The organism is Arsukibacterium ikkense (assembly GCF_000987775.1).
In the GTDB taxonomy this organism is placed as follows: domain Bacteria; phylum Pseudomonadota; class Gammaproteobacteria; order Enterobacterales; family Alteromonadaceae; genus Alishewanella; species Alishewanella ikkense.
Window position 1 is genome coordinate 1 of sequence record NZ_LAHO01000001.1, and the last position, 115,343, is coordinate 115,343.

General features: G+C 50.8%; 104 protein-coding genes and 1 pseudogene (1 of these 105 running past the window's edge). 68 read left to right on the plus strand and 37 right to left on the minus strand.

Annotation, left to right across the window (positions count from 1 at the left end; genetic code table 11):
- The coding region (locus WG68_RS00005; protein ID WP_200897507.1) for a transposase at positions 1 to 659 on the plus strand (659 nt) is incomplete at its 5' end.
- A 332-nt stretch (positions 660 to 991) separates the two neighbouring features.
- Here WG68_RS00005 and WG68_RS00010 read toward each other — a convergent pair.
- The 4 genes from WG68_RS00010 to WG68_RS00025 all read right to left on the minus strand — a co-directional run bounded on the left by WG68_RS00010 (position 992) and on the right by WG68_RS00025 (position 5,920).
- Entirely contained in the window at positions 992 to 1,888 is an 897-nt protein-coding gene (locus WG68_RS00010) for a phosphoribulokinase (RefSeq protein ID WP_046555612.1), read from the minus strand.
- 114 nt (positions 1,889 to 2,002) lie between these two features.
- Complete coding sequence (locus WG68_RS00015; protein ID WP_046555613.1) at positions 2,003 to 3,790, minus strand: ExeM/NucH family extracellular endonuclease; 1,788 nt, start codon at positions 3,788 to 3,790, stop codon at positions 2,003 to 2,005.
- Positions 3,791 to 3,792: 2 nt separating this feature from the next.
- The gene (purD, locus tag WG68_RS00020) at positions 3,793 to 5,082 is read right to left on the minus strand and encodes a phosphoribosylamine--glycine ligase (protein ID WP_046555614.1); all 1,290 of its coding nucleotides are present in this window, start codon (positions 5,080 to 5,082) and stop codon (positions 3,793 to 3,795) included.
- Positions 5,083 to 5,095: 13 nt separating this feature from the next.
- Positions 5,096 to 5,920: a class I SAM-dependent methyltransferase gene (locus WG68_RS00025; protein WP_046555615.1), complete on the minus strand. Its 825-nt coding sequence runs from the start codon at positions 5,918 to 5,920 to the stop codon at positions 5,096 to 5,098.
- A gap of 181 nt (positions 5,921 to 6,101) precedes the next feature.
- Here WG68_RS00025 and trmJ point away from each other — a divergent pair, with 181 nt between their 5' ends.
- From trmJ to WG68_RS00130, 21 genes are all read left to right on the plus strand, one after another.
- On the plus strand, positions 6,102 to 6,851 hold the full coding sequence (trmJ, locus tag WG68_RS00030) for a tRNA (cytosine(32)/uridine(32)-2'-O)-methyltransferase TrmJ (protein WP_046555948.1): 750 nt from the start codon (positions 6,102 to 6,104) through the stop codon (positions 6,849 to 6,851).
- A gap of 4 nt (positions 6,852 to 6,855) precedes the next feature.
- A complete protein-coding gene (gene cysE / locus WG68_RS00035; protein WP_046555616.1) occupies positions 6,856 to 7,665 on the plus strand; it encodes a serine O-acetyltransferase in 810 nt (269 codons plus the stop codon).
- A gap of 116 nt (positions 7,666 to 7,781) precedes the next feature.
- Complete coding sequence (gene iscR / locus WG68_RS00040; RefSeq protein ID WP_046555617.1) at positions 7,782 to 8,264, plus strand: Fe-S cluster assembly transcriptional regulator IscR; 483 nt, start codon at positions 7,782 to 7,784, stop codon at positions 8,262 to 8,264.
- Positions 8,265 to 8,298: 34 nt separating this feature from the next.
- Positions 8,299 to 9,513 (plus strand): IscS subfamily cysteine desulfurase, encoded by a 1,215-nt coding sequence (locus WG68_RS00045; RefSeq protein ID WP_046555618.1) that lies wholly within the window; start codon positions 8,299 to 8,301, stop codon positions 9,511 to 9,513.
- A 30-nt stretch (positions 9,514 to 9,543) separates the two neighbouring features.
- Complete coding sequence (iscU, locus tag WG68_RS00050) at positions 9,544 to 9,927, plus strand: Fe-S cluster assembly scaffold IscU (protein WP_046555619.1); 384 nt, start codon at positions 9,544 to 9,546, stop codon at positions 9,925 to 9,927.
- 6 nt (positions 9,928 to 9,933) lie between these two features.
- Positions 9,934 to 10,257, plus strand: coding sequence for an iron-sulfur cluster assembly protein IscA (gene iscA, locus WG68_RS00055; RefSeq protein WP_046555620.1), 324 nt, complete (start codon positions 9,934 to 9,936; stop codon positions 10,255 to 10,257).
- A 30-nt stretch (positions 10,258 to 10,287) separates the two neighbouring features.
- Complete coding sequence (gene hscB / locus WG68_RS00060; RefSeq protein WP_046555621.1) at positions 10,288 to 10,812, plus strand: co-chaperone HscB; 525 nt, start codon at positions 10,288 to 10,290, stop codon at positions 10,810 to 10,812.
- Positions 10,813 to 10,820: 8 nt separating this feature from the next.
- The gene (gene hscA / locus WG68_RS00065) at positions 10,821 to 12,677 is read left to right on the plus strand and encodes a Fe-S protein assembly chaperone HscA (protein ID WP_046555622.1); all 1,857 of its coding nucleotides are present in this window, start codon (positions 10,821 to 10,823) and stop codon (positions 12,675 to 12,677) included.
- 2 nt (positions 12,678 to 12,679) lie between these two features.
- Positions 12,680 to 13,018 carry an ISC system 2Fe-2S type ferredoxin gene (gene fdx, locus WG68_RS00070; protein WP_046555623.1) on the plus strand — a complete coding sequence of 113 codons (339 nt, stop codon included), beginning with the start codon at positions 12,680 to 12,682 and terminating at the stop codon, positions 13,016 to 13,018.
- A gap of 133 nt (positions 13,019 to 13,151) precedes the next feature.
- Positions 13,152 to 13,583, plus strand: coding sequence for a nucleoside-diphosphate kinase (gene ndk, locus WG68_RS00075; protein ID WP_019675675.1), 432 nt, complete (start codon positions 13,152 to 13,154; stop codon positions 13,581 to 13,583).
- A 126-nt stretch (positions 13,584 to 13,709) separates the two neighbouring features.
- Positions 13,710 to 14,837 (plus strand): bifunctional tRNA (adenosine(37)-C2)-methyltransferase TrmG/ribosomal RNA large subunit methyltransferase RlmN, encoded by a 1,128-nt coding sequence (locus tag WG68_RS00080; protein ID WP_046555624.1) that lies wholly within the window; start codon positions 13,710 to 13,712, stop codon positions 14,835 to 14,837.
- Positions 14,838 to 14,858: 21 nt separating this feature from the next.
- On the plus strand, positions 14,859 to 16,712 hold the full coding sequence (gene pilW / locus WG68_RS00085) for a type IV pilus biogenesis/stability protein PilW (protein ID WP_046555625.1): 1,854 nt from the start codon (positions 14,859 to 14,861) through the stop codon (positions 16,710 to 16,712).
- Entirely contained in the window at positions 16,709 to 17,557 is an 849-nt protein-coding gene (locus tag WG68_RS00090) for a RodZ domain-containing protein (RefSeq protein ID WP_046555626.1), read from the plus strand. The genes pilW and WG68_RS00090 overlap by 4 nt, the downstream gene beginning before the upstream one ends.
- A gap of 2 nt (positions 17,558 to 17,559) precedes the next feature.
- Entirely contained in the window at positions 17,560 to 18,672 is a 1,113-nt protein-coding gene (ispG, locus tag WG68_RS00095; protein ID WP_046555627.1) for a flavodoxin-dependent (E)-4-hydroxy-3-methylbut-2-enyl-diphosphate synthase, read from the plus strand.
- 74 nt (positions 18,673 to 18,746) lie between these two features.
- Entirely contained in the window at positions 18,747 to 20,021 is a 1,275-nt protein-coding gene (hisS, locus tag WG68_RS00100) for a histidine--tRNA ligase (protein WP_046555628.1), read from the plus strand.
- Between the two features lie 97 nt (positions 20,022 to 20,118).
- Positions 20,119 to 20,748 (plus strand): YfgM family protein, encoded by a 630-nt coding sequence (locus tag WG68_RS00105; RefSeq protein ID WP_046555629.1) that lies wholly within the window; start codon positions 20,119 to 20,121, stop codon positions 20,746 to 20,748.
- 12 nt (positions 20,749 to 20,760) lie between these two features.
- Complete coding sequence (gene bamB, locus WG68_RS00110) at positions 20,761 to 21,936, plus strand: outer membrane protein assembly factor BamB (RefSeq protein WP_046555630.1); 1,176 nt, start codon at positions 20,761 to 20,763, stop codon at positions 21,934 to 21,936.
- 72 nt (positions 21,937 to 22,008) lie between these two features.
- A complete protein-coding gene (der, locus tag WG68_RS00115) occupies positions 22,009 to 23,490 on the plus strand; it encodes a ribosome biogenesis GTPase Der (RefSeq protein WP_046555631.1) in 1,482 nt (493 codons plus the stop codon).
- A gap of 16 nt (positions 23,491 to 23,506) precedes the next feature.
- Complete coding sequence (locus WG68_RS00120; RefSeq protein WP_046555632.1) at positions 23,507 to 25,762, plus strand: arginine/lysine/ornithine decarboxylase; 2,256 nt, start codon at positions 23,507 to 23,509, stop codon at positions 25,760 to 25,762.
- A gap of 114 nt (positions 25,763 to 25,876) precedes the next feature.
- Positions 25,877 to 26,989 (plus strand): DUF2157 domain-containing protein, encoded by a 1,113-nt coding sequence (locus tag WG68_RS00125; RefSeq protein WP_046555633.1) that lies wholly within the window; start codon positions 25,877 to 25,879, stop codon positions 26,987 to 26,989.
- Complete coding sequence (locus WG68_RS00130) at positions 26,982 to 27,821, plus strand: DUF4824 family protein (RefSeq protein WP_046555634.1); 840 nt, start codon at positions 26,982 to 26,984, stop codon at positions 27,819 to 27,821. The genes WG68_RS00125 and WG68_RS00130 overlap by 8 nt, the downstream gene beginning before the upstream one ends.
- On the opposite strand, the gene WG68_RS00135 is transcribed toward WG68_RS00130, so the two are convergent.
- The 4 genes and pseudogenes from WG68_RS00135 to WG68_RS20000 all read right to left on the minus strand — a co-directional run.
- Complete coding sequence (locus WG68_RS00135; protein WP_046555635.1) at positions 27,805 to 28,407, minus strand: gamma-glutamylcyclotransferase; 603 nt, start codon at positions 28,405 to 28,407, stop codon at positions 27,805 to 27,807. The two genes, WG68_RS00130 and WG68_RS00135, sit on opposite strands and share 17 nt — an antisense overlap.
- A 136-nt stretch (positions 28,408 to 28,543) precedes the next feature.
- On the minus strand, positions 28,544 to 28,852 hold the full coding sequence (locus WG68_RS00140) for a type II toxin-antitoxin system RelE/ParE family toxin (protein ID WP_235357592.1): 309 nt from the start codon (positions 28,850 to 28,852) through the stop codon (positions 28,544 to 28,546).
- 11 nt (positions 28,853 to 28,863) lie between these two features.
- Positions 28,864 to 29,100 (minus strand): addiction module protein, encoded by a 237-nt coding sequence (locus tag WG68_RS00145; protein WP_046555637.1) that lies wholly within the window; start codon positions 29,098 to 29,100, stop codon positions 28,864 to 28,866.
- 184 nt (positions 29,101 to 29,284) lie between these two features.
- Positions 29,285 to 29,383 (minus strand): annotated as a pseudogene (locus WG68_RS20000) (hypothetical protein); the annotation flags it as partial.
- Between WG68_RS20000 and WG68_RS00150 the strand changes: the two are divergent.
- Positions 29,367 to 29,576 carry a hypothetical protein gene (locus tag WG68_RS00150; protein ID WP_046555638.1) on the plus strand — a complete coding sequence of 70 codons (210 nt, stop codon included), beginning with the start codon at positions 29,367 to 29,369 and terminating at the stop codon, positions 29,574 to 29,576. The pseudogene WG68_RS20000 and the gene WG68_RS00150 overlap by 17 nt on opposite strands.
- A gap of 534 nt (positions 29,577 to 30,110) precedes the next feature.
- Positions 30,111 to 31,025: a hypothetical protein gene (locus WG68_RS00155; RefSeq protein ID WP_046555639.1), complete on the plus strand. Its 915-nt coding sequence runs from the start codon at positions 30,111 to 30,113 to the stop codon at positions 31,023 to 31,025.
- 35 nt (positions 31,026 to 31,060) lie between these two features.
- Here WG68_RS00155 and WG68_RS19625 read toward each other — a convergent pair whose 3' ends face one another.
- Positions 31,061 to 31,225, minus strand: coding sequence for a hypothetical protein (locus tag WG68_RS19625; RefSeq protein ID WP_161796333.1), 165 nt, complete (start codon positions 31,223 to 31,225; stop codon positions 31,061 to 31,063).
- Positions 31,226 to 31,268: 43 nt separating this feature from the next.
- On the minus strand, positions 31,269 to 32,606 hold the full coding sequence (xseA, locus tag WG68_RS00165) for an exodeoxyribonuclease VII large subunit (RefSeq protein WP_046555640.1): 1,338 nt from the start codon (positions 32,604 to 32,606) through the stop codon (positions 31,269 to 31,271).
- A gap of 153 nt (positions 32,607 to 32,759) precedes the next feature.
- Here xseA and guaB point away from each other — a divergent pair, with 153 nt between their 5' ends.
- Complete coding sequence (gene guaB / locus WG68_RS00170) at positions 32,760 to 34,229, plus strand: IMP dehydrogenase (RefSeq protein ID WP_046555641.1); 1,470 nt, start codon at positions 32,760 to 32,762, stop codon at positions 34,227 to 34,229.
- A gap of 77 nt (positions 34,230 to 34,306) precedes the next feature.
- On the plus strand, positions 34,307 to 35,884 hold the full coding sequence (gene guaA, locus WG68_RS00175; RefSeq protein ID WP_046555642.1) for a glutamine-hydrolyzing GMP synthase: 1,578 nt from the start codon (positions 34,307 to 34,309) through the stop codon (positions 35,882 to 35,884).
- 214 nt (positions 35,885 to 36,098) lie between these two features.
- On the opposite strand, the gene WG68_RS00180 is transcribed toward guaA, so the two are convergent.
- Positions 36,099 to 36,875, minus strand: a complete 777-nt coding sequence (locus tag WG68_RS00180) for a PEP-CTERM sorting domain-containing protein (protein WP_046555643.1) — start codon at positions 36,873 to 36,875, stop codon at positions 36,099 to 36,101.
- A 523-nt stretch (positions 36,876 to 37,398) separates the two neighbouring features.
- On the opposite strand from WG68_RS00180, the gene WG68_RS00185 reads away from it, so the two are divergent.
- The 4 genes from WG68_RS00185 to WG68_RS00200 all read left to right on the plus strand — a co-directional run bounded on the left by WG68_RS00185 (position 37,399) and on the right by WG68_RS00200 (position 44,349).
- A complete protein-coding gene (locus WG68_RS00185; RefSeq protein ID WP_046555644.1) occupies positions 37,399 to 38,298 on the plus strand; it encodes an MlaA family lipoprotein in 900 nt (299 codons plus the stop codon).
- Entirely contained in the window at positions 38,282 to 40,714 is a 2,433-nt protein-coding gene (locus WG68_RS00190; protein ID WP_200897509.1) for an efflux RND transporter permease subunit, read from the plus strand. The genes WG68_RS00185 and WG68_RS00190 overlap by 17 nt, the downstream gene beginning before the upstream one ends.
- Positions 40,715 to 40,839: 125 nt before the next feature.
- Positions 40,840 to 43,494: a hybrid sensor histidine kinase/response regulator gene (locus WG68_RS00195; protein WP_046555645.1), complete on the plus strand. Its 2,655-nt coding sequence runs from the start codon at positions 40,840 to 40,842 to the stop codon at positions 43,492 to 43,494.
- Between the two features lie 18 nt (positions 43,495 to 43,512).
- Positions 43,513 to 44,349, plus strand: a complete 837-nt coding sequence (locus WG68_RS00200) for an HDOD domain-containing protein (RefSeq protein WP_046555646.1) — start codon at positions 43,513 to 43,515, stop codon at positions 44,347 to 44,349.
- Positions 44,350 to 44,370: 21 nt separating this feature from the next.
- Here the strand turns inward: WG68_RS00200 and WG68_RS00205 are convergent, their stop codons facing one another.
- Positions 44,371 to 45,279: a recombination-associated protein RdgC gene (locus WG68_RS00205; protein WP_046555647.1), complete on the minus strand. Its 909-nt coding sequence runs from the start codon at positions 45,277 to 45,279 to the stop codon at positions 44,371 to 44,373.
- A gap of 45 nt (positions 45,280 to 45,324) precedes the next feature.
- Positions 45,325 to 47,073 (minus strand): sensor histidine kinase, encoded by a 1,749-nt coding sequence (locus WG68_RS00210; protein WP_046555648.1) that lies wholly within the window; start codon positions 47,071 to 47,073, stop codon positions 45,325 to 45,327.
- Between the two features lie 240 nt (positions 47,074 to 47,313).
- Here WG68_RS00210 and WG68_RS00215 point away from each other — a divergent pair, with 240 nt between their 5' ends.
- The 7 genes from WG68_RS00215 to ung all read left to right on the plus strand — a co-directional run bounded on the left by WG68_RS00215 (position 47,314) and on the right by ung (position 54,929).
- Positions 47,314 to 47,679, plus strand: a complete 366-nt coding sequence (locus tag WG68_RS00215; protein WP_046555649.1) for a response regulator — start codon at positions 47,314 to 47,316, stop codon at positions 47,677 to 47,679.
- Positions 47,676 to 48,290: a hypothetical protein gene (locus WG68_RS00220; protein WP_046555650.1), complete on the plus strand. Its 615-nt coding sequence runs from the start codon at positions 47,676 to 47,678 to the stop codon at positions 48,288 to 48,290. The genes WG68_RS00215 and WG68_RS00220 overlap by 4 nt, the downstream gene beginning before the upstream one ends.
- Complete coding sequence (locus tag WG68_RS00225) at positions 48,290 to 49,258, plus strand: sensor domain-containing diguanylate cyclase (RefSeq protein ID WP_046555651.1); 969 nt, start codon at positions 48,290 to 48,292, stop codon at positions 49,256 to 49,258. The genes WG68_RS00220 and WG68_RS00225 overlap by 1 nt, the downstream gene beginning before the upstream one ends.
- 262 nt (positions 49,259 to 49,520) lie before the next feature.
- Complete coding sequence (thrA, locus tag WG68_RS00230; protein WP_046555652.1) at positions 49,521 to 51,977, plus strand: bifunctional aspartate kinase/homoserine dehydrogenase I; 2,457 nt, start codon at positions 49,521 to 49,523, stop codon at positions 51,975 to 51,977.
- Positions 51,978 to 51,982: 5 nt separating this feature from the next.
- Positions 51,983 to 52,981 (plus strand): homoserine kinase, encoded by a 999-nt coding sequence (gene thrB, locus WG68_RS00235; RefSeq protein ID WP_200897510.1) that lies wholly within the window; start codon positions 51,983 to 51,985, stop codon positions 52,979 to 52,981.
- Between the two features lie 2 nt (positions 52,982 to 52,983).
- On the plus strand, positions 52,984 to 54,264 hold the full coding sequence (thrC, locus tag WG68_RS00240) for a threonine synthase (protein WP_046555653.1): 1,281 nt from the start codon (positions 52,984 to 52,986) through the stop codon (positions 54,262 to 54,264).
- On the plus strand, positions 54,261 to 54,929 hold the full coding sequence (gene ung, locus WG68_RS00245; RefSeq protein WP_046555654.1) for a uracil-DNA glycosylase: 669 nt from the start codon (positions 54,261 to 54,263) through the stop codon (positions 54,927 to 54,929). The genes thrC and ung overlap by 4 nt, the downstream gene beginning before the upstream one ends.
- A gap of 86 nt (positions 54,930 to 55,015) precedes the next feature.
- On the opposite strand, the gene WG68_RS19260 is transcribed toward ung, so the two are convergent.
- A complete protein-coding gene (locus tag WG68_RS19260; protein WP_083981749.1) occupies positions 55,016 to 55,189 on the minus strand; it encodes a DUF3545 family protein in 174 nt (57 codons plus the stop codon).
- A 175-nt stretch (positions 55,190 to 55,364) separates the two neighbouring features.
- Between WG68_RS19260 and WG68_RS00250 the strand changes: the two genes are divergently transcribed.
- Together WG68_RS00250 and WG68_RS00255 are read left to right on the plus strand one after the other, a co-directional pair.
- A complete protein-coding gene (locus WG68_RS00250; protein ID WP_046555655.1) occupies positions 55,365 to 56,093 on the plus strand; it encodes an SDR family NAD(P)-dependent oxidoreductase in 729 nt (242 codons plus the stop codon).
- A complete protein-coding gene (locus tag WG68_RS00255) occupies positions 56,084 to 56,980 on the plus strand; it encodes an amidohydrolase family protein (protein ID WP_046555656.1) in 897 nt (298 codons plus the stop codon). The genes WG68_RS00250 and WG68_RS00255 overlap by 10 nt, the downstream gene beginning before the upstream one ends.
- Positions 56,981 to 56,999: 19 nt before the next feature.
- Here WG68_RS00255 and WG68_RS00260 read toward each other — a convergent pair whose 3' ends face one another.
- From WG68_RS00260 to tal, 4 genes are all read right to left on the minus strand, one after another.
- A complete protein-coding gene (locus WG68_RS00260) occupies positions 57,000 to 58,175 on the minus strand; it encodes a mandelate racemase/muconate lactonizing enzyme family protein (protein ID WP_046555657.1) in 1,176 nt (391 codons plus the stop codon).
- 25 nt (positions 58,176 to 58,200) lie between these two features.
- Complete coding sequence (locus WG68_RS00265; protein WP_046555658.1) at positions 58,201 to 58,968, minus strand: class II aldolase/adducin family protein; 768 nt, start codon at positions 58,966 to 58,968, stop codon at positions 58,201 to 58,203.
- A 154-nt stretch (positions 58,969 to 59,122) separates the two neighbouring features.
- Positions 59,123 to 60,763 (minus strand): glucose-6-phosphate isomerase, encoded by a 1,641-nt coding sequence (gene pgi / locus WG68_RS00270; RefSeq protein WP_046555659.1) that lies wholly within the window; start codon positions 60,761 to 60,763, stop codon positions 59,123 to 59,125.
- Positions 60,764 to 60,820: 57 nt separating this feature from the next.
- On the minus strand, positions 60,821 to 61,771 hold the full coding sequence (gene tal / locus WG68_RS00275; RefSeq protein ID WP_046555660.1) for a transaldolase: 951 nt from the start codon (positions 61,769 to 61,771) through the stop codon (positions 60,821 to 60,823).
- 212 nt (positions 61,772 to 61,983) lie between these two features.
- Here tal and WG68_RS00280 point away from each other — a divergent pair, with 212 nt between their 5' ends.
- The 3 genes from WG68_RS00280 to WG68_RS00290 all read left to right on the plus strand — a co-directional run bounded on the left by WG68_RS00280 (position 61,984) and on the right by WG68_RS00290 (position 65,818).
- Positions 61,984 to 63,600, plus strand: a complete 1,617-nt coding sequence (locus tag WG68_RS00280) for a tetratricopeptide repeat protein (RefSeq protein WP_046555661.1) — start codon at positions 61,984 to 61,986, stop codon at positions 63,598 to 63,600.
- Positions 63,601 to 63,660: 60 nt separating this feature from the next.
- Positions 63,661 to 64,437 (plus strand): peroxide stress protein YaaA, encoded by a 777-nt coding sequence (gene yaaA, locus WG68_RS00285; RefSeq protein ID WP_046555662.1) that lies wholly within the window; start codon positions 63,661 to 63,663, stop codon positions 64,435 to 64,437.
- Between the two features lie 82 nt (positions 64,438 to 64,519).
- Positions 64,520 to 65,818 (plus strand): inosine/guanosine kinase, encoded by a 1,299-nt coding sequence (locus WG68_RS00290; protein WP_046555663.1) that lies wholly within the window; start codon positions 64,520 to 64,522, stop codon positions 65,816 to 65,818.
- Positions 65,819 to 65,957: 139 nt separating this feature from the next.
- Here the strand turns inward: WG68_RS00290 and WG68_RS00295 are convergent, their stop codons facing one another.
- Positions 65,958 to 67,025 (minus strand): S66 peptidase family protein, encoded by a 1,068-nt coding sequence (locus tag WG68_RS00295; protein WP_046555664.1) that lies wholly within the window; start codon positions 67,023 to 67,025, stop codon positions 65,958 to 65,960.
- A gap of 125 nt (positions 67,026 to 67,150) precedes the next feature.
- A complete protein-coding gene (gene srmB, locus WG68_RS00300; protein ID WP_046555665.1) occupies positions 67,151 to 68,374 on the minus strand; it encodes an ATP-dependent RNA helicase SrmB in 1,224 nt (407 codons plus the stop codon).
- Positions 68,375 to 68,452: 78 nt separating this feature from the next.
- Between srmB and WG68_RS00305 the strand changes: the two genes are divergently transcribed.
- Complete coding sequence (locus WG68_RS00305; protein ID WP_046555952.1) at positions 68,453 to 69,175, plus strand: tRNA1(Val) (adenine(37)-N6)-methyltransferase; 723 nt, start codon at positions 68,453 to 68,455, stop codon at positions 69,173 to 69,175.
- Positions 69,176 to 69,202: 27 nt separating this feature from the next.
- Here WG68_RS00305 and fldB read toward each other — a convergent pair whose 3' ends face one another.
- A complete protein-coding gene (gene fldB, locus WG68_RS00310) occupies positions 69,203 to 69,721 on the minus strand; it encodes a flavodoxin FldB (RefSeq protein WP_046555666.1) in 519 nt (172 codons plus the stop codon).
- Positions 69,722 to 70,158: 437 nt separating this feature from the next.
- Here fldB and WG68_RS00315 point away from each other — a divergent pair, with 437 nt between their 5' ends.
- The 10 genes from WG68_RS00315 (at position 70,159) to WG68_RS19265 (ending at position 82,971) form a co-directional block, all read left to right on the plus strand.
- Positions 70,159 to 75,048, plus strand: coding sequence for an InlB B-repeat-containing protein (locus WG68_RS00315; protein ID WP_046555667.1), 4,890 nt, complete (start codon positions 70,159 to 70,161; stop codon positions 75,046 to 75,048).
- 101 nt (positions 75,049 to 75,149) lie between these two features.
- Complete coding sequence (xerD, locus tag WG68_RS00320; protein WP_046555953.1) at positions 75,150 to 76,079, plus strand: site-specific tyrosine recombinase XerD; 930 nt, start codon at positions 75,150 to 75,152, stop codon at positions 76,077 to 76,079.
- A 32-nt stretch (positions 76,080 to 76,111) separates the two neighbouring features.
- Positions 76,112 to 76,846 carry a bifunctional protein-disulfide isomerase/oxidoreductase DsbC gene (dsbC, locus tag WG68_RS00325; RefSeq protein WP_046555668.1) on the plus strand — a complete coding sequence of 245 codons (735 nt, stop codon included), beginning with the start codon at positions 76,112 to 76,114 and terminating at the stop codon, positions 76,844 to 76,846.
- Positions 76,847 to 76,917: 71 nt separating this feature from the next.
- A complete protein-coding gene (gene recJ, locus WG68_RS00330) occupies positions 76,918 to 78,648 on the plus strand; it encodes a single-stranded-DNA-specific exonuclease RecJ (RefSeq protein ID WP_046555669.1) in 1,731 nt (576 codons plus the stop codon).
- A gap of 133 nt (positions 78,649 to 78,781) precedes the next feature.
- Positions 78,782 to 79,880 (plus strand): peptide chain release factor 2 gene (gene prfB / locus WG68_RS00335; RefSeq protein WP_161796334.1). Its coding sequence is split into 2 segments (ribosomal slippage): positions 78,782 to 78,856 and positions 78,858 to 79,880, totalling 1,098 coding nucleotides; the frame shifts between segments, so codons are not numbered across the junction.
- Positions 79,881 to 79,919: 39 nt separating this feature from the next.
- Entirely contained in the window at positions 79,920 to 81,440 is a 1,521-nt protein-coding gene (gene lysS / locus WG68_RS00340) for a lysine--tRNA ligase (RefSeq protein ID WP_046555671.1), read from the plus strand.
- A 281-nt stretch (positions 81,441 to 81,721) separates the two neighbouring features.
- Positions 81,722 to 82,045, plus strand: a complete 324-nt coding sequence (locus tag WG68_RS00345) for a hypothetical protein (protein WP_046555672.1) — start codon at positions 81,722 to 81,724, stop codon at positions 82,043 to 82,045.
- A gap of 2 nt (positions 82,046 to 82,047) precedes the next feature.
- A complete protein-coding gene (locus WG68_RS00350) occupies positions 82,048 to 82,521 on the plus strand; it encodes a hypothetical protein (protein WP_046555673.1) in 474 nt (157 codons plus the stop codon).
- Positions 82,496 to 82,747 carry a hypothetical protein gene (locus WG68_RS00355; protein ID WP_046555674.1) on the plus strand — a complete coding sequence of 84 codons (252 nt, stop codon included), beginning with the start codon at positions 82,496 to 82,498 and terminating at the stop codon, positions 82,745 to 82,747. The genes WG68_RS00350 and WG68_RS00355 overlap by 26 nt, the downstream gene beginning before the upstream one ends.
- 47 nt (positions 82,748 to 82,794) lie before the next feature.
- Positions 82,795 to 82,971 (plus strand): DUF1328 domain-containing protein, encoded by a 177-nt coding sequence (locus tag WG68_RS19265; RefSeq protein WP_046555675.1) that lies wholly within the window; start codon positions 82,795 to 82,797, stop codon positions 82,969 to 82,971.
- Positions 82,972 to 83,092: 121 nt separating this feature from the next.
- Here WG68_RS19265 and WG68_RS00365 read toward each other — a convergent pair whose 3' ends face one another.
- Positions 83,093 to 84,439 carry a sigma-54 interaction domain-containing protein gene (locus WG68_RS00365; RefSeq protein ID WP_046555676.1) on the minus strand — a complete coding sequence of 449 codons (1,347 nt, stop codon included), beginning with the start codon at positions 84,437 to 84,439 and terminating at the stop codon, positions 83,093 to 83,095.
- 191 nt (positions 84,440 to 84,630) lie between these two features.
- On the opposite strand from WG68_RS00365, the gene WG68_RS00370 reads away from it, so the two are divergent.
- On the plus strand, positions 84,631 to 85,086 hold the full coding sequence (locus WG68_RS00370) for a hypothetical protein (protein WP_046555677.1): 456 nt from the start codon (positions 84,631 to 84,633) through the stop codon (positions 85,084 to 85,086).
- A 158-nt stretch (positions 85,087 to 85,244) separates the two neighbouring features.
- Positions 85,245 to 85,805, plus strand: a complete 561-nt coding sequence (locus WG68_RS00375) for a BON domain-containing protein (protein WP_046555678.1) — start codon at positions 85,245 to 85,247, stop codon at positions 85,803 to 85,805.
- A 76-nt stretch (positions 85,806 to 85,881) separates the two neighbouring features.
- On the opposite strand, the gene WG68_RS00380 is transcribed toward WG68_RS00375, so the two are convergent.
- Positions 85,882 to 87,072 carry an MbnH family di-heme enzyme gene (locus WG68_RS00380; protein ID WP_046555954.1) on the minus strand — a complete coding sequence of 397 codons (1,191 nt, stop codon included), beginning with the start codon at positions 87,070 to 87,072 and terminating at the stop codon, positions 85,882 to 85,884.
- Positions 87,069 to 87,821, minus strand: coding sequence for an MbnP family copper-binding protein (locus WG68_RS18965; protein ID WP_052748898.1), 753 nt, complete (start codon positions 87,819 to 87,821; stop codon positions 87,069 to 87,071). The genes WG68_RS00380 and WG68_RS18965 overlap by 4 nt, the downstream gene beginning before the upstream one ends.
- 126 nt (positions 87,822 to 87,947) lie before the next feature.
- Here WG68_RS18965 and WG68_RS00390 point away from each other — a divergent pair, with 126 nt between their 5' ends.
- Complete coding sequence (locus tag WG68_RS00390; protein ID WP_052748899.1) at positions 87,948 to 90,683, plus strand: choice-of-anchor B family protein; 2,736 nt, start codon at positions 87,948 to 87,950, stop codon at positions 90,681 to 90,683.
- On the opposite strand, the gene WG68_RS00395 is transcribed toward WG68_RS00390, so the two are convergent.
- Both WG68_RS00395 and WG68_RS00400 read right to left on the minus strand, forming a co-directional pair.
- Positions 90,667 to 91,005 (minus strand): MGMT family protein, encoded by a 339-nt coding sequence (locus WG68_RS00395; protein ID WP_046555679.1) that lies wholly within the window; start codon positions 91,003 to 91,005, stop codon positions 90,667 to 90,669. The genes WG68_RS00390 and WG68_RS00395 overlap by 17 nt on opposite strands.
- 14 nt (positions 91,006 to 91,019) lie before the next feature.
- A complete protein-coding gene (locus WG68_RS00400) occupies positions 91,020 to 91,439 on the minus strand; it encodes a YccF domain-containing protein (protein WP_046555680.1) in 420 nt (139 codons plus the stop codon).
- A gap of 327 nt (positions 91,440 to 91,766) precedes the next feature.
- Here WG68_RS00400 and WG68_RS00405 point away from each other — a divergent pair, with 327 nt between their 5' ends.
- From WG68_RS00405 to WG68_RS00440, 8 genes are all read left to right on the plus strand, one after another.
- Entirely contained in the window at positions 91,767 to 92,306 is a 540-nt protein-coding gene (locus WG68_RS00405) for a GrpB family protein (RefSeq protein ID WP_046555681.1), read from the plus strand.
- Positions 92,307 to 92,369: 63 nt separating this feature from the next.
- Positions 92,370 to 92,795, plus strand: a complete 426-nt coding sequence (locus WG68_RS00410; RefSeq protein WP_046555682.1) for a GNAT family N-acetyltransferase — start codon at positions 92,370 to 92,372, stop codon at positions 92,793 to 92,795.
- A gap of 162 nt (positions 92,796 to 92,957) precedes the next feature.
- Positions 92,958 to 94,028 carry a hypothetical protein gene (locus WG68_RS00415; protein ID WP_046555683.1) on the plus strand — a complete coding sequence of 357 codons (1,071 nt, stop codon included), beginning with the start codon at positions 92,958 to 92,960 and terminating at the stop codon, positions 94,026 to 94,028.
- A 226-nt stretch (positions 94,029 to 94,254) separates the two neighbouring features.
- Complete coding sequence (locus WG68_RS00420) at positions 94,255 to 94,683, plus strand: hypothetical protein (protein WP_046555684.1); 429 nt, start codon at positions 94,255 to 94,257, stop codon at positions 94,681 to 94,683.
- Complete coding sequence (locus WG68_RS00425) at positions 94,680 to 95,150, plus strand: hypothetical protein (protein WP_046555685.1); 471 nt, start codon at positions 94,680 to 94,682, stop codon at positions 95,148 to 95,150. The genes WG68_RS00420 and WG68_RS00425 overlap by 4 nt, the downstream gene beginning before the upstream one ends.
- A gap of 394 nt (positions 95,151 to 95,544) precedes the next feature.
- Positions 95,545 to 96,477: an NYN domain-containing protein gene (locus WG68_RS00430; protein ID WP_161796335.1), complete on the plus strand. Its 933-nt coding sequence runs from the start codon at positions 95,545 to 95,547 to the stop codon at positions 96,475 to 96,477.
- 183 nt (positions 96,478 to 96,660) lie between these two features.
- Positions 96,661 to 97,029 (plus strand): PadR family transcriptional regulator, encoded by a 369-nt coding sequence (locus WG68_RS00435; RefSeq protein WP_046555687.1) that lies wholly within the window; start codon positions 96,661 to 96,663, stop codon positions 97,027 to 97,029.
- Complete coding sequence (locus tag WG68_RS00440) at positions 97,029 to 97,988, plus strand: HAAS signaling domain-containing protein (protein ID WP_046555688.1); 960 nt, start codon at positions 97,029 to 97,031, stop codon at positions 97,986 to 97,988. Before WG68_RS00435 ends, WG68_RS00440 begins: the two co-directional genes overlap by 1 nt.
- A gap of 65 nt (positions 97,989 to 98,053) precedes the next feature.
- Here the strand turns inward: WG68_RS00440 and WG68_RS00445 are convergent, their stop codons facing one another.
- Both WG68_RS00445 and WG68_RS00450 read right to left on the minus strand, forming a co-directional pair.
- Positions 98,054 to 98,275: a hypothetical protein gene (locus WG68_RS00445; protein WP_046555689.1), complete on the minus strand. Its 222-nt coding sequence runs from the start codon at positions 98,273 to 98,275 to the stop codon at positions 98,054 to 98,056.
- A gap of 222 nt (positions 98,276 to 98,497) precedes the next feature.
- Positions 98,498 to 98,710, minus strand: coding sequence for a hypothetical protein (locus WG68_RS00450; RefSeq protein WP_046555690.1), 213 nt, complete (start codon positions 98,708 to 98,710; stop codon positions 98,498 to 98,500).
- 189 nt (positions 98,711 to 98,899) lie between these two features.
- Between WG68_RS00450 and tadA the strand changes: the two genes are divergently transcribed.
- Positions 98,900 to 99,427 (plus strand): tRNA adenosine(34) deaminase TadA, encoded by a 528-nt coding sequence (tadA, locus tag WG68_RS00455; protein WP_046555691.1) that lies wholly within the window; start codon positions 98,900 to 98,902, stop codon positions 99,425 to 99,427.
- 240 nt (positions 99,428 to 99,667) lie between these two features.
- Here the strand turns inward: tadA and mltF are convergent, their stop codons facing one another.
- Complete coding sequence (gene mltF / locus WG68_RS00460) at positions 99,668 to 101,191, minus strand: membrane-bound lytic murein transglycosylase MltF (protein ID WP_235357594.1); 1,524 nt, start codon at positions 101,189 to 101,191, stop codon at positions 99,668 to 99,670.
- Between the two features lie 81 nt (positions 101,192 to 101,272).
- Between mltF and purL the strand changes: the two genes are divergently transcribed.
- Positions 101,273 to 105,166 carry a phosphoribosylformylglycinamidine synthase gene (gene purL / locus WG68_RS00465; RefSeq protein ID WP_046555693.1) on the plus strand — a complete coding sequence of 1,298 codons (3,894 nt, stop codon included), beginning with the start codon at positions 101,273 to 101,275 and terminating at the stop codon, positions 105,164 to 105,166.
- 63 nt (positions 105,167 to 105,229) lie between these two features.
- On the opposite strand, the gene WG68_RS00470 is transcribed toward purL, so the two are convergent.
- From WG68_RS00470 to WG68_RS00490, 5 genes are all read right to left on the minus strand, one after another.
- Positions 105,230 to 105,928, minus strand: coding sequence for an OmpW/AlkL family protein (locus WG68_RS00470; RefSeq protein ID WP_046555694.1), 699 nt, complete (start codon positions 105,926 to 105,928; stop codon positions 105,230 to 105,232).
- A 175-nt stretch (positions 105,929 to 106,103) separates the two neighbouring features.
- On the minus strand, positions 106,104 to 107,021 hold the full coding sequence (locus WG68_RS00475; RefSeq protein WP_046555695.1) for a histone deacetylase family protein: 918 nt from the start codon (positions 107,019 to 107,021) through the stop codon (positions 106,104 to 106,106).
- Entirely contained in the window at positions 107,021 to 108,868 is a 1,848-nt protein-coding gene (locus tag WG68_RS00480) for a bifunctional acetyl-CoA hydrolase/transferase family protein/GNAT family N-acetyltransferase (protein WP_046555696.1), read from the minus strand. Before WG68_RS00480 ends, WG68_RS00475 begins: the two co-directional genes overlap by 1 nt.
- Positions 108,869 to 109,027: 159 nt before the next feature.
- Positions 109,028 to 110,425, minus strand: coding sequence for a DUF3300 domain-containing protein (locus tag WG68_RS00485; protein ID WP_046555697.1), 1,398 nt, complete (start codon positions 110,423 to 110,425; stop codon positions 109,028 to 109,030).
- A 277-nt stretch (positions 110,426 to 110,702) separates the two neighbouring features.
- The gene (locus WG68_RS00490) at positions 110,703 to 111,197 is read right to left on the minus strand and encodes a hypothetical protein (RefSeq protein ID WP_046555698.1); all 495 of its coding nucleotides are present in this window, start codon (positions 111,195 to 111,197) and stop codon (positions 110,703 to 110,705) included.
- 285 nt (positions 111,198 to 111,482) lie between these two features.
- Here WG68_RS00490 and WG68_RS00495 point away from each other — a divergent pair, with 285 nt between their 5' ends.
- The gene (locus tag WG68_RS00495; protein WP_046555699.1) at positions 111,483 to 112,403 is read left to right on the plus strand and encodes a 2-hydroxyacid dehydrogenase; all 921 of its coding nucleotides are present in this window, start codon (positions 111,483 to 111,485) and stop codon (positions 112,401 to 112,403) included.
- Between the two features lie 346 nt (positions 112,404 to 112,749).
- On the opposite strand, the gene smrA is transcribed toward WG68_RS00495, so the two are convergent.
- From smrA to WG68_RS00510, 3 genes are all read right to left on the minus strand, one after another.
- The gene (gene smrA / locus WG68_RS00500; RefSeq protein ID WP_046555700.1) at positions 112,750 to 113,325 is read right to left on the minus strand and encodes a DNA endonuclease SmrA; all 576 of its coding nucleotides are present in this window, start codon (positions 113,323 to 113,325) and stop codon (positions 112,750 to 112,752) included.
- A gap of 85 nt (positions 113,326 to 113,410) precedes the next feature.
- The gene (locus WG68_RS00505) at positions 113,411 to 113,698 is read right to left on the minus strand and encodes a hypothetical protein (RefSeq protein WP_046555957.1); all 288 of its coding nucleotides are present in this window, start codon (positions 113,696 to 113,698) and stop codon (positions 113,411 to 113,413) included.
- Positions 113,699 to 113,825: 127 nt separating this feature from the next.
- On the minus strand, positions 113,826 to 115,166 hold the full coding sequence (locus WG68_RS00510; RefSeq protein ID WP_046555701.1) for a M20/M25/M40 family metallo-hydrolase: 1,341 nt from the start codon (positions 115,164 to 115,166) through the stop codon (positions 113,826 to 113,828).
- Positions 115,167 to 115,320: 154 nt separating this feature from the next.
- Between WG68_RS00510 and WG68_RS00515 the strand changes: the two genes are divergently transcribed.
- On the plus strand, positions 115,321 to 115,343 hold the 5' portion of the coding sequence (locus WG68_RS00515; RefSeq protein WP_046555702.1) for a response regulator transcription factor. 355 nt of this gene lie beyond the right edge of the window; the window shows 23 of its 378 coding nt (coding positions 1–23); the start codon lies at positions 115,321 to 115,323; its stop codon lies off the right edge, out of view.

Here is a 115,343-nt window from a genome sequence, read left to right on the forward strand (position 1 = left end):
TGGATGGTGTGGTTGCTGCAACGCTTACCTTCTATGACGAAGCAGACTATAAAGCCTACCTGTCTTTTCTTAAGGATGCTGCCGCGAGATACCAGGTTGCCATCCATGCTTTTGTGCTGATGACGAATCACGTACATTTGCTTGTCACGCCTAGCGATGCACAGGGTGTGGGCCGGATGATGCAGGCGCAGGGGCGTAAATATGTGCAGTATTTTAATTACACCTATGGCCGCAGCGGCACATTGTGGGAAGGGCGGTATAAATCTACGGTAGAGGATGCAGATAATTACCTGCTAACGGTATATCGGTATATTGAACTGAACCCGGTGCGGGCTAATATGGTAAGCCATGCGGCGGAATATCCGTGGTCCAGCTATCGTGGCAATGCGCTGGGTAAAGCTATTCAGCTGCTAACGCCACACGCTTTGTATTGGCAACTGGGTAAAACAGACAATGAGCGACAAAGCGCTTATCGTGCGCTGTTTAGCGGTCAAATACCTGAGCGGGATTTGGCGGCAATACGACAAGCGACAAATAAGGCGTGGGTGTTGGGTGATGAGCGATTCAAGGCGCAAATCGCAGCCAGAACCGGTCGCCGGCCAGCGCCACTAGGGCGGGGAGGGGACAGGAAATCGGCAAATTTTCGCGGGAATCAATGACACTGACCCTATTGATCTCTATTGATCTAAATGATACTGACCCTATTGATCTAGATCTTCTGGCCCTATTGATCATTTATCCTTTCATACACTGGGGTTACGGGCTATCGCAAAGCGTGTGAAGCTGACGATAAAGCAATGGCGCGACATATTGGAGCATTGCATGTATTTACTCGATACCACGAGTTACAACATTATATGAGTGAAAATTTTGTGGGGATCCCTCAGACACTGACCCTATTGATCCGGCTGTAATCTGCCTGAAGTAAAATAACCGCCAACCGGATCGAGCCACACCAGCGGCGCTGCGTCAGCAGTCAATGCAAACTGGGTTACTTGCCTAACCAGTCTGCCTGACCACGGGCTTGGCGCCGCTTTTGCATTATCGCCTCTATCAGTGGCGTTAAAATCAGCTCCATGGCTAAGCCCATCTTGCCGCCTGGTACCACCAGCGTATTGACCCGCGACATAAAAGAGCCGTGGATCATCCGCAGGTAATAGGGAAAATCCACGTGTTTAATGCCGCGAAAGCGGATCACCACAAAGCTTTCATCCAATGACGGTATATCTTTGGCGCTGAACGGGTTCGAGGTATCAACCGTTGGTACCCGCTGAAAGTTAATATGGGTGCGCGAAAACTGCGGCGTGATATGGTTAATATAGTCATCCATGCTACGCACGATACTGGCCTGTACCGCTTCCCGGCTGTGGCCGCGCTCTGAGGTATCACGGATAATTTTCTGGATCCACTCCAGGTTAACAATCGGTACCATGCCAATCAGTAAATCGACATGCTGCGCTACATTGTTCTGCTCGGTTACCGCACCGCCATGTAAGCCTTCATAGAACAGTAAATCGGTATTGGCCCGTAAATCCTGCCACGGCGTAAAAGTACCCGGCAGTTGATTGTACGGCACGGCTTCATCAAAAGTGTGCAGGTAATGACGAATGCGGCCGGTGCCGGTATCGGCATAGCTGGCGAAAAAGGTCTCCAGCGCACCAAAATCGTTCGCTTCGGCGCCAAAATAACTGATATAACGGCCGGCCTCTTTGGCTTTGCGCACTGCTAAGTCCATTTCCGGCCGGCTGAAACGATGAAAACAATCGCCTTCAACAAAGGCTGCGTCTATCCCCAGCGTGCGGAAGATATGCTGAAAAGCGTTGGTTGTGGTGGTGGTGCCGGCACCGGACGAGCCGGTTATGGCAATAATGGGGTTTTTATGGGACATAGGCTACGCCTGAAAAATATTCTGCACTTACCATAAAGCAACAAGGCGGCATGCTGCAACTTTTATCTGGAATTGCGGCAGCGCCGAAGGCACTGCCGGATGCATTGTGCGTCGTCAGAAACTAAAAGTGACAAGCACCGGATCATGATCAGAAGAGCGATAGGGGGTTGGCGCATACAAGCGTTGTAATGCGTCAGCTGATTTAAAACGGCTACCGTATTCCAGCAGTACCGGTTCAGCGGCGTTAATTGACCAATGTTCCAGTGTGCGCAGATACTGCGCCAGCTCGGGACTGGCCAGCGCATGGTCTAATGAGCCGCTGCGGCCACGAAACGCATACGAAAACCCGGGGTGTTGCTGATCTGCCAGATGCTGCCAGCCAGCTTGCTCCAGTGCCCGTACCGGATCTTCCATCCGGTAGGCATTTAAGTCACCAAAGATCAGCTGGTAAGGGCTGGCCACAGTGGTGGGGTTAGTCGCTAACCATTGTGATAACGCCTTACTGGCCTCTACCCTGGCCGCATTCCAGCATGCCTGGCCGTCATTCTGATCTGCCTGCAGCTGCCATTGCGGTGTGTTGTCACGCGGGCAGCCGCCTTTCGATTTGAAATGATTGACGGCCACTGTCAGGATTTTACCGCTGGCCAGGTGCTTAAAGGTCTGGGCGACCGGCGGGCGGTGCAACCGGGTAAAAGGCGCTGCTACTTCTGTGGCCGCGATACCGGTTTGACTGACCGACGCTGGCCGGTAAATTAAACCCACTTTAATGGCATCCGAGCCGGGAGTTTCCGTGGTCTCAACGATGGCATAGGGTGTTGTTACCGCCTTATTTAGAGCCGCCACCAGGGTGGCGATGGCACTGCCGTTAGCATAGCCGTTATTTTCCAGCTCGATTAAGCCGATAATATCGGCATCCATTGCTGCCAGCGCACTGACCAGCTTAGCCTGTTGCCGGGCTAACTCGGCCGGTGTGCGGGCGCCACGGCGGGTAGGGAAGGGATCAGCCTGGCCCTGGCCGGTAAAAAAATTCAGTACATTAAACACCGCCAGTCGCAGTTCATCTGGCTGCTTTGGCTGTGGCGCGGCTGGGCGCGGGTTGCTACTGATAAACTGCGGGCTGCTGGTTGGTACCAGCCGGTAACCGCGTTCGTCCTGAAACAGTACGCCAGTGACCCCACGCACGGTATCACCGAGCCTGATGCTGTTGTCGGCCGTTAAACCACTGGGCGGATAGGGCGCGGGTTCGGGGTTTTCCTGCCAGCTGCCATCATCCAGCACCAGCATGCGGCGCAGTTGCTGGCTTGCATGTTGCTTAGCCTCTTCGCCGGGCGGCTTGATTTCAGTGGGCACCACCAGGCGTTTATCGGCCAGCATCAGCTCGCCGTAGCGGCCAAGCTGATAACTGTCGGTAACCACAAGATCCTGCTCGAAGCTCAGCCACATGCCTTCCAGTGCTTCAAAGCTCAGTGGCTCGCTCAGCGGCAACGTTATCGCTGTTGGGCTTAGCGGCTGGTTAGTGGCACAGCGCGTGATATGGCTCAGATCCACCAAGGACGTTAAACCATTAATTTCCGCTACCGTGCCTTGCAACAGCAGCAAATCGCCGTGTTGATACTGGCCGGCAGCACTGAGCTGAATAAATATGCCTTCTGAGGTTAGCGGATCATCATCAGCCACCAGACTTTGCAGCATTAACCCTGGCAACGGCGAGTCCGGGTAGACTTCGCTTATCACCACTCCGCGGGTAAGCACCTGTTGCCCGAGCAACGGGCTTTGCTCAGTGCGGCCCTGAATGGCAGCAATCGCCTGATAAGGGCTGTCGCAACTTAGTGGCTGAGGCTTGCTGCACGCAGCCAGACTCAGCAGCAGTGCGACACAGGGTGCCAGAAGTAGTATGCGCATACTTAACCTTGTTGTTCGCGGCTAACTGCGCGATAGCCGATATCGCTGCGACAGAACATACCATCCCAGCTGATGTGGCTGGCCAGTTGATAGGCTGCTTGCTGGGCGGCGCTGACATTGGCACCCAGTGCCGTGGCACAAAGGACCCGGCCACCATTAGTGACGACCTTATTATCTTTTAGCTCGGTGCCAGCATGAAACACTTTGGCACTGGCGCTATCGATGCCGTCCAGGCCTGTAATTTCCAGACCTTTAGCGTAGCTATCCGGATAACCACCTGCTGCCAGCACCACACCTACGGCTGCCTGCTCGGTAAACTCAATAGTCACCTGATCCAGCTTGCCCGTTACTGCCGCCTGACACAGCGCAACTAAATCTGATTGCAAGCGCAGCATAATCGGCTGGGTTTCCGGATCGCCAAACCGGCAGTTAAATTCCAGTACCTTGGCTGAGCCATCCGGGGCAATCATCAGACCTGCATATAAAAAGCCGGTAAAGACATTGCCCTCGGCTGCCATACCGCGCACTGTTGGGTAGATAACCTGCTGCATCACCCAGTCGTGCACCGCGGCGGTGACTACTGGTGCCGGTGAATAGGCGCCCATACCACCGGTATTAGGACCTTTATCGCCATCGTCACGCGCTTTATGATCCTGCGATGAGGCAAATGCCAGCGCATGCTCGCCGTCTACCATGACGATAAAAGACGCTTCCTCGCCATGTAAAAACTCTTCAATCACTACCCGGCTGCCGGCATCCCCGAACTTGTTGCCTGCCAGCATATCGTCAATAGCGGCAAAGGCCTCAGCTTCGGTCTGAGCAATAATTACCCCTTTGCCGGCGGCCAGGCCATCGGCTTTAATGACAATAGGGGTGCCCAGTTGCTTCACAAATGCTTTGGCCGGGGCAATGTCGGTGAAGTTCTGGTAAGCGGCGGTGGGAATGTGATGACGTGCCAGAAAATCCTTGGCAAAGGCTTTTGAGCTCTCTAACTGGGCGGCTGCCTGAGTCGGACCAAAAATAGCCAGCCCCTGCTGCCGAAATACATCTACTACGCCTTTAGCCAGTGGTGCTTCCGGGCCAACAATCGTCAGTTCAATTTGTTGCTCTTTGGCAAAGGCCAGTAAGCCAGGCACATCATCCGCAGCTATCGCTACATTCTGCAGGTTCGATTCGCGGGCGGTGCCGGCATTGCCGGGCGCCACAAATACCTGACTTACCAAAGGAGATTGCGCTGCCTTCCAGGCCAGGGCATGTTCGCGGCCGCCGCCGCCAATTACCAATACTTTCATCGGGTTTTCCGTCTTATTGTGCTACAGGTTTACGAAACTTTAAGGTCATACGATCGCTTTCGCCAATCGCCTGATATTTAGCTCTGTCTTGCTCGCCCAGCCGCAGCGAGGGTGGCAGGGTCCAGACACCGCCTGCATAGTCGGCCGTATCTTTCGGGTTAGCATTAATCTCGCTGCGCTCTTCCAGCACAAAGCCGGCTTGCTCGGCCAGGCGTATTGCCAGTTGCTCAGGGAAATAACCGCTTTTGGTCCAGTCGCCATCTGCTTGATCTGCCGGCAAACGGTGTTCTACCACGCCCAGCACGCCACCAGGTTTCAACGCTTTATAGAAGTCACTGAAAATGGCGACCATGCCGTCATCACCCCCACGGCCATACCAGTTATGCAGGTTACGAAAGGTCAGTACCACATCGGCTGTGCCGGCTGGGGCAATATTGCCACTGTTATCTGGTGCAAATTCGGTTAATGAAACCCGGCTGTATATCGGGTCGGCGGCCAGTTTTGCTTTAAACGCCGCCAGGGTGCGGTTGTAGTAGTCGGAGCTGGTGTTGGCTGGAAAATGCGCCGCATAATATTTGCCATGCGCGGCCAGCAGCGGCGCCAGTATTTCCGTATACCAGCCACCACCCGGAGAGATTTCTACCACAGTGCTTTGCGGGGTCACCTCAAAAAAAGACAGGGTTGGTAATGGGTTGCGGTATTGATCGCGGTTTTTATTTTGCTCGCTGCGGCTATGATGATCCACCGCTTGCTGTAATGCTTCAGTGTTGCTGTCGGCCAGCGCGGGCAGGGCTAAGAGTATTGCTGATAACGTTATAACTTTACTAAGTGTTTTCATCTTCAGGCGCTCTTGGTTAAAAGTGGCAGTAGTTTAGCAAAGCAGCCAGTGAATTGCAGTGATTATCGACAGCGGTCACTTCCTGTATTTAGATGGCCAGACTGCTAAATTTCAATCAACAATTGCATTGGTCTATGCTAGAATGCCTGCCTTTTTCAATCAGGGTTATCGGGTTAGCGCTATGTCCTCTGCTTTAGATAATATTAAAGTGGTACTGGTAGGTACTACACATACCGGTAACATTGGCTCGGTTGCCCGGGCCATGAAAACCATGGGGTTATCGCAGTTATGTCTGGTGGCGCCGAAGACGCCGCCGGATGGCCAGGCTTATGCGCTGGCTGCCGGGGCCAGTGAAATTCTTGCTGCTGCGACCACCTTCGATACCCTGGCAGAGGCAGTAGCCGATTGTGCGCTGGTCGTCGGCAGCAGTGCCCGCTCGCGCACCCTTAGCTGGCCGATGCTGGAGCCACGCGAATGCGCCGAGCTTGCCATTACCCAAAGTGATAAACCGGTAGCCGTGGTGTTTGGCCGCGAGTCCAGCGGTCTGAGTAATGACGAGCTGCAGCTGTGTCATTATCATGTTTGTATTGCGGCGAATCCTGAATACAGCTCGCTTAATCTGGCGATGGCGGTGCAAATTGTCTGTTATGAACTGCGGATGGCCTTTCTGGCGAAGCGGCCAGCAGCCACGGCAGTGGATGAGATTAGCTACCCAAGTTCGGCCCAGATGGAGAACTTTTATCAGCATCTGGAAGCTGTTTTGCACCACACCGGTTTTATTATCAAACAGCACCCGGGGGTGGTGATGACCAAATTGAAGCGCTTGTTTAACCGGGCCCGGCCGGAGGAGGCGGAGTACAATATTCTACGCGGTATTTTAACCTCAATGCAGCGTCTGGAAAAAGTCGATAGCAATACTCATAAGGAGTAAGGCGATGTTTGCGGGTATCAGAGAAGATATAAAAAGCGTTTTTGAGCGTGATCCGGCGGCGCGCAGCACCTTTGAGGTTCTGACCAATTATCCGGGGTTGCATGCTATCTGGTGGCACCGGCTGAATCACAAGTTGTGGCGGGCCAACTTTAAATGGCTGGCCCGATTTTTAAGTACTATCGCCCGCTGGCTAACCGGGGTGGAAATTCATCCGGGTGCGAAAATTGGCCGGCGCTTTTTTATCGACCATGGCATGGGCGTGGTGATAGGCGAAACCGCTGAAATTGGTGACGACTGCACCTTGTACCATGGCGTCACGCTGGGCGGTACCAGCTGGAACCCTGGCAAACGCCACCCAACCCTGGCCAATGGCGTAGTTATTGGTGCCGGTGCCAAAGTGCTGGGTCCGCTGCTGGTTGGCGAGCATGCCCGGATTGGTTCTAACGCGGTGGTGGTGCGCGATGTACCGGCCGGCGCCACTGTGGTGGGTATACCTGGCCGGGTGGTGGCTAAAGTTGCGCTGGAAGTTAGCGAGCAGCGCCAGCATCTGGCGAAAAAGTTTGGTTTTGATGCCTATGCAGTGTCGGCTGAAAACCCTGACCCGGTGGCCAGCGCTATTGGTACTTTGCTCGATCATATCCATCTGTTGGATAATAAAGTGGCAGAGCTGTGTAACAGCGTTAATAGCCTGGGGGGCAATGTCTGTGGTCAGATGCCCGAGCTGGAATTACCAGAAGAAGACTTTAAGCGAGCCGAACAACAGGCTGCCGAGCAGCGACGCAAAGATGTGGATGCTTTTGACCCTGGCATCTGAATCATACCTGAGCGGCGCAGCCCGGACAGCGAATACCTGACTGAACTAGTAGGATGTATACTTGACTAAAATAGTCAGGATTGTACAATAGCTGCCATGAAGTCAGGGAGCGTATTATGAGATTAACTTCAAAAGGCCGCTATGCCGTTACTGCTATGCTTGACGTAGCACTGCATGCCGGGCAGGGGCCGGTGCCGCTGGCCGATATCTCTGAACGGCAAGGTATTTCGCTGTCGTATCTTGAACAATTATTTGCGCGCTTGCGTAAACAAGGTTTAGTCAGCAGCGTGCGTGGCCCGGGTGGGGGTTATCAGCTGGGGTTAGCCCCGGAGGCGATTTCCATTTCTGCGGTGATTGCTGCGGTTGATGAGTCGGTCGACGCTACCCGCTGTCAGGGCAAATCAGATTGTCAGAGTGGCGCTAAATGTCTGACTCACACCCTGTGGCACGATTTGAGCCATCGGATTGAAGATTTTCTGACCAATATCAGCCTGGCGGCGTTAGTAAGTCAGCAAGATGTGCAGAATATTGCACAGCGGCAAAATAGTCGCAATGTAAAGAATCCTGCAACTGACATCAAAGTCAGTTGCCAGTTGTAAGCGCAACAATTTTAAGCGCAGTATGGAGCCAACAATGAAGCTACCTATTTATCTGGATTATGCGGCAACCACCCCGGTAGACCCGCGTGTAGCCGAAAAAATGATGCAATACCTGACGATGGATGGCGAGTTTGGCAACCCGGCGTCCCGGTCGCACCGTTTCGGCTGGCAGGCTGAAGAGTCGGTGGAAATTGCCCGCAGCCAGATAGCGGATCTGGTCAATGCCGATCCGCGCGAAATCGTGTTTACCTCCGGTGCTACTGAATCAAATAACCTGGCAATTAAAGGTGCAGCCCAGTTTTATAAGAAAAAGGGTAAGCATTTAATTACCGTCAAAACTGAGCATAAAGCGGTGCTGGATACCATGCGCCAGCTGGAACGTGAAGGCTTTGAAGTCAGTTACCTTGATGTGGAAAGCAATGGTCTGGTTGACCTGGCCAAGCTGGAAGCGGCGATGCGCCCGGATACCTCTGTGGTCAGCATTATGTTTGTCAATAACGAAATTGGCGTTATTCAGGATATTGCCGCTATTGGTGAATTGTGTCGCAGCAAGGGCATTGTGTTTCATGTTGATGCTGCTCAGGCCACCGGTAAAGTGGATATTGACTTACAAAACCTGAAAGTCGATTTAATGTCGTTTTCCGGTCATAAAACATATGGTCCTAAAGGCATTGGTGCCTTGTATGTAAGGCGTAAGCCCCGCATTCGTTTAGAAGCCCAAACCCACGGTGGTGGCCATGAGCGCGGTATGCGTTCAGGTACGCTGGCGCCGCATCAAATCGCTGCTATGGGTGAAGCGTTTCGCATTGCCAAAGAAGAAATGGCAGCAGAGCGCGAGCGCATCACCGCCTTGCGGGATAGGTTGTGGCACGGCGTTAAAGATATTGAACAAGTGTATTTAAATGGCGGCAGTGCACCTCGGGTGCCAGGCATTACCAATATCAGCTTTAACTTTGTTGAAGGTGAATCGTTGATTATGGCGCTGAAAGACATCGCGGTATCCTCGGGTTCAGCCTGCACATCTGCCAGCTTAGAGCCTTCGTACGTGCTGCGGGCGCTGGGGTTAACGGATGAGCTTGCTCATAGCTCCATTCGGTTCAGTATCGGTCGCTTTACCACTGAAGCTCAAATTGACCACACCATTAAAATTGTCCATCAGGCGATTGATAAGTTACGTGAAATGTCACCGCTATGGGACATGTTCAAAGACGGTATTGATTTAAACACTGTGGCCTGGGTAGCGCATTAAGCGTAACCTGGCCCAACGAGGTAACAGCTCATGGCTTACAGCAATAAAGTAATCGATCACTATGAAAATCCACGGAACGTGGGTTCATTTGCCAAAGATGACCCAACTGTCGCTACCGGTATGGTAGGGGCGCCAGCCTGTGGCGATGTGATGAAACTGCAAATCAAAGTTAACGAGCAAGGCATTATTGAAGATGCCAAGTTTAAAACTTATGGTTGTGGCAGTGCTATCGCGTCCAGCTCGCTGGTAACCGAATGGGTCAAAGGCAAAAGCCTGGACGAAGCGCAGCAAATTAAAAATACCGACATTGCACATGAGTTGGCGCTGCCACCGGTGAAAATTCACTGCTCTATTCTGGCAGAAGATGCGATTAAAGCAGCGATAGCTGATTATAAGCAAAAGCGCGGGGGTTAAGGCGCCATGGCGATATCGATGACCACAGCGGCAGCTGAAAGAGTTCGTAACTTTCTGCAGAATCGCGGCAAAGGCCTGGGCTTACGGGTAGGGGTGAAAACCACTGGTTGTTCTGGCCTGGCCTATGTGCTGGAGTTTGTCGATGAGCTGCATGATGACGACCAGGTGTTTGAAGAGCATGGTTTGAAACTGATTGTCGACGGCAAAAGCCTGGTGTATATCGACGGTACTCAGCTGGATTTCGTCAAAGAAGGCCTGAATGAAGGTTTTCAGTTTAACAATCCCAATGTTAACGGCGAATGCGGTTGCGGCGAAAGCTTTACCGTTTAATTTTCCCTGGTGCTGTAAGGTCGATATCGGATGAATTATTTTCAGTTGTTTGATTTGCCAGCTACCTTTGAGCTGGATTTAACTGAATTGGGTTCACGTTATCTGGCATTGCAGCGCAAATTTCATCCCGACAATTATGCTGCAGCCTCTAACCGTGACCGCTTAATGTCGGTGCAGCAAACTGCGAATATCAATGATGCCTACCACAGCCTGAAACAACCGTTACTGCGCGCCGAGCATTTACTGGCGTTACGTGGTTTAAAAATAAGTCACGAGCAGCGCAGTTTCACCGAGCCGGTGTTTTTAATGGCGCAAATGGAGTTGCGTGAGCAGCTAGAAGATATCAGTGCAAGTGCTGATCCGAATGCCGCTATTATGGCGGTTGAGCAACAACTGCAGCAACAACGCAAAGTGTTGTTACGGCAACTGGCCGACGCGTTGGCAGCTAATACTGCTGAGCAAAACCAGCTGGCAGCGGAGCTGGTGCGTAAACTCAAATTTTTCTTTAAACTACAGCACGAGCTGGAGTTAATTGAACAGCAATTACAAGACTAAACTAAGCTATGGCGTTACTACAAATTGCAGAGCCCGGCCAGAGTGCTGCGCCCCATCAACATAAACTGGCAGCAGGTATCGATTTGGGTACCACTAATTCACTGGTCGCAGCTGTGCGCAGCGGTCAGGCGGATACCCTGAAAAACGCCGCCGGCAGCGACATGATCCCGTCGGTGGTTCACTATGGCCCGGCTAAAACCGAGGTCGGGCACCATGCCGTCGCCGCTGCACCCGGCGATGCCAGCAATACCATTTTTTCAATCAAACGGCTGATGGGTAAAGGTTATGCAGAAATGCAGCCGCTGGCTGAATTATTACCGTATCAGTTAGTTGATCAAGGCGGCCTGGCTGCCGTGGCGACCCGTGAAGGGATAAAAAATCCGGTTGAAGTGTCGGCAGAAATTCTGGCGACCCTGGCCGATACCGCCAGTCAGGTACTGGGCGGTGAGCTAAATGGTGTAGTAATAACCGTGCCCGCGTATTTTGATGATGCCCAGCGTCAGGCTACCAAAGATGCCGCTAAACTGGCGGGGCTGAATGTACTGCGGTTATTAAATGAACCCACAGCAGCGGCACTGGCTTATGGCCTGGATTCTGGTCAGGAAGGCGTGATCGCCGTCTACGATTTAGGCGGCGGCACCTTCGATATTTCTATTTTGCGCTTACAGCGTGGCGTGTTTGAAGTATTAGCGACCGGCGGCGACTCTGCGCTGGGCGGTGACGATTTTGACCAGGCCATCGTCGGCTGGTTGCAACAACACAGTGGCCAGCAGCAATTAAGCCACAGTGCCAGGCGCCAGTATTTAACCGTTGCCAGGCAGCTGAAAGAACAGTTAACCGATAGCGACAGTGCCGACTATACCTTTAATGCTGATGGCCAGCAGCTGACAGGCAGCCTGAGCCGCACTGAATTTGAGCTGCTGTGCAGCGCATTGGTGAAAAGAACCATTCGTAGTTGCCGCCAGGTGCTACGCGACGCCGGGTTAAGCCCGGACGACGTGGCCAAGGTGGTGATGGTAGGGGGCTCTACCCGGGTGCCATTAGTGCGCAGCCAGGTTGGCCAGTTCTTTGTCACCGAACCGTTAACCTCAATTGACCCGGATAAAGTCGTCGCGCTGGGTGCTGCCATTCAGGCCAATGTGCTGGTGGGCAACAAAGCTGAGCACGAAACCCTGCTGCTGGACGTGATCCCATTGTCATTAGGCCTGGAAACCATGGGCGGTCTGACTGAAAAAGTCATACCGCGCAATACTGTTATTCCCGTTGCCCGGGCACAGGAATTTACCACCTTTAAAGACGGCCAGACCGCGATGGCCATTCATGTACTGCAGGGCGAACGTGAGCTGGTGGAAGACTGCCGGTCGCTGGCCCGCTTTGAGCTGCGCGGTATTCCGCCTATGCCAGCCGGTGGCGCGCATATCCGCGTAACCTTTCAGGTTGACGCCGATGGCTTGCTCAGTGTCAGCGCCGAAGAGAAATCAACCGGCGTAGCGGCCGGCATTCAGGTTAAACCTTCCTATGGGTTAACAGACGATCAGGTTGCCAGTATGATCAGTGGCTCGATGCAACATGCCCGCCAGGATATGCAGCGGCGCTTGCTGCGCGAGCAGCAGGTCGAGGCCGACCGGGTGCTGGAAGCCGTAACGGCAGCGCTCCACAACGACAGTGGGCTGCTCAATGATGCTGAGCTGACAGAGATCAGAGCGGCGCTGGCCAGATTAGCCGAGGTGCGCCAGCAAGCCGATACGGCCGCCATCAAAGCCGCTATTGAACAAACTAATACTTTAACTGATGACTTTGCTGCAAGGCGGATGGATAAATCTATCCGGTTAGCATTGCAGGGCCACAAAGTCGACGAGGTTTAACCATGCCAAAGATAGTGTTTTTACCCCATGCTGAATTATGCCCGCAAGGGGCGGCGCTGGAGGCGAATGTCGGTGATACGGTGCTGGATGTGGCACTGAAAAACGGTATTGCGATTGAACATGCCTGCGAAAAGTCCTGTGCCTGTACTACCTGCCATGTCATTGTGCGTGAAGGCTTTTACTCGCTAAACGAAAGCGACGAGCTGGAAGACGATATGCTGGATAAAGCCTGGGGCCTGGAGCCGGAATCACGGCTGGGCTGTCAGGCGCGGATTGCTGATGAAGATTTAGTGGTTGAGATCCCGAAATACACGGTCAATATGGTTAGCGAAGGTCACTAAAGCGTGTGCCGGGCAGCAAACGGTGTTGCTGGCTGACGCTTTGTGGCAATAAATGCCAAAGTAGGTTTTTTCCGGCATTTAGCGTATAATCTGCCGCCTTAAAATTTTAACCCTTTAATTACAGGAGCCTGACATGGCCTTAGAACGTACTTTTTCAATCATTAAACCAGATGCAGTAGCAAAAAACCTGATCGGTGCTATTTACCACCGTTTCGAATCTGCTGGTCTGCGGATTGTTGCCTCTAAAATGCTACACTTAAGTCAGGAACAAGCTGAAGGTTTCTACGGCGAGCATAAAGAGCGTCCGTTCTTTAAAGCGCTGGTCAGCTTTATGACGTCTGGTCCGGTAATGGTGCAGGTATTAGAAGGCGAAGACGCTGTACGCAAAAACCGCGAAATCATGGGCGCTACCAACCCGAAAGATGCGCTGGCGGGTACCTTACGTGCTGACTACGCAGACAGCATTGATGAAAATGCAGTACACGGTTCTGATGCGGCAGCCTCTGCAGCACGTGAAATTGCTTACTTTTTCACTGAAGCTGAGCTGTGCAGCCGTACCCGTTAATTCGGAGAAGAGTTGGCTGTGTAAGCTAAGGGAAAGGGGGCGTCAGCCCCTTTTCTGTATTAGTAAGATGCAGATTTAAGTAGTAACAGTGCGTTATTGATAGAGGTTATTAGGAGTGGCCAGGGTATGAACAAGCCAGTAAACCAGGTAAATTTGTTAGATTTTACCCGCGCTCAAATGCAGGAGTTTTTTGTCTCTATGGGTGAAAAGCCGTTTCGGGCCGATCAGGTGATGAAATGGATTTACCACTTCTGTGTCGATGATTTCGACAAAATGACCAATATCAATAAAACATTGCGCGATAAGTTAAAAACGCTGGCGGTGATCGCTGCTCCCGTGGTGGTGACCCGCCAGGACAGCACAGACGGCACTATTAAGTTTGTCATGGGTTTAGCCGGTGGTCAGGAAGTGGAAACGGTGTGGATCCCGGAAAAAGACCGGCGAACCCTTTGTGTGTCGTCGCAGGTGGGTTGTGCGCTGGATTGCACCTTTTGCTCTACCGCCCAGCAGGGTTTTAACCGTAACCTGAGTGTGAGCGAAATCATCGGCCAGGTCTGGCGGGTGGCACAAATTATTGGCAGTTATGGCGATACCGGCGAAAAGCCGGTAACCAACGTGGTGATGATGGGTATGGGCGAGCCGCTGCTGAACCTGAACAACGTGGTACCGGCAATGGAACTGATGCTGGAAGACTTTGGCTTTGGTTTATCTAAGCGCCGGGTCACCTTAAGTACCTCTGGCGTGGTGCCAGCGCTTGATTTACTGCGGGAGCGGATTGACGTGGCGCTGGCCATATCCCTGCATGCGCCCAACAATGCCTTGCGGGACGAACTGGTGCCAGTGAATAAAAAATACCCAATGGAACAATTTTTAGCGGCTTCCCGTCGTTATGTCGAGAACTCTAAGGCCAACGATAAGGTCACAGTAGAGTATGTTATGCTTGATGGCATTAATGACAGCATGGAACAGGCGCATGAATTGGCGCAGGCATTGCAAGATACGCCGGCAAAGATTAATCTGATCCCCTTTAATCCGTACCCAGGGTCACCTTATAAAAGATCCAGTAATTCACGCATTGATCGTTTTAACAAGGTGTTACAACAGCATGGTTTTACTGTTATGGTACGGAAAACCCGGGGCGATGATATCGACGCAGCCTGTGGCCAGCTGGTAGGCGATGTAATTGATCGAACCAAAAGACTGATAAAGAAGCAGCAGAAAGGCCAGCAAATTCTGGTTAAAACGCTGCCGTAACCCAAGGGATGACCAGTGGTAATGCAGAAATTTTCGCTAGGGCTCACACTTTGCGCCGTGTTAACCCTGACGGCGTGCGTCTCAGAAAGTACCTATGTTGGCTCTGATCGTCAGGTTGGCCAGCGTAACCTTGATAACAGCGAAGCTGCCCGTACCCGTATTTCTCTGGGCTTAAATTATTTGCGGCGTGGTGACACTACCCAGGCGAAATACAATTTAGAACGGGCCAAAATGTTCGCCCCTAATATGCCAGAAGTGTATAACGCCCTGGCATTTTATTATCAAACAGTTGGCGAGAATGCGCAGGCAGAAGAGGCCTACAAACAAGCGCTGGCCAAAGACAGCAATAATGCCGATGCGTATAACAACTATGGCGCTTTTCTTTGCCAGATTGGGAAGTACCCTGAAGCAGAAGAACTGTTACTTAAAGCCATTTCCAGGCCGGGGTATATCCGGGTAGCTGAAAGTTACGAAAATCTGGCACTGTGTCAGTTAGATCAGCAGGGCTTTGGCAAAGCAAAAACCTTTCTTGAGTCGTCAGTTTCACATAATGGTACCCGGATCAGTTCGCTGATTAATCTGGCAGCCCTAAACTATGCAATGGGTGACAACGTTGGTGCTAAAACGGCGCTGCAACGTATTCAGCGTCTGGGGCGGGTGTCGGCACGCAGTACTTTGCTTAATTATCTGGTTGCTGAAAAGCAAGGCGACATGGCCACCATGAAACACGCCGAGCAACTGCTGTTATCCTTATACATTGATACACCGGAAGCGCGTTTATTGTTACAGCAGCGCTTGCTGGAAAGTGAATTTGAGCAATTGCGCGAGCAATATAAATTAAGCCTGATGGCCAATATTGTTTTGCCAAATCAGGCGTCGTCAGCAGTGGTGACACCAACCGCGCCCGGTGCTAACCCGAGATTACGGGTGGTACGGCGCAAAACATCCGAGACTGAGCTGGATAACACAGCGGTTGCAGCCAGTCAGCCCGCCGTGCCGGCAACGACTGCCACCACTACGGCAGCCAGTTCTGCCAGCAGGCAGGCCATCGCCGGTTCACTGGCGTTAAGCCAACCGGCGGTTGATGCCGATGCGCTGGCTGTGCAGCAGCAAGCCGAGACCGAAGCCTTAGTGGCCAGGCAACAAGCCGAACAACAAGTGGCGGCCGATGCCGCTGCCTTAGCGGCCAGGCAACGGGTTGAGCAACAAGCTGCAGCTGATACTGCAGCCTTAGTAGCGGCCAGCCAGCAAGCTGAACAACAAGCGGCGGCGGATGCTGAAGCGTTAGCCGCCAGCCAGCTGGTATTAGCGGCGCAGCCCCCCGTTAGTTTACCTGCTGAAACCCCGTTAACTGAGCCCGCTGCAGTGACAATAGCAGCGCCAGAACAGGTAGTCATTGAACAAGCGGCAACAGATTATGCCGTCACCCGGCAGGCGGATAGCGCAGCGGCGCCAGCCAGTGATGCTTACAACGACAATGATGATACAGTGACAGAGTATCATGTGGTGCAGGAAGGCGAGTCGTTGTATGCGATATCGGTATTGCATAATATCCGGCTGGCCCGGCTGATGCAGTGGAACCAGCTTAGCCCGGAATCGGTGATTAAAACCGGTCAGAAGATCTGGTTAACCGAGGTCAGCGACCAGCAATTACAGCAACCGCAGCCGGTCGCCAGAGTAGCTGAATATCAGCAGCCAGCGGCAACAACTGAGCCTTATCATCAGGTGGCGGCTGGTGAAACCATGTTTGGCATCTCATACCGTTATAATATCCGGCTGGAACGCTTTATGGCCTGGAATAACTTCACCGAGCAAAGTAAGCTGCAGGTGGGCCAGCAAGTTCTTATTACTGATCCGGCAAACCTTATACCATGAGCAACGTAGAAGACACCCCACTGACTGCTGGCCAGCTGCTTCGACAGGCCCGGGAACAGCGCAAGCTCACTGTCGCCGACGTTGCTCTGCAATTAAATTTACGGCTAAATCTGGTAAACCAGATTGAAACAGATCAACTTGACAGTTCGCTGCTGGTGACTTTTGTGCGTGGGTATCTCAAAGCCTATGCCCGTCTGGTGAAGCTACCCGAGCAACAGGTGCTGGCGGCGTTCGAACAACAAAGCGGTGGCAGCACCGGCCCGGCTAAGCCAATGCGGACTTTTTCTAACCGGGCTGAGTTGCAGGCAACGGAAAACCGCTTTATGTGGCTGACCTATGCCATCGGTTTTATTTTAGTGCTCATGCTGGTGTTATGGTGGTGGCAAACCGCCAGCCCCAGTGCGGAAAACAGCCAGGTGCAGCAGCAAGCGCTGAACGCGCCCGGTCAGGCAGAAAACAGTAACCTGGCAGAGCAGGCTGAAGCAACAAACAGCGAGCCAGACAACAGCAGTTTGCCAGTTACGCCGTCGTTGGATGCTGTGCCGGATTTTGACACTGCTGACGCCGTGCCAGAGCTGGCCAGCACAGTGGCGCCGCAGCTTGATGTGATTAACATGGAATTTAAAGACAATTGCTGGATTGACGTGCTGGACGCGGCGGGCAATCGGATTGCCTTTGGTACCAAGCAGAAAGGTTACAAAATGACCGTGTCGGGCATAGCCCCTTTTGTGGTGACCCTGGGCAATCCCAGTGTGGTACGGGTCACTTTAAATAACCAACCCTTTGATATGTCATCGCTGCCTGCAGGCAGAGTGGCAAAATTTACCCTGGCGGAACCTGATTAAACATGTTTGCTGACAATCCTATTACCCGACGCCTGAGCACCCAAATTCATGTAGGTAGTGTGGCCATCGGTGGTGATGCACCGATTGCCGTGCAGTCAATGACCAACACCCGCACTACCGATGTGGCTGCTACCCTGGCGCAAATTCAGGCTATTGCGGCCGCTGGCGCTGATTTAGTAAGGGTTTCGGTGCCGACCATGGACGACGCCGAAGCCTTTAAACTGATTAAGCAACAATCACCCATTCCACTGGTAGCCGATATTCATTTTGACTATCGGATTGCTTTAAAAGTGGCAGAGTATGGTGCCGATTGCCTGCGAATTAACCCGGGCAATATTGGCCGGGAAGATCGGATCCGGGCAGTGGTCGATTGTGCCCGGGATCATAATATTCCCATTCGCATTGGTGTAAATGGTGGCTCGTTAGAAGCCGATATTCAGGAAAAATACACTGAACCCACGCCAGCAGCGTTGGTTGAATCTGCGATGCGCCATGTTGATATTCTGGACCGGCTGAATTTTGACCAGTTTAAAGTCAGTGTTAAGGCCTCAGATGTGTTTTTAGCGGTAGGGGCTTACCGTTTACTGGCCAAGCAAATTAAACAGCCATTGCATTTGGGCATTACCGAAGCCGGTGGCGCCCGCGCGGGTGCTGTGAAGTCGGCTATTGGCCTGGGTATGTTGCTGGCAGAGGGCATTGGCGATACCTTGCGTATTTCACTGGCGGCCGATCCGGTAGAAGAAGTCAAAGTAGCCTTTGATATTTTAAAATCGCTGCGCATCCGCCAGCGTGGCATTAATTTTATTGCCTGTCCCAGTTGTTCGCGCCAGGAATTTGATGTGATCAAAACCATGAATGAACTGGAGCAGCGGCTGGAAGATATTGTCGAGCCATTAACAGTGTCGGTGATCGGTTGTGTGGTCAATGGCCCCGGCGAGGCGCTGATTTCTGATCTGGGGGTGGCCGGTGCCAACCGTAAAAGTGGTTTTTATTTAAATGGCCAGCGCCAGAAATTACGGCTGGATAACAACAGCATCGCCGAACAGTTGGAGCAACAGGTGCGGCAGTATCTGCTGGCCCGCGAGCAGCTGATAGGTATTAAACAACTCGATTAACTCAGGCCGTTTGGTGTTGGCAAAGACACCTCTTATAATCGGCCGGTTTTTAGCATGGCAGTGAGAAATTAATTTTGGCAAAAAATATTCAGGCAATACGTGGCATGAACGATTGCCTGCCACAGGATACGCCGTTATGGCAACATCTGGAGCAGGTATTACGCCACACCGTGGCTAGCTTTGGTTATAGCGAAATTCGCTTTCCGATAGTCGAAATGACCGAGCTGTTTAAACGCTCTATCGGCGAAGTAACCGACATCGTTGAAAAAGAAATGTACACCTTTGCTGATCGCAATGGTGACAGCCTGACGCTGCGTCCGGAAGGTACTGCCTGCTGTGTTCGCGCTGGCAATGAACACGGTTTGTTGTATAACCAGGAGCAGCGGTTATGGTATCTGGGACCAATGTTTCGGCATGAAAGGCCGCAAAAAGGCCGCTACCGCCAGTTTCATCAGTTTGGTTTGGAAGCGTTTGGTATTGCCAGTAGCGATATTGACGCTGAAGTGATTATCTTAACTGCTAAGCTTTGGCAGCAACTGGGCCTGGCGCCATATGTTAGTTTGCAGCTGAATTCCTTAGGTTCCAATGAAGCAAGGGCCCGCTACCGGGAAGCATTGGTTGCTTATCTGCAGCAGCATCAGGCGCTGTTAGACGAAGACAGCCTGCGCCGGATGCATACCAATCCTTTACGGGTGCTCGATACGAAGAACCCGGCGCTGGCAGAGATCGTGGCTGGCGCGCCACAGTTAAGTGAATATTTAGATGCCGACTCAGCGGAGCATTTCAGCCAGTTAAAGCGCCGGCTCGACGCCGCCGGTATTGCTTATACGGTTAACCCCACTCTGGTTCGTGGTCTGGATTATTACAATAAAACGGTTTTTGAATGGGTTACCACTGAACTGGGTGCTCAGGGCACCGTTTGTGCCGGTGGCCGCTATGATGGTTTAGTTGAGCAGCTGGGTGGTAAAGCCACGCCGGCAGTTGGCTTTGCGCTGGGCATGGAGCGATTAATATTATTGCTGCAAACCTTACAGCTGGTTAGCCTGCCAGCGGCTACCGCCGATATTTATATTATGCCGATGGGTGAAGCTGCGGAACTTGCGGCCATAGCGATTGCCGAACAGCTGCGTAGCGAATTAACTGCAAAACGTGTTATCTTGCACTGCGGCGGCGGCAACCTGAAAAAGCAAATGAAACGGGCTGATAAATCGGGTGCTGCACTGGGATTGATCCTGGGGGCAGATGAGCTGGCACGCGGCGAAATCACCTTGAAATGGTTGCGCGAAGATAAACCTCAGCGCACGCTGACGCTGGCAGCATTGCCTCAGTTACTGGCAGCCATGGTATAACAACAGATTATTAGTACTGGTTGCAGCCGGCAAGCGCATTGTCTGGTTGGCAAGCTGTACCTAAGCAGATTAAACAGGATATTACGGAGTAGTCACATTGGAAATTTACAGCAGCGAAGAACAACAGGTTGAGGCCATCAAACGCTTTTGGAATGAATACGGCAAAGCGATTTTAGGTGGGGTAGTGATTGGCCTGGCTGGCCTTTACGGCTGGCGCTATTATCAGGCTGATCAACGCAGCCAGGCTGAGCAGGTATCTGCTCAGTACAGCCAGTTGCTGCAGCAACAACAAACTGAGGGTAGTGACTGGCTGAACAGTGCCAAAGGTTTTATTGATGCCCAGGGCAATAGCAGCTATGCGGTGTTTGCCGCTTTACTCGCCGCCCGCGAAGCAATAGATTCACAGCAACTGGCTACTGCCGCTGAGCATTTAAGCTGGGTGATGCATAATGCCAAGGAAGCGCCGGTAAAGGCCATTGCTCAGCTGCGGCTGGCGCGGGTGCAGCGTGAACAAGGTAATTATGCAGATGCGCTGGCAACTTTACAGTTAGCGGTTCCGGCTAGTTTTCTGTCGCAGCAGGCAGAATTACGGGGCGACTTATTGCAGTTAACGGGTGAGTTAGCACAGGCCAAGGCGGCATATCAGCAGGCATTGGCCAGCAGTGAACAAACCCGGCAATTATTACAGGTAAAACTGGATGAATTGGCCCATATTACAGCCAGCTAACAAGGGGTAGGCGTGAAATTATTCGGAAAAATAACGGCTGTTGTTTTAGTGGCTTTTGCAGTATCTGCTTGTTCAAGCAAGGAAAAGCTGGTATTGCCTGATGTTCAGAATAGCATCAGCCCAAAGAAGGTCTGGCAAAGTAAGGTAGGTAAGGGCGTAGCGCATTACGAGTCAGGGCTAAAGCCGCTTATTCAGGATAACAAAGTTTATGCCGCCAGCCGGGAAGGCCTGGTGGTAGCAAAGAACCTGAGCAATGGCCGTACGTTGTGGCGCTTTGATTTACGTACTGAGGGCAGATCTTCATTGCTGGCCCGTTTTAGTAGCGATAGCGCCCGCATTGCCGGTGGCATTAGCTACAGCAACAACAGATTGTATCTGGGCACAGAAAACGGTGAAGTATTTGCGCTAAATGCCGAAACGGGCCAGCTGTTATGGCGGGTGCCAGTGAAAGGTGAAGTATTAGCCAGCCCGGCAGTAGGTGATGGCCTGGTTGTAGCGGCGACCACCGCTGGCAACATCATTGCACTTGACCCTGAAACCGGTGAGCAACGCTGGATATTTGAAGACGATCAACCTGCTTTGACTATTCGTGGTGTAAGCGAGCCGGTGATTGAAGCCGGTGGTGTGATTTACGGCAGCGGCACCGGCCGGGTTGGCGTACTACTGGCTGATCGTGGTTATCAGGCCTGGGAAGAAGCGATTGCGATTCCACAGGGTACAACCGACTTATCGCGTTTAGTCGATGTTGATGCCAAGCCCATTGTAGTTGCCGGCACCTTGTATAGCATTGCTTATAACGGCGAGTTGGTCGCGATGGAGCTGCGCAGTGGCCGTCAGTTGTGGAAGCGCGACTACGCCAGCTTCCGTAATATGGCTATTTCGGGCAACATTTTATATGTGGTTGATTCAACCGGCGGTATTTATGCCATTGACCGGCGTAATGGCAGTGAAGTATGGGGCCAGCAAGGCTTACGTCGACACTTTCTAAGCGGGCCAACGGTATATAAAGATTACTTAGTGGTGGGTGATGTTAAAGGCAATTTGCATTGGCTGAACCGCGAAACCGGCGACTTTGTTGCCAGACAACGTTTTGATAGCTCGGGCTTTTACCGGGAAGCGGTAGCAAACGACGACTATATATTAGTGACAAGCCGCAATGGTGAGCTAGTCTTATTACAAGTACCTTAACCGGTACCCTAGGCATATAACTGAAGGAACAGGCCTGATTGGGCCTGTTTTCTTATTTTTGAGGTTGACTGAATGTTACCTGTAGTGGCTCTGGTGGGGCGCGCCAATGTTGGCAAATCCACGTTATTTAATCGCTTAACCCGCACCCGTGACGCCCTGGTGGCTGACTTTCCGGGTTTAACCCGGGATCGAAAGTACGGCTCTGTTAATTTCGAGGGTATGGAATTTATTGTGGTTGATACCGGTGGTATTGATGGCAACGAGCAAGGTATTGAAGTAGAGATGGCCGGGCAGTCGCTAAAAGCGATTGACGAAGCGGATGTGGTGCTATTTATGGTCGATGCCCGGGCCGGTGCGACGGTGGGCGACAGTGCTATAGCTGATCATATTCGCCGCCTGGAAAAACCGGTATTTCTGGTAGCGAATAAAACCGATGGCCTGGATGCAGACACAGCAGTGGCCGATTTTTACAGCCTGGGTATCGGTGAGGTGTACCCGATAGCCGCTGCGCACGGTCGTGGCGTGTCATCCTTGTTACAACATGCGTTACTGCCCTTTTTGGCTGATAAGTTGGCAGCGACTGACAGCGCTGCAGGTCTTGATGCTGGCCCTGCGCTGGAAACCATGACTGAAGAAGAAGCTGATGCTGAAGCGGCCCGCTTGCGTAGCGAACATATCAAACTGGCCATTGTTGGCCGGCCGAATGTCGGTAAATCGACGCTGACTAACCGGATTTTAGGCGAAGAACGGGTAGTGGTATTTGATATGCCTGGTACCACCCGTGATTCGGTGTTTATTCCAATGCAGCGCAATGAGCGCAACTACACCCTGATTGACACCGCTGGGGTACGCCGCCGCGGTAAAATTGACGACATGGTCGAGAAGTTCTCTGTGATTAAAACGCTGCAGGCCATTGAAGAAGCTAATGTGGTATTACTGGTACTGGACGCCCAACAGGGCATTTCCGATCAGGATTTAAGCATTCTGGGTTTTGCGTTGAATGCCGGCCGATCTCTGGTGATTGCGGTTAATAAATGGGATGGCCTGAACGACAGCATTAAAGAAGAAGTAAAACGCGAGCTGGATCGGCGATTAGGCTTTATTGACTTCGCCCGGCTGCATTTTATCTCGGCACTGCATGGTTCAGGTGTCGGCAACCTGTTTGAATCGGTAGAAGAGGCCTTTGATTCTGCTACAAAACGGGTCAGTACCTCGCTACTTACCCGTATTATGAAAATGGCGCAGGAAGATCACCAGCCGCCACTGGTACATGGTCGCCGGGTCAAACTGAAGTATGCCCATGCCGGTGGCTACAACCCGCCGATTATCGTCATCCATGGCAATCAGGTTAAAGACTTACCCGATTCCTACAAGCGTTATTTAATGAACTACTATCGCAAAGCCTTGCAAATGATGGGTACGCCGGTCCGGGTTGAATTCCGCGAGGGGGAGAACCCCTTTATGCCAACCAAAAAGAACACCGAAACTGCGCTGCAAAAATACAAGCGTGAGCGTTTAATGAAGGCGCGCCAGAAAGTGGCTAAAAAAGATTAACAGCAAGGACTAACTGATGAAGTTTCGTTTTCCGGTTATTGTTATCGATGAAGATTTTCGTTCAGAAAATATTTCAGGTTCAGGCATTCGTGATTTAGCCGAAGCCATCGGTAGCCACGGTTTTGAAGTGGTGGGTTACACCAGCTATGTTGATTTAACGGCTTTTGCCCAACAAGCCAGCCGTGCCTCCTGCTTTATTTTATCAATTGATGATGAAGAATTTGGCAGCGGCAGCGATGCTGAAGTCAGCGCCGCCCTGACTGAGCTTAGGGCCTTTGTCAAAGAAGTACGCAAACGTAACGCCGATATACCGATTTTTTTATACGGTGAAACCCGTACCAGCCGGCATATTTCCAATGATATCCTGCGTGAGCTGCATGGCTTTATTCATATGTTTGAAGACACACCGGAATTTGTGGCCCGCCATATTATCCGTGAAGCCAAAAAATATCTGGATGCTTTAGCGCCGCCGTTTTTTAATGCGTTAATGGCCTATGCCGAAGACTCGTCATACTCCTGGCATTGTCCGGGACACTCGGGTGGCGTGGCCTTTTTAAAAAGTCCGGTTGGCCAGATGTTTCACCAGTTCTTCGGTGAAAATATGCTGCGCGCCGATGTCTGTAATTCGGTTGATGAATTAGGCCAGTTGCTGGACCATACCGGCCCGGTGGCACAAAGCGAGCAAAATGCTGCCCGCATTTTCAATGCTGATCATTTGTTTTTTGTCACCAATGGTACCTCCACCTCCAATAAAATGGTCTGGCACTCGGTAGTGGCACCAGGCGATATCGTAGTGGTCGATCGTAACTGTCATAAATCGATTTTGCACTCGATAATTATGACCGGCGCCATCCCGGTATTTTTAATGCCAACCCGCAACCATTACGGCATTATCGGCCCGATCCCGAAAAGTGAGTTTTCGCCAGAGGCCATCGCCAAAAAGATTGAGGCCAACCCTTTTGCCCGCAATGCCAAAAACAAAAAGCCGCGTATTCTGACCATTACCCAAAGTACCTACGACGGTATCTTGTATAACGTGGAAGAGATAAAACAGCAGCTGGGCTCAACTATCGACACCCTGCATTTTGACGAAGCCTGGCTGCCGCATGCCAGCTTCCATGATTTCTACAAGAATATGCATGCCATTGGTAAAGACCGGCCACGTTCAGCAGAAACCCTGGTATTTGCCACCCAATCTACCCATAAATTACTGGCTGGCTTGTCACAGGCATCGCAGATTCTGGTGCAAAATGCCACTAATCGAAGCTTAGATACCCACCGCTTTAACGAGTCGTACTTAATGCACAGCTCAACCAGCCCGCAATATGCCATTATCGCCAGCTGCGATGTGGCGGCGGCGATGATGGAAGCGCCGGGCGGCACGGCATTGGTAGAAGAAAGCTTACTGGAAGCCATTGATTTTCGCCGCGCCATGCGCAAAGTGGATGCCGAATTTGGCGATAATGACTGGTGGTTTACGGTGTGGGGCCCGGAGCATTTGCCGGAAGAGGGCATCGGCGAGCGTGATAACTGGATGCTGCATGCCACCGACAGCTGGCATGGCTTTGGTGCCATCGAATCCGGTTTTAATATTCTGGACCCAATCAAGGCCACCATTATTACCCCGGGCCTGACATTGCAGGGGCAGTTTGACGAACATGGCATACCGGCGACTATCGTCAGTAAGTACCTGGCTGAACACGGTATTATTATCGAAAAAACCGGCCTGTATTCGTTCTTTATTATGTTTACCATTGGTATTACCAAGGGCCGCTGGAACTCGATGGTGACTGAGTTACAGCAGTTTAAAGACGATTACGATCAAAACCTGCCAATGTGGCGGGTGATGCCGGAATTTGTGGCGAAGAATCCGCGTTACGAAAAAGTCGGTCTGCGCGATCTGTGCCAGCAAATTCATAATATTTACCGCCAGTTTGATGTGGCCAAAGTGACCACTGAGATGTACCTGTCGAATATTGAAACGGCAATGACCCCAGCCGATGCCTGGGCCAAAATGGCCCACCGCGAAATTGAGCGGGTGTCTATTGACGACATCGCCGGCCGGGTAACCGCTATGTTAGTAACCCCTTACCCACCGGGTATTCCTCTGATGGTGCCGGGCGAGCGTTTTAATGCCACTATTATTAAGTATCTGAAATTTACCCGCGCCTTCAACGGCCAGTTCCCGGGCTTTGAGACCGATGTGCATGGCCTGGTGCGGGAAACTATTGCTGGTGAGAGTCAGTACTTTATTGATGTGGTAAAAGAGTAGCGCTAACACGCCATGTTTGTAGGCTGATGTCAGTAAAAAACCGGAATGGGTTAGTTTTAGCCAATTCCGGTTTTATAGTTTTTAGGGTACTCTGTTACATCAGGCGCTGACAGCATGGATGAACCTAAGCCCGTGACCACCTTACCCCTTAATAAAACCCAGGCCCAGACCAGAGCTGATCAGGTGCTGGCCTTTCGGGCAGAACAGCAACTATTAGCCGAACAAGGCCTGCTGGCGCTGACTGACGACAACGCCCAAAAAATTCGTGAGTATCACAATGGCTTGCTGCAGCAACTGCAGCAAGGTCTGGATATCGATTTAAATGACCAAGCCCGCCATTTGTCGTTGGGCATGCAAATTGTCTCATTTCTTGGCGCTACCGCGCTGGCTGCCAGTTTGTTTTTTCTGTTTTATCAGTACTGGGGCTACTTTGCTAGCGCCACTCAGGTCACGCTGTTAGTGGCGGCGCCCTTATTAAGCCTGGGCCTTACGCTGTGGTTACAGCGAATTGATGACTCTGGTTATTACGCAAAATTAGCCGCATTACTGTCTTTTGTCGCCTGGGTGCTGAATATTGTGATGCTGGGCAGCATTTTTAATATCACGCCATCACCAAATGCTTTTGCTGTTTTCGCATTTTATGGTTTTGTGCTGGCTTACCTGGTGCAGGCCCGCTTGCTGCTGGCGGCGGCAATGCTCTGCAGCTTTATGTTTATCGGCGCGCAGTTCGGTAGCTGGATGGGCAGTTACTGGGTGTATGCCGGCGAGTATCCTGAGCATTTTCTGCTAACCAGTCTGCTGTTGTTTGTCGTGCCACTGCTGTTTAATCAACAGCGGTTTGATGGCTTCGCCAACCTGTATCAGATACTGTCAGCGGTGGTGTTTTTTATTGCCGTGCTGATATTAGCCAATTGGGGCCGCGTCAGTTATTTGCCCTGGTCGGCTGAGATTATTGAAGGTTGTTATCAGGTATTGGGGTTTGCAGCCAGTGCGTTGTTGGTGCTGTATGGCATCCGCACCCATGCAACCAAATTGATGCTAACCGGCAATGTGTTCTTTGCACTATTTTTGTATACCAAGTTCTTTGATTGGTGGTGGGACTGGTTACCTAAATACCTGTTCTTCTTGTTAATTGGCCTTACAGCGATTTTAGCACTCACTATGTTTAACCGTTTTCGCACGGCTCAGCATGCCAGGGTGCAACCAGCCGGAGGGCAGCATGGCTAATTCCCGCTCAACAAAACTGCCATGGCTGGCCGTTGCTGCTGTGGTGCTGGTAAATAGCGTGATACTTGGCAAAGTGCTGATTAATCGCAGCGATACCCTGGCTGAACTGCCGTTAACGGAGCGGGAACTACGCTTGCCTGGTAATTATGGCTTTGCCAGAGAAGATTCAGCTAAACGGCTTAGCCTGCAGTGGACCACGCCGAACCCAGAGCCGATCAACGAAGATAACCACTATCGATACCGCCACACTAACCGCAGTTTAGTACTCAGTGAGCAGCACTTTGCCAGTTTTCAGTTCGGGCCCTGCCAGCCAGAGCGCTATCGGCGCCAACAACAGGCCGGTTGGGTGTTACTGGAATTTAATGGCCCAGGCTACCAGCAAGCGCTGGCCCAAGCAGCACATTATAATGCGTTAGCACAGCAAGCAGCGCCAGGGCCTGAACTCGCGGGCGAGGCGCTACTGGATAAACAACAGCGGGCAGCAGCGTTGCTGCAGGCGGCAACAGACTCGGCTACCCGTTTGTACGTTATCGATGCCGCTGCCAACCCGGCGTTACTGCAAAAAGTGCTGGCTGCCAGATCAGCCACTGCCAACGGCACTCTGTTAATTGTGCCCGCCGAATTACAACCCGGTTATGCCCGCTGTAACAAAGCAGGGCAGACCATTCCCACTGAAATTATGGTAAACCGGCTGGCGGTAGAATCGCTGTATGTCCCCAAACATTTAGCTCAGGCATTACCGCAACACCGCAACAGCAGAGAAACAGTGCCGTTTCAGGCGACGATTCACTACGGTAAGCTGCATCAGCCCTGGATTAGCAGCCTGGAGTGAGTTTAACTGTGTCGTTAGCAGGGAGACGTTCTAACAGTGCCTGCTCAATCGCAAACACATGCTCGTCAGCTTCATTCATATCGCGCAGCGCCTGCGCTAATTTCAGTACGTATTCGCTATTGGGGCCACTGGGCCCTGCACTTTGGGCAATATGGGCGGCGATAGCCGCGTCAGTATCCGGGCCCAGATACGCTTCATTGTCGGCGCTGGCTAAATACACTAATCCTTCACTTTGGCCAGGCTCTTCCAGCCAATGCAAATCTGTAAACACCCGCAGGTAACCGTTTTTTTCGCGATGATCTAAATGCTCAAAGGTATCGGGGGTTACCTGATACGCCATACCCGCACAGCGTGCGCCCGGTGCTTCAACTAAAGTTAATACCCGCCCGGGCGCCTCAGGCGTGCCGCGATGATCATGCGAGCCCTGCCAGAAGCGGCGTTGCCAGCCATAAATACAAGCCGGCTTGCATTGCAGAAAAGGGAAATCGGCTTTATAAATCAGCGAGCCATAGCCAAATAACCAGACCGACTCCAGGTGGTGCAGCGGCTGGCGCTGTTGATTCAGGGCAATGGTGTTATGTGACATAGCTCTCCAGTTAGCCAAAGTTTGCTAACAATGCATTTGAGTATTGCCCAGCATGGTAGCAATATCCCTGGCTGGTAGTGCGGGTATCTGCCATATTCTGTTGGGGATTGGATACTTTTATTAAATATGTTTTGCGTCAAGTTTTTTCAATACGCTCGCTCCAATAGCCGGGCGTACGGGAATGATGAGCAATGGCAATGACAACAGCTTCATTTGGTCTTATCAGGCAGACGATGTCATAAGGAAAACGTTTAAGTATTATGCGTTTTGCTCCCAGCGCTCCGGCTTCGGCTGACATTGGAAGAAGAGGGAGGATATTCTCCTCAATAAGGTCTAAGGCAGTATCAACGGCGTCAGAAAAATCTTTGCCAAGTCCAGGCTTTTCCGACTCATACCAAGCCGCAGCTTCAGTAGCTTCTTCTGCTGCTTCTTCGAGTATCCGCACAGTGAGCAATTTTAACGTCCAATTCTGTCCTGTATTTTTTTTCGAAATTCCTTACGGTCTAAAAGTTTGGCCTGCCCAGAGTCGATTTGGTTAATTCTACGCACAATCTCCCGGTCCCAAGCCGCTTCCACAGCATCATCTGCAGGAGCGTCAAGGCTTTGTATCAGCTCATATGCCAGCTCAGCACGCTCTGGCTCAGAAAGCGTCATGAGTTCACAGCGGAGCCTTTCTAGTGTGGCAGTAGACATGTTGCCTCCGGGGGAATGTGTTCCCTGAATTGTAGTCTCATACACCACGCCTAACAAGGCATGGATGCAGTTAGGATTATCGTCATATCACCCTGGAAATTAATTGGCCCTTGCGCGTGCTTGATATAAAAACTGGGGGCGGATAACGATTAAAAGCTCTAATTTGCTTAGCACAATGCTTTATCTATGCCATTCGCAGTTTGCCGTTATTGGACGCTAATTTGTCGAGATGCCTTTGCCGATACTGATTGGGGGTAGAACCTGTGATGGCTTTAAACGCTCTGGTAAAGGGGCCTACCGATGCAAAGCCACTTTCTAAACTGGTGTTTTACGCCAAACGCGCGCGGCACGCCAGCATAAAGTGGTCAGTCACTGTGGTTGCAGCAGCAGGTTTAGCATCTACCGTTATAGGTGTTGCAGCAGCAGGCATGCTGATGTGGTGGCCCAGAATAGATGCCGTGTTTGGCGCACTGTAGTTACGTTTGCAAGCAGGGTTTATCCGCATCAATAGCCTTGCGGGCGTCTCAGGCACGTAAGGCGCAGCTGCCTACACCAATTTAGCTGTGAAACCGATCTGCACGGTTAGTGCGAGTGTGTTATCAGGCAAGCCGGCTAGAGAGTAGCTTATCAAAGTTGTGAAGGAATAAAATACACTGAACTTGATAAATAAGCGTTAATCATTATAATTTCTCGTAACAACACCCCTCCCGCTACCCGTAAGATCAGCGTCCTATGAGGGGTTACTTTTTCGTTTGGCGAGTGAAATATTAAATCTAGAAAAACTCCGAAAAGGGGGCGGATACAATTAAAGGTATATTTTTATAATTCATTATTTTTCAGTTGTTTAAATGAAAAATGGCGATTATTGGCTCCAACACCTTTTTCTACACGAGTGATCTGTAGCAAGTAAATCCAAGTGACGCCTACGCAAACAACGGAGAGTCTACTTTTATGAGTAAGTAGATCCTATTCACACCAGAGTATCGACCAATGGTGAAAGGACTTTGAAAATGAACACTTACGCAGACAGAATACAGAAAAGCAAAAGCCAATCGGCGGCTAGTGGCATTTCTTCAAAAATAGGCGCTGGTGAGTCGTCTTTAAAGTTTGTTGATAATCGACCTGAAGCTATTGCGCAGAGAAAATTGCAAGCGATGGCCAATAATCGTCCACAAACTAAACAGACAGGTCAGTTACATCCTTTTGACGCTGATTCAGTCGTGGTGCAGCGTATAATCAATGTCGATGGTAGGGACTATGGGCCTGATGATAAAGAGGCTTTTGAACAACGATATGACGAAAGGCACCGTGCAGGAATGCTTCCTGTTTTTTTGGATTTCCCTTATGCACCACGAACCATTGCTGACGCCTTAGCGGACCAACGACACATCTACTTAAAGTTTGAAGAGGACGATCCTGAATATGGGGTGTCTTATAATGGTGTAGCTAGTGCGTTAGTCACAGATGTGGGTGGTGGTAAACAACGTGTTGCTGGCGAGATTCCTGAATTGATTCTCAAACCCGCGGTTGGCTTTGAGCAAATGGATATCACTGGCTTAATCATGTGCATCGGAATTGTAATAGAAGCCCAAAAAGATAATGTAGTGGAAGCTGCATCTGGAGGGCATTTTGTGACACCGAGCGCGATGGAAGAAAGCGCATTAAATGGGCGTGGTGTAGGACAATTAGCATCTCTTATTAATCTTGCAAAACCACATGGAACTCTTTCGGCTACATTGTGCCATGCGGCAAGTGCTGAAAAAATTGACACTTCTAAGAAAAGCACAAGCATGTCGGCAATGACAGCAATCAATGCTATTGTCTCATTTCTTCTGTCCAACGGCGTATCCAAGGTGAACATCCTACAAACAGGCAGTAAGATTAGTTACAAGCTTGATTCTAATGGTAATCGATCGTTCGAGTAAGAATGAATCATAACGTTTACTCTGCATAACGGTTGCTACAGCGCGCTAAGAAAGGTTGCGCCTTCAACCACCTTACCTTGCGCTAAGTCTTCTTTTGCGGTCTTAAAGCAGTGTTTAAGGTACGCAGCTTTTATCGACTCAAGCTGTTCATTGTCGCGAACAGCCACAAACTCACTCTTAACCTTGCAGTTTTTGTTCATTTTCAGCTACACCTCATAAGTTTGTAATCTACAGGGTAAGTGCCTAAACACCATTCAGCTTTGTCACCTCGGCATCAAAACCACCTTCTGCTAACTTCACCGACACCTTATCACCAGCTTTTAGCTGTGCGGTTGAGGTTAGCACCTGCTGTTCGGCGTTAAAGCTGATGCTGTAACCCCGCGCCAGGGTAGCCAGTGGGCTTACGGTGTTTAGCTGGTTGCTTAAGCGGCCGAGGGTTTGTTGCTGCTGCTTTAATTGCAAACTTATACCGCGCTGCAGTCGTTGTTGCAGTTGCTGCAGCTGGTCGTGCTGCTGCCTAATGGCTTTGGCTGGTGATAAATGCTGCAAACTTTGCTGTAAATATTGCTGCTGGCGTTTGGCGTTAGCTAACTGCTGGCTAATAACCCGGTGTAAGCGCAGTTGCAGCTCGTCTAAGCGTTGTTGCTGTTGTTGCAAGCGCCGTTTTGGGTGCAGCGCCAGCAAGCGTTGCTCCAGTTGTTTCAGATCCGGCTTTAAGCGGTTTAACTGGCTGCGCTGGGCTTGCACCAGGGCGCTTTGTAAACGGCGTAGCCGCTCCAGTAAATGGCTTTGATCGGGTGATACCAGCTCGGCAGCCGCTGAGGGGGTAGGGGCCCGTACGTCGGCAACAAAATCGGTTAGCGCGAAATCAATTTCGTGGCCCACGGCGCTGACAATCGGAATAGGGCAGGCGGCTATGGCGCGTGCCAGTTGCTCGTCGTTAAAACACCATAAATCTTCCAGCGAACCACCACCGCGGCCGATGATTAATACCTCTACTTCATTACGCCGAATAGCCGTGCTGAGCATTTGCCTAAGCTGCACTGCGGCCTGCTCACCCTGCACTAAGCAAGGGTAAATTATTACTTCAATGCCCGGCGCACGGCGCTGTAATACGCTGACAATATCGCGAATGGCGGCACCGGTGGGCGAGGTTATCACGCCCACCCGGTTAATATGGGCAGGTAGCGGCTGTTTGCGCTCATCGCTAAATAAGCCCTCGGCCTGTAAGCGGGCTTTTAACTGCTCGTACTGCTGCTTTAGCAGGCCATCGCCGGCCGGCTCGATCATTTCAGCCAGCAGCTGGTACTCGCCGCGTGGCTCGTACACGCTGATGCGGGCACGAATTAGCACCTGCTGGCCGTTTTGCGGTTTTACGCTGGCATTGCGGTTGGCTTGCTTAAACATCGCCACTTTTACCTGCGCCGCCTGATCTTTTAATGAAAAATACCAGTGGCCCGATGCCGCCTGCACAAAATTAGACACTTCACCCACCAGCCACAGCCGCTGAAACTGCAGCTCCAGAATAAGCCTGACTTCGCTGTTTAAACGGGAAACGGTATAAATATCGGGGTTTTGCATTTGTGGCCCAGGGTTAGCTGTTCTGGGGTTAGTTTACGCTAAGCCGGCGTGATCGCACAAAAAGAAAAAACCGATTGTTCTATCGCCAACAATCCTTTAAAATAGCGCCGCAACATTCCCTATCTTTTCATCCTTCACAGCGAGATTGTTGCAATGCTCAGGATCAAGAAAGAAGCCCTTACCTTTGACGATGTGTTATTGGTGCCGGCGCACTCTACCGTACTACCCCACACTGCGGATTTACGCACTCAACTGACCAAAAGCATCACGCTGAATATTCCTATGGTATCGGCCTCTATGGACACGGTAACCGAAGCCCGTTTAGCCATAGCGCTGGCGCAGGAAGGTGGTCTGGGTTTTATTCACAAGAATATGACCATTGAAGAGCAGGCCACTAATGTTCGTAAGGTGAAAAAATACGAAAGCGGCGTGGTATCTGACCCCGTTACCGCCTCGGCGGATATGACGGTGCGCGAAGTACAGGCCTTGGCGCAGCAGCATGGCTTTTCCGGCTTTCCGGTACTGGATAAAGATCAGAACCTGGTAGGTATAGTTACCGGCCGCGATATGAGCTTTGAAGCCGATTTACAGGCCAGCGTTAAAGCGGTAATGACCCCGCGTGAGCGGCTGGTTACGGTTAATGAAAACGCCCCGCGCGAACAGGCTTTTAAACTGATGCACCAGCACCGGATTGAAAAAGTATTGGTTGTCGATGACAACTACAAGCTAAAAGGCCTTATTACCGTACGTGATTACTACAAAGCCGCCAGCAAGCCTAATGCCTGTAAAGACGAGCTAGGCCGCTTGCGGGTAGGCGCCGCGGTGGGCGTAGGCCCGGGCACCGATGAGCGCATTGCTGCACTGGTGGAAGCCGGTGTTGATATATTGCTGATTGATACCTCGCATGGTCACTCGCAAGGCGTGATTGACCGGGTTAAGCAAACCCGTGCTCAGTACCCGGATTTACAAATAGTTGCTGGTAATGTGGCTACCGCTGAAGGCGCTAAAGCGCTGGCAGAAGCTGGCGCCAATGCCGTAAAAGTGGGCATTGGCCCGGGCTCAATTTGTACCACCCGCATTGTTACCGGTTGTGGTGTGCCGCAAATTACCGCTATTTCTGATGCGGTAGAAGGCGTTAAAGGTACTGACGTTTGTATTATTGCCGATGGTGGTATCCGCTTCTCCGGTGACGTTGCCAAAGCCTTAGTGGCGGGCGCGCACTGCGTGATGGTCGGCTCTATGTTTGCCGGTACGGAAGAAGCGCCGGGCGAAGTTGAGCTGTATCAGGGCCGTTATTATAAATCGTACCGTGGTATGGGCTCGTTAGGTGCCATGGCACAGCGCAATGGCTCCTCAGATCGCTATTTCCAGGGCAGCAACAATGCCGAAAAACTGGTACCTGAAGGTATTGAAGGCCGCGTGGCCTACAAAGGCCCGATTGAAAACATTATTCACCAGCAAATGGGCGGCCTGCGCTCAGCCATGGGCTTAACCGGTAGCCCGGATATGACTACGCTGCGCACTAAGCCAGAGTTTGTTAAGGTAACTGCTGCGGGCATGGGCGAGTCGCATGTTCATGATGTGCAAATCACCAAGGAAGCGCCAAACTACCGCTTGGGCTAAACCGTTTTCAGCTAAGGTGGCTGGCGTTAGCCGGCCACTGTACTATTTACCCGTTTTAAAAGTCTTTAAAGGTCGCTATGAACAAAAACATTCATCACCACCGCATCCTTATTCTCGACTTTGGTTCCCAATATACCCAACTGATTGCCCGCCGCGTGCGCGAAATTGGTGTGTATTGCGAGCTATGGGCCTGGGATGTAACCGAAGCGCAAATTCGTGACTTTAACCCCACCGGTATTATTTTATCTGGCGGCCCGGAAAGCGTGCACGAGGCTAACTCACCGCGCGCACCACAGTATGTGTTTGACGCTGGTGTGCCGCTGCTGGGTATTTGCTACGGTATGCAAACCATGGCCGAGCAATTAGGCGGCAAGGTGCAGGGTTCAGATCTGCGCGAGTTTGGCTATGCCCAGGTTGAAGTGATAGCGGCTAACGACTTATTCGCCAAAATTGAAGACCATATCGGTGGTAACGGCAATGCGCTGTTAGATGTCTGGATGAGCCACGGTGATAAAGTGGTGCAAATACCAGATGGCTTTATTACCTGTGCCACCACCACCACCTGCCCGCATGCCGGTATTGTCGATGAAGCCCGCCAGTTCTATGGCGTACAGTTCCACCCGGAAGTCACCCATACCCGTCAGGGCTTGCGTATGCTGGAGCATTTTATCGTTAATATTTGCGGTTGCGATAAATTGTGGACCCCGGCATCAATTATTGAAGATGCCATAGTTCGTTTAAAGCAGCAAATTGGTGACGATCAGGTTATTTTAGGTTTATCGGGTGGCGTTGACAGCTCAGTGGTGGCGATGTTACTGCACCGGGCTATTGGTAAAAACCTGACCTGTGTCTTTGTTGATAACGGCTTGCTGCGGTTAAATGAAGGCAAGCAGGTGATGGATATGTTTGGCGACCACTTTGGCCTGAACATTATCAAAATCGATGCCGAACAGCGCTTTTTAGACGCCTTAGCCGGTGAAAATGAGCCTGAAGCCAAACGTAAAATTATTGGCCGGGTGTTTGTGGAAGTGTTCGACGAAGAGTCGCAAAAACTGGACAACGCCAGGTGGCTGGCACAGGGCACCATTTATCCGGATGTTATCGAGTCAGCAGGCTCTGCTACCGGTAAAGCCCATGTGATTAAATCGCACCACAATGTCGGTGGTTTACCGGCGCATATGAAACTGGGCTTAGTGGAGCCGCTGCGTGAGCTGTTTAAAGACGAAGTGCGCAAAGTCGGTTTAGAGCTGGGCCTGCCTTATGACATGCTGTACCGTCACCCGTTCCCAGGGCCAGGCTTAGGCGTGCGGGTGCTGGGCGAAATTAAAAAAGAATATTGCGATATTTTGCGCCGCGCCGATGCGATTTTTATTGAAGAGCTGCACAAGGCCGATTTGTACAACAAAGTCAGCCAGGCGTTTGCGGTATTCCTGCCGGTGAAATCAGTTGGTGTAATGGGTGATGCCCGTAAATACGACTGGGTAGTATCCTTACGTGCCGTAGAAACCATCGACTTTATGACCGCCCACTGGGCGCATCTGCCGTACGAGTTACTGGGTAAGGTTTCTAACCGTATTATCAATGAAATCAATGGCATTTCCCGCGTGGTGTACGATATCAGCGGCAAGCCACCCGCTACTATCGAGTGGGAATAATTTAACCGTCATCCTCGACATGCTGACGGTATTGTCTGACTGATTCAGGCGGGAAAAGCTGCAAAGAGAAGGCCTCGGCCTTACAACACAAACCCCGGCGTTAAAAACCGGGGTTTATTATTAACCCCAGTGGCAACTTTAAGGGTTGCCACTGGGATAAATCGGTCTAAAAAACGCGATGTAGTAAAAGTTATTGTATAGAGCCCGGAAAAAATTACTGCTTGCTTCGGCGCTGATATCTTGCACTAAACGCACAAAGCCCCAGTCCGAGAAGAAAAAGAGAGCCTGGCTCGGGAATAGAGGCGGCCCGGACTTCCCATTCGGATATCCACCATAGATCTGTACTCCTAAAACTCCCATTGGCGTTAACTGTTCCTCCCAAAACATTGTCTTCAACTGTATAAGAACCATCAATCAGCAACCAATGATTTACCCTGGGATATGAATTGCGACAGGCATTAAGTCCACCAGCCAAAGTTGCACCTGCATTAAGTCCGGCTGTTGGTGCCCCGTCACAGGCAAAAATATCAATTTGATTAACCTGCCCCAAGATGAGATCTTGCTGTATATCAAAATACGTGGCGGCATTGTTTACATCTAGCCAGTTCTCTCCTTTAAATACACCATTGATGAAGAGCGCGAAATAGTCATCGGCCATAATTGTGATGTTTCCCCAGACATACTGTTGTATACCATTAAAGTCCTGAGGGGGTAGCGTGAATGTCTTGCGAAAATGAACCATATTAGGCCCTGTTGCGTCACCCGCACAGCTTTCCAAGGGGGGCTCGCAGTACCATACATATTCAGGCCCTGAGGCAATATACTCGGTGGAAGCCGGCGGTGGATTGCTGAATGTTACAACGGAGCTCTCTGTCCAGGGCGTGTAGATCAAACCTGCCGATGCACCTGCTGAGAACAAACCACCAGCAATAACCAGACTTGCAAAAGCAACTTTATGGTAAACTTTGATAATCCGAGTTTTAAGTTTCATATATTTTCACCTTATGTTGAACACACACTATGGCCTGTTCATGCACAGCAGATTGTCCGCCCCAAGGTATATATCAAAATAAATCCACATAATGGAGTTAGATTGATTGCGTGCAACGGAGGAGGCTGACGAAACTCCTAAAGAAAGAAATTTCACACGCATCGGCTAATACGCATAAAGTGTGCCCAGATACTGTTTAGTTTTTTAATGCAATGATATGGCTGTCTTTGTTAGAGAGTTGTTTTCTAGCGAGCTACTTACTGCCAAGCCAACTGTAAACCTTCCTGACTTCAGCTGAACAGTTAATGGTGAACTAAGCGAATAGAATGAAGTGACATACCTTTTACTGGCTTAGTTGATGGATCAAAAAAGAAGTTGGCCGATTAAAATATATTGGCAATTTAGTTAATTATAATGTGAATGAATTTTAAAAGGCGCCTAGGCGCCTTTTTTGTTTAACGTGTTATGCTGCTGTTTTTATTGCAGGCGCAGCTGGCGCTGTTACGTTTTGCGGAGTTCCAGGATGAAACATCGTTATAGCCTAATCTGGCTGCTGGCGTTTGGTCTGACAGGGTGTGCCAGCCCGTCTGAACCAGTTGCTGCTGACAACGGCAGCCAGCCTGCCAGCGCCACGCAGAGCCAGGACGCGGCCAATGCCGGAAGCAAACAGATCAGCGCCGCAGAGCAACTGGCCTCTGGCAAGACCACTCGTATTACTACATCGCAAGGTACTCTCGACATAGAACCCACTGTGGTTGATATGGAACCCCGTGCTGATGAAACGGCGGCAGAGGGTGGGGCAGCTATACCGTATGCTGATCCACTGAAAGTTTGGAACCGGGCAATGTTTCGTTTTAATCATGTTTCCTATACCTATGCGTTAATTCCGCTGGCGAAAGGCTATGAAAAAGTGCTGCCAGCGCCGGTGCGCGCTAAAGTCGGCAATGCCTTTGCCAATATCCGAGAGCCGCTGAATTTGGTTAATAATGCGCTTAGCGGCAATATTAAAGGAGCTGGCGCTAATCTGGGACGTTTTGTGATTAACTCTACAGTGGGGATCTTTGGTCTGTTCGACCCGGCGACCGCCTGGTTTGACATTGCCGAATCAAAACAAAGCATTGCTGACACACTTAGCCATTATAATGTTGGGCACGGTCCCTATTTAGTCTTACCCATTCTGGGGCAAAGTGATTTGCGCGGTGCTACCTCTGTGGTGGGGGAAGCCCTGTTGCACCCGCTGAACCAGCTGGTTGATGCGCCCGAGTTGTATTACATCCAGGGGCTGAATATTATCAACAGCTTCTCTGATCGTGCCGACCTTTATCAAACCTTGTATCAGCAGGCTGAAGATCCTTATATTTATTTTCGTAACCAGCATTTGCAGGGCGTAAAACGGGATGAAGCCTATGTCAAACCAGAGTAAGCCTGGCGGCATTAACCAATGGCTGGCCATGACAATAGTGCGCTCGCGGCTGCTGATTATTGGTTTGTTTGTGTTGTTGATTGCCATTGCTCTGGCTTTTTTAAATCAGTTCCGGATTGACGCCTCAGCCGAAACCTTACTGGTAAAGAACAACGCGTTGTATATTCAAAGCCAGCTGGCTAATCAGCGCTTCTCACCCGATGAATTCATTCTGGTGGCTTATAAACCAGCAGATGGTGAGTTATTCTCTGCACAGACCTTTGCCGATATTACCGCTTTAAGTGCCAATTATGCCAGCTTAGCGCGGGTTAGCTCTGTTACCTCCATGCTGACGGTGCCACTGCTGGCAGATGCCAGCGCTTTTACCTCGGGTACCGACGTCGGCAGTTTAACCTGGCAGCAGCAACAGTATTCACCTGCGCAAATGCGCCAGCTGTTAACCGACCATCCCATTTTCACCGATTTATTGCTGAATAAAGCGCAAACTGCTGCCGGGATTCAAATTGTTTTTGAAGCCGATGCGGAACTGACCGAACTTGACCAGCAAATCCTCGACATCCAGCAGCATACACTGAGCCGCGAGTTGAACGCAGATGAAGAGGCAAGGCTTAAGCAATTGCAGCGCGCTGCTGATCCGATACGCCAGCAGCTTACCAAACAGCGGCAGCAGGAAATTGAACAGATTGAGCAATTTAACCAGCAGGTAAGCGAGCATGCCAGCACTTATGTTGGTGGGGCTTATGTGGTGGGGCAACACCTTATTACCATGATAAAAAGTGATTTAACCACCTTTGGCCTGGCGATAGCGCTGATTATTGCCGCGCTGCTGCTGGCGATTTATCGCAGCTGGCGCTGGGTGTTTTTTCCGCTGCTTAGTTGTAGTGTCAGTGTGCTGCTGACCTGTGGTTTATTTGGCTTACTGGATTTGCGCACCACTGTGATCTCGGCCAACTTTATTGCGTTACAGCTTATTTTAACGCTGGCAGTGATGATCCATCTGCTGGGGGCTTACCGGGAAATCGCCCGTGATAAGCCACAGCACAGCCAGCAACAGCGGGTGATTGGCATGTTACAGCAGAAAATTGCGCCATGCTTTTATGCCACCCTGACCACCTCAGTGGGGTTTGGTTCGCTGATTTTTAGTGGTATTCAGCCGGTGGTCGATTTTGGTTTTATGATGCTGATCGCGATGCTGATCACCATGAGCGTGAGTTTACTGTTATTTCCGGCGCTGCTCAGTTTACTGCAAGCACGCAGCGAAACCGCCGAGTTCGGTTGGTTACAGCAAGGCTTACAGCGGCTTGCTGCTATGGTAAAGCGTTGGCCATACCCGATTTCGCTCAGTGTACTGCTGCTCTTTGTGCTGCTGGCTACCGGCATCAGCCGGCTGAATGTGGAGAACAGTTTTATTAACTACTTTGCCAAAGACACTCAGGTACACCGCGAACTGGCGTTTATTGACCAGCAATTTGGTGGCTCTACGCCGTTGGACATTGTGATAACCCTTGACCCGGCACAGGCTAAGCCTGATCTGTTGATTGCCGCCACTCAGCTTAATCAGTTACATCTGGCCCATGCTGCCGTTAATGCGTTTGAGGCCACCGGCAGTGTTACGTCGTTAATTAATTTCACTACGTTGGCCCGGCAGCTCAATCAAGACAGACCGCTTACCGAGTACGAGCTGGATACCATTTATGAGATGCTCAGCAGCAAAGTCACCAATCAACTGGTCGGGGCCTATCTGGCCGATGCGCCGCAGCAGGTAAGGATTGCCAGCCGTATTCAGGATACAACCGAGGGCTTAAGCCGTGAGCAGCTGATGCAACAATTACATCAGGATTTACAAACGGTGGGCCTAGCGCAAGAAGACTATCAGCTTACCAATCTGTTTGTGTTGTATCAGGATATATTGTCCCGCTTATTTGACTCGCAAGTTAAAACACTTGGGCTGGTCTATCTGGCGTTGGGTCTGGTATTACTGGGGATATTTCGTTCGCTGAAAATAGCGGTGATTGCGCTTGTCCCTAATGTGCTTACCACGCTGGGTATTGTTGGCTTTATCGGCTGGTTAAATATCCCGCTGGATTTAATGACCATAACTATCGCAGCCATTGCCATGGGCATAGCCGTCGATGACACCATCCACTTTGTGCATAACTACCTGCTACAACCGGCTGAAAATGCGCTTGGCGCCACCTTTGCGCACACCGGGATGGCCATTGTCTTTACCTCGGTGATTATTGCTGCGGGCTTTGCGGTATTTGGCTTTTCTGATTTCCTGCCCAGTGTTTACTTTGGCATATTAACGGCGGCGGCAATGTTGATGGCGTTATTTACCAATATCACTATTTTACCGGCGCTGTTACATTGTTTTGTGCAGGCGGCGCCGACCGGGCAGCAAGTGAGCGCAGCCTGAGTCGTTAATCTGTTAAACGGCGGTATGGGCAGCGCCTTGTGCCAAGATGCTTGTAGCCAGTCAGTTAGCTGGTTATGCTGTGGTTATTACCTATATTTTAAAGTATAAGTCAGGCTCGTGTTGTTATGAGGTTAAGAGAAACGCTGGTTGCCTATATGTTGCCGCTACTGATCCTACCGGTGCTGTTGTTCGGCTACCTGGCGTATCAGTACAGCCAGCGGTTTTGGCAACAACAAACTTTTTATCAGGTGCGCAGTGCGCTGGCCACACAACAGCAACAATTGCATGACTTTATTAATACTGAGCAAACCCAGTTGCAGATGCTGGCCCTGAATCCTGAATTGCAGGCGTATTTGCAAACTAGCGATAATACGCTGTTGCCGGCATTGTTAAACTACTGGCAGCGCTTTAGCGCCCAACAGCCCGGGATAGAAGCGATTAAACTGGTGCAGTTAAATGGCGAGTACGCCCTGCATCTGCCTGAGCTGAATAACCCTGTGGCGGTGCCCAACCGTTTTCGCAATGAATATTTTTCCCCGTTACAGGCGATGATTGACGAGCAAGGCTATTTTCTGGCGCCGCTACCTGACAGTCGAGAGCGTAAACTTTTTTTTGCCAAAAAGCTGTATGTCAGCTCGTTAACCGAGTCTCGCCGGCTATGGGGGTATCTGGTGATCATGGTGAGCCCGGCTTTGCTGGACAATATTGTTAAGTCACCCTATACCAGTAACAGTGTCAGCCTAATTATCACCAAAACGGCGACTATTGCCTATGCAGCCGATCCGGTGTTGATTAGCAGTGCCTTTGCACCAACTAACTTTCGGCAAATTCAGCAAAGTATCGCTGCCGATAGTCTGAAATCGGTGCTATTGCTTGGCCAGTACCGCGAGTTACTGGGCGTGCCGTTACCTGGTAACTACCAGTTGTTGTACGGGCTTGACCCGCAACAATTATACGGGGAGCAACGCTGGTTTTCACGGGTGTTACTACTGCTGATGGTGCTGATTTGCCTGTTGCTGCCCTTACTGGTGTATTGGTTGTTGATTAAACATATTTTCAGCCCGGTGAAACAACTGACTGCCGCCAAAACGGCCGTTGGGCGTGGTGATTTATCGGTGCTGCTGGAAGTGAAAAAGCAGGATGAACTGGGCGATATGTTTGCCGCCTTTAACGTTATGGTGCGCCAGCTAAGGGTTTATCGTGAGCGTGAGCGCGCTTATAAACAGCAATTAGAAGATAAAGTATTACGCCGTACTCAGGACTTAGCCCGGGCCAATGACGACTTAGCGGGCGCCAATCAGGAGTTGATCCTGGCGCGGGAAACTGCCGAGCAGGCTAACCGGCTGAAAAGCGTGTTTCTGGCTAATATGAGCCATGAAATCCGCACGCCATTAACGGCAATTATTGGCTTTAGCGAGCAAGCTTTACAGGAAGATGATCAGCATAAACGCCAGGATTATCTAAACCGGGTATTGAAAAGCGGCGATCATTTACTGGGCCTGATTAATGATATTCTGGACTTATCAAAAATTGAAGCTGACAAGCTTGAATTAAACCGGGAACCCTTTGACTGTCTGGCCGCTATTGATGACATTTTTCAGTTGGCGTGTGAGCAGGCACAAAGTAAAGGTTTAACGTGTCAGTTAAAATGGCAGTTTCCTCTGCCACAAACCCTGATCAATGATAGCCTGCGCTTTCGCCAGGTATTACTTAACCTCAGCAGCAATGCAGTGAAATTTACCCAGCAAGGTAAGGTGATATTTCAGGTCAGCTATGACCAGTTGGCCAGACAATTATCCATTAAAGTGAAAGATACCGGCATTGGCATGAACCCGGATGAACTGGCGCGGATTTTCCGCCCCTTTGTGCAGGCCGATGCCACGGTGACCCGCCATTTTGGCGGAACCGGTTTAGGCCTGGTGATTTCGAAAAAGCTGGTTGAACAAATGGACGGTGATATTCAGGTTGAGAGCGTCAAAGGTATCGGCAGCTGCTTTGAAGTGATATTACGTTGTCAGCATCAGGAGATTAACCTGGTAGATGATTATCAGCCGCAACAGAAGCCATCAGAAAATATCAGTCCGCTGCCGGCAGATAACTCGGTGCGGGTGTTGGTTGCTGAAGATAATCCCGATAACCAGTTGTTGTTAAAGTTGCTGCTAGAGAAAAGTCACGCTACGGTGGTAGTAGTGGACAATGGCCACAAAGCAGTAGAGCGGGTGCTGAATGATGAGTTTGATTTGGTATTTATGGATATGCAAATGCCGCTGATGGGCGGTGAAGAAGCAACCCGCTTAATCAGACACGCGGGCATAGAGGTACCGATTATCGCCGTTACCGCCAACGTGATGAGTGAAGATGTCGATCGCTATAAAAGTGCCGGATGTCAGGCGCTATTAGGCAAGCCTGTGGTACAAAGCGAGTTTTTAGCACTGCTCAGCCGCTTTGCCCATGTGCGGAAAAACACTGAAAACGATTGGTTGCAGCAATTAGAGCTTGATCCGCAGCTGCAGGCATTAAAACGGCAGTTTGGCCGGCAATTGCCAATATTGATAGCGGAGTTACAGCAGTATTGGCAGGCTGAAAACTGGTCAGCGCTGCGCTTTGCAGCTCACAGCCTGAAAGGCAGTGCCGGCAGCATGGGCTACCCGGATGTCACCCGTATAGCCGGCGAAATTGAGCAAGCGGTAACCAGGCAGCCGGCAGCAATAGCGGCGTTACTGGAGCAGATGCTACAACATATTGAACACAGCGAGCCAGCAAATCAGCCTGATCGTTAATTAGTCACAGGAGTTGCTATGAGTGCACAGCGTGCGTTATTAATTATTCTGGATGAGAAAATTCGTGCCGACCGGCTGGTGTTACCCACCTTGCCTGATATCGCGCTGCGTGTGCGGGAACGGGCCGATGATCCGCAAATCAGCCTGCAGCAAATGGCTGAAGTTATCAGTCAGGATCCGGCGCTGTCTGCCCGGATGATCAAAGTTGCTAACAGCGCCTTCATGGGGCGCTCTATTCAGGTGAACAGTTTAAATCAGGCGGTAACACGAATAGGCCTGAGCCAGATCAAAAATATCTCCATTGCGATGGCGATGGAACAGCTATTTGTGTCACAACATCAGCAAGTGCAGCAACAGCTCGACCGTTTATGGCGCGATAGCGTACAAACGGCCAGTGTTGCTGTAGCGTGTTTGCAATTCTATAAAGCCCGCTATAGTCAATGTAAACTTAGTAGTGATGTGATGGCCCTGGCGGCGCTGGTGCATAATATTGGTGCTTTGCCAGTACTGATTGAAGCTGAACGCCATCCCGAGGTGTTTGGTCACCCGGCGTTTATGCAAACACTGATTGATAAGATAGCGGCGGTGATTGGTTTAAAAATTATGCAAAGCTGGGGCTTTGCTGCAGAATTTATGCCGGTGGTTAAGCACTGGCGTCTGGCGCAAAGTGAGCCCGAGGCAAGCTATACCGATTTTATCCGGCTGGCAGCACTGAGCCGTGGTTACTACCGGCCTGAGCAGGCGCAACCCTTGCTGGCTGACTATGTCGCCCGCGACCTGATACCGGTTCCGGAATTTATGCAACAACACGACATTGCGCAGCGTTATCAGGATGTGCGGGCATTATTTAATTAATAGCTGTTAACGCAGCGCGGTTCATGACTCATTATTGGCGTGTTGCAGTTGGTTAGCAATCGCCTGTAACGCCTGGTTCAGGCTGCTGCTCATCAGTAGTAAGTCGGCATCAAGTCGCAGGCTCAGGTCTTCCCAGCCCAGCTCTTCGTTCTGTCCGGTTAACAACTCATGATATTTAATGCCTTTAATACTGCTGTCATCACTGACATGCAGGCTTAAACCCTCCGTCTGCTGCAGCGCAATCTTGGTGACCAGCTTATCTTGCAGGTGGCTTTGTACCTCGTCGGCACTGAGCAGATGATTGGTAAATTTTACCTTGGCGCCTTCTTCATCCGGCGCTTTTAATTCGGCATCATTACCCAGTACAAAACCCTCCGGCAGCGCCTGATTTTGTAGCCACAGCTGTAAATGCGAGTTCAGTTTATGGTTGTCCAGCCACGGCAAGGCTGGTAATGAACCCAGGGCCTTGCGTAACAAAGCCAGAATATCTTCAGCTTTACCGGCACCACCGGTATTAATAACTAACCAGTTATGCTCGGCATCGTAATAACCATGGGTCAGAGTAGAGCGGCTGAAAGCGCGCGGTAATAAGGTTTGGATCAGCTCTTCTTTTAAACTCTGCTTCTCTTTGCGACTAAGCGAACGGCCCTGCTCGGCGGCCATGGCATCAATTTTGGGTTGCAACTCTTCGTTAATTACCGCTGCAGGTAACACTTTTTCCTGCCGTTTTACCGCAAACAGCCAGCCCTGAGCCATTGGATGCAGATACTGTTTAATACTGGCGTGCAGGGGAAAACTAAAGCCGGTTTTTACTGCTTCCTGGCCGGTGCAGGGCGCAAATTTAAATTCAGCCAGCGCGGCTTCCAGTTGTTGCGGATCGGTGCTGAGCGGGCCAGTTAACTTATAAACCCGGATATTCTTAAACCACATATCAAATCTATCCTTCACTTAACAAGCTGGCGAGTATAACGCGGATCAGTTGTCAAGTTTAAGATTTTTTGGAAAGCGAATATGGTAGTGCAGGCCCTGGCCTGGTTCGCTGCTGACGCTAATACTACCGCCCAGGGTTTGCCGCACCAGGTTATACGTAATATGCGTTCCCAGGCCGCTACCGCCTTGTTCGCGTTTGGTGGTAAAAAACGGATGAAACAGCTTTTCCAGTTGCTCTGCCGTTAAGCCTTTGCCGTTATCACTGAAGCGAATATCGACATTATTGTCTTCATCTAACACTGTGATCCGGATTAAACCTTCTTTCACATCCTCAAAACCGTGGATCAGCGAATTCATCAGTAAGTTGGTGAAAATTTGTGAAATAGCACCTGCCGGGCAACGCAGGATAATATTATCCGGGCAGTTTACTTCCACCTGATGCTGCGTTTTTTTAAAGTTTGGCTGCAATGAACGGATCACTTCGTTAATGTACTCGGCCAGGTTAATGGTGCGGATGGCTTCGCTGGCCTGGTCTACGGCAATTTGTTTAAAGCTGGCAATTAGTTCAGAGGCACGGCTTAAATTTGACTGCAGTAAGTCGGTGCCTTGCAGCGCTTCGGTAATAAAGGCTTCCAGCGTTTTTGAGGTTAGCGACTTGTCGTTAAATGCCTGTTGCAGGCTGATCAGTTTCTCCGCCAGAAAACTGGTTGCCGTCACGCCAATACCTACCGGTGTATTCACTTCATGGGTAATGCCGGCGACCAGACCACCCAGTGCAGCCATTTTTTCTGATTGTACCAGACGGTCCTGCGCTTGATTTAAATGCTCAACCAGTTGCTCCAGCTCGGTTTGTTTACTGCGCAGGGCGTCTTCAGTGTGGCGGCGGCGTTCAATTTCTTCCCGCAGACTTTGTTGTTTTAGTTCCAGTTCTTGCTTTTGTTGCTGTAAGTCCATCATGGCCTGGCTTAAGCCTGAGGTTTTGCGGGCCACTTCCTGCTCCAGCAGTAAGTTTTGCTGATCCAGCTTTTCGTTCGACGTTAGCAGTTGTTTCTGAGTGTTGCCCAGCTGCGCTTTGTAATCCTGCAGCCGGTTAATCAGCCGGTTGTAAGCATCGGCCATTAAGGTTAATTCTGATGACTCAGTTTTACTGATTTCTACCCGGGCGCCATCGAGCTGATCAAGTTCTAAATCTTCAATTTGCCGGCTTAGTTCGGCCAGTGGTTCGGTTAATTGTTTACGAAATGCCATTAAAAACAGAATAATCAGAAAAGTGGTTTTTAGCATGGCATTTCCCACCAGGAAATAAATGCCAACTTTGATCCGGTCGATAACCACCGACCGACTGGAAAACAGCGTCACATCGCCAACCTGGGTCGCCCGGCCGGAAAACTCAAAAATAAGTGGAAAGGTATAACCGAAAATGCCTGATTGCTGCTCAGTCAGGCGAACCCCTTCGCGCACCAACTGGCTGCTGAAACGCTCGCGGACATCAATATAGCGACCCAGCAGGGTGATGACCGCACCGCTGTCGTCGCGCACCACTATACCCTCAACCGCTGGTATCGACAACAAACCGTCAGCGATGATCAGTGCTTGTGGTGTATTAAGTTCCCAGATGGCCCGGGTCAGACTACCGGAGAAGGTTTGCTGCAGGGTTTCCAGATCGCTGTTGATTAAGTTTTTGGTGTTGTAGTACTCCGCGACAATCTGGCCGATTGTCACCACTAGGGTCAGAATAAAATAGACTGACAATACTTTGGTAAGCAGATTGCGGGACAGGCTTTTTTGCTGCATGCAATAACCTTTTTTCACCGGTTTATTTAAGACGAAGTCTGGTCCACCTTACCCAATAACGTCACATTTTAAAATAGCTGGCGCTAAATAAGTGTTGTAATGCTGCAAGGCTTTGCAAAACGCTTTCAACCTGAACCCTGGTTACCGCTAATTATTAGCGGGATATTGCTTTATGCCAGTCATCTGTATATATTTTTTAACCAATACTCACCAAAATACAACTTATAACAGGCAGTACTGATGGCTTTAACCGCTTTAATTTGTGATGACTCACTGTTAGCCCGTAATCAAATGAAAAAATCCCTGCCAGCGAGCTTCGATGCTGAGATAGTGACGGCCACTAACGGCATGGAAGCATTAGCGGTGTTACGCAACCAGGAAATTGGCGTGGTATTTTTAGACCTGACTATGCCTGAGCTGGATGGGGTAGGTGTTCTGGAAGCGATTAAAGCGGAAAAAATGGATGTTTTTGTAATCGTGGTCTCGGCAGATATTCAGCCAGAAATGCAAAAACGGGTAATGGATCTCGGTGCGCTGGCCTTTATTCAAAAGCCAGTGAATGCCGATAAACTCGGCGCAGTGATGCGCCAATATGGGTTGATATGACCGAAATGAGCTTTACTGAAGAGCAGCGTGACTGCTTACAGGAATTGATAAATGTGGCGATGGGCCTGGCAAGTGACAAACTTGCCCGTTTTCTCAATACCTTTGTGCATTTGCAGGTGCCGGCGATTGGCCTGGTGAATGCAGCTGATATTCCTGAGCAGTTTCGTGGCCAGTATCAGGGGCTGAACAGTTCGATGATTAGCCTGGGTTTTTTTGGTGACGGTGGCTTACGTGGCGAAACCATTTTACTGTATCAGCTGGATAATGCCGGTAAAATTTCCGCTTTGCTCGGTTATGATGATGACGCTACCAGTGAAACCGAAATGCTAACCGACATCAGCTCTATTTTAACCACCACCTTTTTAAATGGTCTGGCAGAGCAGCTGGATAACAGCTTTTCTTATGCTGCGCCGCGGGTGATTTCCTCGCGTGACAATGATTTTATCAGCAAGCTGGAGCAAACCGCTTTTCATTGGCAGTTAGCGTTGAAAGTAGATATTCGATACGAGCTTACCGATTACAGCTTTGACTGTAATATGATTTTATTGATCCCGGGCGAAGCGGTATTAAAACTGAAAACTATTTTGGATAATGTGCTGGCGGAATTCTGATGAATATTGACTGGCTGTCAGGCCCGTTAATGCAGCAACTCAACAGCGGTGTTATTCTGCTGAACAGTTCACTGCAAATTGTCTATATCAATCCGTATATTTGCCGTCGCGCCGACATTCAGCTGGAGCAGGTGACAGGCAAAGATCTGTTCAGTGTGTTTACTGATGCCCCTAAAGCCTGGCTTAGCCGCAAGCTAGCCAGTGTCCTGAGTTTACAAAGCCCGGCGTTTAGTTCCTGGGAGCAGCGCCAGTATATTTTTAAATTACCCCATTTGCGTCCTATCAGCAGCAGCAATCAGTATATGGCACAAAACTGTAATATGCTGCCGCTTACCGAGCCTGGCAGCGGTGAACATTATGTCTGTTTACTGATTGAAGACGCTACGGATGCTTATGTGTATCAAAGCCAGCTGCAGCAAACTAATTTGCAGTTGCAGCAGGTTAACCGGCTGGATGGTCTGACGGGAGTGTTTAATCGCCATTATTGGCAACAACAGCTTGAAGTGGAAGTGCAGCGTGCCAGCCGTTATCAGCATCCGTTGTCGTTGTTGTTTTTTGATTTGGACAAATTTAAACGTCTTAATGATGAGTATGGTCATCAGGCCGGCGATTTGGTGCTGATCGAGGTCGCAAAACTGATCGGTAGCCTGCTGCGGGAAATGGATTTATTTGGCCGTTACGGTGGTGAAGAATTTGCAATAATTTTACCCGATACGCCATTAGACGGCGCAATAGAAGTCGCAAAACGGATCTGCCGGCGGGTAGAGCTGACACCGGTGCAATATCAACGACAGCAGCTCAATACCAGTGTCAGTGTCGGCGTGAGTGAATATTACACCGGACTTAGCGGCGATGAGTTTATTCAGCAAGCGGATTTGGCCTTGTACCAGGCTAAACGCAGCGGCCGCAATCAGGTAGTGAGCTATTACCCTGAGCTGGTAGATTCCCTTAAAAAGGTAAAATCGTGAAGGTGACCATTTTTTGTTTGACAGACGTCTATAAGTCTGTGCATAGTGCTTAACATGAAAATAAAAACAGCAGACCTCACCACCATTATTATTACCACCAGCCCTGCGGGGTAGGAGGTCGGCGGTGTGTTGTCTGTAAAAAGGCCCGTGACCTCAAATGTCACGGGCCTTTTTTTTAGAGTTTAACAGGTGAATACCTGGCCTTGGTCGGCAATAACAACATAACAACATAACGACTCATTCGATGCGCAAGGAGTAATACATGAGAGTGTTAAAATTTGGCGGCTCGTCGCTGGCATCACTGCCACGCTTTGCCGAGGTTGCGCAAATCGTGCAACGCCAGGCCGCTACTGGCCCGGTTTGCCTGGTGTTGTCCGCGCCACAGGGCGTGACCAATATGTTAGTAGAGTTATCCGACCTTGCTTTTCTGGGGTCAGACTATCAGGGCGTGTTAAGCGCTTTAACCGCACGCTATCAGCAATTGCTGCATGAGGCGGTAACGTTAACCGCAGAGCAGGTGAGCCAGGTGCAGGCCTTGTGCCAGCAGCAACTGGCGCAACTGGCGTTGCATTTGCAGGGCATCAGCTTGCTGCGGCATTGTCCGGATCATATTAAAGCGCAAATTCTGGGGCTGGGAGAGCAGTTCAGTGTGGCACTGATGACAGCCTTGCTTAAGGCCAACCAATTATCGGCCGTGGCCTTAGATGCAGTAAAGCTGATTAAAAGCCAGGGCGATTATCTGAATGCCAGCGCTGATATTGCTGGCTCTGAGCAAACGTTGCAGCAGGCTATTGCACAGCAGAGTGCAGCGGTATATGTGATTGCCGGTTTTGTATCCAGCAATAGTCAGGGCGAGCCTACCTTGCTGGGCCGCAACGGTTCTGACTACTCAGCCGCCATTGTCGCGGCCAGTATCCGGGCCGATGCCTGCGAGATTTGGACCGATGTGGATGGTGTATACAGCGCCGATCCGCGCCAGGTAAAACAAACGCGGCTGATTGACCGCTTATCCTACGACGAAGCGATGGAGCTGTCGTATTTTGGTGCCAAGGTGCTGCACCCGAAAACCATCGGGCCACTGGCGCGCTACCATATCCCTTGTTATATCAAGAACACCTTAAACCCTGCCGCACCTGGCACCTGTATTGACGTTAACGGCGATGGTGAGGCACTGGTGAAAGGCATTTCCAGCCTGGAACATCTGGCGCTGTTTACCGTGTCAGGCCCCGGGCTGAAAGGTGTGGTAGGGATGGCGAGCCGGGTATTCGCCTCCATGGCGCGCTCGCAAATTTCGGTCAGTTTAATCACCCAGTCATCTTCTGAATTCAGTATCAGCTTTTGTGTGTCACAGCTGCATCTGAACCGTGCTCAAAAAGCGCTGGAGCAGGAATTTGAGCTGGAACTGCAAACCGGCTTGCTGCGCCCGCTCAGCATCCTGGCCGATATGGCCATCGTCAGCCTGGTGGGGGATGGTATGCGTCAGCATCGAGGTGTTGCCGCCAAGTTTTTCGCCTCGTTAGCGCAGGCCCGGGTTAATGTGGTGGCTATTGCGCAGGATAGCAGCGAACGTTCTATTTCTGCAGTGGTGGAGCAGGCTGTCTGCAAAGACGCGGTGCGGGTCTGCCATGAGAACTTTTTCAGCCATATCCCCAGCATCGATGTGTTTCTGGTGGGCTGTGGCGTGGTGGGCGCCGAGTTGCTGGCGCAAATCGAGCGTCAGCAAAGCTTTTTACAGCAGCGCCAGGTCAAATTAACCGTTTATGGTATTGCCAACTCGCGCCAGTTATTGCTGGCTAAAGAGGGCGTCGATCTGAGCGCCTGGCAGGCGGATCTGAGCCAAAGCCAGGCGACATTTTCGCTGGCCGCATTAACCGATTTTGTGCGCCAGCAGCACTTAACCAACCCGGTGCTGGTCGATTGTACCAGTGCCGAGGATATTGCCAGCCAGTATGCTGATTTTCTGGCGGCCGGTTTTCATGTGGTAACACCGAATAAAAAAGCCAACACTGCCAGCCTGAGCTATTACCGGCAGTTGCGGCAGGTTGCCCAACAACAGCGGCGGCGGTTTTTATATGAAACCACCGTAGGGGCAGGGCTGCCGGTAATTGATACCTTGCAAGGCTTATTGAATGCCGGGGATGAGTTGCTGGCGTTCGAGGGCATTTTATCCGGTTCCTTGTCATATATTTTTGGTGAATTGGAAGCCGGTGCCAGCTTGTCAGAGGTGACCAGCAAAGCCAAAGCCATGGGCTTTACCGAACCTGATCCCCGCGATGATTTATCGGGCACCGATGTCGCCCGCAAGTTATTGATTATGGCCAGGGAAGCGGGCATGGCATTGGAGCTGAGCGATGTCAGCATTGAACCGGTATTGCCGGCCGATTTTGACAGCAGCGGCAGCACCGAGGATTTTATGGCGCGCTTGCCGGCGCTTGACGCGGCGTTTAGACAGCGGGTTAAAACGGCTGCCGCTGAGGGCAAGGTACTGCGTTATATTGGTGAAATCCGCGATGGCAAATGCGGGGTAGCGATCAAAACCCTGGCACAGGACCATCCGTTAGCTAAGGTCAAAGATGGTGAAAATGCGTTGGCTATGCACAGCCGCTATTATCAGCCCATTCCCTTTGTGCTGCGCGGTTATGGTGCCGGCGCTGCCGTGACGTCGGCTGGGGTATTCAGCGACATTATGCGCACCTTAAGCTGGCAGCAGCAGGTATAAGCATTATGATGACTAATACAAAGATATCCCGTTATTTTGCACCGGCATCTACCGGCAACTTTTCGGTCGGTTTTGATTTGCTGGGGGCGGCCTTTGAGCCGCTTGATGTCGCATCACATCAGGGTGAGCTGTTTGGTGATGTGCTGGAAATTCACGGTGAGCAGAGCGAGCTTAGCCTGCAAATCAGTGGCCGCTACCGCCATCAGTTACCGGCAGACAGCAGTGACAACTTAGTGCTGCAGTGTTTTTATGCGTTTGAGCAGGCCGTTGGTAAGCCCTTACCACGGCTGGCACTACACCTGAAGAAAAATCTGCCGGTAGGCAGTGGCCTTGGCTCCAGCGCCTGCTCTATAGTGGTGGCCTGTTTTGCTTATAATGATTACTTTGGCAAGCCGCTAAGCCAGCCACAGCTAATGCAATTGATGGCAGAGGCCGAAGGCGGGGTCAGTGGCAGTGTACACTATGATAACGTCGCGCCCAGCTTGCTGGGTGGGCTGCAATTAATGTTACCGGGTAGCGGTAAGCTAAGCCGGGCCTTGCCGTGGTTCAGCCACTGGCGGGTGGTATTAAGTTATCCTGGCACAGTGTTATCAACCAAGGCGGCGCGGGCGGTATTACCACAACAACTGAGCCTGGCGCAAAGTATTGAATTTGCTGGCACGCTAAGCCGTTTTGTCAGTGCCTTATATTGTCAGGACGAAGATGACGCCATTGCCGCGCTACAGGACCTGGTCGCAGAGCCGGCGCGCATACCGCTGATCCCGGAGCTGCCATCTCTGCGCGTAGCGTTAATGGCAAAGGGAGTGTTGCACCTGGGGATATCCGGCGCCGGGCCCACCTTATTTGCGCTTTGTCCGGATGACGCTGTTGCTGCTACTACTGCCGCTTATCTGCAGCAGCATTATGCCAAGAATGACGATGCCTGCACCCATGTTTGCCAATTATCTGCAGCCGGCGCCCGTGCGCTGGCGCCGGTGTCTGCCGATTTAAGCCATAGGAACTGACCATGCAATTAACCAATTTAAAAGTAGCTACCGAGCAGGTGAGCTTTTTACAGGCGGTACGCCAGGGCCTGGGCCAGCAACAGGGCTTATTTTTCCCAACCCACTGGCCAAAACTGGATATCGATGCCTTACTGGCGATGCCGCTGGTTGAGCGCAGCACTAAGATTTTAGCGGCGTTAATAGGTGATGAACTGCCTGAGGCTGAGTTATTAGCGATGGTCGACCGCGCTTTTACTTTTCCGGCGCCGTTAGTCAGGGTAACCGACAATGTCAGTGCGCTGGAGCTGTTTCACGGGCCGACCCTGGCATTTAAAGACTTTGGTGGCCGCTTTATGGCGCAGGCGCTGGCCAAAGCACAACCCGAGCCGACGACTATAGTTACCGCAACCTCGGGTGATACCGGTGCGGCAGTAGCGCATGCGTTTTATCGCCAGAGCGGCGTGCAGGTGGTTATTTTGTTTCCTAAAGGCAAAATTAGCATCTTGCAGGAAAAGCTGTTTACCACCCTGGGCGAAAACATTACTACTTTGGCCGTTGATGGCGACTTCGACCAGTGTCAGGCACTGGTGAAACAGGTGTTTGACAATCAAGCGCTGGTAGCCGAGTTTAATATTACCTCTGCCAACTCAATTAATATCAGCCGCTTGTTTGCGCAAATTTGTTATTACTTTGAAGCTGTGGCACAAGTGCCGGCGGCGCAGCGCGACCAGGTGGTAATATCGGTACCCAGCGGTAACTTTGGTAACCTTAGTGCCGGGCTGATTGCCAAAGCCATGGGCTTGCCGATTAAACGGATGATCGCCGCCACCAATAGCAATGATACTGTGCCACGCTACTGGCAAGGCCAGCAGTGGCAGCCTAAAGCGACAGTTGCCACTCTGTCTAATGCCATGGATGTTAGTGCGCCCAATAACTGGCCGCGGGTTGAAGCCCTGTTAGCGCAAGGCGTGATTAGCCGGGGTGCTATTGAAGCCATAGCGGTAGATGAGGATGACACCCAGTTAGGGGTGCGGCAGTTATGGCAGTTGGGCTATCTGAGTGAGCCGCATGCCGCTGTGGCCTACAAGGCGCTGAAGCGCAGCCTGGCGCCAGACGAGTTTGGTATTTTCTTTGGTACCGCCCACCCGGCAAAATTTAAAGAGCAGGTTGAGAATATCCTGGGCAGCCCCATCGCTTTGCCACCGGCGTTGGCAGCTTGTGCTGCCGAGTCTGGACTTAGTATTGATATTGCGGCAGACTTTGCCGCCTTAGAACAGGTAATCAGGACGTTAAAAAGCACATGACCGACTGGCAGCAACTATTAGGTGAGCAAAAGCAGCAGCCGTATTTTGCGGCGCTGCAGGCAGAAGTAGCGGCAGCCCGCAGTGCGGGTACAGTGATTTATCCGCCACAAGCCGATGTGTTTAACGCCTTTAAGCTGACTGAACTGACACAGCTAAAAGTGGTACTGCTGGGGCAAGACCCTTATCATGGCCCGAATCAGGCGCATGGTCTGGCATTTTCGGTACGAGACGGCGTAAAAGTGCCGCCGTCGCTGGCAAATATTTACAAAGAGCTGGCGCTGGAATATGCCGATTTTCAGGTACCTGCTCATGGTAACTTACAAAGCTGGGCCCAGCAGGGGGTATTGCTGCTGAATACCGTGCTGACAGTGATCGCTAACCAACCGAATTCCCACCGCAAATTAGGCTGGGAGCAGTTTACCGACCAGGTGATAAGCAACATTAGCCAACACTGCGAAGGCATAGTGTTTTTGCTGTGGGGTAGCCATGCCCAGAAAAAGGCCCGGCTGATTGACAGCGCGCGCCATCATATTCTGTGCGCGCCACACCCGTCACCGTTATCGGCGCATCGTGGTTTTTTAGGCTGCGGCCATTTTTTGCAAACCAATAGCTTGCTGCAAGACAGCAACCGCACTGCCATTAACTGGCATTCGGTTTGCCGCTAGCCTGGCTTTGCTGCCCGCTTAGCGACGCCGCAACGCTTTACCGTCAGCTAAAACAGCAACGCCCAATCAAGGATTGGGCGTTGGCGTTATAACTCAATGTCGGCCAGCTCTGGCTCTATGGTCCAGTCTATATCGCATAGCTCTTTTTTCAGACGATGGCGCTCTTTTAACTCTTCAATTTCGCGCCATTTACGCTTCACAGCTTTAGGTTTTGCTGCCGGGCGTTCCAACATGTTCAGTAATTCTTCGAAGCTATCCATAATACGGCCTCTGCTGATGTTGTTGTTATTTTCAACGAAAGTTCTACCACACTTCGTTGCAAAATAAAATAGTTAAGTGACAACAGCGTGACAGTCTTGGAAAATAATTCAAAATTAGCGGGCCGAGCCGATTATTGGCCGTTACAATGCTATAAACCCAGAAAAAGGAGCCGGCATGAAAAAAGTTGCTATCGTCAGCGGCGGAAGCCAGGGTATTGGTTATGCCATAATTGAGACGCTATTAGCGGAGCAGTATCAGGTGTTTAACCTGGACATTATGCCGGGTGGTTTGGGTGAGTACTGCCAGTGTGATATGAGCCAGGTAGCCACCGTTAAGGCCGTTATTCAGCGTATTCTGGCACAAACCGGCCGGGTTGATTTGCTGGTATCCAATGCCGGCCGCCATCTCAGTGCCAATATTGAAGCGACCGACGAAGCTACGCTGGATGCCTTATTTGCCCTGAATGTCAAAGGTGCTTATGCTGCGCTGCAGGCGGTGCTGCCGCAAATGCGGGCGCAGCAAAGTGGTGCTATCGTGCTGATAGCCTCCGATCAGGCAGTGATCGCCAAGAAAAACTCTTTTGCTTATAACCTGAGCAAGCATGCGCTGGCTTCGATGGCCAAAACCACGGCGCTGGATTATGCCGCCTTTAATATCCGGGTGAATGCGGTGTGCCCGGGTACCATTGAAACGCCGTTGTTTCATCAGGCGATAGACCGCTATTGCGCCAAAAGTGGTGCCGATAAGACTGTGGTTGTGGCAGAAGAAGCCGCCTTGCAGCCGCTTGGCCGCTTAGGCCAGCCGGAGGAAGTCGCTGCGCTGGTGGCTTTTTTAGCCAGCGACAATGCCCGTTTTATTACCGGTAGCCTGCAGCTGATTGATGGCGGCTATACGTGTCAGTAAATAGCGGCGAGGTGCTGGCTATCGTCGATCCGCATTTGCATCTGTGGCAACTGAGTGCCGGCGATTACCAGTGGCTGCGGCACAATAATGCGCCGGCCTGGCCGGATAAAGCCTTATTGCAGCAAGATTACGCTGCGCCAGCACTTGAACTGACTGCCCCTTTTCAGCTGGCTGGCCTGGTGCATATTGAAGCGGGTTTGGATAACAGTGCGCCTGCGCGTGAACTGGCCTGGTTGGCGCAGCAAAACATCCCAGTGCCACACCGGGCGGTAGCATTTTTAGATTGTAGCCTGCCAATAGCAAAGGTGCTGGCCAACGTGCAGAAGTTATTGCCGTATCAGCCTGCCGGGGTGCGGCATATTTTCGAAGCTGACGATGAGCGTTGGTTACATGCGCCCCAGCTAAGCCAGATAGCCGCTGAACTGGCCCAACATCAGCTGCTGTTGGAAGTGCAATGTACCCTGGCCAGCGCAAAAAACGTCGCCAGAATTCAACAGTTGGCCGCAGCCTTTCCTGCTTTAAAGCTGGTGCTTAACCATGCCGGTTTAGTCAGGCCTGATGATTTTGCGCGCTGGCAAAAAGGTATGCGCAGCCTGGCGGCGTTGCCCAATGTCGCACTGAAGTTGTCGGGCTGGGAGCTGCTGAGTGCGGGGCGTTATAGTCAGGCCGATCCTGCCTGGCAACAGCAGGTGTTAGCCGCGGTGCTAAGCGAATGGCCGCCACAGCGGCTGATGCTGGCCAGCAATTTTCCGTTATGTTTGTGGCAGGGTAGCTATCAGCAATTGTGGCAGCGCAACTATCAATTACTAACAAACTTAGGGCTGGATAGCACTGGCTGGCAGCACCTAAGTGCTGGCTCAGCCAGGCAGTGGTATGGTTTAACGTAATACCAACAGTGGGGCAGTGTTACTTTATCTCTACCCGTTGCGAGCGCATCACAATCTCATCATTTAACTCAATGCCGATACCAGGGGCTTCTGATACTTCAAAGAAGCCGTTTTTCGGTTGCGGATCCTGAATACAGAGTTCGCGGTTCCACTTTTTAATGGCGTAGGTATGGTGCTCGTGAATTAAAAAGTTGGGTATCGCGGTTTCCAGGTGCAGTGAGGCCGCCGTGGCCACCGGCCCACCGCAAACGTGCGCCTGCACCCGGATATCGAAAATATCGGCATAGTCGCAGACTTTTTTGGTTTCAGTAAAGCCGCCACACAGGCCAATGTCCGGTTGCAGCACATCAATGCTCTGATCTTCAAAATAAGGCCGGAAGGCCCAGCGGTTGTACAAGCGCTCGCCCCCGGCCAGCGGTACCTTGACCTTACGGGCTACCTTGGCATGCAGCGAATGGTTCAGGTAGTTCACCGGCTCTTCATAGAACATACAGTCAAATTCTTCGGCAATGTCGGCAATCTGAATGGCGCTGGTGGCACCAGGCAGGCTGTGGCACTCAAAAATAATATCCACTTCGTCACCGACGGCTTCGCGGATAGCCTGCATCCGCGCGCGGTACAGTTTCATTTCAGCACGGCCAATTATATTGGTGCGATCATAATAGGTGTTACCGTTTTTATCGTACATGATGGGGTCCACTTTCACCGCATCATAGCCATCGGCCACCGCTTTTAACGCCGCTTCAGCATACTGCTCGGGGTGGACCAGTGCTTTAAACTCCGGCCCCCAGTCAAATTGCAGTTGCGAGGCGTAAGTACGCAGCTTGGCATTTACTTTACCGCCCAGTAACTGATACACCGGTACCCCTAAGGCCTTGCCCTTGATATCCCACAAGGCGGTATCAATCGCGCTCATTGCGGCATAAATAACCGGGCCGCCGCCCAAACCCCAGAAACTTTCGCGTAGCATCCGCGACCAGAGCTTTTCGGTTTGAAACGGGTCGTGGCCAATTAAAAAGGCTTCGGCCATTTCTTTAATCATGGCAGCCGCAGCGCTGTGGCCCAGATCATAAGCCAGGCCAGCTTCACCAACACCACTGATGCCTTCATCGGTATGAATGCGCACAAACACCGGGGTCCAGGCGGGGCGTTCGGGGCAATGAATATCAAAAACTTCTACGCGGGTAACTTTCATGCTAACTCCTGTTGGGAAGACGGGGTTACTGGGCAAAACCGGGATCAAGCCGGTAGGCTTTACGCAACATGGCCGGCCAGGCTAACTTACCGCCGGTGCTGCCACTGTGAACGACCTTGGCTTGCTGGCTAATATTATCAACGATGGGCTGGGGCACCGGGATCACCGGTTGGCCACTGGCCTGCAGCGCCAGCTGAATTTCACAGGCGCGCTGTAAATCATAAAAGCGCATAAAGGCATCGCCGACCGTTGGGCCCACTGTTAAGCCACCATGGTTTACCAGCAACATATGGTTACACTGGCCTAAGTCGCTTTGTAAGCGGGCTTTTTCATTCTGGTTGACCGCCAGGCCTTCGTACTGGTGATAGGCCAGCGAGCCTAACGAGAACAGCGAATACTGGCTTAGCGGCAACAAGCCATGCTGCTGGCTCGCCACGGCGATGGTTTCTTTGGTATGCAGATGAATAACACAATGGGCATCGGGGCGCACTTCATGGATGGCACTGTGAATGGTAAAGCCGGCCGGGTTTATCTGAAACGGCGTGTCGTCCAGAATATTACCGGCTAAATCGACCTTCACCAGGTTAGAAGCGGTCACCTCATCAAAGGTCAGACCAAAGGCATTGACCAGATAATGGTCAGTACCCGCTAAACGGGCCGACAAATGGGTATAAATTAAATCGCCCCAGCGATGATGCTCGGCCAGCCGGTAACAGGCCGCTAAATCCAGCCGCAGCTGCCATTCTTCGGCACTGACTTTGTGTTGCAAATCGAGCTTTGGTAAAGGTTGCAAGGCACTAACTCCGGCAAACAGCCAGGCGTGTTGCTGGCAAATAGATGTACAGAAGTCTAAGGGAGTTAGCAGAGGGGATCAATGCAGCTGCGGAAATAAAGTCGCTGTGCCAGAACTGGCGCAGCGACTGAATGACTATTTATGTTGCAGACTACTAGCTTGCTGAGTTCTGTGCCGCTAAAAATTGCTTAATTAAGGCAGCGGTAGAGCTGTCGAAGTTGTTGCTGCCATTGCCGGTGAGTGCCTGATAAATTGGCCCGGACAACTGTTTACCGAGCTCTACGCCCCATTGGTCGAAGCTATTGAGCTGCCAGATGGCGCCCTGACAAAATACCTTGTGCTCGTACAGGGCAATTAACGCCCCTAAATAGTAGGGCGACAGCTCTGGTAGCAGCAGGGTATTGCTGGGTTTATTGCCCGGCGATACCTTGTGCGGCGCAAGGGCAGCGGCTTGCTGCTCAGTCATGCCCTGGGCTACACATTCTGCAGTGGCTTCAGCCAGGGTTTTGCCCTGCATTAAGGCCTGCGTCTGGGCGAAGCAATGCGCCGCCAGCCGGCTATGCTGGTCTTTAAGCGGGTGCTTAACCTTCAATGGCAGAATAAAATCGGCCGGCACGGCTAAGGCACTTTGATGCAACAGCTGATGATAGGCATGCTGGCCATTGGTGCCGGCATCACCCCAAATTACCGGGGCGGTGGCATAGGGCAGGGCGTGGCCTTGCCGATTGACACTTTTACCATTACTTTCCATATCCAGCTGCTGTACGTAAGAGGGCAGTAAGCGTAAATAGTGGCTGTAGGGCAACAATGCATGGGCCTGGCAACCATGACCGTTAATATACCAAACACCGAGTAACGCCATAATTACCGGCATGTTTTCACTAAATGGCGCACTGAAAAAATGCTGATCCATGGCTTCGGCGCCCGCCAACAGCTGCTTAAACTGCTGATTGCCAATCATCAGCGCAATCGGCAGGCCAATAGCCGACCACAGCGAATAGCGGCCGCCTACCCAATCCCACATTGGCAGAATGTTTTTCTGCTCGATGCCAAACTCGGCCGCCGCCGCAATATTGGATGAGGTGGCCCAGAAGTGATGAGCAATCGCTGCTTTGTCGGCACCATGCTCAGTAAACCACTGACGAATAGCCAGGGCATTTTGTTTGGTTTCTTCGGTACCGAACGATTTTGACGCTACCACCACCAGAGTAGTGGCCGGGTGCAAACCGTTTAGAATATCGCTGACCACGGCACCGTCAATATTGCCGGCAAAATGCAGTTTAACCGGGCTGCAGTGATAAGGGGTCAGTGCTTCAACCGCCATTTGTGGCCCGAGCAAGGATCCGCCGATGCCAACCCAAATCAGATCGGTAATCGGGCTGCCCTGATACCCCAGATACTGCTGCTGATGCAGGGTGTCGATTAACGCCGCCATTCGGGCCCGGCACTCGGTAATTTGCTGGCCAATATCTTCGCCATCCAGCATTAAACCTGTTACATCCTGCTGGCGCAGCCGGGTATGCCACACAGCACGTTGCTCGGTGTTATTAATAGCGGCGCCTTGCAGCATTTGCTCACGCAGCTTACTGATATTGCTATTCGCTGCCAGCTGTTGCAGAGCCCGCCAGCTGGCGTCGTTAATCAGATTTTTAGCATAATCCAGGGTAATGCCACAGGCTCGGGTAGTGTAGCGCTGTGCCCGCTGAGCATCGTCTTTAAACGCCTGACGCAAATGACAACTCTCGCTGGCCAGGTGGCTAAGTTCGTTTCGTTGCTCTGTAAAACTGCCCGACATAAGGTGCTCCTGTGCTAGTGACGCTATTATTGACGCTATTATTTATGCTACTGCAGTTTACAGTTGGCCGGCGATCAGCTGCTCCAGTTTGCGCTGGTCAACGGCGAACTTGCGAATGCCTTCGGCCAGTTTCTCGGTAGCCATTGCATCTTCATTTAGCTGCCAACGGAACTCGCTTTCGCTCAGCGCCCGTGGTTTCGCCGTTTTGGCGCCGCCATCAACCAGCTTCACTTCCAGCGTACCGCTTTGCTTGCTTAATTCGTCCAGCAAGCCAGGGCTGATGGTTAAGCGATCACAACCGGCCAGCGCCAGTACTTCACCGATATTGCGGAAACTGGCACCCATCACTACAGTGGCGTAGCCATGTTCTTTATAAAAGTGGTAAATATCGCGTACCGATAACACCCCTGGGTCGGTTTCGGCGCTGTAATCTTGCTGGGTATTGGCTTTGTACCAGTCAAGAATACGGCCGACAAAGGGCGAAATCAGGTAAGCGCCGGCTTCGGCACAGGCGCGGGCCTGCGCCATATGAAACAACAGGGTAAGGTTGCATTGGATGCCTTGCTGCTCTAATTGCCGGGCAGCCTGAATGCCTTCCCAGGTTGAGGCGACTTTGATCAGAATACGATCGGTGCTAACGCCGTTTTGCTGGTACAACTCCACTAATTGCAACGCTTTTGCCACGGTCGCTTCGGTGTCGAAGGATAAGCGGGCATCCACTTCAGTTGATACCCGGCCCGGTACCAGTTTACTAATGGCTGTACCAACATCTACCGCGAATTTGTCACACGCTAACTCCAACACTGCCGCCTGGCCACTGGCATGGGTTTTGGCATAACTGATGGCTGCAGCCAGCATGGGTTTAGCAAACTCGAGCTGGCTGGCATTTAACAGTAATGATGGGTTAGTGGTGGCATCTACTGGCCGGAATTGTTCAATTGCACCCAAATCACCACTGTCTACTACTACAGTGGTCACCACTTTAAGTTGACTTAATAAATCATTCATATTGTTTAATTACCATTTTTTCAAAGTATTTTAGAGATTTTAGCCTTTTTAGGCAATATATGTAGGAATATTACAACAAAAGCATGGCTGCTGGTCATTATCTTGAAAAATCATTGCGCCCAAATCGCTAAATTACTATATTGCCATGGCATGATTAACTGCCATCTCAATCCAGCATCGCAGTCTACCGATCACCATAGCACAGGATGCAAATGATCTTACAAAGCCGGTTCTATAAAAGTAAAAAATTGTTATTGGTAGAAGACTGTGAACCTGTTCGCGCGTCAATTAAGGGCATGCTACAACAAATAGGTTTCGAACAGATTACTGCCGTGGCCGATGCAACGGCGGCACTGGCGCATGCTAAAAAGCAGCAATTTGATTTTATTGTAGCGGATTTTCAGCTCGGTGAGGGCAAAGATGCCAGTCAGTTTTTTGCTGAATTAAAATTACACGGTTGGTTAAAGGCCGGTGCCTGTTTTGCCATTATGTCAGCCGAGCCAATACGTCAGCCGGTGCATGGAATGCTCAGCGGGCTGCCCGATTGTTATTTGTTAAAACCTTTTAGTTATGTTGAGTTAGAGAAAAAGCTGGCCAAAGCGTTTCAAACATCTATCGCACTGCGTAAAATTTATCAGGCGGCGGCCAGTGCCGATTATCAGGAGGCCATCACTCAGGCCGATGAGGTGGTTAAGCAACACCCCAGCTTAACCTTACAGGCGCTGCGTTTAAAAGCGGAAGTAATGTTGGCTGCGGGCGATGGTAAAGCTGCGCTGGGTTTATACCAGTATGTTTGTCAGCAACGCGATTTTAGCTGGGCCCGTTTGGGCCAGGCTATAGCCTTGTTGCAACTGAGCCGATTTGCAGAAGCGGCCACACAGTTGCAAGAGCTGCTGAAGCAAGAAGAGTTGCGGCCTGAAGCCTTAGCCTGTCTGGTGCAGCTGGCGTTATTACAGGGCGAGTTGCAAGAAGCAAAAGCCTGGGTGCTGGAGCTGTTACGAATTAACCCTACCGACAATATTTATCAGCAATATTACGGCAATCTGCTGCATTTGCTGGGCGATGATGCTGCAGCGATAGCCTATTGGCAAAAATTGTTGCAGCAATATCGGTTTTCGGCCTTTGATCATATCGAACCCTACCTGGCGTTAGGCCGCAGCCAGCTGCTGGCGGCTCAGCAAGCCGATTTAGCAAGCTATAGCCCCCTGATAAAACAGTTTTTTGATACTGTGCAAAGTATTCCGCTCAAACTGTTAACAGCGCCGGGTGCGGTACAGCAAAAAATTCAGCTGGCCCAGGGTTATTTATTACAGGGTGACGGGGCTAAGAGTGCTGCACTGCAGGCGGAGATCGCCGCTTTTGACGGTAGCTTGCCGCTGAGCAGTATGCTGGACCTGGTCAGGTATCATGTTGCTTGTAATGATAGCATGGCGGCGGGCGAACTGCTGAAACAGGCCAATCTGCTTGCCGATACCCTGAGCAAAAACTGCCAGGGCCTGGCCCCGCTGGTTGTGCAGCACTTTACCACGATGTTAAAGGCTAGCAATCAGCAACTGCGGCAATGGCAACAGCAGGGCGGGCAGCAGTTGCAGGCAGATAAACCCAAAGCGGCCTTGCAGCTGTTACGCAGTGCCTTTTTGCTCTGCCCGGCGCATAGCGCAACATCGCTGCAGCTGCTGCAAGCGCTTGCAATGTTGCCGGGGCATAAAGCGTTAAAACCGTTAGCCAGTGCGGTATTGCAGCTATTAAATACTAAGGCACTCAGTAGTAGCGAACGCAGTAAATTAACCGAATTAACCAACAGCTTGCCTGAGCTGTACCTGGACTAAAGGGCGCGTTGTTGCGTAGCAACTGTTTACTTCACTCATTTTGCAATACAGGTAATGTTTATGTTGATGGTAGTTTCCCCGGCCAAAGATCTCGATGCCAATCCCATTTCACTTGAGCTTGCGACCAGCATGCCCGCTTTATTGCCGCAGGCCAGAGAGCTGGCAGCTATTTGCAAACAACTGAGTCCGGCTGAGCTGGGCTCGCTGATGCATATCAGTGATAAGCTGGCCGGTTTAAACGCCGCCCGTTTTAGCCAGTGGCAGCCGGATTTTACCGAACAGAATGCCAAAGCCGCGCTGTTTATGTTTAATGGAGATGTCTATCAGGGCCTGGATGCGGCCAGCCTGAGCACGCCGCAGTTGCAGTTTGCTCAGCAACACTTACGTATTTTAAGTGGTTTGTACGGTGTGCTGCGGCCACTGGATTTAATGCTGCCATACCGGCTGGAAATGGGTACTAAATTAAAAAATGCTGCGGGTAATGACTTATATGCGTTTTGGCAGCAGCAAGTGACTGCTAACCTGAATCAGCAACTGACTGATTTGAATGCTGAGGTCCTGTTAAATCTGGCTTCTCAGGAGTATTTTAAAGCGGTAGTACCGAAAGCGCTGCAGGCCAGGGTGATTACCCCGGTGTTTAAAGACTATAAAAATGGCCAGTATAAAATAATCAGCTTTTATGCCAAAAAGGCGCGCGGCTTAATGGCGCGCTATGTTATTCAGCAACAACTTACTGATGCGAAAGCCATTACCAGCTTTAATCTGGCTGGGTATCGCTATAGCAAGGACGATTCAACGGCCGATAAGCCGGTTTTTTTACGCCAGCAGCCAGAATAATTCAGTAAAGACGCAACAAGGCGCTTAGGCTTTGCCAACATGTTTGCTAAAATAGCTGTCTGTTTGTTGTTGAGCCTTTAGCATGAAATTTCCCGGCCTGCGTAAAATAAAGCACTACTTTCCTGTTTCTCAGCCTAAGCCGCAATTACCCAGCTTTGAGGTGCGGCCTGAGCTGGATACCTATATCGTCGGCCTGGACCAAACCATTGTTGATGTGGTGGCCAGTGTCAGCGACGATTTTCTGCAGCGTTACGACATTCAAAAAGGCTTATCTAACCTGGTGGAGCATGCCAAAGCCAATGTTATTTATCAGGAATTGGTGGCGAAGCAGGCAATATCAGATCACTTTGCCGGCGGTACTATTGGCAATACTATCCATAACTACTCGGTACTGGCAGACGATAAATCGGTATTGCTGGGCGTGATGTCAGCCAATATCGCCCTGGGTTCACCGGCCTATCACTATGTTTGTCATACCAGCTCGAAAGTGGATATGAACCATTTACAGGGCGTAGCCGGCGATATTGGCCGCGGCATTACCATGATCACCCCGGACGGGGAACGGACTTTTGTAATTGACCCCAGCGACATGGATCAGCTGGAACCGGATTATATCCCCACTGATATTATTGCTGCGGCGTCTGCTTTTGTGGTTAGCGCCTACCCGCTGCGTGCCAGCGGCCAACCCATCCAGCAGGCAATGCACAAAGCCCTGGAAGATGCCAAAGCGCATCAGGTGCCGGTGGTAATGAGCCTGGGTACCCGCCATTTAGTGGAAGAAAACCGCGAGCAAATTATCAGTACCATTAAAAATTACGTCAATGTGCTGGCGATGAACGAACTGGAAGCCGAAGCGCTAACCGGTTTTAGCGACCCGTTAAAAGCCGCAGAAGCCATTCTGGACCACACTGATATGGTGCTGATCACCGCCGGGCCAGAGGGCTTGTATTTATGCGGCCATACCGATGATAGCGTAAAGCGCGAAAGCAGCAACCCGATTAAATCAGCCAGCCTGGCTGATTTTAACCTGTACGAATTCAGCCGGCCGATGCTACGCCAGTATTGCCAGCAGCCATTAAAAGTATATTCGCATATCGACCCTTATCTGGGCGGGCCGGAGCGGATTAAAAACACGAATGGCGCCGGTGATGGCGCCTTGTCTGCTATTTTACATGATATGGCGGCCAATCATTTTCATAAGCAGGTGCAACCCTTATCGGGCAAGCATGAAATGCCGTATCTGGCGTATTCCAGCTTCGCCCAGATTTGCAAATATGCAAACCGGGTCAGTTATGAAATTCTGGTGCAGAATGCCCCGCGCTTATCCAAAGGCTTACCCGAGCGGGAAGATAGCCTGGAAGAAGCATACTGGGAGCGGTAATTCGGAGCGGTTTCGCTTTCAGTTGGCAATCCCGTGTGCTCGCCACAGCAACTCGCAAGCCATCCCTGGCTTGCTCAGACACTCTGTGGCTGCGCAACGGGACGCCAACCTGCGGCGGAACTCGACTCATCCAATTTGTTTAACTCTGAAATACGCTGTTTAACATCCGGAAGGTGCCGGTGTCGGCATCCATTTCCACAGTGGCACCGTGCGGCACAATAAACTGTTTACTGATATGGCCAATCATGGCACCGCGATAGGCCGGTATATTTAATGGTTTTATATGGTCATCGAATATCTGATCCATAGTTAACCAGCCAAAACCGCCACCTGGCCGACACGCTGTACACTCCCCAAAAATAAAGCCGGCAATCTTATCCAGTGCGCCCATTAGTTTTAAGGTGCTGAGCATCCGGTCAACCCGGTATGGCGCTTCTTCCACGTCTTCTAAGAATAAAATTTTACCGGTAAAGTCAGGCAAATAGGGCGAGCCCGCCAACGCCGTTAACACCGTTAAGTTACCGCCAATCAGCGGGCCCTGAACTTTGCCGCCGCTGATGGTTTGAATACGGTTTTGCCGCGGTACCAGCTCATCGCGGCTATCAGGCTCATTTTGATACAGCATTAACTCCCGTTGAAAAAATACCCGCTGAAACTGCGCCGCATTAAAGCTGTTCCAGCTGCCGGTGCCATTAGGGCCGTGAAACGTCACCAAGCCGGTTTGGGCATTAATGGCATTGTGCAGCGCAGTAATGTCGGAATAGCCCAGCAGCACTTTCGGGTTGCGTTTAATCAATGGGTAGTCGAGCAGCGGTAACAGCCGGGCAGCGCCCGAGCCACCACGCAGGCAAACAATGGCGTTTACTTGTGGGTCAGCAAACATGGCATTAATATCACTGGCGCGTTCCACATCGGAACCTGCCAGGTGGCCACGGCGGCCATCCAGGTGCTGGCCCAGTTTGACGTTAAAACCCAACGCCTGCAGCACTTCGGTGGCGATCTGAATATCCAGCCGATGGTCAGTGGCTTTTGACGGGCTGACCAGCGCCACAGTGTCGCCCTGGTTTAGCATTTTTGGCAGAATAGCGCTGCTGTTGGCAGCGCCGGCTTTGCTGTCAACGGCAGCACAACTACTAAGAGGTAACAGCCCCAGCGGCACGACACTTAGCGCCAACGCGCTGGATTGTAAAAACTGGCGTTTATTCATAAGCTGATGCCTCTTAGTAATAAATTATTCCTAATATATTGCTATTGATAGCATGCTTTTTATTAAAATGCAGCAGTGCTGGCGCAAAAAGCGCCAGTTTATTGCAACAAAAAGCAGCGGTGGTATTATTTTTTAGGCGCTTTTTTCGCCAGTTTTTTGGCGGCTAATTTACCAGGCTTTTTCTTCTTGCTGCCTATTTTGGCAGCTTTATGTTTGGGGCGCAGGCTGTCAATTACCCGTCGTTTCAGCTTTTGCTCAGTGTAGCGCTCTACTTTGGCTACCATCGCCATATCATGGGCTTCAATCAGCGAGATGGCGGTACCTTTTTTACCGGCGCGGCCGGTGCGGCCAATACGGTGCACGTAGGTGTCGGCACTGCGCGGCATATCGTAATTAATGACATGGCTGATATCGTCGATATCCAGGCCGCGGGCCGCGATGTCGGTGGCAATTAATACTGGTACCTGGCCCTGACTGAACCGCTGCACCGCTTGCATGCGTTTATCCTGTGGCATCTCGCCCTGTAACCAGCAGCATTTAATGCCGGCACTTTCCAACTGGCCGGTTAAACTGGCCAGCCGCTCGCGGGTTTTCACAAAAACGATGGTTTTGGTCACATCCTCTTGCTTCAGGATATGGGTTAACAGCGCCAGCTTATGCACATTGTCGTCGGCCAGGTGCAGCCATTGGATAATTTTGGCTTTCTCTTTACGCGACGGCACAGCTTCAATCATTTCAGGCTCTTTTAAGGCCCGTTCGGCAAAGCGCTCTAAATTCAAACCTTCCAGCGTGGCTGAAAATAAAAACGTCTGGCGGCGACGGCGCGCTTCCAGCACTATCCGGTTCATTTCGCCAATAAAGCCCATATCCAGCATCCGATCGGCTTCATCCAGGATCAGCACTTCTACTTCATCAGCCTGAAAGCTTTCCTCGTCGAGGTATTCGGTTAAGCGGCCCGGGGTGGCGACCAGAATATCATTGTTTTTTTCCAGGGTATCTTTATGGCTGCCGTAATTAATACCACCGGTGATCACGCCAACATTCAGCTTGGTGTGTTGCGCCAGCTGTTTAAATTCATCATACACCTGAAAGGCCAGTTCGCGGGTGGGCGTCATTACCAGTACCCGGGCAAAGCCGGGGTCGCGCCGCGGGAAATCCAGTAAATACTGAATAGCCGGCAGTACAAAGGCCAGGGTTTTACCGGTGCCGGTGGGGGCACTGGCCAGTACATCGCGGCCATCCAGCGCCGGTGGAATAGCCAGTTGCTGGATTAGGGTGGGCTCAGTAAACCCTGCCTCTTCCAGTGCCTGGTTAATAGAGTCGTCGAATTGAAAATCGGCAAAGCTCATAAAAGGTGTTCCTCAGGGTCGACAGTATTCAGATGACAAACCGGTGCAGCAGCCAGTAAACTGATGGCAGAGGTGAAGATGTCAGCTGGTTTTAAGTGTAAACAATTTTTTGTGGGCCATGATCAGTGCGCGATGAAAGTCGGTACTGACGGTTTATTGCTGGGGGCCTGGGCCAGCTTGTCAAACAGCAATGCAATGTCTGCAGGCGCTACACTGCTGGATATTGGCGCTGGCAGTGGCTTAATCAGTCTGATGCTGGCGCAGCGTGCTGCAACAGCCGTTGTACATGCTATTGAGCTGGATGCTAACGCTGCTGCACAAGCCGCATACAACTTTCAACAAAGCCCCTTTGCCAGCCGCCTGCAATTGCTAAAAGGCGATATTCTAACCTATCAGCCAGCCGAACGTTACGCTTTAATCGTGTCTAACCCGCCTTTTTTCGACAATGCGCTGTTAAGTGCCGATTTGCAGCGTAATCAGGCCCGCCATACCGCCAGCTTGCCGTTGCCCTTGTTGCTGGCCAAAGCGGCAGAATTACTGGCAGTGGACGGCAGTTTTGCGCTGATTTTACCCGAGACAACAGCGCAAGCATTCAGCCAGCTGGCAAGCGCTCAGGGCTGGTTTGCCAGTGCCAGTTGCCAGGTATTGAGCCGGGCAGACAAAGTGCCTGTTCGCCGCTTAATGCAGTGGCAACGCAGCCCTGCTGCGCCGGCGCAGCAACAACTTGTTATTTACGATGAAAGCGGCGGATATAGCGAGCAATACCGCCAGTTGCTGCGGGATTTTTATCTGAATTTTTGACCGTAGTGCTGGTCATCATGCCAGGGATCAGAGCCGCTCGGCTATTTCAGTTAAAATCTGGCTGACCCAGGCATTTAGCCGCTCGTCGGTTTGCTCGTACTGGTTTTCATCATCCAGCGCCAGGCCATAGAATAGCTCGCCGTCGGCGGTCAGCGCTTTAGAGGCTATAAAATCGTAGCCGGTTGTCGGCCAAAAGCCGATGCGGTCGGGCTGTTGTGATGCAATGGCCTCATGCAACATGCCAACGGCATCAATAAACCATTCGGCGTAACCGAGCTGATCGCCCATGCCGTAAATGGCGATGGTTTTGCCGCCTAATGCAACGCTGCTGATCTCATCCCAGTGGGCTTCCCAGTCTTCCTGAATTTCCCCAAAATCCCAGGTCGATAAACCCAGGATCAATAGCTGATAGTCGGCCATTTTGGCCAGCGGCACCGTTTTAATATTGTGCAAGTCAACCACATCGGCGCCAATCAGCGCCTGAATTTTTTCAGCTACCATTTCGGTGTAGCAGGTGGTTGAGCCGTAAAATAAGCCTATTTTCATCTGAAGTCCGCCAGCAAGTTCTGCCGCGCATTGTAGCAGATTGCTGCTGTGTTACCCAACGGATAGCAGGGATCTCAGGCAGAGATGTTTGGTAGCTATTGTTTCCTGGCAATCTCACATTAGTTAATTGGTAGCCTTCACTATTTATTTATTGACCGACATAAAACTTTATCTGGTAAGTCAGGTGGTTAAGGCATATGGTGCTGAGCTGACGCTTTATTCCTAAGCATGGCGGTTTTGGTGTTTAAATAATGTTGCCTAAAAAGCGTTTTAACTCGCTTTGCGACTTAACGACTTAACGCCTTAAAGCTAAAAAACATTCTAGAGTAGGTGAAACGAAAATAAGGGAATGGTAAGAAGCAGTAAGATTTTTGTCCTTGCCTAACTCTGGCATGGGCTTCGCTAGTTAATAAGCTATTACCCCCGGAGTTCGCCCCATGCCGCTGTTAAATCAATTATTTAAATACCTTAGTCTGGTATGTGTTGTGCTTTTTATGGCGCAAGCGCAAGCCAATTATCTGGTCAGTGATGCCGGTGAGGCCGATGCCAATGGCATTTATCTGGAATACGCTACCCAAGATGGGGTGCCGGCTTATCGTAAAGAAGGAGGTGCCCAGACCTGGTTTTTGTATCGTTGTGGCGGGATGTGGCTCATTGAACCTTTCGATTTCTGCCTGAGGATGAATTATTACGTTTTTAATGACCCCGATACCCCGCCAGCCACTGGCTGGAATGGCGGGCCCGGACCCGCACCAACCGTTGGCCCGGCTGGCCCATTGATTGGCTTTAGCAGCAAAACCCTGTTTGAAAGCCTCAGCAACGATGGCCGTTTCCAGGACACCTTAACCCTAACGCACAACTTGCTGGATGGTGATGGTTTTACCGGCTTGGTGGGTGAAAACCTGCTGGCAACCGGCAAGGCTGCGCTTAGCAATTTACCAGCCGGCTTAAGCGCTACCCTGCATTTTGTTAGCAGCAGTGAGTTGGAACTGGTGTTAAGTGGTGCTGCTCTGGACAGCTCCCAGGCGGACAATGTCAGCAACCTTACGCTGCAATTTAGCAACAGCGCCTTTCTCAGCGGTGATGCCAGTGCCAATACCAATGCAGAGATTGCTGACTTAAGGCTGCAATTTCGTGATCTGCACAGGGTCGGGACAAGCGATCTTTATGCCAGCATCGCAGCTGCCGTCGCTGCAGCATCGCCATACGATATTCTGCAGCTGGCAGCAGAAACCTTTACTGAAAAAAATATCAATCTTACTAAAGCCTTGGTAATTGTTGGAGCCGGGGCTGAGCAAACCATCATTCAAGCAATGGCAACACCACAGTCAGAGCAAGGCCGTATTTTTTCTATTGGCAGTGGGGTGGCCGAAACCATTATTGATGGTGTTACGCTTCGTAATGGCTATTTGACGGGACAATGTTGCGGCGGGGCCATTTTCGCGCAATCACCATTGCAGATCAATAACAGTCGTTTAACCAACAACAGAGTTGAGAGCAATTCAATGTTTGCCGGTGGTGCCATATTCATGGGTTCTACGTTGACCATGAAAAATACGTTGGTTGATGGTAATTCCGGTCATCTAGCAAGCAGCGCTCGCGTTTTTGGTGGTGCCTTAGTCCTTAATTCCAGTGCGACAGCCATTTTGATCAATACCACTTTCACTGCCAACTCGATAACAGCTGGAGTCTCTGGCACTGACACCCTGGGCGGTGCTATTGCTTTATATGTCACTTCATCACTCACTCTCATTAACTCTACCGTTACCGGTAACTCATCGGCCGGTAATGGTGGCGGCATTGGACAGTTTGGAGCAGGTGGCTCGGTTAGCCTGGTAAATAGTATTGTTTCCGGCAATAACGCGGCGTTATCACCTGCGACGGCGGATCTGCATATAGACACGCTAACCGATTTAACGATAAGTCACTCTATTATTGGCTTTCGCACTGAAAGCAATGATGAGAGCATTGACAATCTCATTACCGGTGATCCAATGCTGGCAGCCCTGGCTGACAATGGTGGTGCAAGCCACACATTTGCGCTGTTACCGGGTAGCCCCGCCATCAGTGCAGGCAGCAGTGATGCAGATGTGCCCAACAAAGATCAGCGCAGCTATTGGCGTCTTGGCGCTGTGGATATGGGGGCCTATCAGGCGAATGGCTTTATATTAACCTTCAATGGCAATGGTGCCGATTCAGGCTCGCCGCCTTTGTATCAGGGGGCAGCCATGTATCCTGCCGAAAACACCCTCACCAAAGCAGATCATAGCTTTAGCGGCTGGAACACAGTGGCCGATGGCAGTGGTGTCGCCTATGCTGCCGGGGCTGCGATTACACCCCAAGCAGGCACTTTCACGTTGTATGCTCAGTGGCAGTCTGCTCTGATGCAATACGTTGTCACTACCCAATCTGAAAACGGTACTTTGGTTTGTACGCCTAATCCGGCGGATGCAGGCAGTGCGGTGAGTTGCCAGGCACAGGCCAATGAGGGTTTTACCTTTATTGGTTTTAGCGGTGATTGCAGCGATTATCAATGTCAGTTTGCGGCCATTGATGCCAATAAAACAGTCACAGCACATTACAACGTAAACAATTATACGCTAAGTTTTGACAGCGCCGGAGGTTCAGCAGTCACTTCGGCCAGCTATGGCTTTGGGGCTACAGTGACTACGCCAGCCGCACCAACCCGTGAAGGCTATACCTTTGCCGGTTGGACGCCGGCGTTACCGGCCAGCATGCCAGCAAATAATATCAGTGTTACCGCACAGTGGAACGTTAATACCTACAGCGTCAGTTTTGACAGCGCCGGAGGTTCAGCGGTGGCGTCGGCCAGCTATGGCTTTGGGGCTGCAGTGACTACGCCAGCCGCACCAACCCGTGAAGGCTATACCTTTGCCGGTTGGACCCCGGCGTTACCGGCCACCATGCCGGCCAATGATGTTACTTTGGTAGCGCAGTGGGATCTCAATATCTACAGAGTTCGGTTTATCGATTGGGATGATAGTGTGCTGCAACAGCTGATGGTAGAGCATGGCCAATCTGCGGTGATACCCGTATTGCCAGAGCGCACCGGTTACCATTTCACTGGTTGGGATCAAAATCTCTCGCCGATAACGCAAGATATAGATGTCAGAGCGCTGTATGAAGAGCTGGCCTTTACCGTTTCTGTCAATTTAACCGGCGCAGCGCAAGTGACACCGGCCAGCCAAACAGTGCTCTATGGTAGAACCGCAGCCTTTGCTGTGTTATTAGAAAATGAAACAGATGTGGTGGTGGTGTCGGGTAGCTGTGCGGCGAGTTATGCTGCTGGGAGCATAAACACCGCTGAGGTCTTTGCCGACTGTGAACTGCAAGTGCTGATATACGATCCTGTGGTGATTGAGGCTGATAATCTGGATGCGGGCCCCATTAATCAGCTACGCCGCTTCAGCGTCTTAAGTGGTAGTGGTGATCAACGTTTGCTCGAAGCAGATCTGATGCGTTCAGGTCGTGTGGCGGTGCTGACAGAAGATGAGACGCTGAGTGTGCTGACACAACTAGCTGATGGCAGCTACCAGTTTGTTGCTAACAAAACAGGGCGCTATATTTTCCGGTTTGTTGATGAAAACAGTGGCGAACTGGTGGAAATCAGCTTTGATATCATGCCCTATCTGGCCTTTACCTCAAGCCGACAGCAAGTGGAACCTGAAATAACGTCAACAGTGGCTTTATGGTTAAGTGATGAACCTATTGAGTACCCGGTAACTGCCGACTTTGCTGTGTCAAATGCAGAATTATCTACCCTGCAGTTAAGGATAGACAGTGAACATCAACTGCAACGCTCTTACAGTGTGCAAAGCCTGGCTGAAGGGGCGAGTATTGTAATCAAAGCAGAAACAGTACTGAACGCTTTGGTTGGGTCACCGAATAACCATCAGTTGGTGTTGGTTGATCAACCTTTAGCACTGGCCATTTCAGCAAAAGTTACTCAGCAGGATACTGATACTCTGGTAATAAGCCGGCGTAATGGCCGTGTTGATTTGGCGGCTACAGAGCTTAACAATGTTGCAGCAACATATAGCTGGACTGCTGCAGATTTAACCTTAAATGTTTCGGCAGCTAACGCCTGGTTTGAACCGTTAAATATTGATACCGGTACCTATCAGATCCTTGTACACGCAACTGACGGTCGCCGCGATGGGCAATATCAGTTGCAATTAAGGATTATTGATGATTGTCCTTATCAGAGTTGCTATTCGGTGTCCGGGATCCCTGCAGAGGTCAATCCCTTTAGCCATACCAAAAACCGTTTACCTGTTTGCCCTGCAGCTCTTGAGGAAGTAACGCGGGTTGACAACTGTCAAGGACAGGGACTGATGTATATAGAAGTGCCAAGTCTGTATACGCTGGCTTTAGGGCTTTACGCTGGTGATGTTTCCTGGAGTAGCAAGCAGTTTAGTGTTGCGCTGAATGATGGTTCTTTAAATGATACAGGCTTTGCCCAAATAGGCTTTATGGTGAATCTGGACATCCTGGATTTGCAGGTGCCGGGTGAGTCAGTACCAGTGATGCTGCCGTTGCCGATTGGTACCACTATCCCCGCGAATGCGGTATGGCGTAAATTTACTAATATGCAGTGGCATGACTTTGTCGAAGATGCCAACAACCAAGTACAGTCAGCCGCCCGGGCTGCAATGGGTCAGTGCCCGGTAGTATCTTCAGATGTGTGGGAAGAGGGGATAATTGCAGGCTATGACTGTATTCGTTTGGTCATTGAAGACGGTGGCCCGAATGATGACGATAGCCGGGCTAATGGCGTGATTCGTGACCCAGGTGTCTTGGCTGTGCGCAATAGCTACACCTTAACCTTTGACAGTAATAGTGGCAGTGCTATTGCACCTGTTACCCAGCTGTATGGCAGTGAGTTGGACATAGCAGCACCTTTACGGCAAGGTTATAGCTTCATAGGTTGGTCACCGGCACTGCCGGCAACGATGCCTGAGCAAGACCTGACATTAGTGGCGCAGTGGCAAATTAATCAGTATCAAATCCGGTTTGATACGGCCGGTGGCCAGGCGCTTGCACCTATTACTCTGAACTTTGGTAGTGGCATAAATGTCCCTACGCCAGTGCGTCAGGGTTATACCTTTACAGGGTGGAACCCGATATTACCTCAATCCATGCCAGCACAGGATCTTCAGGTCACGGCACAGTGGGATAAAAGCAGTGTGGTGGTTAAATCCAGCGGCGGTTCAATGCAAATGTTCTGGTTGTGCGGCTTGCTGATATTAACTGTCAGGCGTTATGTAAAAACAACGCAACTCAACCATGAAAATTGCGGATGGTAATGTGGCTTGACTGCTAGCTTCAGCTGACAGTTGAGTGCCGCGCATGGTTTTGCAGCCTGAGTTCGGGTAACATGTCACCATATTTTACTTTGCTGCTCAACATGACTACTGACCACTACGACGCTCATTTTGCCACGGTTTCTGCTGCCGACGCTGACCTGATTAGCCAGTTCTTAGACCAGCTTTGGCTGGAAAAAGACGTTAGCCCGCATACGCTTAGCGCATACGGTAGCGATCTCAGCCTGTTTGCCCGCTTTGTCGCCAAAGAACAACAGCAGTTGCTGACCGTTGACAGTCAGCTGATCAACCAATTTTTAGCCATGCGTTACCAGCAGCTCGTTAGCCCGCGCAGCAGCTCGCGGATGCTTAGTAGCCTGCGGCGTTTTTACCGGCATTATCATAAAGCCGGCCGTTGTGCCGCCAACCCGGTAACCGAACTGGTTAACCCGAAAATCGGCCGCAGCTTACCGAAAACCCTATCTGAGCAAGACGTAGAAGCGCTGTTACAGGCGCCCGATTGCAATGAGCTGATCCAGTTTCGTGATAAAGCCATGCTCGAGCTGTTATATGCTTGTGGTTTACGGGTAACCGAGCTGATTAGCCTGACCTTGCAACAGGTGAGTATTAACCAGGGCGTATTGCGGGTGCTGGGCAAGGGCAGTAAAGAGCGGCTGGTGCCGATGGGCGAAGAGGCACAAGACTGGCTAAGCCGCTATTTGCGCCAGGCCCGGGCCGATTTAGTAAAAGGTGACAGTAATTTAGTGTTTGCCAGCAGCCGCGGCAGCCAGATGACCCGGCAAACTTTCTGGCACCGGATTAAGTTTTATGCGAAAGTAGCGGGCATTCAGGCTGAGCTGTCACCGCATACCCTGCGCCATGCTTTTGCTACCCATTTACTGAACCACGGTGCCGATTTGCGGGTAGTACAAATGCTGCTGGGGCACAGTGATTTATCAACAACGCAAATATATACCCATGTAGCCCAGGCACGCTTGCAACGGCTGCATCAACAACATCACCCGCGTGGCTAACATTATCGTGGTTGCGCTAAATAGGAAGAGTTATGAAAAACTGGTTTTCAGGTGCCCTTAGTATCGGCGTGTTCAGCTTCAGTGTCGCTATCAGTGGCAGTGTTATCGCCCAGCAAACGGCTGACGCTCCCGAGCTTGCTGACATTTCGCAAAGCCTGGCCCCGTTGGGCTTGCAGGTCAACGCCGTTGCCAATAGCCCGATGCCGGGCTTATTGCAGGTATTTACCCAGCGCGGCTTATTTTTTACCAGCAGTGATGGCCGTTTTTTTATTGAAGGCAATGTGTACGATTTGCAACAAGCTGAACTGGTAAACGATGTGCAGATGCGCAGCTACATCAACCAGCAAATGCCGTCGTTAGCCGGCAGTTACATTGAATACAAAGCCAAAGACGAAAAACATGTGGTGTACGCCTTTACCGATCCCAGCTGCGGCTATTGTCAGAAACTGCATAATGAAATGAAAGATTATAATAATGCCGGTATTACCATTCGTTATCTGGCCTTTCCGCGTGGCGGCCTGAACAGCAAAACGGCGCTGGAAATGCAGCACTTATGGTGTGCACGTGATCAGCGAAAAGCCATGGACACAGCTAAAGATAACAAGCGTAACCCGCCGGCAATGTGCGAAAACCCGGTGAAAAAACATTATGAGCTGGGTCAGTCATTTGGCATCAATGGCACGCCGGCGTTAATTCTGGCCAGTGGCCGGATTATTCCCGGTTATCAGCCTGCGGCCGGCTTACTGAATCAGTTACAAGCTAACTAAGCCGCCGTTTCGGTTCACCCGCTCAGGGCTGAGCTAGCATTATCAGTTGGATTACAAAGCAGGTATCAGGCGTGCAGTTAAAACACATAAGCCGGCGTGAGCCGCTAACCGATAAGGTTATTGCCGAGCACCTGCATCCGGTGCTGCGCCGGTTATACCAGAACCGTGGCATCAGCAGCAGCGCAGAGCTGGAGCGGGGAGCGGCCAGTTTGTTAGCCTTTAACCAGTTAAAAGGCATTAGCGAGGCGGTACAGTTATTAGTTACCGCGCTGCAACAGCAGCAGCATATCGTGATCGTCGGCGATTTCGATGCCGACGGCGCCACCAGTACCGCAGTGCTGATGGCCGGCTTAAAAGCTTTTGGTTTTAAATACCTTGAATATATGGTGCCTAACCGCTTTGAGTACGGCTACGGCCTGACCCCGGAACTGGCCGAATTGGTGGTGGCGCAGGGCGCCGAGCTGATTATTACCGTGGATAACGGTATCTCGGCGGTGGAAGGGGTGGCCCTGGCTAAAAAAGCCGGAGTAAAGGTGTTAGTCACCGATCATCATTTAGCCGGCAACACCCTGCCCAATGCCGATGCTATTGTTAACCCGAATCAGCCTGGCTGTGCTTTTCCCAGCAAAGCGCTGGCTGGCGTTGGCGTGGCATTTTATCTGTTAATGGCGCTGCGCGCCGGTCTGCGCGAGCTGCAGCATTTTACCGATAAAGGCCTGAGCGAGCCTAATATTGCCGAGCTGCTGGATTTAGTGGCGCTGGGTACCGTGGCCGATGTGGTGCCACTGGATACCAATAACCGCATTTTAGTGCATCAGGGCTTAATGCGTATTCGCAGTGGCAAATGCCGGCCGGGCATTCAGGCACTGATTGATGTGGCTAATCGTCGTGCTGAAAAACTCACTGCCAGCGACTTTGGCTTTTCGCTGGCCCCCAGGTTAAATGCCGCAGGCCGGCTGGATGATATGGCGCTGGGCATAAGTTGCCTGCTGGCCCCTGAGCTGGGCTTAGCCCGTCAGTATGCCGCTGAGCTGGATGCATTAAATGTCGAACGACGCGCCATCGAGCAAAGCATGCAGCTGGAAGCGCAGGCCTTTTTAAGCAAGTTATCCTTTGATGGCAGCAGCCTGCCGGAATGTTTATGTTTGTACCGCAGCGACTGGCACCAGGGAGTGATTGGTATTTTAGCCGGCCGCATTAAAGAGCAGTTTCACCGGCCAACCATAGTGTTTGCCGAGGGTGACAACGGCGAGTTAAAAGGCTCGGCCCGCTCGATTCCGGGCTTGCATATCCGCGATTTACTGGAAGAAATTGCCTGCCAGTACCCGGGGCTGATTAAAAAATTTGGTGGCCATGCCATGGCCGCTGGTTTAACGATTGCGGCCGAGCGGTTGGAGACTTTCCAACTGGCGCTGAGCCTCACCGCTAAAAAACATTTAACGGCAGAGCAGCTAACCGCAGTGATCTACAGCGATGGCGAGCTGGACACACAGTGTTTTGATATTGGTTTTGCTCAGCTGCTGCAAAATGCCGGCCCCTGGGGCCAGGCCTTTCCGGAGCCGGTATTTGATGGTGAATTTAGCTTAATCAGTCAGAAAATGCTGGCCGAGCGCCACCTGAAGCTGATGTTGCAGGGGCCAAATGGCCTGTTGATTGATGCGATCTGGTTTAATGCCGACAATAAAACCTGGCCGGATGTAAACGTAAAAAAGGTACACCTGGCTTATCAACTGGATATAAATGAATATCGCGATCAGCAAAATCTGCAACTGATTGTGCGCCATATGACGGCAATAGCCTGACAGCATTCAACTGCTGCCACGGCGCTGGCAACGTCGCTTTTTAAAAATCATCAATAGATGGCTGCACTGCCAGCCATATCTTTGCTATAATCCGCAACAATTTTTTCGACCGTTTTAAGGCCTGAGATAACCCATGTTTGAAGTGAATCCGGTAAACAACAGCATTAAAGATCTGACTGAACGCACTAATGTGCTTCGGGGGTATCTTTGACTATGATGGCAGAAAAGAGCGTTTAGAAGAAGTTAGCCGCGAACTGGAAGACTCAAACGTCTGGAATAACCCGGAGAAAGCCCAGGCGCTCGGTAAAGAGCGCTCAGCGCTGGAGCAAGTGGTTGGCACTATAGACCGGCTGGATCAAGGCCTGGAGGATGTGGCCGGCCTGATAGAACTGGCGCTGGAAGCTGAAGACGAAGATACCTTTGAAGAAGCGAAAACCGAATTAGCCGATTTAGAAAAGCAGTTGGCATTGCTGGAATTTCGCCGCATGTTCTCGGGTAAAAATGATCAGAACCATTGTTACCTGGATATTCAGGCCGGTTCGGGCGGCACCGAAGCGCAAGACTGGGCCAGCATGCTGATGCGGATGTACCTGCGCTGGGGCGAAGATAAAGGCTTTAAACCTGAACTGTACGAAGTGACCGATGGCGATGTCGCCGGCATTAAAGGCTGTACCATTAAATTCAGCGGTGACTATGCCTATGGCTGGCTGCGCACCGAAACCGGCGTGCACCGGCTGGTACGCAAAAGCCCGTTTGACTCGGGTAACCGCCGTCATACGTCTTTTGCTTCAGTGTTTGTGGCACCGGAAATCGACGACGATATTGAAATTGACATTAACCCGGCGGATTTACGCATTGATACCTACCGCGCCTCAGGCGCCGGTGGTCAGCACGTTAACCGTACTGATTCTGCCGTGCGGATCACCCACTTGCCAACCAATATCGTGGTGCAATGTCAGAACGATCGCTCGCAGCATAAAAACCGCGACAACGCCTATAAGCAACTGCGCGCCAAGCTATACGAGTTTGAACTGCAAAAGCAGAATGCCGAAAAGCAGGCGCTGGAAGATACCAAGTCTGATATCGGCTGGGGCAGCCAAATCCGCTCTTATGTGCTGGATGACTCGCGGATTAAAGATTTGCGTACCGGCATTGAAACCCGCAATACTCAGGCGGTGCTGGACGGCAACCTCGACAAGTTTATTGAAGCCAGCCTAAAAGCCGGTTTGTAATCATTACTTTAACTTTCTCTCTCAATCAGGAAAAGCACCATGTCTGACCAACAGCAACCACAAGACGAAATTCAGGATGTAAACAAACTGATTGCTGAGCGAAAACACAAGCTTGCCGGTCTGCGTGCCGCTGGCTTTATGTTTCCGAATGATTTTCGCCGTGACAGCATCTCCAGCGAAGTGTTGGCTAAGTACGATCAGCTGACGAAAGAACAGCTGGAAGAGCAAAAGATTACCGTCAGCCTCGGCGGCCGCATTATGACCCGGCGCATTATGGGGAAGGCCAGCTTTACTACTATTGCCGATATGGGTGGAAAAATTCAGCTGTATGTGGCGCGCGACAGCCTGCCAGAAGGCGTATACAACGACCAGTTTAAAAAGTGGGACTTAGGCGATATTATTGGCGCCACCGGCCATTTATTTAAAACCCAGACCGGTGAGCTGACTGTCTGGCTCAGCGACATTCGCCTGTTAACTAAAGCGCTCAGGCCACTGCCGGATAAATTCCACGGCTTAACCGATAACGAAGCCCGTTACCGCCAGCGGTACCTGGATTTACTCTCTAACGAGCAGTCGCGTAAGACCTTTTTGGTGCGCAGCAAGACTGTGGCCTATATCCGGCGCTTTTTTAACGATCATGGCTTTTTAGAAGTGGAAACGCCAATGCTGCAGGCTATTCCGGGCGGTGCCTCGGCCAAACCATTTGAAACCCACCATAATGCGCTGGATATGCAGATGTTTTTGCGGATTGCCCCTGAGCTGTATTTAAAGCGCTTAGTGGTCGGTGGTTTTGAAAAGGTGTTTGAGCTGAACCGTAACTTCCGTAACGAAGGGGTATCCACCCGGCATAACCCGGAATTTACCATGCTGGAGTTTTACTGGGCCTATGCCGATTACAATGACTTAATGGACTTAACGGAGACGTTATTCCGCGGTCTGGCGCTGGATGTACTGGGTAGCACTGAAGTGCCTTATCAGGGCGAAGTGTTCGACTTTGGTAAGCCGTTTGCCCGCATGTCAGTGACCGACTCTATTTTGCACTACAACCCGAGCGTGACCAAGGAGCAACTGGCCACGCGTGAAGCGGTGGCAGAGCTGGCGAAGAGTCTGGGTATTGAAGTCAAAGCCAACTATGGCCACGGCCGTATCTTAATGGAAGTGTTTGACGAGCTGGTTGAAACTAAGTTGCGTCACCCGACTTTTATTACCGAGTACCCGGCGGAAGTGTCACCACTGGCGCGGCGTAACGATCATAACCCGGAAATTACCGATCGCTTTGAATTCTTTATCGGCGGCCGTGAGCTGGGCAATGGTTTTAGCGAGTTAAATGACGCTGAAGATCAGGCCGAGCGCTTTCGCGAGCAGGTAGCGCAAAAAGATGCCGGTGATGATGAAGCGATGTTTTACGACGAAGACTTTGTTACCGCGCTGGAGCACGGCTTACCGCCAACGGCCGGCCAGGGCATTGGTATCGACCGGCTGGTGATGCTGCTGGCCGATGCTGCCTCTATCCGCGATGTGATTCTGTTCCCGCATATGCGTATACAGCACGACAAGTAAGCTGCTGCGGCTGTTGCAAAAGCCAGACTTCGGTCTGGCTTTTTGCTACGGGCAAGTAAGGATTACTGTCAGCCGGTAACTTCTACATTATTTTTACACTATACTTGTTATGTTGAAGTGTTTGATAGCGGTCGCTTTAATATTAAATATCTGATTTATATCTAATTATGCTTTTATCCTGTAATCTGGCATATGCTTTGCATTTTAATTTGGCAACAACTATTCAGCCTTGCCGTGTAACAAAGCGGCCTGGCCTTCGTTCAACAAGCAGGAGGTTTATAATGGCAACAACTCACGCTAGTACCAATGATGGTAATTCAACCGCTAATCCGTTAACCAACTCGCCAGTGACGGAAAGAGCGTCAGAAGCGGCGCATCATGCGGTTGACGCAATGGCTGAAAAAGCAGCAACGGCCGAAGATACCATCCGCCGCACAGCTGCCAGTTCGAAAGAAACCATCGATCAGAAGCAGGAAGAGCTGAAATTGCAAATGCAGAGCACTTATGAGCGGGGCAAGCAGTTTACCAAAGAAAACCCGGTGGTTGCTGCAGGTATCGCATTCGCAGCAGGTATGTTGGTTAGCGCGCTGCTACGCCGCAGTTAACGATGGCTGAATCTCGGGATACTGAGCCGCAGCCAGCGAGCAACGAACCATTGCCGGAAAAAGTGATGGCTCAGCTTACTGAGATAGCGGCTTTATTAAGCCTGACAGCAGAGCGGTACCAGCAACAAGCCCAACTTACCCGGCAAACGGCCCAGGCCGAAATGGCTTTGTCTCGGCGCAGCTTAATTATCGCCGCAGCGTTGTTGGTCGCGTTAGGTGCCGGCGTGGTTATGCTGTGGGGAATGCTGCTGGTATTTGCCGGCTATTTGTTATTGCAGACCCTTGGCTCGGTGCCCGTTACCGTGGCTATCTTGTTTGGACTGCAGTTGGCGGCATTATACTGGTGCTGGCGCAATATCCGCTATTTGTTAAAACAAGTTGGTTTTAGCCATACGTTGGCACAAGTAAAAGCGTTGTTCAGGTTCACTCCTGAGCCTGCAGGAGAAGAGCATGCTAATCGATCTGCTGATCAGTAAACATCAACTTAAATTGCAGCAATGCACTGCTCAGTATCAGCAGCAGCAACAGTTGCGACTGACCTATCTGTGGTTACTGGGGCAGCGTGCTAAGCAATTTTTGGGTAGCACGCCTGGCCTGACATTAAGTTTTATGGCCGGTATCTTAATGCAAAGGCGCCATAGTCAGCTGGTGAAAACAGCACGGCGTCTTGGCGGTTTGCATTGGCTGCGCCACATACTGTAACGAGTGAATATTTAAACCAAGTGCATACCATGCACTAAGGAGCAAAAATGTTAGGATGGGCATTAACCTTTTTAGTTATCGCATTAATTGCGGCTGTACTGGGCTTTGGTGGTATTGCCGGTGCTGCTGCAGGTATCGCAAAAATTATTTTCTTTGTTTTTATTGTGCTGTTGGTGATTTCATTGCTGGCAGGGGCCTTAAGAGGTAAATCGCCAAGGCTGTAGCCGCCTTGTCTGCTGAGTTGCCTGGCTGAACAGATTGCCGGCTCTGCATTAATCGCAGCAGCCGGCAATTTTATATGGGGAGCGATATAAACAGTGTGGCTGCGTCACCAGCAGCTCTGAGTTAATTATCCAGCTGGTATTTTTCCAATTTGTTGTACAAGGTTTTTACACTCACTCCCAGCTGTTGTGCCGTATCGGTTTTGTTACCACCATTTTTGGCTAAGGTACTTAAAATAGCTGCTTTTTCCAGTTCGTCTAATCTGACACCTGTTGGCACGGCATCACACAATCCGTCAGATTCTGCGCAGTTTAACGGTTCATCCAGCAACAAATGATCAGGTTCAATAATAGCGTCGGCCAATATGTAGGCCCGCTCTACCGCATGTTTTAATTCCCGGACATTGCCGGGCCAGCCATGATTAGCAATTAACGCTTCGGCATCAGCAGAAAACTTTTTGGTTTGCTGCTCCTGCACATTGCGATAGGCCAGAAAATGTTGCGCCAGGCCGACGATATCCTCTGCGCGTTGACGCAGTGGCGGCACGCAAATGGGGAACTGGGCCAGGCGGAAGTATAAGTCTTCTCTTAGTGCATCCTCAGCAATAGCCTGCATTGGGTCACGGTTAGTTGCTGCGGCAATCCTTACGTTAGCGGTTAAGGTTTTCTCACTGCCTACCGGCCGAAACTCGCCATTTTCCAGCACTCGTAGTAGTTTCACCTGTTGCTCAATGGGCATTTCAGTAATTTCATCCAAAAACAGGGTGCCGCCTTCAGCTTGAGAAAATACCCCCTGATGATCACGATGCGCACCGGTAAAGGACCCTTTGATATGGCCAAATAACTCACTGTCGATAAGCTCGGGGCTGAGTGCGCCACAGTTAATTGCCACAAAAGGCTGATTGGCCCGTAAACTGGCCAGATGCAAGGTATTGGCAATCAACTCTTTGCCGGCACCACTTTCACCAATGATTAACACATTAGCTTCGGTAACCGCAACTTTGCGGATCGTCCGGTACAGTTTTAGCATGGGTTTGGATGAGCCAACCAGTAAACCAAATTGGTCTAATTCACTGGAGGTGGCTTTTACCTGCTTGCGCTCGGTGCTGAGCTGCTGATAAAAATCTTGCAAGGTATCTATCACTGAACCTAAATCCAGTGGTGCCCGGAAATGATAACCGGCGCCGCGGCGCATTAGTTTATCCAGAAGCTCATTGGGTGTGCCGCTGCTGATAAAAATAAAATCAATTTCCGTTAATACTTTGCTGACTAGCAAACGCTGATAATCATCATTGTCGCTTTCATCTGACTCAATAAAGGCCAGATCGCACTCTTGCTGTTGCAGTTGCTCTGACCAGGCTGAACTATCGCTGCTTTTAACAATGATAAATTGTCTGACGACAGGTGACTGCAGTAGTTTTTCAGCCAGCTCTGGATCACGCATGTGAATAAATAGCCTGGGCTTGCTCATGGCGTCACTCCTGTAATGGTGCCCTACTCTAATCCAGCAATGTAAATTTAACAACGGTCGTCAGTAAAATTTACTGAAATGGCCTGTCCGGTTGAACATTAAATAAAATTTCCATTATAAATCATGAGTTTAAACTTGGTACATGAATTGAATATGAATTAACGGGGAGTGATGTTTAAGGAGGCAGTAACATGTTGGCATATAACCCAAAATCAGTAACTGACCACGCAGCTGACCAGGCTATGCTTAGCCAGGTTGCAGCCCTGAGCCAGCACGCCAGGTTGTTTTATTCGCAAGCGGCCAGCTGCATGGCCGATAACAATATTCGTCGTCATCTTACCGCGTTGGTGATGTTGCATCAGCAAGCTGAGCAGTTAGTCAGTGGCAAACCAGACAAGCAGACGCACAACGTTGAGCACAGCATTATCTGCCAGTGGTACCAGCATCATCATGCTGGCTGTAATGCTGACAATATCAGTTGGCTGGCCGAGCTACCGGCGCAACTGCGCCGGCAATTGGCGCTGTTTAAGCGCTACAGTCGGGAACTGACAAGGCCCGCAAATGCGAAAGCCATGGCAAACCTGGCTGCCGGCTTGCAAATGCTGACTGATCAACTACAGCCGCTGCTGACAGCGGATAACCTATGAAATATTTACCGGTAGCCCGGTTAAAAGTACAAACAAATAATTAACACTAAATGAATGGCAATATTACGTTTGTTGATAAAACAAAGGGTTAGAAATTATTTCAATGTTGGCATCATACTGGCAAAGGGATAAGTGTCTCACAACAAAGGAGTGACTATATGAAACGTACAACTTTAGCGGTAATGATGACCTTAGCCTTAGCGGGTACTTCAGTTGCTGTTAGTGCCAATGACTGGAAAGACAGTGCCAAAGACGCATGGATTGATGGCAAAGCAGAAACCACCTTACTGTTAAACGGTAATTTAAACTCGTTTAAAATTAATACCGATGTGAAAGACGGTAAAGTAACCTTAACCGGTAAAGTATCCAGTGATGTTGACAAAGCACTGGCCGGTGAACTGATTGAAAACCTGGAAGGGGTAAAATCGGTAGACAATAAGCTTACCGTCGTGCCGAATGAGCGCAAAGGTGGCAAGAATCATGACAAAAACAGTAGCGGCTTAACGGATGCCAAAGTGGCTACCGTGGTTAAAACCCGCTTGTTGTTTGAGTCTGAAGTGAGTGGCACGGCCATTAATGTCGATGTGGAAAATGGTGTGGTAATGCTCAAAGGCGAAGTGGCTTCAGATTCTGAGAAAGATCTGGCTGGAGCTATCGCCAAGAAAACCAAAGATGTGAAGCGGGTTGATAACCAGCTGACAGTAGCCAGAAACTACTGATAGCATCGAGGGTAATGGTGTAGCCAATGAAACAGGCTAAACATTATCAGGCCGGCCTGGCAACAGGCCGGTTTTTTTATGGTTGCGGCAAACTATCTGGTTGCTGCAGCACCGGCCAGGGATCGCTGTGATCCGGATCCGTGACAAAGTGCCAGTCGGTCAGGCTGTGCAGAAAGGCCAGCACTGCTGCCCGTTCGCTGGGGCTTAAAGCAAACCCCTGCACAAACTGGCTTTTAATCGGATGCTGCCTGCCATCCCCGGCATATTCGCCCTTGTCGATAAACCGGCCGCCCGCGGCATAAAAATCTACTACCTGTTCCAGTGTGGCTATACTGCCATCATGCATATAGGGCGCGGTTAGCGCAATGTTACGCAAGGTCGGAGCCCGGAAGCGGCCGTCATCAGCCGGGTTCATGCTAATTTCGGCCAGGCCACGATCCTGTTGCGGGTAACCTGGGGTGGCGAGTTCAGGCCGGGCAGTAAAATACAAGCCGGTGTTGTGAAAGGGTCGTAAATCCAGTGGCTGACTGCTATGGCTGGTAGCCTGGGTAAAGTTAAAGCCGCCATGACAATGATGGCATTCCAGTCGCTCGGAAAAAAACAGGTTCATCCCTTCAAGCTGGACGTCGGTTAAAGCGGCGTCGTCTTGCTGGTAGGCATAGCGGTCAAAGTCAGACTGAAAGGACAGCAAACTGCGCACGAAGCTGGCCAGTGCCAGCACCACCTGCTGCATCTGCGGCTCAGGGCTGGCAAAGGCCTGTTGAAATAACTGCGGGTAGGGTGGCCGGGTTAATCGCTGCAGTATTTCTGCCTGGTTGCCATTCAGGCCAAGCTCAACCGGATCATCACTGAATAGCGGAATAAGCAGCTGTTGCTCAATCTCGGTCAGGCCGTCATGCGCCCAGGTCAGGGTATTATTGTACGCCACGTTCACCAGGGCTAACGCATTGCGTCGGTGCTGCTGGCCGGTACTGCCAACTGACCGTGTTCGGGGCTCAGCAAAGGCAAATTGCTGCTGATGACAACTGGCGCAACTTTGGCTGCCATTGGCGGATAACTGGGTATCGTAGAACAGGTAACGGCCTAAGGTAACCTTAGCCTGGCTCATGGGGTTCTCGGGCGGTAGCCGTGGCAAGGGCATGCCCTCTGGTAAATGCCAGTGCCAATCAGCAGCGTTATCAGCAGGCGCCGGCTGGCGGCAGCTGACTAATAGTAAGCTGACTGACATCAGTACTAAGCACAGTGCAAGCTGCTTAACGATATTCATGGCAGCACAGACCATAGCTGAGGCTGATTAACATTGTGCAGTAACCGCTGGCAGCTTTGTTGCTGGCGGTCCGACATACAGCTGCTGTGCCGGTTTATCTCAACCTCATTCAATAACGCGGCCAGATCCAGCGTCAGTTGTTGGCCTGGCAGGTAATCTAAGGTAATAACAACTGTATTGGCGGCCTGACAGGGAGAAGTGGGCGGGCGCAGCACGCTGGCCGACTGACAGCCGGTAGAGCCCAGATGAAACGCCCAGCCGTGGTCAGGCCCTTGCATGTCCAGCCGTAAAAACTTATAGCCCAGTTGCCAGCTCCAGAACAGTTCACTGTGATTAAGCGGCGTATTGGCGCTAAGCGGGTTTTGATGATTCAACGCAAAAGGCAGGCCAAGGGTAAAGCTTAGCTTGCCGGCCGTTACTGGTTGGCTGAACGCCAGTTGCCAGTTGCTGTTGCCCTGACAATCGGTGCCAAGCAGCGCCAGCCGCGGTTGCTGCCAGGTGCTGCTGGCTAACAACAAAGGCTGTTGGTTGAGGCTGAAATCGCTCAGATAAAAACGCAGGTTTTGCAGCTGCCACTGCTGCTGGTTGATAAAGAGCGGCTGCTGGCAATCCAGCTGCTGGCTATGCCACTGCGCCTGCACTGGCAACTGGCTAGCCGGCGCTGAGCTTGCTACTGGCTGGCAGCCGCCAAGCCAGCCTGCAGCAACGGCAAGCACTGTAGTGGTACAAATTGCAGGTATAAATTTCATAAGCTGGTTGTATTTAGTAAAGCTGCGGTTAACAATACTCTAAAGCTAAGTGAAAATCGAGTAAGGTGGCAGTGGTCAGGCGCTACGCCAGCGAGCTGACACCATCAAATATGGGCAATAGTTGATATGACAATCCGTTATTTCTGGCAATGTAAGTTTAGTATCATCTTCGCTGTACTGCTTGCCGCTGGTGGCTTCAGTGGCCAGGTGCCGGCTCATGCTGAACATGATAAAGCACGTTTTGTGGCTGACACCGGCCAGGATAGCGGCCGCTGTGACAAGGTACTGCGGCCGTGCCAAACCATAGGTTATGCCCTGAGTCAGGCAGGTAAGGGCGATAAAGTGCTGGTAGCGGCTGGCCATTATCCGCTTAGTGGTACCGATGATGCGGTATTGTTGCTAAGTGACATAGTGCCGGTGTTTGGGGGCCATAACAGGTTTGATCACTTCTTACAACAGGCACCCCAGCTGAATAAAACGGTATTAAGCGGCGTGCCGGCTGAGTTTATCAACCGTCTGCATCAGCGCGGCTTTCAAATCATTAACGATGGCCCGGGCCGGTTTGGTACAGCAGCCAGTCAGCAGTTGGCGGCACACAGCGCCTTGCAACAAGGCCAGCCAGCGGCTGCCTGTGTCGCGGGTAAAGCTGGCGTATTCAGCTGTGACAAAATCGATTTAATTGCCCATCTGGCGCTGGCCGATTTTAGCTCTGCACCCAGTTCAGCCAATGATATCTGGGGCCATGTTGATCTGAACAGCGGCCTGGAGTACGCGTTAATTGGCCTGAATAATGGCACTGCAGTGGTTAGCCTGGCTAATGCGCAGCAGCCACTGGAAGTGGGAACCATTGCCGGCAGCAACACGACCTGGCGCGATATTAAAGTGCTGCAGTTTTATGATGACAGCCTGGGCCGCTGGCAGGCCTATGCTTATGTGTCGTCGGAGGCGAATAACGGCATTCAGATTATTGATTTAAACGATTTGCCAGCCAGCGTGCGTCTGGCCGCTACCAGCCGGGTAACCAATTCCGCCCATAACTTGTATATCAGTAATGTCGATTACACTACTAATACGGCGATAACCGGTAAGCAACCGGCGCTGCACCTGGCAGGCCAGCCAGAGCAGGGGGGCGCGGTGGCCAGTTACAGCCTGGCAAACCCGCTGCAGCTAACCGCCAACTGGCTGCAAAGTGGCGCCAGTCGCAGCGACTACAGCCATGATGTGGCCTCTATGCTGGTAACGGACCACCGCGCCAGCAGCCAGTGTGACCGGCCAGAGTGTCTGGTGCTATTTGATTTTAATGAGCAAAATATTAAGTTGTGGGACATTAGCGATGCCAGCAATCTGCCGCTGGCAGATTTCAGCTACCAGCTGGCCAGTTATGTGCATTCCGGCTGGTGGAGTGAAGACAAGCAATATTTGTTTGTGCACGATGAGCTGGACGAAGTTCAGCATGGCCTGAACACCACAGTACGGGTGTTTGAGTTAAGCGATTTAACGGCGCCGGTATTAGCCGGCACTTTTACCGGGCCAACCCGGGCTATTGATCATAATGGGTTTGTGCGCGGCAACCGTTACTATATGTCGAATTATCAGCGCGGCTTAACTATCCTGGATATCAGCAACCCGGCTGCGCCAACCCAGGCCGGCTTTTTCGATACCTTTCCGGCGTCTGACAGTGCGGCCTTTAATGGCATGTGGGGTGTTTATCCGTATCTGCCATCGGGCATGATCATAGGCAGCGACATTAACAGTGGCCTGTATTTGTTGCGGGAAAACACCGTTAACCCACAAGCCGGCGCGTTAACCTTCAGCCTAAGCGAGTTACAAGTAACCCCTGGCGAGGTGGCTCAGCTGCAGGTACAACGACTGGGCGGCACTACCGCAACCAGTGTCGGCTATGAAATAGTGGCGGGCCGGGCTGAACCCGGGCTGGATTATCAGGACACCCGCGGCCGCTTAAGCTGGGCCGCGGGTGATCACAGCAGTAAAACGCTGAGTATTACCACGCTTGATCGCGGCCTGGGCGTGGCGCGTGAGTTATTTGTCCGCTTGTTTGACCCTCGTAACGGCGCCAGCCTGAGCAGCCCGTCTTATTTGCGGCTGCGCTTTGGTGACGACCCACCTCGTGCTGGTGTAGTAAGTCTGGTCGAGTCTGCGTTATCGGTGGTAGAGGCCGATACTGCGGTCACTATTGTGGTGCGTCGGCTCGGCGGCAGTGATGGTGCCATCAGTGTGGGGTATCTGTTAGAAAGTGGCAGCGCTACGGTGGGAGAAGATATTGCCCCTGCCAGCGGCGAGCTCAGCTGGGCAGATGGTGATAGCAGCGAGCGGCAAATCGTGTTGCAGATTCTGGACGATGAACTGGCCGAGCCGGATGAAACGGCGATACTGCGTTTATTCAGCATTGCTGGCAGTGAACTGGGCGACATAACCGAGCTCACTCTTACCATCCTGGATGACGACTCGAACACACCACCTACCGTGAGTGTGGGTGAAAACCGCCAGGTGAATGCCGGCCAAAGTGTCAGCTTAACGGCAGTGGCGACCGATGCCGAAGGTGATGCTATCAGCTACCAATGGCAACAGTTAACTGGCCCGGCGCTCAGCCTGCAAAACGCCAATAGCAGCACGGTAAGTTTTTTTGCGCCGGCCAGTAGCAGCCAGTTACAACTGAGCGTTACCGCAACCGATGCCAGAGGCGCAGTAGCTACGGCCAGTATTACCTTAACCGTGGTGGCCAGCCCGCCACCAGATGCAGCGACAGGCTCTTCCGGCGGCACTATACCGCTAACTGCCTTGCTGCTGGGCGGTGTGTTACTGTGGCGGCGGCTTACCCGCCGCGCTAATACTGCAGTTTAAACAGCAGCTCGGCCAGGTCGGGTTGCCATAAGTCAGTGTTGGCCACCCGGTTACTACGTAGCATTACGCCTTCTGCCAATAACAATTGCCGCTGCGCCAATGCGTCAGCCGTACCTGGCGCAAAGGCCAGGCTGCGATCACTGCGTAATACCCGATACCAGGGCACGGCCAGCTCTTTCGGCGCATAGCCTAAGGCTTTACCCACTAACCGGGCCCGGCCGGGCAGGCCGGCTAAATCGGCAATCTGGCCATAGCTGGCGACCTTGCCGCTGGGAATTAGCAAAACGGTTTGCCAAATTCGCTGATAGTTGTCTGCTGCCACAAGGCTTACCCTGCTTAGTTAATCATAGCGCGGCGTGCCACCACGGTTTTACCAATAGGCGCTAAGCTTAACATCGCCAGCTTTAAATGCTGAATGCCAAACGGAATGCCAATAATACTGATAAAGCACACTATAGCATGGCCTAAATGGCCCAGCGCCAGCCAGATCCCGAACAGTAAAAACCAGACAACATTACCAAGGGTGCCCAGGGTGCCGGTACCAATATCGTCGTAACGATTAACATAGCGCCGGTTTACCGCATCCTGGCCAAAGGGCCAGAACGCCATTTCGCCAATCACAAAACAACTGCGGCCAAACGGAATACCAATAATGCTGATAAAACACAGCAAGCCCACCAGCCACCACAAAAGCCCCATAACAAAGCCCCCCAGCACAAACCACAGAATATTAAAAATCAGCCTGAACACACTCATTTTTTGTCCTTATCATATTAATAAACGCTATTTAAGCAGGTAGTAAGCAGAAAACAGGCCAAAATTAATATCTAATTAAACCAATGGCTTGAAGTTACCTGCTGCAAATGACAAAGACAGCTTTAGCGAGGTTTTAGTGAAAATGACGATTTAACGGCTGAGTTTAATCAGCCAGTGCCAACAAAAGCAGTTGTACCGGTAAATTATTGTAACTTTGGAAAAAGCAGAGTAGCTTGAAGGCATTAAATTTACCAAGGCTGGCGCACCGGCGTTGAAATACGCAGCGAACCGCCAAATAAGCGTTACTTTTCTAAAAAGTGGTGAGTCATGGACGAAGCAGAATCTCTTAACCGGGCAATTTATGAAGAGGTGATTATCTACCCATATCACAAGAGCTGGCCGCTTTTGTTTGCAGAAGAGTACGACCGTCTTCTGCTATTGTTTCCTGGTAGTTTTTTGGCGATCGAGCACATTGGAAGTACAGCTTTACCAGGCCTTTCCGCTAAGCCTGTTATCGATATTCTGGCGGGGGTAGATACGATGGCACGCGCCGACGCGCTGATGGAACCGTTGTGCCAAGCAAAATATACGACATCAATGGAGTTCAATGCCTCATTGGTTGGACGACGTTGGCTTATGCGATGGGCTGAAGGGCGTCGAACACACCATTTGCACCTTGTAGTGCACGGCAGCCAGGAATGGCAACAACGGTTGGCTTTTCGTGACAGGCTCCGTAACAATGAGGAAATAGCCAGGCGGTATGAGCAGAATAAGCGGGTGTGGGCGGCAAAAGCCAAGTTGGATAGAGAGGCCTATACTGCGGCGAAGAGTGATTTTATAAAGGAGGTTCTGAGAAGTGCAACCTAATGTCAGGCGCGGCGACAGTTATGCCGTTGCGGCTTCGCGTGTTGGCGGCAATAGGGCTTTCCAGTGAAATTAATTGATTACATCATCAGTGATAAAGCGCCAACAGCCAGAGAATATGTAGCATTGCGCTGCCAGGTTGGCTGGGATAATGTGGATTTGGGTGTAGCGCAACAAAGCTTAGATGCTTCGTTATTTCACGCTTCAATCAGGCATGACAACAAGCTGATAGGTATGGCTCGGATTGTTGGCGATGGTTTTATGTACTTTTATCTGCAAGATGTTGTAGTCGCTCCTGACTATCAAGGGCATGGTCTTGGTCGGGCTCTGATGGCAAGGGTGGAAAGTTATCTATCTAAAGCTTGCCCGGTTGGTGCAACTGTCGGGCTGCTAGCGGCCCAAGGCAAAGAGAATTTCTACCGTGACTATGGTTTTGTTGAGCGCGATGGCGTCAATCTTGGTAAAGGGATGTGTCGCTTTGTTCGTGAATAGCATTAATAGTGGGTAAACAGCGATGTGGCTGGAGTCTGTGCAGTAACAGTAAACGCAAGTAAACAGGCGGCAGTAGTGGCGGCGGCGATTGGAGCAGTGTCAGACGACTGAAAATCAATGACAGTGACCTTATAGGTTTAAGCAGCATGGGAGTATCAATATTTGAAAATTTCTGATTTTTCGTATATCGGTCGTTTTTTATTTCGTACTGAAGCTTTGGGCTCCATTCTTTGTCACTACTACACAGCAAGTGTCGAAGCTGAAGTCAGACGATGGCTAGCTGAAAACATAGAGGCTGATGCAGAACAGTTAGTTCGCTTCTTGATTACAAAACTCTGCGTTGTCTCCGAAAACTTAAAAGATCCAAGTGAAGTTCGGATTAGTTCCGAGCAGAGCCTATGGCTTACAAAAGACGAGCTAGAGAGCTTTTGTATAAATTTAATTAGTCATAATCGCCAAATTATCCAACAAGTTAAAGTTAATAAGTACAAGAGCGCTGTCGGTGAAGAACGGAGATTTACCATTGATTTCAAACGACTCGTTACCGACGAACAAAAACGAGTGGGAGTGAAAGATAATTGTAGTTATTTGTTGTACATGCTGAAAGACTACCACAAAAACCACCATCGACAGATGTTGGATAAATTCAAAAGTATGTCGGGTTCATTCTCAGTCACAACTCGTAATCTTTTTGAAGAAAACATGCTACTTTCTGACAAAATCCATAAAGGAGCATTGGGTAGTCCTCGATACAGTGATGAGATCGCATCTCTACCCCAAATTCCAACCAATCCAGTATATGAAACGAACCGTTCAATCAATTTATTGGCAAATGAAATGAGAGCTGTTTCTCTGCTGGTTGATAACATGAACGAGTTGGGTATTCGGATGAACCTTGATTCAGCTTCAAATGCGAAAAAAGCACAAAGATGGAATAACTTAATGTTTTTATTAGGTATCTCTACCCTTGTGATTACAGCAGTATTTTCATATCAAGGGTTACGTTCAGCTAATCAGTCTTCAATGACATTAGAAAGCCTTATGGAGAGGCAGAATGCCTTGCTCATTAGCCAAGGTGAAACACAAAAAAATTTACTGGAATCACTGCCCTCCTTGCTTAAAGCAGCACAAATAAGCTTAGGTCAAAGTAATGCGGATGCCGAGCAGGAACAACCATCAGAAAAAACTATGGGTAATGAGCAAAAAGATCCCACGCTCACCTCTGGTAGTTGACCACTATATCGATGTAGCGCCATAAGTGATTAGTTCATCAACATTAAGGATCCTTCATGGTAGGGGCATTGATTTTTACAAAAAATAATAAATATCAATGATTTTTATCGCATCAGTCAAAGAAATTCTAATCTACTGATATTCAATTTTGTTAATTTTATTGTTTGATTTCGGTTTTTATATGGTAGTTTATATGTTAAATATTGACATATGCTAAGGAATGCACATGAGCGAAAATAGCGTATCTTCCTACCAGTTAAAAATCAGAGTAATTAATTTCATTGAGTTAGCCTACAAAGAAAACGACGGTGTAACGACCAGCCTGATAAAAGAGAAGGGGCCGTTTACCCTGAAAGTAAATGAGCGTGGCGAGGCCATGTTAATTGGCAAAGCGGGCACCGTCAGGTTTGACGTTAGCGAAGAAGTTAAACAAATAGGTTTAGATTTAAAGATGGTGTCTGTGATGTTTTCTGGCGGTAGGGAAGGAAAGTTGCATTACATGGCATCGTTTAACTTTGCCGGCGGCGTAAAAGTTGAGTTCTCGAGTATTCTGGATATCGAGAAACTTATTTTAAGTTGCTCTGGGCTTTTGTGTCGAGCGGCCCGTTTATTAAAAGGCCGGCATCAGCAGATTGATCAGAGTGTTGGGTTATGAGATTCTTTTTAGTATTTATCGGCCTTTTTATTGTAGGTTGCAGCAGCTCAACTTCGTCGAAAAGCGATAACTTGGCATCGTATTTTGCCGAATATAAGGCCTCTGTAGCCACGCAAGCGGAGCAACAGTTTGTTAAGGCTGAGCTGTGGCAAACCCTGGTGACAGCCAGAGCGGCAGCTGAAACATCAGAATTGGTGAATGCCATCGCCTATTTCCCGCTAGAGATGGCAGTAACAACCGATACTAAGCAAGCAATTAACGGCCAGCAGGGATGTTTATTAATTAGCGGCACCAACGCTAAACAGACACCGCTTGATTATTATATTCAGTTTGATCTTACTGATAATCAGTGGCTGATCAGTGATGTGGCTATTAAGTATTTTTTAGACGGCTCTGAGCGCTACCTTACGTATGCCGAATGCGATGCAGAAAAAAGAATGGCGTTGTGGCTGGAGTCTGTGCAGTAACAGTAAGCTTAAGTAAACAGGCGGCAGGTGTGGCGGTGACAGGAGCAGTGTCAGACGGTTCAGCCACGTTAAATATCAGACAAACATCGCCGCTGGTATACCAAACCGTTTTGATAAAGCACTTCCTGCCAAAGTCGATAATGTACCATTTATCGACATACTTAAAATTATTTAGCGAAGCAAACTACTGAGTAATTGAACTGAAACCACGAGAAGTGAGCGGAGCTTATAATTGCTCACACGTCAGACCAGTTTTGCGCTAGTTTGTTATATACTTGTGTCAACTAGCCCAACTTCTATGCAAGCAATGCGACTTGTGAGATGAGGGAGAAAAAGCCACCGCAAGGTGGTTTTTTCATTTGTAAGGATGCGATTGTTTGAGAATGGGAAGCCAATGAAGATAAAGATCTATATAGACGGTTATAATCTTTACTATGGTGTTCTCAAAAATCATCCGTTTAAGTGGTTAGACCCGATCCAGCTTGTCAAAAACTGCTGCAAAATTGCGGCACCGGAACATATTTATCAACGTCTCAATGGTGAGTATAGCGCTAAGTATTTCACCTCAAAAGTTCTTCCTAAAGCCACCTTTTCGAAAACCGCGGAGAAAGACCAGAACGCTTATCATGCAGCATTGCAAAGTATTTATGATGATCAGCAACTCGAAATTGTGTTTGGCTACCATAGTATTAATCCAGTAGAGCAGCGTGAGTTTGATCCGCTAAGCCCCAAAACACCGCATATTGGTTGTAAAAAAGTTTGTGTATGGCGAATAGAAGAAAAACAGACTGACGTTAATATAGCTGTGCAAGCTCTCAAGGATGCTTATGAAGACCCGACTGAACAGCTGCAAATATTTGTCTCGAATGATACAGATTTATGCCCTTTATTAGGGGCGCTGGCAAGAATGACTCATGTAAAAGTGGGAGTGATTCCCCCTGTAAATGGAATAACTAAATTTCCAGCATCTGACCTTGTAAAGTTAGCTGACTGGTCCATCCATGCTGTTACTGAGCGATATCTCAGGGATGCTCAATTGCCTCTTAGCATTGCAAGCTCAGTAAGGTCTGGGATGAACGGCCGCATTCGGAAACCTCTGGACTGGTATGGCCAACCAGAGTTGGCCAATGAAATTTTTAGCATTCTGTACAATTCTCTTAGAACAAGGAATAAGACATTCCGCTGGTTAGAACAAGCGCCTTTTGAAGCCAACATTCCCGGGCTACCAAACCTACCTCGTCCTGCAATTGAAATGTTTGATACTGTTGAAGATGCTGCATTAGTTAAACAACATGTGATTGAATATATTAAACATTGCCAACCCTGATCTAACCCCATTGGCCGCTGATTAAAAGCTGCAAACCGCTCTGCGGTTTCTTCGTACTCTTCCGGCACCGGAAAATCATCCTGATAAATTTTTTTGCCCGCTACTTGCTTTTATACTGTGTGGCACCTAGTATAATTGCTGTGCGCTACACAGTATGTGGTGCACAGTATAAAAGGAAGGCTTATGACAACGGCTCAATTAGACAAAATGCGGTTGGAGCTGCGCCGCGGCGTGCTGGTGCTGGCGGTGCTGGCTTCACTGCGCCAGCGCCATTATGGCTACTCACTGCGCCGGCAGTTGCAGGATAACGGCATTGATATCGACGAAGGCACCTTGTACCCGCTGGTGCGGCGCCTGGCCGAGCAAGGCTTGCTCGACAGCGAATGGCAACAAGGGGAAGGGCGGGAGCGGCGCTATTACCAGTTATCTGAGCTGGGAGCAGAATTGCTGCAACAACTTACTCAGGAATGGACCACCTTAAATAATGCACTGGGGCCACTGTTGCAGCCAGAGCTTAACACCTTACCCGGGCAACCAGAGGAGCAGGGCTAATGGACTTAGTTAAACGCTATATCGCTGCGGTGCAGCGCGAATTACCGGAAGCAAAACGCCAGGAAATTGGCCGTGAACTGAATGCCAATATAATGGATCAGCTGGATGCGCTGGCTGAACAACATGGCGGCGCGCTTAGCGAGCAGCAGGTGGCTGACATACTGAAGACCATGGGCCACCCCCGGCACATTGCCCGCCAGTTTTGCCCGCCGGCCCCCTTAATACCAGTACACTTAATGCCACTTTATAAACATACCTTGTTTATGGTGCTGGGCGTGCTGTTTGTGTTGCAGGTGGTGTTTATGACCAAAGGCTGGCTAACCGGCACTGATATGGGGCTGTTGCTGTTTATCAAAGGGCTGGCCTCGGGCTTTATTGCGGATGCGGTATTTGGCTTTACGGCGATAACGGTCGGTTTTGCTGTGGCTTTCAATGGTAAGCAACCTGGTTCCTGTAACACCAGTAGCCAATGGCAACCGCAAGATTTACCTCCTGTCAGCGCTGGCTGGCAGCATATTAGTCTTAGTGATATTTTTACTGACCTGGCCACATATGCGTTCCTGTTACTGCTTATCTGGTTTCCGCTATGGCAGCAGACGTTTGCCGGGGCAGCACCAGCCAGTGAGATATTCAGCCCGTTGGCGTTAGTGATGCTGATGTGGTTTAGCCCGGTGATTCTGCTGGGGGTGCTGAGCAGTTTATGGCAGTTACGCCAGCGGATTTGGAGCCGGCAATCGTTAGCGCTGAATGTATTGGTTAATCTGGCGTTCTGTATGATGTTTCTGCTACTGGCAGCGAGTGGGCCCTTGCTGCAGTTAGATACCGAGCGTTGGGCCCGGTACTTCAGTCCGGATGCCTTTCAGGATAGCATCCGGATCAGCTTAGTTATTATTGCCTTGTTCCCGGGCTATGAGGTGCTGCGTGATTTGCTGCGCTTAAAGCGCATGGCGGCTAACTAAGATTACTGGTTTAAGCAAAGCCCTGCCAGAGTAGTGATGGCAGGGCTTGTTTGTTAAATAATGGCTTAGTACTGACGTGTTTTGCGGTTATCCCGCACCAGCCACCACACCAGCCAGATAAATAACAGCAACGGCGCCAGGGTGAAGACAACGGTAATGCCAATGGCCAATACCGCAGCGACCAGACCAAGCAGAATGCCAAATACCGAGCCGACAATGGCGATGATGGCAGGCAGGCAATAAATGCCCAACAGTACAGCAAGAATAATAACGACAGTTTTGTTCATGAGCCTAGTTCCTTATGTTGTAATAACCTAGGTGTATCAAGAGGCATGCCAAAATATTAATATCATATAAAACAATTGCTTATTCATTTTTCGCGCCGTGCCAGCTTCGACAGCCTAGTCAGGCTTTGGTTGTTTTCACTAAATAGTGGTGAATTTAGCAGGGCTGTTGAAAGCACACAGCCGCCAGGGGCGTGGCGGCTATGGTTGCGGATAGCTCAGAATTTAGAGTTTATTGATTTGCTCTTTAAGTTGATACGACTTGTCGGTAACAATGCTTTCCAGCGTGCTGACACGTTCTTTCAGCCGCTGTAATTCGGTTTGCAGCGCTTCGAGCTCGCCTTTGCCGGCTTTACCTTTGGTTTTCATATGTACTTCGTAAGCTGAATAGCCCAAGCCACCAATAATGGCAATAGCCGCAATTTCAAATGGTCCCATGTTGTTCTCCCTTTTTATTAAGTAGTAGCCAAAAGCAAGCCTGATGCCATAGTTATAATAGTTAATTAAATGAATGACATAGTAGAAATTTACTGTTGTGCCTCTAGTGCAGCAGACAAAAGTTTAGTCAATATCACCAGATAGTAGTGGTAAACTTGGCCAAGGTATTCGAATAATTTGTAAAAGTTTATGACCGATCAACAATGGATGGCCAAAGCGTTGCAGCTGGCCGCAAAAGCTGAGCAGGCCGGTGAAGTGCCGGTGGGGGCTATTATTGTGAAAGATGGCCAGGTTATTGCTGAAGGCTTTAACCAGATGATTAGTTTACATGATCCGTCGGCTCATGCGGAAATGCAGGCAGTGCGCCAGGCGGGTAAGCTGCTGCAGAACTATCGCTTAACTGATTGCACTTTGTATGTGACGCTGGAACCCTGCAGTATGTGTGCAGGCATGCTGGTACACAGCAGATTGGCGCGCTTGGTGTTTGGCGCCAGTGATTATAAAACGGGCGCGGCCGGTTCGGTAATGAATTTAGTGCAGCATCCGCAATTGAATCATCAGCTGGAGGTAACCGGCGGGGTGTTGGCAGAGCAGTGCGCTGCCATGTTGTCAGCATTTTTTCAGTTTCGACGCCAGCAGAAAAAAGCGGCGAAACAGGCTAGCTTGCCGGTTGCTCCTGAGCTGACTGATCCTGCAGCCCCGGATGATCCTGCATAACCGCTTGATAATTGCGCCGTCTGCGGTGCAGTTTCAGTAAATCGGTATTGCGTTTCACCCGCCGCCGACTGGATGTGATAGCAAAGGCACTGACTTTACGGCGTTTTAGCGGTGGTTTTTTTCGTTTAAGCATAATGAACCTGAGTTGTAACCCGACGTTGCCTTTGCAACGTTAATATGGCGTTACTATAGGGCCGTTGGGGCCTGACAACAAGAGCCTGCCGGTTAAACGACAGAAATTTAACGCTCAACACCCGGCGGCGTTGTGGTTTGCTGTTCTGACAAGGGCTCAATATCGGTTGGCAGTTGTTCGGTCAGCCGCAACCGTTGCAGCTCCAGTCGCTGCTCGGCCTGTTGTTTTTCATCGGTCCACAACAGGGTGTCATAGTAGCGACGAATGTTCTCGACATAGGTTACGGCTTCATCGCCTCTGGCATAGCCATATTTAGTGTGCTGATACACTGCTTTTTGCCGCAGTAAAGGCAGCCGTTGTTTGACTTCAAGCCATTTATCCGGATCGGCACCGTCACGCTGCGTCAGAATACGGGCATCCTCAACATGCCCCCAACCGACATTATAAGAGGCCAGCGCAAACCACAGCCTATCCGGCATAATGATGCGTTCCGGCACCCTGCTGACCAACCGGTGTAAATAGCGGCTACCGCCCCTGATGCTTTGCTCGGGGTCCAGCCGGCTGTTAACCCCCATTTGCTGCGCAGTTGGCAGAGTCAGCATCATCAGGCCGCGCACCCCGGTAGGGCTGCGGGCTTTAGGATCCCAGTGCGACTCCTGGTAGGCCAGTGCAGCCAGTAGACGCCAGTCAAGTTCGCCGGCATACTGCACAAACAAATCTTTATAAGCGGGCAGGGTGTGGTCAATAGCCGCAATATATTGCAGGGTATCGACATAATCGAACTGGCTAACATGACCAAAGTAACGGTCTTCCAGCGTAATCAGCTCACCACTTTGGTAAATGCTGCCGAAAAACTCAATTAATACGGTGAGCAGCGAGTCATCATTATTGGCGGCCAGCAGCCAGCCTACCGGCTGGTTATCTGTGACCGTAAAGCCAATGCTTAAACTGGGGGAAAAACGCCGGTTTATCGCCAGCTGGTTAGAATCGGTCAGGGTATAGGGTATTTTGCCATCTACCACCAGTTGCAACACGTCATCGGCGTCGAGATCTTTGCGTTGTAACCAGCGCAGGTTAGGGTAATCGTTACTCAGCCGGTCAAGCGTTTGCGCATGACTGCTGTCCTGAATAACCACTATGGGCTCGGTTATGTGATCCATTGAGCGTGGCCAGTCGTCTCCCTGACGAAATACCAGCAATTCGCTGATCCAGCGATAAGCCGGTGCCGCCCGGTAGCGATTTAAGCGCTGTGGGGTGAGGGTGAGGCCGCCGGCAATAAAATCCACCTGGCCGGTATCGAGCTTTTGCAATAACTCGTCCAGATGATAGCTGGGGAATAAATGCAGTTCGACATCTAATTTACGCGCCAGATTTTGTGCCAGCTCATATTCGAAGCCGGTTGGGCCATCAATACCAATATAATAGCTGGTCGGGCCATGTAACAGGCCAACCCGCAGGCTGTTGCGCTGATAAATATTATCCAGCTGCGATCGATGCTCTGCTACCGGCGCACATGCGCTTAGCAGGCCAACCATCAGCCAGAAAAGCAGCCTTATTTGCATGCCAACCCTGATATCTACTACCCTGACGTCAGTTATATCAAACTTAAGCGGGGTAGTCAGTTTTTTCACATACCACTTAGCGTCAAATTTCTTTATAATAGCGCGCTTAAATCAGCTTCCATCGACGCTCAACCAACGGAAACCTAGCCTATGTTGATCCTGCGTGGTGCACCTGCACTGTCCGAATTCAGAATTGCCAAGTTACTGGAGCAGTGCGCTGAACGCACTTTGCCGGTAACCTCAATTTACGCCGAGTATATGCACTTTGCCGATAACAGCGCTGCGTTAAGCCCTGATGAGCAAAGCACCCTGGATAAACTGCTCACCTATGGCCCGGCTATTGCCAGCCATGAGCCGGCGGGCCAGTTGTTGCTGGTAACCCCGCGCCCGGGCACAATTTCACCCTGGTCGTCAAAAGCCAGCGATATTGCTCATAATTGTGGCCTGGCCACCATAAAGCGCTTAGAGCGCGGTATTGCCTACTACATTGAAAGCAGCCGCAACTTAAGCAGCGATGAGTTAAGCGCGGTGAGTGCCTTACTGCACGACCGGATGATGGAGGTAGTGTTTAGTGAGTTTGACCAGGCACAAGCGCTATTTCGCCAGGCAGCACCAGCCAGTTTAAGCTCGGTTGATATTCTGGGTGGTGGCCGGCAGGCGCTGGCAGACGCCAATATGGCGCTGGGTCTGGCACTGGCCGATGACGAAATTGATTATCTGGTCAGCAATTTTCAACAGCTCGGTCGCAACCCGAATGACATTGAGCTGTATATGTTTGCCCAGGCAAACTCTGAACATTGCCGCCATAAAATTTTTAACGCCGATTGGACTATCGATGGCGTAGTACAGCCAAAATCCTTGTTCAAGATGATTAAAAACACCTTTGAACATACCCCGGATTATGTGTTGTCGGCCTATAAAGATAACGCTGCGGTAATGACAGGTTCAACCGCAGGCCGGTTTTTCCCGGTACCGGGCAGCGGTGAATACAACTATCATCATGAAGATATTCATATTCTGATGAAGGTAGAAACCCATAACCACCCAACGGCTATTTCACCCTATCCGGGGGCGGCTACCGGCTCGGGTGGTGAAATTCGCGATGAAGGCGCTACCGGTATCGGCTCTAAACCGAAAGCAGGCTTAGTTGGCTTTTCCGTTTCTAACTTACGCATTCCGGGTTTTACCCAGCCATGGGAAACCGATTTTGGCAAGCCAGAGCGCATAGTCAGCGCACTGGATATTATGCTGGAAGGCCCACTGGGCGGTGCAGCCTTTAACAACGAATTTGGCCGGCCGGCCATTAACGGTTATTTCCGTACTTACGAAGAAAAAGTCAGTAGTCACAACGGTGAGGAAGTTCGCGGCTACCATAAGCCGATCATGATTGCCGGCGGCCTCGGTAATATCCGCGCTGATCACGTGCAAAAGGGCATTTTACCACCGGGTGCCAAGCTGGTGGTATTAGGTGGCCCGGCCATGAATATCGGCTTAGGCGGCGGTGCGGCCTCGTCGATGGCCTCGGGCCAGTCGGCAGAAGACTTAGACTTTGCCTCAGTACAGCGGGAAAACCCGGAAATTGAACGGCGCTGTCAGGAAGTGATCGACCGCTGCTGGCAGCTGGGTGACGATAACCCCATTTGCTTTATTCACGATGTTGGTGCCGGCGGTTTATCGAATGCCTTCCCCGAGCTGGTGAATGACGGTGGTGTCGGTGGTAAGTTTGAACTGCGCAACGTACCAAACGATGAGCCTGGCATGTCGCCATTGCAAATTTGGTGTAACGAGTCGCAAGAGCGCTACGTGATGGCCATTCCGCCGGAAAAAATGGCGGTGTTTGCGCAAATTTGTCAGCGCGAACGCGCACCTTATGCCGTAGTGGGTGAGGCGACAGCAGCACAACACCTTACCTTAACCGATCAGCACTTTGGCACCACGCCGATTGATTTACCGCTAAGCGTGTTGCTTGGCAAAGCACCGAAAATGCATCGTGATGTGCAAAGTACTAAAGCCGTGGGCCAACCGCTGAACCGCGCAGGTATAACCATCGCAGATGCGGCAGAGCGTTTATTACGCTTACCCACCATTGCTGAGAAAACCTTTCTGGTCACCATTGGCGATCGCACTGTTACCGGTCTGGTGGCACGCGATCAGATGGTGGGTCCCTGGCAGGTGCCGGTAGCCAACTGCGGTATTACTGCGGCCAGTTATGACACCTATCATGGTGAAGCGATGGCAATGGGCGAGCGCACACCGGTCGCCTTGCTGGATTTTGCGGCCTCGGCCCGGTTGGCGGTAGCCGAAGCCATTACCAATATCGCTTGTAGTGATATCGGTGATTTAAAGCGGATTAAACTGTCGGCTAACTGGATGTCGGCCGCCGGCCACCCTGGCGAAGATGCTGGTTTATACGCGGCCGTAAAAGCCATTGGCGAAGAACTATGCCCGGCGCTTAAGGTAACCATTCCGGTGGGCAAAGACTCAATGTCGATGAAAACCAAATGGCAGCAAGATGGTACAGAGCGTGCGGTGACCTCGCCCATGTCGCTGGTGATCACCGCCTTTGGCCGGGTTGAGGATATCCGTAAAACGGTAACGCCGCAGCTGCGCACCGACCAGGGCAACAGCAGCTTGCTGCTGATTGATTTAGGCCAGGGTGCTAATCGTTTAGGCGGCTCTTGTTTAACCCAGGTGTACAAGCAGCTGGGGGATACGCCGGCCGATTTAGACAGCCCACAACTGTTGCTTAATTTGTTTGCGGCACTGCAGCAACTGGTACGCGAGCAAAAGCTGCTGGCTTATCATGACCGCTCAGACGGCGGTTTATTTGTTACCCTGGCGGAAATGGCGTTTGCCGGCAAGGCCGGTTTTAGTGCCGATATCAGCAAGCTTGGCAACGATGATTTAGCCGTGCTGTTCAGTGAGGAGCCGGGTGTGGTTATCCAGGTTGCCGATAGCGAACTGGCCTATGTGCAGCAGGTGCTGGCACAGCATCAGCTGGCGCCATGCAGCCATACCCTGGGCCCGGTAACGTCCGGTGATCAACTGCTGTTTAGCCGTGCTGACACTGAAGTATTCAGCGACAGCCGCAGCCGTCTGCGTTGCATCTGGGCTGAAACCACTTACCAGATGCAGGCGCTGCGGGATAACCCGGCGGGCGCTAAACAAGAGTTCGCCGCCAAAGCAGATGTGAGCGACCCTGGCTTAAACGTAAAGCTCAGCTTTGATGCTAATGCCGATATTGCTGCACCCTTTATTTTAAAAGGCGCTGCGCCTAAAGTTGCTATTTTACGCGAGCAGGGCGTGAACTCGCACCTGGAAATGGCTGCAGCCTTTAACCGGGCCGGTTTTAGCGCGGTTGATGTGCATATGAGCGATATCCTGGCTGGCCGGGTTAAGCTGAGCGATTTTAACGGTTTAGCCGCCTGTGGCGGTTTCTCGTACGGTGACGTTTTAGGTGCTGGCGAAGGCTGGGCGAAATCAGTGTTGTTTAATGATATTGCCCGGGCGCAATTTGCCGCCTTTTTCGAGCGGCCAAGCACCTTCTCGTTAGGGGTGTGTAATGGTTGTCAGATGATGTCGAATTTAAAAAGTCTTATCCCGGGTGCTGAGTTATGGCCGCATTTTGTGCGGAATAAATCAGAGCGGTTTGAAGCCCGCTTCAGCCTGGTAGAGGTGCAGCAAAGCCCGTCGCTGTTTTTCAGCGGCATGGCGGGTTCAAGGCTGCCAATTGCAGTGTCACACGGGGAAGGCCATGCCGAGTTTGCCAGCAGCGAAGCGTTCGCCAAGGCTAACCACAGTGGCACCGTTGCCATGCGTTTTGTTGATAACTTTGGCAAGGTAACCGAAAATTATCCGGCAAACCCGAACGGCTCGCCGGCCGGTATTACTGCGCTTACCACTACGGATGGCCGGGTCAGTATTATGATGCCGCACCCGGAGCGGGTATTCCGTACCGTGGCCAACTCCTGGCACCCGGATGACTGGCAGGAAGACAGCCCATGGATGCGGATGTTCCGCAACGCCCGGGTCTGGCTGGGGTAATAGCACATTATCCGAAATAAAAAACCCTGCAGTTGCAGGGTTTTTTTATGCAGCGGCTGGCGCTTATAACGTCCAGCGCAAGCCAATCATCGCCACATAGGGGTCGATATTAATATTAACGCTTTGCACTGTGCTGCCATTAACCTGCACCCGGCCGGTGGTGTCGATATCCATTTTACTTAACATCATGTGGATACCCAGGGTGTCATTCAGCTTGATATTTACCCCGGCTTGTAATGCCAAACCGTAGGAGTTTTTCGCTTTTAAGGTAACGCTGTCGTTCGGACCCGTGACGTTCAGCGCTTGCAGGGCATCTTTTAACTGATTGTCAATCTGCTCATCGAAGAAGATAGTGTAGTTAACACCCACGCCGACGAAGGGGTCAAAGGTGTGATGCTCTGGCATAAAGTGATACTGCGCCAGCAGGGTAGGCGGCAGATGCTTGGTTTTACCCACTTTCAAGCCGTCGATGGCAGAACCTTTTACGCTGATGTCATGGCTGAATGGGGTGGCAGCAATTAGCTGTACTGCCCAGTTTGGCTTGATCCGGTAATCAAACGTCAGGCCTAGCTGAGTGTTGCTGTTAACGGCCAGCGCTGTCGAGCCGTTCGGTAAGCCAGCAACTTGCTCAATAACATTTAAGCTGGAACTGCTGTCATCGGGTGCCACGTTGATAGCGCCGATATTAATAGAAAAATCAGCAAAAGCCGGGGCAGCGGCTAACACAGAAATCAGCGGAATAGCGATTAAACAGGTTTTCATAAAGTGCTCCACAAGTTAATTCCATAGCCAGTGTGCGCTTTAGCCAAAACAGAATATTGGCCTGGATCAATAAAAAAACCGCTGTCAGGTCTGTACAGCGGGTTACTTTGTTCTGTATCAAATTTTTGTAACTATAAATAGTTAGCAAGCTACCTGCTTTGTACTATTGACGTTGCTACATCAGCCCCTTTAAAAAGGCCACCACACTGCGCCCCAGTGCACTTAAGGCATAACCCCCTTCCAGCATCGCCACCACCCGGCCATGACAATGCTTAGTGGCCAGCGTTTTAAGCTCGGTTGCCAGCCACTGATAGTCATCTTCACGCAACATAAAGTGCGCCATATCATCCTCGGCATGGCCATCAAAGCCGGCCGATACCAGAATAAGCTCTGGCGCAAAGGCATCCAGCGCCGGTAACCACGTCCGGCTGACTTCAGCGCGCCAATGGCTGGCTTTACAACCGCCGGGCAGCGGCAAATTAATAATATGATCTGACACGGTGTCAAAACCAGTATGCGGATACAGCGGGTACTCAAAAGACGAGCAAAACAATACCCGGGGTTCGTGTTGAAAGATATCTTCGGTGCCATTGCCGTGGTGTACGTCAAAATCCACGATGGCCACCCGCTTTAGCTGATATTGGTTCAGTGCGTATTCGGCGGCGATGGCGATATTGTTAAAAAAGCAAAAGCCCATCGCCTGCTCATGGGTCGCATGATGCCCCGGTGGGCGAATGGCACAAAAGGCCTGCTTGTCACTGGCCTGCATCACTTCGTCCACCGCGTTAATGCCACTGCCGGCGGCATACAGGGCGGCCTGCAGGGTTTTATTCATCATCTGGGTGTCAGGGTCAAGCCAGATATGGCCCTCAATCGGTGCCTTGGCATACAGTTCGCTGACATACAGGGTGCTGTGAGCCCGGCACAAGTCGGCTTTGCTGGCAGGGGTTGCATCTTTTTGCTGCAGCACATAATCCAGGCCGGAACGGATCAACTGGTCGTTTATTGCATCTAAGCGGGCCGGGCATTCCGGGTGGTCGTCACCGGCACTGTGCTGGCGACAAATGGCGTGGCTGAAAATGGTAATGGCCATCAGCTTGCTCCTTTTGCGGGTGCGGCAGTGAGTTCCAGTTCCAGAAATACTTCACTTGGGTCGTCATAGCTTTTGCGTTTAAAGCCGGCTTTGGTAAAGACACTTAACATGGGTTTATTTTCGGCCCGGACATAGGCCATCATTTTGCTAAGGCCACGGCTGCTGGCGATGTCGATCATCTGTTGCAGCAGCCGTTTCGCCATGCCCTTACCCTGATGTTTTTCGCGGGTAACAAACGCCACTTCGCAGCTGTTATCCGACTTTATCAGGTAATAGCGGCCTACCGCCTGAATTTCTACCACTGAGCCTTTTTGTTTCACAATACACAGGGCTAAATCCTCAGTTTGATCAACACTAACCAGGGTACAGGACTTTTCCCGGCTCATCTGGGTGGGCACGGTGTTGTAGCGCATTTGCAGGGTTTCTTTGGTATGGGAGTAGAAAAACTCCTGCAAGCGGCGCTCGTCAGAGGGGTTTAATGGCCGCAAATCAAAGCTTTCACCGTCTATCTTTAATTCTTTAAAGCCTACCGCGCCAAGCTCTGCGACCTCGACCGGGGTTTGTAACTGGTAATGCGGCACCCAGTAGAATTTACGCACTTCGGCCAGCAGTTGACTACGAAACTTAGGATGCGCCACCCGGATCAGCTCCAGCGCACGTTCGCGCACGCTTTTACCGCGTAGTGAGGCCACCCCGAACTCGGTTACTACATAGTGCACATGACCGCGGCTGGTGACTACACCGGCGCCTTCGCGAATATGCGATACAATGCGTGAGATGGTACCGTTTTTGGCGGTGGAGGGCAGGGCGATAATTGGCTTGCCGCCGCTGCTCATTGAGGCGCCGCGGCTGAAATCGACCTGGCCGCCAATGCCACTGTAAAACTGATGGCCAATCGAATCTGATACCACCTGGCCGGTTAAATCCACTTCAATGGCGCTGTTTATCGCCACCATTTTGTCATTGCGAGCAATATTGGCGGGAGAGTTAACATACTCGCTGGGGTAAAAACCAATATGCGGGTTCTGATCAACAAATTGATACAGCGCTTTACTGCCAATACAGAAACTGACCACGCTTTTGCCGGGGTGAAAGGTTTTACGCCGATTATTGATCACCCCTTTTTTAATCAGTTCCAGCACGCCATCGGTGATCATTTCGCTATGCAGGCCCAAATCTTTATGATTGCTAAGGTATTGGGTAACCGCTGCGCAAATGCGGCCGACGCCCAGCTGGATGGTCGCGCCATCATCAACCAGCAGTGACACATACTGGCCTATCCGCTCAGTACGGGCGTCCAGCTCTGGCATGGCCGCTTCTGGCAGTGGCTGGTCAGCATAATAAAAAGTGTCGATATCATCGCGGTGAATAAACGACTGGCCGTAGGTAATTGGCATTTGCGGATTAACCTGGGCAATCACCTTTTTTGCGGCTTTGGCTGCGGCAGCCACCACATCCACCGACACGCCCAGTGAGTGATAACCATGTTCATCAGCCGGGCTGACCATAATCAGTGCCGCATCCAATGGCAGCACGCCGTCGGTGAACAGCGCCGGAATATCAGTCATAAAGCAGGGAGTATAGTCGGCCCGGCCTTCTGCCACTGCCTGGCGGATCTTTTCGCCACCAATAAAAAAGGTATTTACTTTAAACAGATGCTGATACTGCGGCTCGGCCCATTTATTATCGGCCAGGGTAACCAGCTGGACGATTTCAATATCGTGCAGGCTGTTAGCGTGGTTAATTAAATCATCAATCAGTGCGGTGGGCACGGCGGCGTGAGAACCAATAAAAATACGGTTGCCAGATTTAAGTAACTGCTGCCAGTTTAACGGGGCGGTGGCCATAGCTTTGCTGCCTGGGGATCAAACCATAGTGTTACTGTAATGCACTGGCTTGTTTGGTGCCAGCCCCAACTTTAGTCGCAGAGACACGCCAGGGGGGAATGACAAAAAAAGACCAGGCAGTACTGCCTGGTCGGTTTGAAAAGCAGGAACGTGCCCGGATTACTGAATACTGCGCACTTCGCGGTTGCTGCGAACTTCTCGACTAACGCTGGGCGCAGAGCGTTGGATTTGCTGAGCAGGGCGCTGCGGCTGCACCTGACGCTGTGGTTGCACTTGCGGCTGCACCTGGCGCTGTGGTTGCACTTGCGGCTGTACCTGCGGTTGGCGGCGTTGTACCTGCGGCTCGGGCCGTGGCACCGGTGTTACCCCTTGCTCAGGTCTGCTTTGCTGCTCGCGCGCAAGTTGCTGGCGTGGATTGTAGTTCGGCGCAGTGGTTTCCATTGGCCGGGCTACCGTGGTTCTTACCGGCTGACGCGCTGGCCGTTCTGTCCGCTCAGCCCTCTCAGACCGATCTAGCAGCTCTGCCCGCTGCTGAGTGTTCAGCTGGCGGCTGGCCGTTGCTGTTGGCGCCTGACGCAGATTAACCTGCTCGGCGGTGCGGCGCTGTATTACTGGCTGCTGGCGGCTTGGCTGATTAGTATTTACCTGGCTACGATGCGGCTGGTCGCGACGTTTGCCTGTTTCAGCCCGGTACTCTTTCGTTACCTGGCGGGCATAACCATAGTTATGCTGGCGGTTTAGCACTTCATGGCGGTAATGTACGCCACGTCTGTGGTAGCTGTTATGCTGCCAGCGCCGCGCCTCAGCGTAATGGGTGTTGCGGCGCGGATAATAACGTGGTGGCTTATGATAATAATGATGATTAACAATAATATGACGATGATGCCAGTCAAAAATACTGAAGTAAAAGGATGGCCGTACCACAAAGCTGGGGCCCCAGTAGAAATGGCTGCTGGCGTAAAAACCTCTTGGCGCATGCCAATATACCGGTGGGTAAGCTGACCACCACCAGTTGCCATATACCACCCGGGTGTCATAGTAAGGCACGTAAATCACTTCTGGGCGACGCGGCTCAATAATAATAATTTCGCGTTCGCGCTGCACGGTAACGTGCTCCAGTTTACTTAATGAGCCATGCTCATAGGCACGCTGGCGCAATTGCTGAATACTGGCCAGCACAGCAGCTTCATCGGTTAAAAACACTTCACCCAGTTGCTGAGTCCAGGTCAAATCATCACTGAGCCGCTTGAGCAGATCCGGAAAGGCCACTAACGCCTTAACGCTGGGTTCCCAGTCTTCGCTGGCAACGGCCTGCACTGCAGCATCACCACTTAAATCAGGGTGGCGTGCTGACCAGCGGGCAGCCTGAACTATTTCTAATGGATAAGTGGCGGCAATCAACACATGGGTTAATATCGTGTCAGGATACAGTGCGACGGGCGCCAGCATCTGATCGAGTTCAGCCTGCGATAAGGTATCACTGGCTTTAGCCTGATAACTAAAAATCAGTAGCACACTCAGTAACAGGGCTTTTAAGCTTAAACTGTTGCTATACATAGTGGTTTCCTCCACAGGGGCAGTGTTGCCGGCAACCGGGTTGACGACACTTGTCACAAGTCGCGTTGACGACACTTTACACAAGTATAGAGGTTATAGGCAGCTGAGCCTTAATGCTAACTGAACTTTGCTCAATCTTTACACAGCCTTTACGTATGCTCAGCTTGCCGGCTGCGTCAGATAGCGGCTTTGTTTCGCTGGCTTTAGTTGCTGCAGATCCACCAGCGCCAGACCATCGACACAGGCAGAGACATTAGGATTTTGTCGCTATCTATTTCTAAGGGGCGGAATCTCTATCAAATTGTCCTATTATGTTAGTTACAAACTTCTCAGAAAAACCAGCAATAAAACTCCAAAAAAAGAGTTTGGCATAGTCTCGTGGATTATCACTGTGAACCTCAAAGAGGCCAGCGAAGACGGTCATCGTGTCTTCATTTATTTTTTCGAATGATGGAAATAAATGACCAGATAATAATCCAGATAAAAATGCCAAATATAAAACGCCAGCTAATGTAGCCCCTGTTAGAGGAGCTAACAAAATATATGGTATGGAATTTCTCATTAGCTCAAGATCTTCTTGGGAGAGCGCTTTTAAACGTCTTTGAAGTGAAATAAACGCTCCTAATGCTCCTAACAGCATAACGACAGGCAAGACAACAGTATTACGAATACAAAAAAAGCCGACGAAGAGAATTAACATAATTGATATTATACAAGTAACTGCCGTAATCAATCTAAAACTAACATCTTTAACCAGCTGCCTCTTGTCCATTCTTTTACCCTAAACGCTTATAAGTAATAGTCAAAATAATAGTTCAGAGATTTTATTTAACAATAGATACAAGCCGATAATGTTGTTGTATTACCTGCTCAATATTAAACATACTCACCTCCGCGCCATACCGGTGCCCCGGCTATTGCCAACAGGCTAACGCTGTTATATGACAAGCAGGCGACAATTTTATGGCAGTTTCCGGACGTTTTTTCCGGCCGCTGGCCGTGCTATCTTTGGGTTATTACTACCTGTTTTAGCTGGTTATTGCTGGCGGAGTGTCTGATGAGTATTGCTTTGATCATTCCTGATCGAAAACTGGATGATTTACAACAACGTTTGCAACAAGCGCTACCGCAAACCCAGATAGAGATATGGCCTGAGCTGGATGATCCGGCTGCTGTTGAGTTTGCGGTGGTATGGAAACAGCCGCATGGTTGTTTAAATGGCCTGGTTAACTTAAAAGCCATTCAGTGCTTTGGCGCCGGAGTGGATGCCATATTAAGCGACCCCACCTTGCCGGATTTACCTGTCAGCCGGATTGTTGACCCGGCACTGGCCGATGCCATGGTGAGTTATCTGGATGGGGTGGTCAGTTACTACCGGCTGCAGCTGGATGTGTTCAGTCGCCAGCAGCAACAGGCTTTATGGCGGCCCAAAAGCCCGCGTAAGTTGAGGAAAATGACTATTTTAGGGTTGGGTGAGCTGGGCAGTGCCGTTGCCAGCCATTTTAACCAGTTAGGCTACCAATTGGCAGGCTGGGCCCGTAGCAGCAAAACATTGGCAGGAGTGCAGTGCTTTACCGGTGACGAACAGCTTACTGCTTCGGTGGCAGCGGCCGACGTCATTATTTGTCTGTTGCCGCTGACCCCAGCTACTGACAGCCAGTTAAATGCCGGCTTTTTTCAGGCGTTAAAGCCCGGCGCCATTTTTATTAACGTTGCCAGAGGGGCAATAGTAGATGAAACTGCGCTACTGGCTGCATTGGACCATGGGCCTTTAGTTGCCGCCTGCCTGGATGTGTTCCGGCAGGAACCTTTGCCCGGCAACAGCCCGCTATGGCAGCATCCTGCTGTGCTGATCACGCCGCATGTGTCAGCTGTAACCAATGTCAGTACTGTGGTCAGTCAGATCGCTGAGAATTATCGACGCTCGCAACAAGGTTTAGCGCTGTTGCACCCGGTAGACCTGGTTAAGGGCTACTAACTGGTTAAAAACACAGTTATTGTAAATATGTTACAAGTTAACTACACTCAGCAACGGTTTAAGGTAACTTAAGCTGAAAGTCTAATAAAAAGAATAAAATGCGTTACTGAGGTATGTTATGAGTAAAGCGTCCAGTCGTGGTTTTGGCTTTACCGCAATCGCCGTTGTGGTGTGTCTGATGGCACTGTCGGCGTTTCTGACCAAAGCCGAAGCGGCCATGTGGTTAATCTGAACGGTTAATTTTAAAGGCTGCAGGAAAAGATTCGGTCAAGTGGAATGACCAACAATCAAGGGGTTAGCGTTATTGCCAATGTTAGCTGGTTAATGATGTTAGCCCCTTGATGCTTTAACCTTTGGTATGTCGCTCGCGGTTCTGGCGTTTTTGCTCGGCATTTTTTTGCAACAACACATAAGTAGCACTGTAACCACCATGCTGGCGCTGGGCAGTGTGAGCTGCCAGCACGACAGGTAATTGCGGTAGCCACTTAAACACGTAGCTGCGTAATATTGCCGGATGCGGTTTGCTGTTGCGGCCCATACCATGATGAATTAACAAGGTTCGAATGCCGCGTTTGTGGCAGTCTTCAATAAAATGCAGCAGTTGGCTGCGGGCTTCGGTCAGGGTTTTACCCAGCAGGTTTAACGTGGCATCCAGCTGATATTTACCCAGGCGTAAATTACGATAGACCCCTTGCTGCACACCGTCTTTGCAAAATGCGAAGGGATCGTCCGGTTTCACTAACTCCACATATTCCATGCTCAGATAGTTCGGATCGTACTCCATTTCCTGCTCAGCGGCTTTGCGCCGGGCTTGTTGAGCCAGTGTAGGGCTGAATTCAGTTTGCTGGCGCACTTCATCTTGCGATAAAGGTTTTACATCCGTCATTTCCTGCAGAAACAGGTCAAGTTCATTATCATGCATCGGCCGGCTCCAACTGCTTCGGGCGGCTTAGTATAGCGTGCCACCAGGCTTGAAAAAAGCCTGACTGACAGGCGATAAACCAGGCTTAGTGTTCAGCGGGTAATACAGTAGCGCTGGAGGCGCTGAGTTTATGGGCGCTCAGGGCTTTTCTGCGGGCACTGGCAAAACGCAGCAGATAGTAGGCATTTATTAACAGTACCAGTAGGTTTGAGATAACGCCCTGTGGTATTGCAATATGGCTGTAATAGACAAACAGCAGGCTGCAACCGATTAATGTAGCTAATCTCAACCAGAACACATCCTTAATAAAAAAAGCACCGATACAGATGGTTAAACCTACCCAGCTGATAATGTCGTACCCCAAGTTTTCCATAACGCCTGCCATGCTGTTAACTACAAAGGCGCGCATTATGCTCAGTGGCTAAGATTTCATCAACTGAGTAATTTTACTGTTTTAGCATTACTATATCTAATGAATTCCTGGCTGCAGTGGCGGTGCTTTATTTACGTAAATCAACCTGACTGTTTGCAATAGCCCGGGTCATTATCAGCCAGGCCTGCAGATTTTGCTGCAAGGCAGCCGGGTCAATTTTATCCAGGGTATCGTTAGGTGTATGGTGATAATCAAAGTAATCGGTGCCATCCTGTTGCAGGGTAGCCACCGGTACCCCCTGTGCTTTTAAAACGGACACATCCGGCCCACCTGATGCGGTATTGGTGCCCGCTTCAATGCCTAAGTGTTTTAACTGTTGCTGCACTTGTGCGCCAAACGCCAATGCCTGTTCTCCAAAGCCAGTATCAAAGCGCCAGACTCTGCCGGCACCAAAGTCTGATTCAGAAGCAAATACGTGGTTGTTTAAGTTGGCGGCATGGCGGGCGGCATAAGCGCGGGCACCAATCAGACCACCTTCTTCATTGCCAAATAACACCACGCGGATGGTACGCTCAGGTTGTTCTTTTTTCAGTAAAGCGGCGGTGGCCATGACGATGCCGACCCCGGCACCATCGTCCAGCGCGCCGGTGCCTTCATCCCAGGAGTCGATATGAGCGCTGATCAGTACAATTTCATCCGGCCTTTTGCTGCCGGTAATTTCTGCAATAACGTTGTGGCTGGTTACTTCACCCGGCAGGTTGTTTTGCATATGCAGGCTTAAGCGGGCTTCCGGATTAATCGCCAGTATTTTGCTCAGTTGCTGGGCGTCGGGTACCGAAATAGCGGCAGCGGGGATCCTCGTCACATCATCCTGATAGCGCATAATGCCGGTATGAGCAAAGCGGTTATTGCTGGTGCCCACCGAACGAATAATAATAGCTTTGGCACCTTGCTTAGCGGCTTCCACCGCACCTTGCGCCCGGGCACCGACCACCTGACCATAGAAACCGCCACGAATATCTTTACGCAGGGTTTGGTTAATAAACACAATCTTACCTTTGACACTGGCCGGGTCGGCTTGTTGTAGTTGCTGCAGATTATCAAACATTATTACCTGGCTGGTAATGCCATCGAAGGGAGTGCCAACAGAACCACCCAGCGCAGTCAGTACCAGGGCCTGGTTAAAAGGCGCTTCAACCCGCAAGCTGGCATTACCTCGCTCCCAGTATTGCATGGTAAAAGGCTCACTCCAGACTTTATCAAAACCCAGCTGCTTAAATTTTTGCTCAGCCCAGGCGACAGCCCGTGCATCGGCTTCGCTGCCCGCTAAACGCGGGCCTACTTCGACGGTTAGTGATTCCACCAGCTGATAAGCGAGGTCATTATTCAGGTCCAGTTGGCTAGCCTGGGGGGTACTGGTTACTGCAAAAGTTGCAGCGGCAATTATTGTTGTTATCCACAATTTCATCTTTTCATTCAGCCTTAGTATTGTTACATTATCGGGACTTTAGCATGCTTTGCAGGCCAGCCCTAGTGGTGGGCGTTGAAACGCATTTTGCTCAGGATGAAGCTTCTCGTCGAAGCGTTTTATTCCACAAATTTATGGTATTGAGGCTTCACGGATGCAAGCTATACAACCTTTCAC

Coding starts and splice junctions, on each gene's coding strand:
- WG68_RS00495 (WP_046555699.1), top strand. CDS start 111,483: ATGAGTATTGCTTTGATCATTCCTGATCGAAAACTGGATGATTTACAA.
- WG68_RS00190 (WP_200897509.1), top strand. CDS start 38,282: ATGTCAAACCAGAGTAAGCCTGGCGGCATTAACCAATGGCTGGCCATG.
- der (WP_046555631.1), top strand. CDS start 22,009: ATGTTACCTGTAGTGGCTCTGGTGGGGCGCGCCAATGTTGGCAAATCC.
- thrA (WP_046555652.1), top strand. CDS start 49,521: ATGAGAGTGTTAAAATTTGGCGGCTCGTCGCTGGCATCACTGCCACGC.
- WG68_RS00090 (WP_046555626.1), top strand. CDS start 16,709: ATGAGCAACGTAGAAGACACCCCACTGACTGCTGGCCAGCTGCTTCGA.
- WG68_RS00280 (WP_046555661.1), top strand. CDS start 61,984: ATGATCTTACAAAGCCGGTTCTATAAAAGTAAAAAATTGTTATTGGTA.
- pgi (WP_046555659.1), bottom strand. CDS start 60,763: ATGTCGGGCAGTTTTACAGAGCAACGAAACGAACTTAGCCACCTGGCC.
- WG68_RS00490 (WP_046555698.1), bottom strand. CDS start 111,197: ATGGACAAGAGGCAGCTGGTTAAAGATGTTAGTTTTAGATTGATTACG.
- cysE (WP_046555616.1), top strand. CDS start 6,856: ATGTTTGCGGGTATCAGAGAAGATATAAAAAGCGTTTTTGAGCGTGAT.
- WG68_RS00445 (WP_046555689.1), bottom strand. CDS start 98,275: ATGAACAAAACTGTCGTTATTATTCTTGCTGTACTGTTGGGCATTTAT.
- hscA (WP_046555622.1), top strand. CDS start 10,821: ATGGCGTTACTACAAATTGCAGAGCCCGGCCAGAGTGCTGCGCCCCAT.
- WG68_RS00180 (WP_046555643.1), bottom strand. CDS start 36,875: ATGAAACTTAAAACTCGGATTATCAAAGTTTACCATAAAGTTGCTTTT.
- WG68_RS00225 (WP_046555651.1), top strand. CDS start 48,290: ATGAATATTGACTGGCTGTCAGGCCCGTTAATGCAGCAACTCAACAGC.
- pilW (WP_046555625.1), top strand. CDS start 14,859: ATGCAGAAATTTTCGCTAGGGCTCACACTTTGCGCCGTGTTAACCCTG.
- yaaA (WP_046555662.1), top strand. CDS start 63,661: ATGTTGATGGTAGTTTCCCCGGCCAAAGATCTCGATGCCAATCCCATT.
- WG68_RS00450 (WP_046555690.1), bottom strand. CDS start 98,710: ATGGGACCATTTGAAATTGCGGCTATTGCCATTATTGGTGGCTTGGGC.
- guaA (WP_046555642.1), top strand. CDS start 34,307: ATGAACAAAAACATTCATCACCACCGCATCCTTATTCTCGACTTTGGT.
- WG68_RS00290 (WP_046555663.1), top strand. CDS start 64,520: ATGAAATTTCCCGGCCTGCGTAAAATAAAGCACTACTTTCCTGTTTCT.
- WG68_RS19260 (WP_083981749.1), bottom strand. CDS start 55,189: ATGGATAGCTTCGAAGAATTACTGAACATGTTGGAACGCCCGGCAGCA.
- WG68_RS00250 (WP_046555655.1), top strand. CDS start 55,365: ATGAAAAAAGTTGCTATCGTCAGCGGCGGAAGCCAGGGTATTGGTTAT.
- WG68_RS00375 (WP_046555678.1), top strand. CDS start 85,245: ATGAAACGTACAACTTTAGCGGTAATGATGACCTTAGCCTTAGCGGGT.
- WG68_RS00010 (WP_046555612.1), bottom strand. CDS start 1,888: ATGTCCCATAAAAACCCCATTATTGCCATAACCGGCTCGTCCGGTGCC.
- iscA (WP_046555620.1), top strand. CDS start 9,934: ATGGCGATATCGATGACCACAGCGGCAGCTGAAAGAGTTCGTAACTTT.
- WG68_RS00435 (WP_046555687.1), top strand. CDS start 96,661: ATGACAACGGCTCAATTAGACAAAATGCGGTTGGAGCTGCGCCGCGGC.
- WG68_RS00210 (WP_046555648.1), bottom strand. CDS start 47,073: ATGCAGCAAAAAAGCCTGTCCCGCAATCTGCTTACCAAAGTATTGTCA.
- WG68_RS00355 (WP_046555674.1), top strand. CDS start 82,496: ATGCTAATCGATCTGCTGATCAGTAAACATCAACTTAAATTGCAGCAA.
- WG68_RS00025 (WP_046555615.1), bottom strand. CDS start 5,920: ATGAAAACACTTAGTAAAGTTATAACGTTATCAGCAATACTCTTAGCC.
- srmB (WP_046555665.1), bottom strand. CDS start 68,374: ATGAGCTTTGCCGATTTTCAATTCGACGACTCTATTAACCAGGCACTG.
- WG68_RS00145 (WP_046555637.1), bottom strand. CDS start 29,100: ATGTCTACTGCCACACTAGAAAGGCTCCGCTGTGAACTCATGACGCTT.
- WG68_RS00350 (WP_046555673.1), top strand. CDS start 82,048: ATGGCTGAATCTCGGGATACTGAGCCGCAGCCAGCGAGCAACGAACCA.
- xseA (WP_046555640.1), bottom strand. CDS start 32,606: ATGCAAAACCCCGATATTTATACCGTTTCCCGTTTAAACAGCGAAGTC.
- WG68_RS00260 (WP_046555657.1), bottom strand. CDS start 58,175: ATGAAAGTTACCCGCGTAGAAGTTTTTGATATTCATTGCCCCGAACGC.
- lysS (WP_046555671.1), top strand. CDS start 79,920: ATGTCTGACCAACAGCAACCACAAGACGAAATTCAGGATGTAAACAAA.
- WG68_RS00220 (WP_046555650.1), top strand. CDS start 47,676: ATGACCGAAATGAGCTTTACTGAAGAGCAGCGTGACTGCTTACAGGAA.
- WG68_RS00420 (WP_046555684.1), top strand. CDS start 94,255: ATGAGCGAAAATAGCGTATCTTCCTACCAGTTAAAAATCAGAGTAATT.
- WG68_RS18965 (WP_052748898.1), bottom strand. CDS start 87,821: ATGAAATTTATACCTGCAATTTGTACCACTACAGTGCTTGCCGTTGCT.
- hscB (WP_046555621.1), top strand. CDS start 10,288: ATGAATTATTTTCAGTTGTTTGATTTGCCAGCTACCTTTGAGCTGGAT.
- smrA (WP_046555700.1), bottom strand. CDS start 113,325: ATGCATGATAATGAACTTGACCTGTTTCTGCAGGAAATGACGGATGTA.
- purD (WP_046555614.1), bottom strand. CDS start 5,082: ATGAAAGTATTGGTAATTGGCGGCGGCGGCCGCGAACATGCCCTGGCC.
- WG68_RS00185 (WP_046555644.1), top strand. CDS start 37,399: ATGAAACATCGTTATAGCCTAATCTGGCTGCTGGCGTTTGGTCTGACA.
- WG68_RS00205 (WP_046555647.1), bottom strand. CDS start 45,279: ATGTGGTTTAAGAATATCCGGGTTTATAAGTTAACTGGCCCGCTCAGC.
- ung (WP_046555654.1), top strand. CDS start 54,261: ATGACCGACTGGCAGCAACTATTAGGTGAGCAAAAGCAGCAGCCGTAT.
- thrB (WP_200897510.1), top strand. CDS start 51,983: ATGATGACTAATACAAAGATATCCCGTTATTTTGCACCGGCATCTACC.
- tal (WP_046555660.1), bottom strand. CDS start 61,771: ATGAATGATTTATTAAGTCAACTTAAAGTGGTGACCACTGTAGTAGTA.
- tadA (WP_046555691.1), top strand. CDS start 98,900: ATGACCGATCAACAATGGATGGCCAAAGCGTTGCAGCTGGCCGCAAAA.
- WG68_RS00400 (WP_046555680.1), bottom strand. CDS start 91,439: ATGAGTGTGTTCAGGCTGATTTTTAATATTCTGTGGTTTGTGCTGGGG.
- WG68_RS00505 (WP_046555957.1), bottom strand. CDS start 113,698: ATGGAAAACTTGGGGTACGACATTATCAGCTGGGTAGGTTTAACCATC.
- WG68_RS19625 (WP_161796333.1), bottom strand. CDS start 31,225: ATGAACAAAAACTGCAAGGTTAAGAGTGAGTTTGTGGCTGTTCGCGAC.
- WG68_RS00365 (WP_046555676.1), bottom strand. CDS start 84,439: ATGAGCAAGCCCAGGCTATTTATTCACATGCGTGATCCAGAGCTGGCT.
- WG68_RS00305 (WP_046555952.1), top strand. CDS start 68,453: ATGTCAGCTGGTTTTAAGTGTAAACAATTTTTTGTGGGCCATGATCAG.
- WG68_RS00295 (WP_046555664.1), bottom strand. CDS start 67,025: ATGAATAAACGCCAGTTTTTACAATCCAGCGCGTTGGCGCTAAGTGTC.
- guaB (WP_046555641.1), top strand. CDS start 32,760: ATGCTCAGGATCAAGAAAGAAGCCCTTACCTTTGACGATGTGTTATTG.
- WG68_RS00150 (WP_046555638.1), top strand. CDS start 29,367: ATGGCTTTAAACGCTCTGGTAAAGGGGCCTACCGATGCAAAGCCACTT.
- WG68_RS00200 (WP_046555646.1), top strand. CDS start 43,513: ATGAGTGCACAGCGTGCGTTATTAATTATTCTGGATGAGAAAATTCGT.
- WG68_RS00380 (WP_046555954.1), bottom strand. CDS start 87,072: ATGAATATCGTTAAGCAGCTTGCACTGTGCTTAGTACTGATGTCAGTC.
- WG68_RS00120 (WP_046555632.1), top strand. CDS start 23,507: ATGAAGTTTCGTTTTCCGGTTATTGTTATCGATGAAGATTTTCGTTCA.
- ispG (WP_046555627.1), top strand. CDS start 17,560: ATGTTTGCTGACAATCCTATTACCCGACGCCTGAGCACCCAAATTCAT.
- WG68_RS00440 (WP_046555688.1), top strand. CDS start 97,029: ATGGACTTAGTTAAACGCTATATCGCTGCGGTGCAGCGCGAATTACCG.
- trmJ (WP_046555948.1), top strand. CDS start 6,102: ATGTCCTCTGCTTTAGATAATATTAAAGTGGTACTGGTAGGTACTACA.
- WG68_RS00390 (WP_052748899.1), top strand. CDS start 87,948: ATGACAATCCGTTATTTCTGGCAATGTAAGTTTAGTATCATCTTCGCT.
- WG68_RS00405 (WP_046555681.1), top strand. CDS start 91,767: ATGGACGAAGCAGAATCTCTTAACCGGGCAATTTATGAAGAGGTGATT.
- purL (WP_046555693.1), top strand. CDS start 101,273: ATGTTGATCCTGCGTGGTGCACCTGCACTGTCCGAATTCAGAATTGCC.
- WG68_RS00135 (WP_046555635.1), bottom strand. CDS start 28,407: ATGTCACATAACACCATTGCCCTGAATCAACAGCGCCAGCCGCTGCAC.
- WG68_RS00480 (WP_046555696.1), bottom strand. CDS start 108,868: ATGGCCACCGCCCCGTTAAACTGGCAGCAGTTACTTAAATCTGGCAAC.
- WG68_RS19265 (WP_046555675.1), top strand. CDS start 82,795: ATGTTAGGATGGGCATTAACCTTTTTAGTTATCGCATTAATTGCGGCT.
- WG68_RS00510 (WP_046555701.1), bottom strand. CDS start 115,166: ATGAAATTGTGGATAACAACAATAATTGCCGCTGCAACTTTTGCAGTA.
- WG68_RS00195 (WP_046555645.1), top strand. CDS start 40,840: ATGAGGTTAAGAGAAACGCTGGTTGCCTATATGTTGCCGCTACTGATC.
- WG68_RS00430 (WP_161796335.1), top strand. CDS start 95,545: ATGAAGATAAAGATCTATATAGACGGTTATAATCTTTACTATGGTGTT.
- fldB (WP_046555666.1), bottom strand. CDS start 69,721: ATGAAAATAGGCTTATTTTACGGCTCAACCACCTGCTACACCGAAATG.
- iscR (WP_046555617.1), top strand. CDS start 7,782: ATGAGATTAACTTCAAAAGGCCGCTATGCCGTTACTGCTATGCTTGAC.
- iscU (WP_046555619.1), top strand. CDS start 9,544: ATGGCTTACAGCAATAAAGTAATCGATCACTATGAAAATCCACGGAAC.
- WG68_RS00080 (WP_046555624.1), top strand. CDS start 13,710: ATGAACAAGCCAGTAAACCAGGTAAATTTGTTAGATTTTACCCGCGCT.
- fdx (WP_046555623.1), top strand. CDS start 12,680: ATGCCAAAGATAGTGTTTTTACCCCATGCTGAATTATGCCCGCAAGGG.
- WG68_RS00015 (WP_046555613.1), bottom strand. CDS start 3,790: ATGCGCATACTACTTCTGGCACCCTGTGTCGCACTGCTGCTGAGTCTG.
- WG68_RS00045 (WP_046555618.1), top strand. CDS start 8,299: ATGAAGCTACCTATTTATCTGGATTATGCGGCAACCACCCCGGTAGAC.
- xerD (WP_046555953.1), top strand. CDS start 75,150: ATGACTACTGACCACTACGACGCTCATTTTGCCACGGTTTCTGCTGCC.
- WG68_RS00485 (WP_046555697.1), bottom strand. CDS start 110,425: ATGTATAGCAACAGTTTAAGCTTAAAAGCCCTGTTACTGAGTGTGCTA.
- ndk (WP_019675675.1), top strand. CDS start 13,152: ATGGCCTTAGAACGTACTTTTTCAATCATTAAACCAGATGCAGTAGCA.
- WG68_RS00425 (WP_046555685.1), top strand. CDS start 94,680: ATGAGATTCTTTTTAGTATTTATCGGCCTTTTTATTGTAGGTTGCAGC.
- WG68_RS00370 (WP_046555677.1), top strand. CDS start 84,631: ATGTTGGCATATAACCCAAAATCAGTAACTGACCACGCAGCTGACCAG.
- WG68_RS00315 (WP_046555667.1), top strand. CDS start 70,159: ATGCCGCTGTTAAATCAATTATTTAAATACCTTAGTCTGGTATGTGTT.
- thrC (WP_046555653.1), top strand. CDS start 52,984: ATGCAATTAACCAATTTAAAAGTAGCTACCGAGCAGGTGAGCTTTTTA.
- WG68_RS00155 (WP_046555639.1), top strand. CDS start 30,111: ATGAACACTTACGCAGACAGAATACAGAAAAGCAAAAGCCAATCGGCG.
- WG68_RS00470 (WP_046555694.1), bottom strand. CDS start 105,928: ATGAAAACCTGTTTAATCGCTATTCCGCTGATTTCTGTGTTAGCCGCT.
- WG68_RS00130 (WP_046555634.1), top strand. CDS start 26,982: ATGGCTAATTCCCGCTCAACAAAACTGCCATGGCTGGCCGTTGCTGCT.
- WG68_RS00345 (WP_046555672.1), top strand. CDS start 81,722: ATGGCAACAACTCACGCTAGTACCAATGATGGTAATTCAACCGCTAAT.
- WG68_RS00475 (WP_046555695.1), bottom strand. CDS start 107,021: ATGGCCATTACCATTTTCAGCCACGCCATTTGTCGCCAGCACAGTGCC.
- dsbC (WP_046555668.1), top strand. CDS start 76,112: ATGAAAAACTGGTTTTCAGGTGCCCTTAGTATCGGCGTGTTCAGCTTC.
- WG68_RS00215 (WP_046555649.1), top strand. CDS start 47,314: ATGGCTTTAACCGCTTTAATTTGTGATGACTCACTGTTAGCCCGTAAT.
- WG68_RS00125 (WP_046555633.1), top strand. CDS start 25,877: ATGGATGAACCTAAGCCCGTGACCACCTTACCCCTTAATAAAACCCAG.